This window comes from Streptomyces sp. NPDC051452, assembly GCF_044454765.1.
GTDB lineage: Bacteria > Actinomycetota > Actinomycetes > Streptomycetales > Streptomycetaceae > Streptomyces.
This window is the reverse complement of the sequence record NZ_JBITEB010000014.1, coordinates 1-115,343: the sequence shown is the minus strand read 5'-3', so window position 1 is coordinate 115,343 and position 115,343 is coordinate 1. Positions and strand designations below refer to the sequence as shown.

Sequence of the window (115,343 nt, the reverse complement as noted above, 5' to 3'; positions counted from 1 at the left end):
GCATCTCGCCGCGGTCGCCGCGGCCGCCCGGCCGTTCCCGATGCGGCTGTCCGGCACGGGCACCTTCCGGCCCCTGTCCCCGGTCGTCTACGTCCAAGTCGTCCAGGGCGCCGAGGCGTGCGCCTGGCTCCAGCAGCGGGTGCGTGACGCCTCCGGGCCGGTGGCGCGCGAACTGCAGTTCCCGTACCACCCGCACGTCACCGTCGCGCACGGCATCGACGACGCGGCGATGGACCGGGCCTTCGAGGAGCTGGCGGGCTTCGACGCCGAGTGGCCGTGCACCGGCTTCGCGCTCTACGAGCAGGGGCCCGACGGGGTGTGGCGCAAGCTGCGGGAGTACGCGTTCGGCGGATCCGTGGTGCCGCCGCAGCCCGGTCACGCCGACGTCGGGCGCGGCACCATCGCCAGCCTGTAGCCCGCGCGGGCTCCCGGGCCCCACCGGGCCGCCGTCAGAACGGCAGCCTGCGGAACAGCGGCCGCGGCGCGTGCCGCAGCGCCGCCATCACCAGGCGGAGCGTGCCGGGCACCCACACCGTCTCCGCGCGCCGGCGCAGCCCCGCTTCCACCGCCGAGGCGACCGCCTCCGGGGTGGTGGCGAGCGGATCCCGGCGCCGCCCGGCCGGCACCGGCGTACGGACGGTGCCGGGGCGTACGACCATGACGTGCACCCCGGTGCCGTACAGGGCGTCGCCGAGGCCCTGGGCGAAGGAGTCGAGCCCCGCCTTGCTGGAGCCGTAGATGAAGTCGGCGCGGCGGGCCCGTTCGCCGGCGACGGAGGAGAGGACCACCAGGGAGCCGTGGCCCTGGGTCTGCAGGGCGCGGGCGCTGACCAGACCGGCGGAGACGGCCCCGGTGTAGTTGGTCTGGGCGACCCGCACCGCGCGCACCGGGTCGCGTTCGTCGTGCGCCTGGTCGCCGTGGATGCCGAAGGCGAGCAGCACCAGGTCGATGTCGCCCTCGGCGAAGACCTTGCCGAGGGCCGTCTCGTGGGACTCGGGGTCGAGGGCGTCGAAGGCGACGGTGCGGACGTCGGCGCCGAGCGCGCGCAGGCTCTCGGCGGCCTGGTCGAGGGCGGGGGAGGGTCGACCCGCCAGCCACACCGTGCGGGTGCGGCGGGCGATCAGCCGGCGCGCGGTGGCCAGCGCGATCCCGGACGTTCCGCCGAGGACGAGCAGGGACTGGGGGAGGCCGAAGGCGTCCTTCACGGCAGCTCCTAGAGGCTAGAGGTCGAGTCGGCGGGCGAGGTCGGAGACGAACACCCCGCGCGGGTCGAGCCGGGCGCGCAGGTCCCGGAAGTCGGCCACGCGCGGGTACATGGCGGCGAGCAGTTCCGGCCGCAGCCGGGAGTCCCTGGCGAGGCAGACGCGCCCGCCGGCCGCCGCGACCTCCTCGTCGAGTCCGTCGAGGAACGCGGCGAGGCCGGGCAGCGTGGCCGGGATGTCCAGGGCCAGGCTCCAGCCCGGCACGGGGAAGGAGAGCCAGCCGGGGCCGGCCTCCCCGAGCCGTTCCAGGACGGCCGGCAGGGCCGGACAGCGCCGGTCGGCGAGGCGTCGCACGATGCGGCGCAGCGTGTCCTCCCGGCCGTGGCCGACGGCGAACTGGTAGCGCACGAAGCCGCCGCGGCCGTAGAGCCGGTTCCAGTGGGGCACGCCGTCCAGGGGGTGGAAGAACGCGGACAGGCGCCGGATCTCACCGGTGCGCGCGCGGGGTGCCGTGCGGTACCAGAGTTCGTTGACCAGTGCGGTGGCGGCCGGGCCGAGCAGACCCTCGGGGACGAAGGCGGGGGCGGCCGGCAACCGGCGGGGGTGGAAGGAGAGCGTGCGCCGCCGGGCGCGTGCGCCGGCGCCGAGGGCGTCGAGGGGCGTGTGGTCGCCACGGGTGAGGACGGCGCGACCGGTCGCCGCGCCCCGGGCCCGCGGGTCGATCCGGGCGGACGCGTACCGGTAGCGGTGGTCGCCCGAGGCCATGCGGGCCAGCAGATCGTCGAGGTTCGCGACGCGTTCGGTGTCGACGGTCAGATACGACGACTCCACCGCGAGCAGCCGGAAGGTGGCCGTCAGGATGACGCCGGTCAGGCCCATGCCGCCGGCGGTCGCCTCGAACAGCGGGGTGCCGGGGCTGACGGTGCGGACCTCGCCGTCGGCGGTGAGCAGTTCGAGGGAGAGCACATGCCGGGCGAAGGAGCCGCTGACGTGGTGGTTCCTGCCGTGGACGTCGGCCCCGATCGCCCCGCCGACGGTCATCTGGCGGGTGGCGGGGGTGACCGGCGGGAACCAGCCGAGCGGGAGCAGTACGTCCATCAGCCGGTGCAGGGTGACACCGGCGTCGCACAGCACGATGCCCTCGCTCGCGTCGACCACGTGCACGCGGTCCAGGCCCGTCATGTCGAGGACGGCTCCGCCGGCGTTCTGCGCCGCGTCGCCGTGCGCGCGGCCGAGCCCCCGGGCGACCGCGCCGCGCGCGCCGCAGTCGCGGACGGCCGCCGCGGCCTCCTCGTAGCTGCGCGGGCGGATGAGGCGGGCGACGGTGGGGGCCGTGCGTCCCCAGCCGGTGACGGCAACGGTGTCTCCAGACATGCCGGTGACCGTATCGTCCCTATGGGGCCGATTAGGTACAAAACATCCATTGACCTCCTGAAAACGGGTGATTAATGGGATGTCCCCTGATATTGACGTCATTTCAGCGGTGTGGAGGAGCCGGGCGGGGGCAGGTTCGGATCATGGACTGGCTGAAGAGGCTGCCGGGCATCGGGCCGATCATCGCCCGGTTGATGACCACCCACGCGTGGCGCAGCTACGAACGGCTGGACCGGGTGAAGTGGACCCGGCTGGCCGCCGCCGTGACGTTCGTCAGCTTCATCGCGCTGTTCCCGCTGCTCACCGTGGCCGCCGCGATCACCGCCGCCACGCTGAGCCCCTCCCGGCAGAAGACCGTCGAGCACCGCATCGCCGACCAGTTCCCGGGCCTCGCCCAGCAGTTGGACATCAGCTCCCTGGTGCAGAACGCCGGCACCGTCGGCGTCATCGCCGGGGCCGCGCTGCTGTTCACGGGCATCGGCTGGGTCGGCCAGACCCGGGACTGTCTGCGCGCGGTCTGGGAACTGCCCGACCGCGAGGAGAACCCGATCCTCGCCAAGGCCAAGGACGCCGGCATCCTCCTAGGCCTCGGCGGCGCCCTGCTGGTCACGCTCGCCGCGTCCACGCTGGCCTCGGCGGCCGTCGGCTGGCTGTCCCGGCAGATCGGCCTGCAGGAACACGGCTGGGGCACCCTGCTGCTCCAGGTCATCGCGTTCGCGGTCGCCGTGCTCGCCGACTTCCTCGTCCTGCTCTACGTGCTGACGCTGCTGCCCGGCGTGGAGCCGCAGCGCCGCCGCCTGCTGGTGGCCGCGCTGCTCGGCGCGGTCGGCTTCGAAGTGCTGAAGCTGCTGCTCAGCGGCTACATCCAGGGAGTCGCCGCGAAGAGCATGTACGGCGCCTTCGGGGTCCCCGTGGCGCTGCTGCTGTGGATCAACTTCACGGCGAAACTCGTCCTCTTCTGCGCCTCCTGGACAGCCACCCAGAGCAAGGAGGTGGAACTCAGGGGCGCGGCCGACGGCGCATCAGGTCCGGCAGCGGCCACCGGCGGTTGACCAGGAACGCCCCGCCCCCGAGCAGCACCAGCAGCCCCCCGGCGACGGCCAGGGCGATACCGACGCCACCGGACCGGGCGGTGGCACTGGCCACCGGCCCCGCACCCGAACCGCCGCTTGTCCGGGCCGCCTGTCCGGCGGACGCCCCGGGGCTCGGCGCCGCGCTGCCCGCCGTGGCGCTCTTCGGCGGCACCAGCTCGCCCACCGGGGCGACCTTGCCGGCCGCCTGGAAACCCCAGTCGAGCAGCTTCGCGGCCTCCTTGTACACCTCGTTGTGCTCGCGCTTCTCCGGGTGCATCACCGTGACCAGCAGCACCTTGCCGTTGCGCTCGGCGACCCCGGTGAAGGTGGCGCCCGCGTTGGTGGTGTTGCCGTTCTTCACCCCCGCGATGCCCGGGTAGACGGGGACGTCGCTGTCGCCGCTCAGCAGCCGGTTGGTGTTCTGGATCTCGCTCGCCCCGAAGGGCGCCCGGACCGTCGAGCAGTAGTCGCGGAAGTCCTTCTTCTGCAGTCCCGAGCGGGCGAACAGCGTCAGGTCGTACGCGGACGACACCTGCCCCGGCTCGTCGTAGCCGTCGGGGGAGACCACCCGGGTGTCCAGGGCCCGCAGGTCCTCGGCGTGCGTCCGCATGTCCCGCACGGTCTGGTCGATGCCGCCGTACATCCGGGACAGCACGTGCACGGCGTCGTTGCCCGAGCGCAGGAAGACCCCGAGCCACAGGTCGTGGACGGTGTAGGTGCCGCCGGCCTTTATCCCGACGACGCTGGAGCCGGCGCCCATGCCCGCGAGGTCGGACGGCACCACCTTGTGCCGGGTGTCCTTGGGGAACCGAGGCAGCACGGTGTCCGCGAACAGCATCTTCAGGGTGCTCGCGGGCGGCAGCCGCCAGTGCGCGTTGTGCGCCGCGAGCACCTCGCCGGACTCCGCGTCGGAGACGATCCACGAACGGGCGGTGAGGTCCTTGGGCAGCACCGGCACGCCGGGGGCGAGGGCGACCTGGGTGCCGGGCAGTCCGAGCCGGGCGCCGCCCACGGACGACATCCGGGCCGGCGGGGTGGCCGTCGGGCTCGCCGGGCTGGTCGGGGGGATCGGGGCGGCGAGCGCGGCGGGCGCGGTGACGGACAGCGACAGCAGTACGGCGGAGGTGACCAGCAGGGATCGCCGGCCGGTGTTCTTGGCAACGGGCACGACCGAGAACGTACCCGCGCGGTGATCCGAAGGCCCACCCGCCACCCCACCCCCGACACGGAACCGCACACGGGACGGCGATACTGGAGACATGAAGCTCAGCCGCCCGGTCTCCTGGTTCCTGCTCGCCTTCGGGGTGTGGAGCTGGGTCATCTGGGTCACTTTCGTAAAGAACCTGGTCAAGGACAGCAGCGGGCTCGCCTTCGACGCCGGTCACCCGACCGCGTACTTCTGGGTGCACCTGCTGCTGGCGGTCGTCTCCTTCGTATTGGGGACGGTCGTCGGCGTCATCGGGTTGCGCGGACTGCGCGCACTGCGCCGTACGTCATAGCGGCCCCTGCGGCCGACGGCCTCCCACGGGTGACGGCACCGGTAAGTTCTTGCCCATCTGGTCGGAAAGCCCTCCCCCAGGCGAAACGGGTGTGGTTAGGTGAGCCGCGCCACTGAGGGGAGTGGCCGTTGTGCTGGCCAGGGGTAGGGCCTCCAGGGGCCTGGGGAGGGCACCATGCGATCTGTTCGCATGCGGATTCTCGTGACGCTGCTCGTGCTCGCGGTCGTGGGGATCGGCGGCTGGCAACTGCTGCCGTCGCAGGAGGACAAGAACAGGACGATCACCGTCGGTACGACGGACGCCGTCACCGCGCTCGACCCGGCGGGTGCCTACGACGCCGGTTCCTGGGCACTGTTCAGCAACGTCTTCCAGTCGCTGCTCACGTTCGAGCCGGGCGGGGTCGAACCGGTGCCGGACGCGGCGAAGAGCTGCGGGTTCGAGGGCAGCGGGCTGAAGACGTACCGGTGCACCCTGCGGGAGGGCATCAGCTTCCCGAGCGGGCGGGCGATGACGGCCGAGGACGTGAAGTACTCGTTCGACCGCGTCAAGAAGATCGACTCGGATGTCGGGCCGGCCTCCCTGTTCGACACGCTCGGCTCGGTGACCGCCGACAACGCCCGGACCGTGACCTTCCACCTGTCGTCGCCGGACGCCACCTTCCCGCTGAAGGTCGCCACGGGCGCCGGCTCGATCGTGGACAGGACCACGTACCCGACCACCACACTGCGCACCGACTCCGCCGTCGACGGCACGGGCCCGTACACGCTGACGGGCTACACCAAGGACCAGAAGGCCGACCTGTCGCCGAACGCGCGCTACAAGGGCTACCTGAGCGGCACCGGCCGCCCGGTCGAGCTGCGCTACTACGCCGACTCCCAGCGGCTCGACAGCGCCTGGAAGGCCAGGAAGGTCGACGTCGCCACCCGGACGCTGCCGCCGGGGGTGCTCTCACGGCTGAACCCGAGCGACCCCTCGATGCGGGTCACCGAGTCCGACAGCGCCGAGACCCGCAACCTGTACCTGGACACCCGGGCCGGCTCCCCGCTCCACGACGTGCTGGTGCGCCGCGCGATGGCCTGGCTGGTCAACCGCGAGAAGCTGGCCGCGACGGTCTACCAGGGCACGGTCGACCCGCTGTACTCGCTGATCCCGACCGGCATCACCGGCCACACCACGTCGTTCTTCGACGACTACCCCACGCAGAACCCCAGGAAGGCGCGCGAGCTGCTCACCGAGGCCGGGGTGAGCCTGCCGGTGCGCTTCACCTTCGGCTACGGCATCGGCCGCGGCGCCGGCGCGGAGGAGGCGGCGGCCCTGAAGAAGCAGCTGGAGGTCGACGGCCTGTTCAAGGTCGACGTCAAGGGTTACGAGTGGACCGACTTCCAGAAGCGCTGGGCCGCGGGGAAGATGGACGCCTGGGCCGTCGGCTGGGTGGCCGACTATCCCGACCCGGACACCTTCGGCGCCCCGCTCGTCGGCACCGGCTCCACGATGAGCACCGGCTACAGCAACAAGACCGTCGACCATCTGGTCCTGAACAGTCGTCAGTTCGCCGACCGCAGCGAGATCTCGGGCGACTTCCGCGACCTCCAACAGGACGTGGCCCGGGACGTGCCGCTGATCCCGCTGTGGCAGCGCAAGGAGTACGTGGTCGGCACCGAGGACGTGGGCGGCGGCCAGTACCTGACGGACGGCACGGGCGTGTTCCGGCTGTGGCGGCTGGAGTGGATCTGATCAGTCGGCCCCCTTGCGCCCCGGATCGGGCAGCGCCTTGGTCATGCCCGGCAGGAAGTCCGTGAACAGTTCGTGGATCTCCAGGACGAGCGGGCGCAGCACCCGGAACCGGGCCAGGGCGATCCCGCGCGCGGTCAGCCGGGCCCCGCGCCGCGCCAGCCGGTAGCTGCGCTCCCGTCCCTCCGTGCGGTCGAAGACCCAGTAGAGGACCAGCCCCATCTGCGAGAGCCACAGCAACTCCGGCAGGATGTCCCGCAATTCCGGCGCGACCTTGGACCGGGAGCCGGCCAGCACCTCGCGGTGCACGCTGATGGCCTGCTCGCGGGCGTGCTCGCTCTCCGGGGAGAAGGGGCTGAGCGGGCTGTCGGGGTCGGCGGCGTTCTTGAAGAACTGCACGGCGAACTCGTGGTACGGCCTGGCGATGTCCAGCCACGCCGTCAGCACGCCGGCCAGCCGCGCCTCCAGGTCGGTCTCCCGGTCCAGGACCTCGCGGACCGCCGCCTGGTGCTCGGCGGCGATCCGGTCGTAGAACCCCTGGATCAGGTGTTCCTTGCCCGCGAAGTAGTAGTAGGCGTTGCCCACGGAGACCCCGGCCTCCCTGGCGATGGCCCGCATGGTCGTCTTGTCGTACCCGTGCTCCTGGAACAACCGCATCGCGGTCTCCAGGATCAGCGCGCGGGTCTGCTCGGACTTGCTCTGGGGGCCGGCCGCATCGGGACCGTCGTTCTTCGCGGGCACGGTAGAAGAGCCTAACGAGTGGCGCGGCCGGGCGCGGAGGGCGCATTCGGTGTCGTGGGGGCGGGGGAGTCGGTCAGGCCCTACGGCCCAGTGCCGGGCGTTTGCTGTAGTCCGTGAAGCCGACGACGTTCCCCCACGGGTCGGCGATCTCCACCGTCCAGCCGGTGGCCGTCGGGAACACCTCGTCCAGGGGCTCGATGCCCGCGGCGGCCAGCTCGCGCGCCGCCACCCGCGCGTCGGGCACCTCCAGCCACAGGCGCGTCGACGGCCAGGGCGGCGGCCGGTGCCCCATGGCCTCCTCGGCGCGCAACAGGATCCCCGGCGTCTCCCCGCCGACCTTCAGCAGCGCGATCCCGGCCTCGTCGAACCGGAACCCCACGGTGAACCCGGCCCGCTCGTAGAATCCGACCGCCTCGTCGAGGTCGCCGACGGGCAGCAGTACGTTGTCGAAGCCGAGCAGCTCGTAAGACTGGTCATCTGACATGCCATCACATTAGGTGCCGTCTCTACCGGAACCGGACATTGTCGGTGACGTGTGCCCGGTCCGCGCCCGAAACGACTTCTCAGGCGCGGTTGATCTCCGGCAAGATGTGCCTTCGCCGTCGTACACCGTAAATCCGGCCATCCGGCGGTCAGACACATCCGTCCCGTATAGGCCACCGGAGAACCACCGTGACCGAACAGCCGCAGCAGCCGCCCCAGCCCGGATACGGCTACCCCCAGCCTCCCGGCTACCCCGCGGGCGCTCCCCCGCAGGGCGCCCCGCAGGGCGCCCCTCAGGGCGGCTACCCCCAGGGCGGCTTCGCCGCGCCCGGCGGCTACCCCCAGGGCGGCTATCCGCCCGGCGGTTACGCCGGGCCCGGCGGCTACCCGCCGCCGCCCGGGACCTACACCGGCGACCCCAACGCCCCCTACGGCTACGACCCCTACGGGCGGCCCTACTCCGACAAGTCGAAGATAGTCGCCGGTGTGCTCCAGCTGACCCTCGGCACCCTCGGCGTGGGCCGGTTCTACATGGGCAGCGTCGGCATGGGCCTGGCCCAGCTGTTCACCTGCGGCGGCTTCGGCATCTGGGCGCTCATCGACGGCATCATGCTGCTGGTCAGCGACAGTCAGACCGACGGACAGGGCCGGATCCTGCGTGGCTGACGCGTGGGGCCGGCCCCGCCCGCTCCATCCCGCGACCGCGCCCGCCGCGGTGCTGGTCGCGGGTGCGGCGGGGCTGGCCCTCCTCTACGGCACCGATCCCCACCAGCCCGGACAGCTCCTGCCGCGGTGCCCCTTCCACCTGGTCACCGGCCTGCTCTGCCCGGCCTGCGGCGGCACCCGCATGGTCTACGACCTGATGCACGGTCACCTCGGCCAGGCCTGGCTGGACAACCGCGCCCTGCTGCTCGCCGCCCCCTTCGCGCTGGCCCTGTGGGGGCGTTGGACCTGGGAGGGGCTGCACGGACGCGCCTGGCGCCCCCGGATGGGCCGCATGGTCCAGGTGGCCGTCCTGGCGACCGCCGTCGCCTGGACGGTCGTTCGCAACCTCGTCGGCTGACTCGGCGGCGCCGCGCGGTGCCCGCCGCGGATGATCACGGAAGACGAACAATCGGCCATCCGTGGCTGTTTCCCCTCTTTGCCTTCCCTATGCTCGCCGGTGCGGGGGGACGGCGGCCGTGTGCCGTGTCGGGCTCTCCCCTGCACGCACACCGGAGCACCCCGTCCCCGGGGCTCCTCACTCCCGTCTTTCAGGCACCACAGGAGCACACACATGTCCGTCCCCACCCCGCAGGCCCCCTACGGCGTCGACCCGCTGGGCCGCCCGTACTCCGACAAGTCGAAGATCGTCGCCGGCATCCTGCAGCTCTTCCTCGGCAGCTTCGGCGCCGGCCGCTTCTACGTCGGCTCGACGGGCGTCGCCCTCGCCCAGCTCTTCACCTGCGGCGGCCTCGGCCTGTGGGCCCTGATCGACGGCATCCTGTTCCTCACCAGCAACGACCGCACCGACAAGCAGGGCAACATCCTGCGCGGCTGACCCGGCCGGACAGCCCGAGGGCCCCGCTTCCGGCAGGAAGCGGGGCCCTCGGGCGTGCTGCGGTGGGGTCAGAAGCGGCGCGTGATCAGGGCGCGCTTGACTTCCTGGATCGCCTTGGTGACCTCGATACCGCGCGGGCAGGCGTCCGTGCAGTTGAAGGTCGTACGGCAACGCCACACGCCGTCGCGGTCGTTGAGGATCTCCAGGCGCTGCTCCCCGGCCTCGTCACGCGAGTCGAAGATGAAGCGGTGGGCGTTCACGATCGCGGCCGGCCCGAAGTACTGGCCGTCGTTCCAGAACACCGGGCACGAGGACGTGCAGGCGGCGCACAGGATGCACTTCGTGGTGTCGTCGAAGCGCTCGCGGTCCTCGGCGGACTGCAGGCGCTCGCGCGTCGGCTCGTTGGTGTCCTTCGTGATGAGGAAGGGCATCACGTCGCGGTACGCCTGGAAGAACGGCTCCATGTCGACCACGAGGTCCTTCAGCACCGTCAGGCCCTTTATGGGCTCGACCGTGATCGGCTTCTCGGGGTTGATGTCCTTGATCAGCGTCTTGCAGGCGAGGCGGTTCTTGCCGTTGATCCGCATCGCGTCCGAGCCGCAGATGCCGTGCGCGCACGAGCGGCGGAAGGTGAGGGTGCCGTCGATGTCCCACTTGATCTTGTGGAGACCGTCGAGGACACGCTCCTTGGGGTCGATCTCCAGCTGGAAGTCTTCCCAGGTGGCCTCCGCCGAGACCTCCGGGTTGAACCGGCGGACCCGGAAGGTGACCGTGATGTAGGGGGAGTCGGCGAAGCCGGGCTCGGGCTGGCCGGCCGCGTCCGCCTTGTCCAGAACAGGGGTAGCCATCAGTACTTACGCTCCATCGGCTGGTAGCGGGTCTGGACGACCGGCTTGTAGTCGAGACGGACGGTTTCCGAGCCGTCGGCGCCGACCTCGCGGTACGCCATGGTGTGGCGCATGAAGTTGACGTCGTCGCGGTTCGGGTAGTCCTCGCGGTAGTGACCGCCGCGGGACTCCTTGCGGGCGAGGGCGGACACCGCCATGACCTCGGCCAGATCGAGCAGGTTGCCCAGCTCGATCGCCTCCAGCAGGTCCGTGTTGAACCGCCTGCCCTTGTCCTGGATCGCGACGTTGAGGTAGCGCTCGCGCAGCTCGGCGATCTTCTCGACGGCCGTCTTGATCGTCTGCTCGGTGCGGAACACCATGACGTTGGCGTCCATGGTCTCCTGCAGCTCGCGGCGCAGGACCGCCACCCGCTCGTTGCCGGTGGAGTTGCGCAGCCGCTCGATCTGCTCGACGACCTGCGCCTGCGGGTTCTCCGGCAGCTCGACGAAGTCGGCCGTCCGGGAGTACTCGGCGGCGGCGATGCCCGCCCGCCGGCCGAAGACGTTGATGTCCAGCAGCGAGTTGGTGCCGAGGCGGTTGGCGCCGTGCACCGACACGCAGGCGACCTCGCCGGCCGCGTACAGACCCGGGACGACGGTGGTGTTGTCCGCCAGGACCTCACCCTCGACGTTCGTCGGGATGCCGCCCATCGCGTAGTGCGCGGTCGGCTGGATCGGGATCGGGTCGGTGTACGGCTCGATACCGAGGTAGGTGCGCGCGAACTCGGTGATGTCCGGGAGCTTGGCGTCCAGCTGCTCCGGCGGCAGGTGGGTGAGGTCCAGGTAGACGTGGTCGCCCTCGGGGCCGCAGCCGCGGCCCTCGCGGATCTCCGTGTAGATGGAGCGCGAGACCACGTCACGGGAGGCGAGGTCCTTCATGACCGGCGCGTACTTCTCCATGAAGCGCTCGCCGTCCTTGTTGCGCAGGATGCCGCCCTCACCACGGGCACCCTCGGTGAGCAGGATGCCCATGCGCCAGATGCCGGTCGGGTGGAACTGGAAGAACTCCATGTCCTCCAGCGGCAGCCCGCGGCGGTAGACGGCGGCCTGGCCGTCACCGGTCAGCGTGTGCGCGTTCGACGTCACCTTGAAGAACTTGCCGGTGCCGCCGGAGGCGTAGATCACGGCCTTCGCCTGGAAGACGTGGATCTCGCCGGTGGCCAGCTCGTACGCCACCACACCGGCCGACTTCTTGACGCCGTCGACCTCGGTGATCAGCTGGTCCAGGACGTAGAACTCGTTGAAGAACTCCACGCCCTCCTTCACACAGTTCTGGTACAGCGTCTGAAGGATCATGTGGCCGGTGCGGTCCGCGGCGTAGCAGGACCGGCGGACCGGGGCCTCGCCGTGGTTGCGCGAGTGGCCGCCGAAGCGGCGCTGGTCGATGGTGCCGTCCGGCGTCCGGTTGAACGGCAGGCCCATCTTCTCCAGGTCGAGGACGGCGTCGATGGCCTCCTTCGCCAGGATCTCGGCGGCGTCCTGGTCGACCAGGTAGTCACCGCCCTTGACCGTGTCGAAGGTGTGCCACTCCCAGTTGTCCTCCTCCACGTTGGCCAGCGCGGCGGCCATGCCGCCCTGCGCGGCGCCCGTGTGGGAGCGAGTGGGGTAGAGCTTGGTCAGCACGGCGGTGCGGCTGCGCTTCGTCGACTCGATGGCGGCGCGCATGCCCGCGCCACCGGCGCCGACGATGACGGTGTCGTACTTGTGGATCTTCATGATTCTCGCAGCCCCGTGCCTAGCGGATGTTCGGGTCGAAGGTGAAGATCACCAGCGTGCCCAGCAGGATGGTGAACACCGTGGCGGTGTAGAGCAGGCCCTTGAGCCACAGCCGGGTGTTCGCCCGCTCGGCGTAGTCGTTGATGACCGTGCGCAGGCCGTTGGCACCGTGCAGCATCGCCAGCCACAGCATCAGCAGATCCCAGACCTGCCAGAACGGGGACGCCCAGCGGCCGGCCACGAAGGCGAAGCCGATCTTGGAGACGCCGCCGTCCAGCACGAGCTGGATCAGCAGGTGACCGATGACGAGGACGACCAGCACGATGCCGGACAGGCGCATGAACAGCCAGGCCGCCATCTCGAAGTTCCCGCGGGTCGACCGCGGGGACTTCCTGGTCCGCATGCGCGGCGCCTCGATCAGCGGGGCCGGGTTGTCGACGGTGTAGACGGGGGCGCCCTCGACGGGGCCGACGCCGGAAGCGGTGGATTCAGTCGTGGACATGGGCGTCAGCTCCCGAACAGAACACGAGCGGCGTGGCCGAGGACGGGGTAGAGCGCCCCGCCCATCAGGACGACCCAGACGACGATGACGGACCAGAACATCTGCTTCTGGTAGCGCGGGCCCTTCGACCAGAAGTCGACGGCGATGACGCGCAGGCCGTTGAGCGCGTGGAAGAGGATGGCGGCGACGAGGCCGTACTCCAGCAGCGCCACGATCGGCGTCTTGTACGTGGCTACGACCTTGTCGTAGTCCTCGGGGGAGACACGCACGAGAGCGGTGTCCAGGACATGGACGAACAGGAAGAAGAAAATGAGGACGCCGGTGACTCGGTGAGCCACCCAGGACCACATTCCTTCCCGGCCGCGGTACAGCGTTCCAGCCGGCACGGAAGACCCTCCGGGAGCGGGGACTAGGGCCGTCCGCCACGCGTAAGCAAAATGGATGCGCACTGTCGGTCGGGCCCGGCCGGGTACGGTCCACCGGCCCCCAGCATCGTAGCGAGGCGCCGCGCCGTGCCTTACGGGGGGCCTACCTGTGTGATCAAAGTGGCACCGGACGGGCTACAGACGCGGCGTTCGTGGTGGTTTCGCCGTCATTTTCCGGCCGCGGGCGCGTTGTGGCTGGTCGCGCGGTTCCCTGTGGCCGACAGGAGCTCCTCCAGCCGGCCCCGCGCGAGGCGCCGCAGCTCCTCCGCGGCCATGACCCGCTCCTCCTCCGGATCGTTCGCCAATCGTGATCGGATGGCCTCGAGGACGCGGTCGAGCGCCTCGTCCGGCGGGGCGTCCCCCAGATAGATGACGAACGCGTGCCCGAAACGCGCCTCGTAGGCCGCGTGGGCCGCGCCCAGGGCCATATGGGCCGCCGAGTAGGTGTCCGCGGGCAGCTCGGGCAGCGACTCGCCCACCAGGGCCTCGGACAGGTCCGCCGGGGCCAGGTCGTACGCCGCCTCGTCGGCGGCCGCGAGCAGCGCGCCCAGATCGGGGTAGGGCCGGTGGTCCGCGAGCCGGTGGGACCAGCGCGCGCTGTGCAGACAGTGCAGCAGGAGAGCGCGGGCCTCGTCGGCCGGGGCGGTGTTGAAGGCGTCGAGGGGCCGGGGGAGATCCGGAAGGCGGTGGGCGCGCAGCGTGGGTCCTCGCGTCACGTGTGAAGTGGCCGGGGTTCCTGTGAAAGATGTGTCGTCAGGTTATCGAGAGTGGTCACTGTGTGCCCCCGTGATGCCTGAATTTCACTCGGACGGGCCGGTTTCGGAACGCTCGGATAACGAATGGAGCGGCGATCGGTCGTACGTTGGCTGGGTGACCCAGCACAGGCGTCGTGGCTCGGCGCAGCAGGTGAAGCGGAAGCGCGCGGCCGTCGCCGCCGCGATCGTCGGGGCCGTCGCGCTCGGCACGGGCGTCGGCGTGTGGGCCTGGACGGACGGGGACGGCGGACGCCGGGACGCGGACGCGCGGCGGTCCTCCGACCGGATCCCCGAGGCCGGCACCGGGCGGACCGGCTCGGCGAGTCCCTCGCCGAGCCGGTCCTATCCGCTCTCCCAGGCGCCGCGGACCATACCCGCGGTGCGTTCGCACACCGCGGCGCGCGGCCCCGGCTGGCGGCCGCGGCACGGCGAGCGGGTGGTGGTGGGCGACGCCCGCCTGGCCGACGAGGGGCGGCTGATAGCGGGGGAGCTGGGCCTCGCCTACGCCGGGAGGAAGGACGACGTACGGGACGGCGACGTACGGCTCGCGCTCGGGGGCGGCGGGAACCAGGAGTCGTACACGATGACCGTCCGCGGCGGACGGGTCGACATCAGCGGGCCGGGCGAGGCGGGCGTCTTCTACGGCACCCGCACGCTGAAACAGGAGGTGCACGGCGGCGGCACCGCCCCGGAGGGGGTCGTCCGCGACGAGCCCGCCAAGCCCCGGCGCGGCTTCATGCTGGACATCGCCCGCAAGCCGTACACCGAGGCCTGGATCGAGGACCGGATACGCGAGCTGGGGGATCTGAAGTACAACGAGCTGGGACTGCACTTCTCCGACGACCAGGCGTTCCGGATCGAGTCCGCCGGCCACCCGGAGATCGTCTCCAAGGACCATCTGACCAAGGCGCAGGTCAAGAAGATCGTGGACCTGGCGGCCGGCCGGCACATCACCGTCGTCCCCGAGATCGACTCGCCGGGGCACCTGGGCGCGGTCATCGCCGCCCATCCGGACCTCCAGCTGCGCAACGCCGGCGGGGTGGCGACGAGGGGCGCGATCGACATCTCCAAGCCCGCCTCCGCGAAGATCGTCGACGACCTGCTGAACGAGTACGCCGGGCTCTTCCCCGGCGAACAGTGGAACCTCGGCGGCGACGAGTACCAGGCGCTGACCGTCAAGGATCCGCAGGCCTCGTATCCGCAGCTGGCCGCCGCCGCGCGCCGGGCCTACGGATCCGGGGGCACCGTCGCCGACCTGACCACCGGCTGGCTGAACGACCGTGCCGCCACCGTCGGCGCCCACCACAGGACCATCCGGGTGTGGAACGACGGCTTCTTCCGGAACACCTCCGTGCGGCCGGCCAAGGGCCTCCAGGTCGCCTACTGGACCGGCAAGGAGATCGGCGCCCGGCCGCCGGAGGAGTATCTGGGCGCCGGACGAAAGGTGATCAACTACAACGACGAGTTCCTCTACTACGTGCTCGGGCAGCCGCAGACCTTCGTGTACCCGACGGGACGGCGCATCTACGAGCAGTGGAGCCCGCGGGTGGTGCGCGGCACGACCGCCGTGCCGGCGCGCTACGACGGACAGATCCTCGGCGGCACGTTCGCGGTGTGGGGCGACTTCCCCGACGCGCAGACACAGGACCAGGTCGCCGCCGGTATCCGGATGCCGCTGCGGGCCACCGTGCAGAAGCTGTGGGATCCGGGCAAGCCCGCGCTGAGCTGGACCGACTTCCGCAAGCTGGCGGACCGGCTGGGCTGAGCGGCGCCCGGCGACCGCGTGGGGGGACGGCGTCGGCGGAACCCCGCCCCGACCCCTGCTCTTGGCCGAAAACCTCCGGCTGTGACACTCCCGGGCCGTCGCACGCAGTAAGGGGAAGTGCGGGCTCCGTACCGGCGGCGCCCTGGCGAGGGAGGCTTTCATGAGCCTGGTGGAACTGATCGCACAGGCCGACGAGCGCGGCTTGGCCGCCAGCGGACTGGCTTGTTCGGATCGGTGTCTGCCCCTGCTCGGCGTCGACGACGAACTGCTGCGTCCGCTGTGGGCCGCCCTCGCCGACGGCTCCGACTGGGGCGCCGGCCTGGACAAGGCCCGCGCCGCGCTCGGTGCCGCCCCGCCCGCCGAGGACGAGGCCGCCCGGCTGGTCCGCCACATGCTGGACGCCGCCCCGGCCGAACGCACCGCCGAGGCGGTACGGGCCTGGGCCGACGCCTGCTCGGCCGCCTCCCTCCGCGTCCACCACCTGCTCGACCCCGCCGCGGACGCCCTCGGGGACGACGACGCCCCAGGCCCCGGGCGCACGGGCGGCCCGCGGGAGCCGTCCCCGCTCGTCGCCGCCGAACTGCGCCGCCAGGTAGCCGTCCTGGAACTCCTGGCCGGCCACGGCGCGCACGGCCTGCGCGGCGCCCTGGACGTCTCGGTCGAGGGCCGCCGGGTGCTGCGCGCGGTGGTCTCCCGCCGGGCCCGGCAGGGATAGGGGGCGTTCCCAGGGGGCCGGGGGTGGCAAACCTCGTGGCCGCGCGGGTCCTGTGACCGTCGTGCGGTGGACGTGGGCCGGTCCTGCGAGGGTTGGCCAAACGCCCCGGATCACGGTGACGCGAACCCCGCCGGGCTCGCTTTTCCCTATGTGACAGCCCAGTACGTGACAGCACAGCAGGAGACCAGGCCGCGCGCCGCGGCGAAGCCCGTGCGGTGGGCGGCGGACGCGGTCGCGACCATGCGCGAGGGAGCGCGGATACGGCTCGACTACTCCGCGCAGAGCCTGTGGCGGGTGGACCGGATCATCGAGGAGATACGACGCGAGGGGCCGCCGTACGCCGCCGTGGAGAGCACGCTGCGCTCCTTCGGCGCCTACGCCGGCGAGGTGATCGTCCGGCACACCGGCGCCGAGTGGTGGGTGACCGGCAGCGAGCACTGGGTACGCACCCCCGACGGCCGCCTGTGGGACCCCGTCGACGAGGCGCGCCGCTGCTTCGGCGGCCACGGCTCACTGCGCCTCCTCTGCCGGGACGCCACCGCCCGGCGTTGAGCCGGAGCGCCACCGCCCGCCCCGCGCCGAGCCGGGGCGGCCACCGCACGGCGCCGAGGCGTCCCGCCTCCACCGCGCGGAGCCGTCGGTACGCGCCGGTGTGGGGCGTGGACGCTGTGACACTTCCGTCAGGTCCGGCGCTGATGACCGTGGAGGGCGGGGACACGGCCGAAGCGTGTCGCACCGTGGGGGACGCGCCACGCGGTGGCCATGGACTCGGTACGAACGAGGACGGTCTTGGGCGAGGGAGGGGAACACCGCCGCCCGCAGCCGCGGGACGGGGAACTGGGCGCGGCCGTCGCGCGGGCCCAGGAGGGCGACGAGATCGCCTTCGCGGTGGCCTACCGGATCGTGCAGCCCGCCCTGCTCGGGTATCTGCGGGGCCTGGTCGGCGAGGACGCGGAGGACGTTGCCTCCGAGGCCTGGCTGGAGATCGCCCGCGACCTCGGCCGCTTCCGGGGCGACGGCGCCGGCTTCCGCGGCTGGACCGCGACCATCGCCCGGCACCGCGCCCTGGACCATCTGCGCCGCCGCCGGGCCCGGCCCCGGGCGGCCCCGCTGGACCAGGTCGCGCTGGAACTGCCCGGCCGGCACAGCACCCACGACCAGGCGCTGGAGTCCCTGTCCACCGAGCGGGCGCTCGCGCTGGTGCGCGCGCTGCCGCGGGACCAGGCCGAGGCCGTGCTGCTGCGGGTGGTCGTCGGCCTCGACGGTCCGGCCGCCGCGCGAGTCCTCGGCAAGCGCCCCGGCGCGGTCCGTACGGCCGCCTACCGCGGGCTGCGCCGGCTGGCCCGGCAGCTCGGCCCGGCCGACGCGGCGGACGAGGGCGTGCCGGACGCGGGCCCCGGAACACCCGGGGAGGCGCGGTGAACGGCGACGACCCGACCACGAGGAAAGCGGAGATGTGGAGGCCGGCGGGCCCGACGCCCAGCGAGTTCGAGGCGCGGTTCGGTGCCGCTCTGCGCGCGGGCGGCGCCGACCCCGACCCCGATCCCGATTTCGGCCGTGACGCGGAACGCCGGGCCATGGCGGCCTTCCGTGCCGCCCGGGACGCGGGGGCGCACCGGACCCCGGCCCGAAGGCGGGCACGGGACGACTGGCGCTCCTGAAAGTCCGGGAGGAAAGCGATTCCCGTGGCAGGACACCGGCCACGCCGGCCGCGACCGGGGACGCGCCGACCACGGGGCCGCGCCCCGCTGGGCAACGGCCGGGGCCGCCACCCCCCACAGGAGAGGCCCCGGCCGTCGCGCGTACGGACCGTGCACGGCCCGTATCTTGTTCAGCGCCATGAGTGCGTTTTCTGTCACATCCCGGCCGCGCGGCGACCTCACCCTGCGCACACTCGCACCTGGTCACGAGTTAGTTGCATCTTCTACAGACGTGGACGAGGCGCGGTTTCACGCCGTAACGTGCCTTTCGCGCCGACCGAAGACAGGCGTAAAGGGAGTGCGGTGCTGGGGGACGACGCGGAGCTGACCGCCGCAGTACGCGCAGCACAGGACGGTGACGAGACCGCGTTCCGCGCGGTGTACCGCTCGGTGCAGCCGCGACTGCTCGGGTACGTCCGCACGCTCGTCGGAGACCCGGACGCCGAGGACGTCGCCTCCGAGGCCTGGCTCCAGATCGCCCGGGACCTCGACCGGTTCAGCGGCGACGCCGACCGGTTCCGCGGCTGGGCCGCCCGGATCGCCCGCAACCGCGCCCTGGACCACATACGCATGCGCGGCCGCCGCCCCGCCATAGGCGGCGACGAGACCGAACTGACCGGCCGGCCCGCCGAGTCCGACACGGCCGGCGAGGCCATCGAGGCCCTGGCCACCGACAGAGCCCTCTCCCTCATAGCGAGGCTCCCGCAGGACCAGGCCGAGGCCGTGGTGCTGCGGGTGGTGGTGGGGCTGGACGCCAAGACCGCGGCCGAGACGCTCGGCAAGCGCGCGGGAGCGGTACGCACCGCCGCGCACCGGGGCCTGAAGCGGCTCGCGGAGCTGCTCGGCGACGATCCGGAATCGGTGGGCGCCCTCGACGCGCTGCCACCTCAGCGAGAACCGCGCGGTCGCGCGGTGACGTCCGCAACTGTGACGCATACGCGTGCGCGGACGCAGAAGGACATGTGATGGCCGACGAGCACAACAAGTGGCTGGACCGTGCGACGGCAGAGCGTCTGCTGCGCGGTGAGCCGCTGGAAGCCGTCGATCCGCGCGGCCGTGACCAGGCCGAACGCCTCTCGCGAGCGCTCGGCGCGCTCTCCGCGCAGGCGGCGCCGGCCTCCGCTGAACTGCCTGGTGAGCAGGGCGCCCTGGCCGCGTTCCGCAAGGCCCGCGAGGCGGCCGAGGCCGAGCGCACCGCCGCCGCCTTCGCCGACGGCCGCCCCGGCGTGCGCGCCGACGGCCGAGACGCCGGCCTGGTCCGCATCGGCGGCCCCGGCCGTACCGGAATCCCTGCCCGGCGACCCCCCTGGGCCCGCCCGGTGCGCCTGGCGCTCGCGGCCGTCGTGGCCGTGGGCACGCTCGGCGGGGTCGCCGTGGCCGCGGGCAGCGGGGTGCTGCCCACGCCGTTCGGCGACGGACACCCCGCCCCGACCACGTCCGTCACCGCCGAGACCTCCGAGCGGCCGCTCGACTCCGCCTCCCCGCCGGCCACCCCTGGCCTCGTGCCGGGCACCCCGGGCGGCGGCGCGGGCACGCCCGGCGGCGAGGCCGCCCGGCCGGACGACGACACGCAGTCGAGCGCGGCCTCCGGGTCCGGCGGCCCCTCCGGCGACCCCGGTACCGGCTGGAAGGCCGCCGCCACCGCCTGCCGTGACCTGCTGAACGGCAGGGACCCGGGCGGCGCCCGCAAGCGCGCGCTGGAGGACCTGGCGGGCGGCTCCGCGCGCGTGACCAGGTACTGCAAGGCCGTCCTGGCCGCCGGTGGTCCCTTGCCCGGCTCCACGAACGGCGACAAGGGCGGCCCGAACACCGGCGGCGGGAGCGACCCGGGCAAGGGCAAGGACACGGACGGGAACGGAGACAAAGGCCACGGCAAAGGCGGGAGCGGAGGCCGGGGCGGCGACAAAGGCGACAAAGGGGACGGCCGGGGCGGTGACGAGGACGGTCACCCCGGCAAGGGACACGGCGAGGGCCGCCGGCACGGTGGAGGCGAGGTGCGCCACCACGGCGCCGACAACCGGCGCCCCCGCGCCGCGGTTCCCCTGCCCGCCGCCACCGCTCCCGTCGCCCCCGCCCCCTCCGTCGTAGCCCTGGCCCGCCACGGCCGGCCCGCCCGTTCCGGTGACCCGGGCGCCCCCGGCCGTGCCTCGGTCCTCTCGCCCTCCGGCCCGCACCGCACGTCCGACCCACGCCACCCTCTCCCTCGCAACACCGCCTGACCTGCGATTTTGTGGTTCGCGGAAGATTTCTTCGCTCGGGGTGTGACGTTTCTGGAGCGCGCGGCGCAGTACTGAGTGAGCCGACTGGTCATCGGCCGTCGCACTGAGCCGGGGTTCCCCCCGTACCTACGGCTCGTGCACCTGGCGCGGGGGGGGGGCCGGCCCCCCCGCCCCCCCCCCCCCCCCCCCCCCCCCCCCCCCCCCCCACGACCCCGTCAGGGGGTGTCGGCCGAGGCGTGGAGCGTGCGGTCGGAGTCCGCCCGCGTCGCCGCCTCGACACCGTCGAGGATCAGGGCCAGGCCCACCCGGAACGCCTCCCTCGCCTCCTGCTCCATGGGTGACGCGGCGCAGCCCGCCTCCGTCTCGGTCATGGCGGCGAGACTCGCGGTCGACTCCAGGGCGGCGAGGGCGGGGAAGCGTTCGGTGAAGTCCGGCGCGAACTCCGCCATCAGAGCGGACCGCTGCGCCCACCACTCCTCATCGGGCACCCCGGTCTCCGGCGCCGCCTGCCGGTGTTCCGTCGCGACCAGGGCCACACCCCGCACGAACTGCATCAACACCGCGATGACCCGTCTGACGTGCAGGGGTTCCAGGCCGATTCCGGCCAGGATCCGCACCACCGTCTCCAGTCGCGCGTACTCGTTCGGCCCCAGTACGGGACGGGCCTGCGAGACCTGGAGCACCCAGGGGTGGCGCAGATAGAACGCCCACGTGTCGTCGGCCCAGGCGGTGATCGCCGGGCGCCAACCCTCGCTCGTGTCGTACTCCGTGGGCAGTTCGGCCAGCACCCGGTCGTGCATGAGGTCGACCAGTTCACTCTTGCTCGGCACGTACGTGTAGAGCGCCATGGCGGTCCGCCCGAGCCGGGTCCCGACCGCCCGCATGGACAGGGCCGCCATTCCCTGTTCGTCCGCCACCGCGACACCCGCGGCCGCGATCGTCTCCACGTCGAGTCCGGGTTTGGGCCCGGGTTTGGGAGCAGGCCCACCCGCTTCGGCCGATCGCCAGAGCAGGGACATGGATCGGCGGGCATCGCCCTGTCCGGCGAAAACAACCACCTTGCAACTCCTTACTGCATAAAGTAACCTCGCGAACGCATCTCTTTACGCTGTAAGGATACCAGCTGGGCGTCCGCCCGCCCCGGTATGCCCGTACGTTCGTGGAAGGTTTTCGATGGCAGAGCTACCCGTCACGTTCATCCAGGTCACCGACATCACACGCATCACTCCGCGGATGGCTCGCGTGACGTTCGAGGCCGACCACCTCGACGACTCCGTCGGCCTGACCCCGGACCAGCAGCTCAAGCTCTGCTTCCCCCGGCCCGGCCAGGAACGCCCCGTCCTGCCGGAGCAGAGCGACGACGCGACGGGCTGGTACCAGGCATTTCTGGCCATTCCGGAGGACGAGCGGCCCTGGATGCGCAGCTTCACCCTGCGCCGGCGCGTGCCCGGGACGAACACCGTCGCGGTCGACTTCGTACTGCACGGCGACAGCGGCCCGGCCGGCGCCTGGGCCGACTCCGCCCGCCCCGGCGACCGGCTCGGCATGGTCGGCCCCTCCGCCCTCTACGCCGGACCGGTCTCCCTGACGGACTCGATCGTCTCCGCCGACTGGCTGCTGCTCGCCGGCGACGAGACGGCACTGCCGGCCATCGGCACCCTGCTGGAGACCCTGCCCGAGCGGACCCGCGCCCAGGTCTACATCGAGGTCGCCGACCGCGCCGAGCAGCAGACCCTCCGCACGGCGGGCGACGTCACCCTGCACTGGCTGCACCGCGACGGAACCCCGGCCGGCCGCAGCGAAGCCCTGATCGAGGCCGTCCGCAAAGCCGAGTTCCCGCCCGGGCGCCCCTTCGCCTGGCTGGCCGGCGAGGCAGGCGTCGTCCGGACCCTGCGGCGCCACCTGGTCGACGACCGGGGGCTCGACAAGCGCGCGATCGACTTCAGCGGCTACTGGCGCGTCAAGCTCACCCAGGACGACGCCCCGACCGCCGACGACATGGCCGAGGCACAAGAGCGCCTCGCCGCGTACCAGGCGGCGGCCGATGGCCAGTCCTGACGAGCCGCGCCCCGGAGCCGGCATCCCGGCCGGACGCCGCGAGTCGACCGGACGACCACCGGGCCGAGAGAAGGACTTCATGATCACAGTACGAGGGCTCGCCCGCCGGTTCACCGTGCGCGGCCAAAGTGTCGAAGCGGTCAAGGGAATCGACTTCGACGTGGCGCCCGGGGAGGTGGTCGGATTCCTCGGCCCCAACGGAGCGGGCAAGACCACGACCTTACGGATGCTCACGACCCTGCTGCGCCCCACCGGCGGAACCGGAACCGTGGCCGGCTGCGACCTGCTGACGGACCCCCAGGGCGTCCGGCGCAGGATCGGCTGCGTCCACCAGGGCGGCGCCACCTGGCCCGAGTCCAGGGTCGCCGAGGAGATCGAACTCCAGGCCCGGCTCTATGGCCTGTCCCGGTCCGAGGCCAGACGGCGCGGGGCCCTGCTCGCCGAGCGGCTCGACCTCGCCGGCCTGGACCAGCGCCCCGTCAAGACGCTCTCCGGCGGTCAGCGCCGCCGGCTCGACATCGCTCTCGGACTGGTCCACGAACCGACGCTCGTCTTCCTTGACGAGCCCACCACCGGGCTCGATCCGCAGAGCCGGGCCAACCTCTGGGACCACGTCCGCCGCCTGCGCTCCGAGCAGGGCACGACCGTCTTCCTCACCACGCACTACCTCGACGAGGCCGACGCGCTGTGCGACCGGATCCTCGTCACCGACCACGGCACGATCGTCGCCGAGGGAACCCCCGACGCACTCAAGGCCCGGGTCGCCGGCGACGCGATCACCATCGAGGTGACCGACCAGGTCGCGGAGGCGGCCGACGTCGCCGGGCGGCTGACCGGCGCGAGCGAGGTGAGCGTCGACGGCGACACGGTGCGCTTCCGGGTGCCCCGCGGCGACGCCGCCCTGCCGGAACTGCTGCGCACCCTCGACGGCCGGGGGATCACCATGGCCTCGGTCAAGGTCAACCGGCCCACCCTCGACGACGTGTTCCTCAGCCTGACCGGACGCTCCCTGCGGGACGGCGACCCCGCGCCTGAGGCCAGGGAGGCCGCCCATGCTGCGTGACACCCAACTGATCTTCGTGCGGGACATGAAGCTCGCGCTGCGCAGCCCGACCTGGCTGCTCATCGGGATCATGCAGCCGCTTTTGTACCTGTTCCTCTTCGGACCCCTCATGGTGTCCGTGGTCGACCACACCCCCGGGTTCCCGCCCGGCGGCGCCTGGGAGGTCCTCACCCCGGCCCTCATCGTCCAGACGGCACTGTTCAGCGGCTCCTTCGCCGGGGTGGGACTGCTCACCGAGTACCGGGTCGGCGTCGTCGACCGCTTCCGCGGCACGCCCGCGAGCAGGGCCGCCCTGCTGTTCGGCAAGGTCCTGGCCCAGGCCGTGCAGGCCACCGCGCAGTCCGTGCTGATCGTGCTGGTGACGCTGCTCGTCTTCGACGTCGACGTCTCACCGACCGGGCTGCTGCTCAGCCTGGCGATCGCCGCGGTCCTGGCCATCACGCTGTCCTCGGGATCGTACGCACTGGCGATGGTTCTCAAGAGCGAGGCCGCGTTCCCGGCGCTGATGAACGCCGTGCTCCTGCCGCTTCTGCTGCTGTCCGGGGTGCTGCTGCCTGTCTCCGAGCAACTTGCGCCCGGCTGGCTGTACAACCTGGCCCGGATCAACCCCCTGACCCATGTGGTCGACGCCGAACGCGCGGCGTTCCGGGGGGACATGAACGCCACGGGGCTGCTGACCGGCTCCCTCGTGCTGCTGGTCATGGCAGTCCTCGCCCTGTTGTGGGGCACGCGGACCTTCCGCAAGGAGAACGCCTGACGGCACCGCCCGCAGGCCACATGAGACCGGGCTCCCCCTTACATCCCCCGGAGGGGGAGCCCACCCGCACCAGCAAGGAGCACACGTGAGGACCGACGTCATCAAGGTGACCGGTGCCAGGGAGAACAACCTCAAGAACGTCTCGCTTCGGATCCCGAGACAGCAACTGACCGTCTTCACCGGTGTCTCCGGCTCGGGCAAGTCGTCCCTGGTGTTCGACACCCTCGCGGCCGAGGCCCAGCGGCAGCTCAACGAGACCTTCAGCGCGTTCGTCCGGACCTTCCTGCCCGACTACGGGCGGCCGGACATGGACGCCGTCGAGAACATCTCCGCGGCCGTCGTCATCGACCAGAAACGCCTGGGCGGCAACCCGCGCTCCACCGTCGGCACGGTCACCGACCTCAACCCGCTGCTGCGTCTGCTGTTCTCCCGGGCCGGCGATCCCGCGGGCCTGCCGCCGAGCGCGTTCTCCTTCAACGATCCCCAGGGCATGTGCCCCGCCTGCGAGGGCCTCGGCAGGACTGTCCGCCTCGACCTCGACGCGTTCCTCGACCGCACCAGGTCCCTGAACCAGGGCGCCCTGCTGCACCCGGACTTCTCCACCGCCGGCTGGTACTGGCTGAGCTATGTGGAGTCCGGCCTGTTCGACAACGACAAACCGCTGGCCGACTTCACCGAGCGGGAATGGCAGCTGCTGCTGCACGGCGAACTGCCGGACAAGCTCCGCCTCCTCTGGCAGGGCAACACCCTCAACGTCCGCTACGAAGGCCTCGTCGACAAGTTCACCCGGCTCTACGTCAAGAAGGAGGACATGTCCGAGCGCGGCCGCCGGGTCTTCCAGCGGTTCGCCCGCACCGCCTCCTGCCCCGACTGCGACGGCACCCGCCTCGCGCCCACCGCGCTGGCCACCCGGATCGGCGGCCACCACATCGCGGACCTCACCGCGATGGAGGCCCAGCACCTCGCACACGTCCTGGCGGAGCTGGACCTGCCGCGGGTGAAACCGGTCCTGGACGACCTGACCACCCGTCTGCAGCACCTGGTCGACATCGGACTCGGGTACCTGAGCCTGGACCGGGAGACCCGCACGCTCTCGGGCGGCGAGTCCCAGCGGATCAAGATGGTCCGGCATCTGTCCAGCAGTCTCACCGAGATGCTGTACGTGTTCGACGAGCCGAGCATCGGCCTGCACCCCCGGGACGTGCACCGGCTCAAGGAACTCCTCATCGCGTTGCGGGACAAGGGCAACACGGTGCTCGTGGTCGAGCACGACCCCGACGTCATGGCCATCGCGGACCATGTGGTCGACATGGGCCCGAAAGCCGGGGCGCTCGGCGGCGAAGTGGTCTTCGAGGGCAGCTTCGACGCACTCACCCGTGCCGACACCCTCACCGGGCGCCACCTCCAGCACCGACTGCCTCTCAAGACCGAACCCCGGCGCGCCACCGGCACGCTCACCGTCACCGACGCGACGAGCCACAACCTCATGAACGTGACGGTCGGCTTCCCCACCGGCGTCCTGACGGTCGTCACCGGCGTGGCCGGGTCGGGCAAGAGCACGCTGGTCAACGAGGAGTTCCTCGGCCGGTACCCCGACGCGATCGTCATCGACCAGTCGGCGGTGACCACCAGCCGGCGCTCCAACACCGCCACCTACACCGGCCTGATGGACCCGATCCGCAAACTGTTCGCCAGCGCCAACAAGGTCAGCGCCTCCCTGTTCAGCGCCAACTCCAAGGGCGCCTGCCCCAACTGCCAGGGGCTCGGCGTCCTCTACACCGACCTGGCGTTCATGGACACGCTGAAATCAGTGTGCGAGGTGTGCCGAGGCCGCCGCTTCTCCGAGGACGTCCTCGGCCACCGCCTGCGGGGCAGGTCCATCAGCGACGTCCTGGAGATGACGACGGCCGAGGCGGCGGACTTCTTCACGGAGCCCAAGCTCCGCCCCGTCCTGCACGCCCTGAACGAGGTGGGGCTGGACTACCTTCGCCTCGGCCAGCCGCTCAGCACCCTGTCCGGCGGCGAGTGCCAGCGACTCAAGCTCGCGGCCGACCTGCACCGCGTCGGAAGCGTCTACGTCATGGACGAACCCACCACGGGTCTGCACATGTCGGATGTCCACCGCCTCCTCGGCATCATCGAGCGCCTCGTCGACCAGGGCAATACCGTCATCGTCATCGAGCACAACCTCGACGTCGTCCGGAGCGCCGACTGGATCATCGACCTCGGCCCCGAAGGGGGCAGCGGCGGCGGACGAATCCTGTTCGAAGGAATTCCGGCCGATCTTCTGAAGTCCACCGACTCCCACACCGCCGCGCACCTTCGGCAGGACCTTTCGCATGCGGGACGCGTCTGATCATCGGGGCCGGGGCGGCAACGCAATCCGCGGTGCTCTGGGTGCACTTGGCCGACTCGACCACCACACCACGCCCCAACCGCTCGGGCACCTCACGGCCGAAGAGGTGTCCCGTCCTCCGACAGCTACTCGGTGGTGATCACCCAGATGAGATCGCAAACCCTGATCTGGAGTTCGTCCGGATAGATGCTGTAGTTGAAAAACACGGGATCGTTGAACACGGCCATGCTGTACCAAGTGACACCGCGAATGGGCATGGGCAGCCCTGGTGGCTGTCTGCCGGATTCGACTGCACTGCCGACTTCCAGCGCCAGGGCATTCAAGAACCGCACGATGTTGTCGTGTAGATCCACGAAGCCTGAGGCGCGCATCTGGCTGAGCACTTTCGACGCAGTGATCTGCGCGACTGCGGTCCACCCCTTTGACCCCGGATTCATCGCTCTTCCGTCTCCGGCTCGAGCTCGACGAGTCCAACGCCCGCGACCGTGTCATCCAGACGCTGGTCCCGGCCCGGCACCGTTTCAAACATCGCTTCGAGCCACCACGTCATCAGCGCGGCATCCAGTTCGGTTCCCTGTCGAGCGTGGCGCACAACAGTGTGAAACTCATCGCGCCGGGCGGGGGGGAGCGCGTCGGTGATAGCGGCGATGGTGCGTGGGATCACCTCTGTCCGGGTGCTGCCCTGCTGTGGATACTCGTCCTTCGCGCTCACTCGCGTCCCCTCGCGGAATCGGTCCCTGCAGACGTGCCGCTCACTGTACGTCCGTGGTCCGTCACGCGAGTCGAGTATGCGGAATGTCCGATATCAACTGATCCCGCAATCGCCGGACGGGTCCTGTCGCCGACCGGAGCAAGACGGTGGCCAGACGGCTGACCTGCCCAGCGGCCGGTGGGCGACTCCTGGCCGGGTGACGATACCGGCGAGACCCGCCGGCGTCGCACGTATGCGACCAATCCTCGGCTCGCGTGGCCTCGGATTACCCAGGGCTGTTCCGCCCCACCGCGCCTATGGGAGAGCCATTGTGAAGGAACCGGTTCATATCGGCAGTAATCCGACCGCCAAACCTGATCTGCAACAGCTGGTCCATGAGGTGGCGCTGGGTGATCAGGAGGCTTTCGCCGCGGTCTACGACGTCGTGGCCGGCTCCGTCCTCGGAGTCGCCCGTGCGGTTCTGCGTGATCAGGCGCAGTCGGAGGAGGTGGCGCAGGAGGTGCTGGTGGAGGTGTGGCGCACCGCCCCCCGCTACCGGCCCGAACGCGGCACGGCCATCAACTGGATCCTCACCCTCGCCCACCGGCGGGCGGTGGACCGGGTCCGCTCGGTGGAGGCCGCGGCGGCCCGTGACACCAAGGCTGCGTTGCTCGAGCATCAACCGGCATACGACGAGGTGACCGAGCAGGTGGAAACGCGGCTGGAGCAGGAGCAGGTGAGGCGCTGCATGCGCACCCTGACCGAGCTGCAGCGCCAGTCGGTCACGCTCGCCTACTACCGGGGGCTGACCTACCGGGAGGTCGCCGAAGCACTCGCCCTGCCGCTCGGGACCGTGAAGACCCGGCTGCGCGACGGGCTCATCCGACTCCGCGACTGCCTGGGGGTGACCGCATGACCACGACCGATCTGCACGCGCTGACCGGCGCCTACGCCGTGCACGCGCTGGATGGTGAGGAACGGGCCGCCTTCGAGTGTCACCTGGCCGGCTGTGACGCCTGTCGGCAGGAGGTCGCCGAATTCACCGCCACTGCCGGACGTCTGGCCCTGGCTTCCACGGTGCGCGCGCGCCCCGTGATGCGGGAGCAGGTACTGCAGCACATCACGACCGTGCGGCAGGTGCCGCCTGGGGCCGCCCCGCTGGAGCGGGTGCGCCGTGGCGCACGCCGGGGGCGTGGTCTGGCCCGGTGGGCGCTGGCCGCGAGTGTGGCCGCCGCTGCCGCGTTCGGTGGAACCGCCGTCTGGCAGTACGAGCGTGCCCAGGACGCATCACGCGCGGCCGCCCAGGCGCAGCGGCACGTCGAGGACCTGGCGGGGGTGCTGGCCGCGCCTGATGCCAGGTCTCGTTCGGTGAAGGCGGCGGGCGGTACGGGCACCCTGGTGGTTTCCGCCGGCCGGGACCGGGCCGTGTTCGTCGCCTCGGGGATGTCGGCGCCGCCGCGGGGCAAGGTGTACCAGCTGTGGTTCGCCGACGGTGGGAAGATGCGCTCCGCCGGCCTGATGGACCCCGACCGCAGTCGCCAGGCCGTCCTGATGCAGGGTGCGGTCGACGGTGCCTCCGGAGTCGGCATCACGGTGGAGCCGACCGGTGGATCGAAGCAGCCGACCTCGACGCCGGTCGCCCTGCTCGGCGTGCCGGTGTGAGGGTCCGCGTGGGAAGCCCATCCGCCTGTGGTCCGGGCTTCCCACGCGGTTCTCAGCCTCGACGCGGCGGCCGAGGGAAGAAGCCGCTGGTACGGGCCACGTACGCGTCCCACCCAGGACGGCCGGCCATGTGCCGCTCCAGCAGCCGTTTCCCGCTTCCGCTGATCAGCAGTCCACTCATCACCAGCGGTGAGACGACGGACACGACAGCGGCCTGCCATCCGCCGTCGCACCCCACGAGGAACAGGCCCCACCAGACGCAGAAGTCCCCGAAGTAGTTCGGGTGCCGGGTCAACCGCCACAGACCCTGGTCCATGATCCGGCCACGGTTGGCCGGGTTCGCCTTGAAACGGGCCAGCTGGGCGTCGCCCACGGTCTCGAAGGACAGCCCGACAACCCAGACGGCCGAGCCGGCGAAGGCCAGGGCGGACAGCGGCCGGGGCGCATACTGGGCCGCTTGCACCGGCAGGGACACCAGCCACACCAGGGCCCCCTGCAACAGGTAGATCATCCGCAGGGCGTACAGATTCCGGTTGCCTCGCGCGCGGGCCAGCATCGCCTCATACCGCGGGTCCTCGCCGTGGCCGCCGCCCCGGCGCGCGATGTGCACCGCGAGCCTCAGCCCCCATACGACGGTGAGGACGGTCACCAGCACACGCCGGGCCGGATCACCCTGGCCCCCGGAGAGGCCGAAGGTCATCACGCCCACGGCTGCGAAGGCTACCCCCCAGGCGATGTCGACGACACGGTGTACGCCCAGGTTCCACGCGATGGCGAAGGTGCCGAGCATGACCGCCAGGGACGTTGCCGCGGCCCATCCGAGGTTGGCACTGAACGCGTCCCAGGTGAACGCAGTCACTGCTCCTCCAGCTGCTGGTACCAGGCGGCCGCTTCCGCCCCGTTCAGACCACTGCCGCCCGTGGCACCAGGGCGTACGGCGAGGAACTGGTCCACCCCCATGCGCCGCTCCTCGAAAGCCAGGGCCCCGCCGACCAGGTACAGCCGCCACACCCGGGCCGTCTCCTCACCCACCAGCCGCACGAAGTCCGCCCACCGTTCCTCCAGCGTGCGGTGCCAGGCGTTGACGGTGCGCACGTAGTGCTCGCGCAGCGACTCCACCGACCGGACCTCGAGGCCCGCCGCCTCCAGCAGGCCGACGGTCTCGCCCATGGGCCGCATGTGCATGTCCGGGGCGATGTACGCCTCGATGAACGCACCCCCGCCCGGGGCGCTCGCGCCGCGGGACATCTGCTGGACCAGCACGCGCCCCTGGGGGCGGACCAGCCGGTGCAGGGAGGCGGCGAAGGCGGGGTATTCGTCGTCTCCGACGTGCTCGCCCATCTCGATGGTGGCGACGGCGTCGTAGGCGGAGCCGGTGATGTCCCGGTAGTCCTGGCACACCACCTCCACCCGGTGCTCCAGCCCCCGGACGCGGACCTGCTCGCGCACGTACGCGGCCTGCTGCCGGGCCAGGGTGACGGCGGTGACCTGCGTCTTGTGCTGCTCGGCCGCGTACAGGGTCAGTGACCCCCAGCCGCAGCCGATGTCCAGCAGCCGGGCTCCGGGCACGAGGCCGAGCTTGCGGCAGATCAGCTCCAGCTTCGCGCGCTGCGCCTTGGCCGGGTCGGCCTCGGGTTCTTCGTTCGTCCAGTAGCCGCAGGAGTAGGCCATCGTCTCGTCGAGCAGCAGACGGTAGAAGTCGTTGGACAGGTCGTAGTGGTGGCTGATCGCTGCTCGGTCGCGGGCCTTGCTGTGCAGGCCGCCGCGCAGTCGTGCCTGAGTGGCGGGGGCGGGTGGGCGCGGGCCGACGGCGCCGAGCCGCACCGCCTCGGCAACGGCGCGGGTCCAGTCGGTCGGGGAAAGCCGGGGCGCGTGCAGGCCCCGCTCCCGCACGCCGGCCCACATAGCGTGCAGCCCCTGGGCCAGATCGCCCTCCACCTCGAGTTCGCCGGTGATGTATGCCTGGGCGAGGCCGAGTTCACCGGGCTGCCACAGCAGGCGGCGCAGCGCGCGCCGGGAGCGCACGACGACCACGGGAGCGTCGGCGGGTCCGGTCTCGCTGCCGTCCCAGGTACGCAGCCGCACCGGCAGTGGACCGCCGAGCGCGTCCTCGGCAAGGGCGGCCAGCCGGTGTGCAGCGCCGGTGCGAGCGGGGGTGCGGGTGGTCGTCATCGCGCCGACTTCTCCTTGGTGAACAGGTAGTGCTGGACGTCGAGGTAGCCGGATCGGAAGCCGGCCTCGGAGTAGGCCAGGTAGAAGGTCCACAGCCGGCGGAACGTCTCGTCGAAGCCGAGGGCGGCGACCTCGTCGGCGCGGTCGGTGAACCGCTCTCGCCACAGGCGCAGCGTTTCGGCGTAGTGCGCGCCGAAGCCGTCCCGGGCGGCCACGTCCAGGCCCGTGTGCTCACGAACCGCTTGTTCGATGGCCTGGGAGGAGGGGATCAGGCCGCCGGGGAAGATGTACTTCTGGATCCACGTGTGGGTGTCACGGCTGGCCAGCATCCGTTCGTGCGGCATGGTGATGGCCTGAAGCGCCACCCGGCCGCCCGGCGCCAGGCGCTCGTCGAGGATGCGGAAGTAGACGGGCCAGAACTCGGCGCCGACGGCCTCGATCATCTCCACGCTGACGATCGCGTCGTACGTGCCGCGTGCCTCCCGGTAGTCGCACAGTTCGATCGAGACCCGGTCGGCGAGTCCCGCCTCGCACACGCGGTTCAGGGCCAGTGCGCGTTGTTCCGTGGACAAGGTGAGCGAGGTGACGTGCGCGCCGCGGGCGGCGGCCCGCAGGGCAAGTTCACCCCAGCCCGTGCCGATCTCCAGCACACGGCTGCCCTCGCGGACACCGGCCAGGTCGAGCAGCCGGTCGATCTTGCGGTGCTGGGCGGCGGCCAGCAGCGACCAGTCGGCGGGAAAGCCACGGAACACGGCCGAGGAGTAGCTGAGCGTCTCGTCCAGGAAGAGTGCGAAGAGGTCATTCGACAGGTCGTAGTGACGGCTGATGTTGCTGCGCGACCCGTGCGGGGTGTTGCGCTGCGCGGGGGGCTGCCGTTGCGCCCACAGGCCGCGCAGCCGCTGCAACGGGGCCGGAATCAAGTCGGCGGCATGGGCGGCGAGCACAGTGAGCGCACCGACCGGATCGGGTGCATCCCACTCGCCGGCCATGTACGACTCACCGAAGCCGATGAGCCCGCAGGTCCCGATGCGGTCGAAGAACGCCTTCGCATCGTGCACCTCTATCAGCGGGCCGCCCAGGCCGAGGGTGGCTCCTTCGGCGAACCGCACGCGCAGGGGCAGTCGCCGCAGAGCGCGTTCCAGTACGGACGCGGTGACGGCCCGTACCGGCCAGGACGCCCTGGGCACGGCGGCCACATCGGGCCAGCGGTCGGCGTCGACGGGCGCGGTCCGCTGACTGCCGGGGCGGTGGCGGGCGGTGAGAGGGGGTTCGACTTGGGTCATGACGCACTCTCCGGGGTGCGGTGGCCCGGGCGCGGCTGCACCGGCAGGCCCCGCAGAAACAGGCGGATGCCGTGGAAGCGGATGGCGGCCGACACCCTCAGGGTCGACCAGGGATGGCGCAGGGCCAGGCCCAGCAAGACCGGGGCCGTCGCCTCGCGGCGCCTGCCGTGGACAGCTGCTGTGAAGGGCGGGCTGCCGGGCCGCTGCAGCCGTATGGACAGACGCAAGTGCTCACCGGGGGGCGGAAGCCGCATCTCGTAGTGGCCGTCCACCGGGTTGAACGGCGATACGTAGAAGGCTTTGGCGGCGGTTGCGGTGCCGGCCGTGTCGGGGTGCAGCAGGTAGGCGTGGCGCTCGCCGTAGGTGTTGTGGACCTCCGCCACCACACAGCGCAGGCCGCCGTCGGGGCGGTAGCACCAGTACAGGGTCAGCGGGTTGAAGACGTGTCCGAGGATCCGCGCGTGGGCGAGCATCAGCACCCGGCCGCCGCGCAGATCGATGCCATGCTCGTCCAGGAAGCCGTCGAGGGCGGCCCTGATCGACGGGGCACGGCCCGTGAAGTGGTCGCGGGCGCTGATGCGGGCGAGCGGACGCGGCAGCACGGGCAGGTCGTCGAGGTCGACGAGCCACAGGTAGGTGCGGTGCCGCAACGTGTATCGCTGGGGTGCCCGGCGTACGTGGATGATCGTGCACGGGTACAGGGCCGGCGGTCCCGGCCGTGCCGGTCGCCTGCCGGGGAAAACGGTCACCAGCTCACTCCCAGGGCGGCGGCGGCCTTCACGCCGCTGCGACAGCCGTCTTCGTGGAACCCCCAGCCGTGATAGGCACCCGCGAACGCGGTGACGGCGGTGTTCAGTTCGGGCAGGCGTCGCTGGGCGGCGACCGACTCGGGCGTGTAGACGGGATGTTCGTAGGTCATGCGGGCCAGGACCAGGTCCGGATCGACGCGGTCCTGGCCGCCGAGGGTGACGAGGTAGGTCTGGGCGGCATCCAGGCGTTGCAGCCGGTTCATGTCGTAGCTCACCCGCACCCGGTCGGCGCCGGCCCGGCAGCCTGGCATCAGATAGTTCCAGGAGGCGCGGGCCCCGCTCGCCCGCGGCAGCAGGGAGGTGTCGGTGTGCAGCAGGGTGGCGTTGCGGGAGTAGCGGAAGGCGCCGAGGATCTCCTTCTCGTCCGGGTTGGCGTCGGCGAGCAGGTGCAGCGCCTGGCCGGGGTGGGTGGCGATGACGATGTGGTCGTAGGAGGCGGTGGTGCCGTCGGCGGCGGTCACGTCCACGCCGTCCGTGCGCCGGACCACTGACCGTACGGGGGTGCCGACGCGTACCTCGTGCAGGCCGGCGGCGATCCGGTCGACGTACGTTTTCGAGCCGCCTGTGACGGTCCGCCACACCGGTGACCCGGTGACCGAGAGCATGCCGTGGTGGGCCAGGAACCGGAACAGATACGCCGCCGGATACTCAAGGGCCGTCTGCGCGTCGCAGGACCACACCGCGGACACGACCGGCGTCATGAAGTGGGCGCGGAAGTAGGACGAGAATCCGGCCGCGTCCAGGAAGGCGCCGAGCGTCAGCGTCTCATCGGCTCCGCTCTCCAGGAGGCGCCGGGCGGCGCGGTGGAAGCGCGGCACCTCGGCCAGCATGCGCAGGTACGGCCCGCGCAGGGTGTTGCGGGGCTGGGCGAGCAGTCCGCGAAGGCCACTGGCGCCTGCGTACTCCAGTCCGCAGCCCTCGCACCGTACGGACATGCTCATCTCCGACTCCTGTGTGGCCACGCCGAGTTCGCGGAAGAGGCGCAGGAGGCTGGGGTAGGTGCGGCGGTTGTGCACGATGAAACCGGAGTCGACGCGGTGGGTGCGTCCGTCGGAGGCGGTCAGGTCGTGGGTGTGGGCGTGGCCGCCCAGCCGTTCGTCGACCTCGTAGAGGGTGACATGGTGGGCGCGGCCCAGGATGTGAGCCGCGGTCAGTCCCGCTACTCCGCTGCCGATGACGGCCGTGCGGCGCCGACTCTCGGCGCGGGAGCTCCGCGCGTTCGACGCCGCATCGGACGGTTGTTCCATGATGGTGTCTCCCTCCCCGGACGGGTGAACGACAAGGTCAGAGGGCTGGGCTGCAGCCCCGGGGGTCTGCAGCCCAGCCCTCTGATGAGGGACACCCGCCAGGCCCTGCCGGTCGGGCGTCTGGCGGGTGCCCCGGCCAGGAGGACGCGTGCCGCCTGAGTCGCTCCCGTCAAGGCGACCGGGCAGGACGCGCGTCCTCGGCTCGCGGTGGTGTCAGCTCTTGGGCATCAGGACGTGGTCGATGATGTAAACGTTGGCGTTGGCGGTTTTGACGTTGCCGCAGACGACCTTGGCGGAGTCGTTGACGGTGTAGGACTCGCCCGAGCCGGATGTCATGACCTTGGACTTCTCCAGCGTGTCGAAGGAGCCGTTCTCCAGGTCCTTCGGTGTGAGCTTCCTGCCGACGACGTGGTAGGTGAGGATCTTCGTCAGCTGGGCCTTGTCGTTCAGCACCTTGTCCAGGGTGGCCTTCGGGATCTTGTTGAAGGCGTCGTTGGTCGGCGCGAACACGGTGACGTTCTCTGCGTTGTTGAGGGTGTCGACCAGGCCCGCCTTCTTCACCGCGGTCACGAGGGTGGACAGTGCGGGGTTGTTGGAGGCGGCGGTGGCGACCGGGTCCTTGGCCATGCCGTCGAAGGAGCCGGCGCCGTTCTTCGGCACGGCGGAACAGGCGGGGCCGAACGGCTGGTCCATGCTGCTCGCGTTGCTGCTCGAGCCGCTGCCCATGTCGTCGCTGCTCTTGGTGGCGGGAGCCGATGCCTTGTTCGAGGAGTCGGACTTGCCCGAGTCGCTGCTGCCGGTGGAGCAGGCGGTCAGGGCCAGGGGCAGCACGGCGGCCGCGGCGAAGAGTCCGGCGCTACGGCGGATACGGGTGTTCATCGTGTTCTCCTGTCGGAAGGTGCAGCGTGATCCGGCTGCGCTTGTGGTGTTGCGGAACGGTGGTTGGGGAGGGGCACAGGGCCTCTTGTGATCACTCGACGGTCACTACGACGGAGTGCCATCCGCCGGCGCCGTCGGGGATGGTGCGGGTGCGTTTGTCGGTCTGCACCGTGCCGGTGCGGTCGGTGGCGCGGACGGTGAGGGTGTGGCCGCCCTTGGTGGCCTGCCAGGGAAGGGACCACTGGCGCCAGGTGTCGCGGGTGTCCTCGGCGGCCAGGTCGGTTTCTTGCCAGGGGCCGTCGTCGATGCGGACCTCGACCTTGTCGATGCCCCGGTGCTGGGCCCAGGCGACTCCGGCGATCATCACCGTGCCGGCCTTGGGCCGGGCGAAGGGCTTGGGGGTGTCGATCCGCGAGGCGGTCTTGATCGGGGCCTTGCGGGCCCATCCGCGCTTGACCCAGTACGGGTCGTAGGAGTCGAACGTGGTGAGCTCGATGTCCTTGATCCACTTGCAGGCGGAGACGAATCCGTACAGGCCCGGGACGATCATGCGCACGGGGAAGCCGTGGTCGAAGGGCAGCGGTTCGCCGTTCATGCCGAGGGCGAGCATGGCATCGCGGCCGTCCATGAGGTCCTCGACCGGGCTGCCGATCGTCATGCCGTCCACCGACCGGGACACCAACTGGTCTGCCGGACCGCCCCGGGACGGAGGCTTGATGCCGCATTCGGCGAGCAGTTCGGCCAGCCGTACGCCGATCCAGCGGGCGTTGCCCACATAGGGGCCACCGACCTCGTTGGAGACGCAGGTCAGGGTGATGTCCCGTTCCATCAGCTCCCTGCGCAGCAGGTCGTCGAAGGTGTATGTGCGGGGACGTTGTACGCCCCTGCCGTGGATCCGCAGCCGCCAGGCGGTGGCGTCCACCTTGGGCACCACCAGTGCGGTGTCCACCCGGTAGAAATCGGGGTTGGGGGTGACGAAGGAGCTGATCCCTGGGACGCGGATTCCGGCCCTCTTGGGGACCGGTTGCGCCGGTGACCCGGGAGAAGGCAGTACGAGCCTTTTACGGGAGGCGATCGCGTCCTGGCTGCGCGAGGCGTTCAGGGACCGGCCGACCGCGCCGACCGCGGCAGAGGCCGCTGCCGCGGATGTGGCCGCGAGGACGAAGCCCCTGCGGTCCCAGCCTGAGGACGGGGAGGGAGCGTCTCCCGCTTCCTCGGTCGCCGACTCGGATGTCGACGCTGCCGGCCGCCTCACCGCGGTGAGGCGGCCCACCAGCACGTACAAGACCGCCGCTCCGGCAACGGCCCCGACGACGGATGGGAGTGCGTCGGTGAGGCTGCCGGAGTCGGGGCGGCTGACGGCGGCTGTCGCCCCGACGACTCCGAAGAGAAGGATCCCGGCGGCTCCGACCCGCCGATACCGCACTGCCAGCGCACCCGGCACCAGGGCCAGCACGGCCAGCACGACGAGGATGCCGAGCTGCAGCACGAGCTTGTCGTTGGTGCCGAAGTGGCGGATCGCCCAGTCCTTGACCGCAGCGGGCGTTGCGTCGATGGAGGCGCCGCCCACCGCGATGACCGGACTGGACTGCGGACGCACCGCTGCCGCGACCAGCTCGGCCACCGCCAGCGCTGTGAAGCCGGCCAGCACCCCGCTCAGCGCACCCAGCGCCAGGCGCGGCCACCCTGGCCGTACTCGCTGATCCTTCTCTTCGTCCCTCACGGGGGGAATCCGGTTCTGCCCGCAGGCCGGATTGGTCTTGGACCTGATCAGGTGAAAAAAGATCGCAGACCAATCCACCGTGCATTCCGCTACGGATTACCCAGTTGAGCGCCGGCAAGCATCGCCGGACTCGCTCCCCTGGGGCATGCGTTGCACTGCTCGGAGGCGCCTGCGCGAGCTTCAGGCGCCCTCGGCGCACTCACCGTGCTGGTGTCTGCCGCGACATGCCGATGTGCACCAAGCCTTTCCGTCGGCGGCTGCGGATTCCTTGCGCGGGATGTCACTGCACAGTGACACCGGGAAGGAAGGGATCGTGTCGACCGTGCAAGAACACGAAGGAAAGTCGGCGACGTCGGCGCTGCGGCTGCGGCACTGCCCGCGGCAGCCGCGGGCGGCGATCGTCAGCCTGCACGGGGGACGGACGGACAGTTACCAGACATCGCAGCCCTGGCACTTGGCGGCACTGAGAATGCGCCCCGTCCTCCGCGCGGCGGCATCCGCCATGCCCCTGGACGACATCGTTCTGGCCCACGTGCGCTACCGCCACCGCGGCTGGAACCACAACGATCCCCTGCACGACACCTACCGCGCCCTCAGCGAACTGCACCAGATCGCAGGAGCGGTGCCGACCATCCTCATCGGCCACTCCATGGGAGGCAGGGCAGCCCTGCGGGCAGCTTCTCACCCGCAGGTACACGGCGTCCTCGCTCTCGCGCCATGGCTTCCGCCAGGGGAACCAGCCGGGCAGCTGAGCGGAAAACGCGCCGTCGTCATGCACGGCGAGCGGGACAGGGTGACCAGCCCCCGCGCCTCCGCCGACTACGTCCAGCGGGCCCGAACGGCCGGGGCCCGTGCCGGGGTGATCCTCATCGGCAAAGGGGACCACGCCATGATCCACCGCTCCGGCCTCTGGCACCGCACCGTTGCCACCGTGGTCACCGATCTCCTGCGCCCGGAGGCGCCGCCCACCGGCCTGACCGCCGCCAGCTACGCAGCCACCGATCCTCTCCTGCTGTAACGGCACCGCTCATGGTCATCGGCCCTCCTGCGTGCTCCTAGGATGGTGAGGGTGACGGCAACACCGAGTGAGATCGAGGAAGCGGCCGGTGTGCTGCGCGCCGGCGGCCTGGTGGCCCTCCCGACCGAGACCGTCTACGGACTGGGGGCCAACGCCGAGGAGCCCGCCGCCGTCTCGCGCATCTTCCAGGTCAAGGGGCGTCCGCCCTCGCATCCGCTGATCGTCCACATTGGCGGTGCCGAGCAGCTGGACGACTGGGTCCAGGACGTGCCCGAGGCGGCACGCCTGCTGGCCGAACGCTTCTGGCCCGGGCCCCTCACGCTGGTCCTGCCGCGCAGTGCCCGCGTGCCCCTGGAAGCGACCGGAGGCCTTCAGACGGTGGCCGTGCGCGTGCCCGGCCACCCCGTCGCACTTGCGCTGCTGTCTGCCTTCGGCGGCGGTGTCACGGCGCCGTCCGCCAACCGCTTCGGACAAGTCAGCCCCACGACAGCGGACGATGTCCGGGTCGAGCTCGGGGAGGCGGTCGACTTCGTTTTGGACGGCGGCCCCTGCGAGGTGGGTGTCGAGTCGACCATCGTCGACGCCACGGGCGACATCCCGAGCATCCTTCGGCCCGGCGGGGTGACGCGTGAGGACCTCGAAGCAGTGCTGGGGTGCCCGCTCGCCGTTCCCACGACCAGCCGCGTTCGGGTGCCGGGGCAGCATCCGTCGCACTACGCCCCGCGGGCGCGGGTCGTGCTCGTCCAGCCGGAGAAGGTCCTCGCCGAAGCGGAACTCGCGCAGGAGCAAGGACACCAGGTGGGCGTCTTTCTGCCTGCCTCCTTCGCCGACACTCCTGTGAGGGCGCATGCCGTGGTGACGGTTCCCACTTCGATGGCTGCCTACGCGCGCGACCTGTACCGGTTCCTACGCGAACTCGACCAGCAGGGCTGCGACCTCATCGTTGCCTCGTTGCCAACGGAAGAGGGGCTGGGGCTCGCGATCGCCAACCGTCTTCGCCGGGCGGCAGGGCCCCGACTGCCTCTCTGACCAGCATTGACACCGCTGCCGCAGTGTCCGCGCGTACCCTGTCGGCGCCGGACAGCCGGGCCGACAAAGGCACTGCCTGCCTCGGTGCGACGGAGGGGAGGAGAACGTCGGCGGGGTCGCGCAGTCGCTCGGCCGCCGGCGGTCCTGTCTCCGGGGGAACACGGTCAACGCAGCTCAGCTCGGCCAGCACGCCACGCACCTTGTGTGAGGCGGAGGCAGTGGCGCGCGCCATGCCGCGGATGGCTTTCGTCGCCGGACGGGACCCGGACACTGCACTGGTACCGAGGGAACTCGTTGCCGCGGTGGTGGAGGAGCTACCCCGAGAGCGGGAGCGGGGTAGAGGCCCCCGGAGCGACATGCGTCAGGACACCGGCCCTCGCCCGTCCCGCAGCCGTTCAGCGAACACCCGCGCGGCGGCCAGGTCCCAGGCGTTCGGCCGCTCCTTGTTGATACCGCCGACGAGCTTGAAGGGCGTCCAGGTGTCGAACGCCCGGCACGAGAAGCTCCCCTTCACCTCAAAGCCTTTGCCTTCGAGGGACTGGACCACGGGGCGGGTGAAAGGCGCCAGCGGTATCTCGGGGAGCCCGCTGGTGGCGAACACGAACGCCTGCCCACCCCCGGAGGGAAGTGCCTTGACGAAGTTGGTCAGGCGGGGGTGGAGCCTGCTGTAGAAGACGCCCGAGCCGAATCCCACGAGGTCGGCGCCAGCCAGCTCCGCCAGGTCGGCCTCCTCGGGGGAGACGACCTTCGCACCCAGTATCCGGGCCATGCTGTCGGCGACGCGACGCGTATTGCCGTGCGACACAGAGGCGCACACGATGACGGCCTTCATCCTCACGATCCCTTCTCTCGCTTCCGTAATGAGGACAACGCAGCGGCATCAGATGTGACACCACCCGAATGTGATTCCACCGACACCACAGGGGCCAAGCGGCAGACCCCCTCCTTCCCCCGAGCAGGGCGGCAGGGCGGCAGGGCGGCAGAGCGGCAGAGCGGCAGGGCGGCAGGGCGGGAAGGGCGGCGGTGGGCTCTACTTCCGGAGTGGACCCCGCCGAGTACGCCCGCCGCGCCGGCCATGGGGAGTCAGCGCGCAGGCCGGGCCCGGTCGAGAGCGGGTGACGTGAAGGGCGCCTGACGGGTGAAAACCCAGGTCAGGCGCCGTTTCGCATAGGTCTGGAAGAAGCCCGGCTTCTTCGATCCGGTTCCTCGGAGCGGGCCGCTGCTCGGTGGGATGGATGCCGAGGTCGCCGTGCTGGGGCCGATGCCGCGACCGTCGCCGGTCAGCCGACCGCGGCCTCGGCGGGAGCCGGCAGGAAGTCCGGTACCCGGGTGCCGAGGCCCAGGGATGCGGCCCGGCGGCGGACGAGGTCGGCGAGGGCGAGGTCCAGGGTGCCCAGGCCGAACGGGGAGAACACGGTGACGCGGTCCTCGGCGCGTCGGAAGGGCGTTCCCGCGTTCAGTACGGCACCGATCGAGGTGGTGATGAAGCCCCGGTTGCCGCAGAGCTGTTCGGCCAGGTGCAGGGAGGTCGACTCGCGGCACACGTGGTCCGCGTCGTCGACCACGTTGACGGCGGTCAGGATGCTTCCAGGTGTCAGGTCGCGCAGGGACACGTGCAGGAGCAGGGTGCCGGGCCGGCAGGCGTCGGTGGTCAGGTGCGGGGCGGCGGCGGTGGTCGCCAGGCAGACCAGCCGGTGGGCGGCGAGCGCCTCCTCCGTGCTGACGGCGACCTCGGTCTTCAGGTCCGGCCAGCGGGCCTGGCAACGGGCGGCGAAGGACTCCGCCCGGGTGCTGTCGAGGTCGAACACGGTGACCGCGGCGAGGTCGGGCAGGAGAGCCCGAAGATAGACGAGGATCTCGAAGCCGATCACGCCGCAGCCGATCAGGGAGACACCGGTCTCCGGGACGGACGAGCCCAGCGTCGCCGCCGCGAGGGCGGCGCTCGCCGCGGTGCGCCGAGCAGAGATCACCGAGCCCTCCAGCAGGGCCTCCGGCTGCCCGGTGGCCATGGAGTTGAGGATCACCGCGGCGGAGGCGCGTTCCAGGCCCCGCGCGGTGTTGCCGGGGAAGGAGGCGATCCACTTGATGCCCGCCACCGGCTCCTCCTCGCCGAGGTAGGCGGGCAGTCCGATGATCCGGTTGCGCGGGTCGTCCGGAAAACGGAGGAAGACCGAGTGCGGCAGGGCCGTACGGCCCCGGTCGTGCAGCAGGTACGCGCGGCGCACTGCTGCGACGACCTCGGCCTCGGCGTCGTCGAGGACTTGGTGGACCTCTCCGGCTCCAAGGATCAGCATGATGCCCCCTTCATCGCCAACTTCGTCTCCTTCCACAGGTGGGACACGTCGCCGAAGTGGCGGGCGACCCATTCGTCGTCGTAGATCGTGTCGAGGTAGCGCTCCCCGCGGTCGGGCAGGACGACCGCGCAGCGCGCGCCCGCCGGGATGCGGTCGGCCATCAGGCCGACCGCCGCCACCAGGGCCCCGGAGGAGCCGCCCGCGAGGATGCCCTCCCGGGTGGCGAGCCGCCGGCAGCCGACCACGCAGTCGAGGTCCGTCACATGGACGACCTCGTTGGCGAGCCCGTCGCGGTAGAGCGCCGGCCGTACGGCCGCGCCGTGGCCCGGTATCAGCCGGGGTGCCGGAACGCCGCCGAAGATGGCGCTCCCTCTGGCGTCCACCGCGACCACGGTCACCGGCAGCTGCCGGTCGCGCACGTACTCCGCGCAGCCGCGCAGGGTGCCGCAGGAACCCGTCGCGCAGAACAGGTAGTCGATCCCGCCCGGCACCGCTTCCAGGATCTCGCGCATCGTCCGCCGGTGTGCCTGGGGGTTGAGCGGGTTGGCGTACTGGTTGGGCCAGTAGGCGCCGGGGATGTGAGCGACCAGCGCGTTGATGCGGCGGATCCGGACGGGCAGGTACTCGCCCGTCGCCGGGTCGCACTCGCTCACCACCTCGACCTCTGCACCGAGGGCCCGCATGACGGCGATGTTCTGCCGGTTGGTGCGGGGGTCCACCACGCAGATGAACCGGAGCCCGTAGTAGGCGCAGATCTGGGCCAGTCCGATGCCCAGGTTGCCGGAGCTCGATTCGACGACCACCGAGCGGCCGGGCACCAGGGTGCCGCCCCGGATCAGCCCGCGCAGCATCTCCAGGGCCGAGCGGTCCTTCATGCTGCCGCCGGGGTTGAAGGCCTCCAGTTTGGCGTAGGTCGTGAAGTGCCGCCCCGGAGCGAGCTTGGCGAGTTCGACCAGCGGCGTGCCGCCGATCGTGCCGAGAACGCCGGCGGGCCCGTCGTCAGGTTCCGGCATGGTGGCCTCGCCCCGTCGGATCGGGGCGGGGCCCGAGCATCGTGCGGAACACGCTAGTTCCTCCTGTCAGCACTGGATCGAGGGGTGGTGCGGCGGCCGCCGCCCGGCCTGGTTCGGTGCGGGCGTGAGCCGAGGCCGGGCCGGGGCCCGGAGGGTCACCGCGCCGGCGCGCCGGACGTGACGCGTACGGAGCGGGCTAGGGAGGCGGCGCCGGCGATCAGCACCATCCAGCCCGCCAGGGCCAACGCGGCGGTCCGCGCGCCGGCCGAGTCGAGCAGCAGACCGCCGAGCAGCGAGCCGATCGGCAGCGCCCCGTTGGAGAGCGTGGTCATCGCCGCGAGCACCCGGCCGCGCAACCGGTCCGGGGTGATGCCCAGTTGGTAGCTGCCGAGTGCCACGTTCCACAGCGGTCCGACGAACCACATCGCGGCGTAGGCGGCGGCGAGCGTGAACGGGTCGCGGCTGAAGGCGATCACGGCCATCAGCACCGCCCACGCCCAGTTCGCGCCGATCACCAGGGCGCCCAGTGGGACCCGGCGGGCGAACCACGGCGCCGCCAGCGAGCCGAGGACACCCCCGCCCCCCGCGACACCGACCGTCAGGCCCACCCCCGCCGAGGACGCGCCGACGTCGGCGGCCAGCACGATGGTGACCAGAAACAGCGCCCGGAACATCAGGTTGCTCCCCGCCACCAGCAGGGTGGTGGTGCGCAGGAAGGGCTGTCGCCAAAGCCACCCCAGGCCCTCGCGGACCTGCTCGCCCATGCTGCCGGCGCGGGCCGACCGCTCGGCCTCGAACTCCTTGCGGATGAACAGCAGTCCGGTCAGCGAGACCAGATAGCTCAGCGCGTCGGCCAGGAACGGGACGGCCCGGCCGAGACCGAACAGCACACCGCCGAGCGGCGTCCCGAGCATCACGGCGGCCCGCCCCCGCGCCTCATTGCGGGACAGGGCCAGCGAAAGCTGGCTCTTGGGTACCACGTTCGGGACGGCCGCGTGCGCGGCGAGCCCGTGGAACACCGTCAGCGCCCCTTCGACGAAGCCCACAGCCAGCACCAGCGGCAGGCCCAGGACGTCGAGGGCGGCGGCGACCGCGATGGCCGCCGCGCCGAGCGCGCGCAGCGCGTCGCACCAGATCATCAGCCGCCGACGCGGCCAGCGGTCCACCAGGGCGCCGGCCGGCAACGGGAGGAGCAGCGCGGGCAGCAGCGCCACGAATCCGGCCAGGCCGGCGGCGAACGGCGAGCCGGTGATGGCCAGCACCAGCAGCGGGTAGGCGATCGTGGTGGCCGTCGACCCGAGCAGGGAGACCGCCGAGCCGCCCCACAGCAGCAGGAAGTCGCGGTTGCGGTGCAGCGGCACCACCGGGCCGGCGGTGGCCGTGTCCGGAGGGTCTGGCGGCCATGGCTCCGCCGGCGCCCTCGTCTCGGGGCTTGTCATCTGTCACCCTCCAAGTCCGGCCCGGGCCGGACACCAGGGCCTGTCCAGCGGTTCGCGTCCGAGGTTCTCCTTCGACCTGGTCCGCCGGGCAGCAGCTAGCCGCGCGCCGCCCCCTCCATCTGCCGGCGCAGACTGAGCGGTCGCATGTCGGTCCAGACGGTGCCGATGTGGGCCAGGCACTCGCTCCGGCTGCCCTCGGTGCCCTCGGCGTGCCAGCCGAGCGGCAGCTCGCGGTCGGCGAGCCAGACGGAGTACTGCTCCTCGTCGTTGCGGACGACGCGGTAGGTGCGCTCGTCGGTGTCTTCCTCGGCCACGGCGGGCCCTCCCTTGGATGAACTGCCGCGTCACGCACCTCACGTGACCGGTGGCGGCGCCGCAGAGCCTGCCGCAACAGCCCCCTTCGACCCCAGAGAAGGAGGCGCAGTCACCGTGGCGCCGACGCTGCCGACGTGACTGCCGGTTGTTCTCTCGGAGCGGCGACGGCCCGGCAGCGACGCTGAGGTGCATGACTGCGAACTCCTCCATCCGGACCGCGCCGCTCGGGCGCGCCCAGGAGCGCGACGCGAGCTCCGCGCTGCCCCTGACGCTGTCCGCCGAGTCCCCCGGTACGCCCCTGTCCGCATACCTGTCGGCCGCCCGACCGCTCGTCCGCGGCCGGCTGCTCGAACACGGCGCGGTGCTGCTGCGCGGCTTCGACGTCGGCGGCGTGGACGGCTTCGAGGCCGCGGTCCGGGCGGTGTCCGGCACACCGCTGCCCTACGCGGAGCGGTCCTCGCCGCGGAGCACCATCAAGGGGCAGGTGTACACCTCGACCGACTATCCGCCGGACGAGGAGATCTTCCTCCACAACGAGAACTCCTACCAGGCGGACTGGCCGCTGAACCTCTTCTTCCACTGCGTGCAGCCGCCGGACACCCTGGGCGCAACCCCGCTCGCCGATACCCGCCGGGTGTACCAGGCGATCGACCCGTCCGTCCGGGAGGAGTTCGCCGCCCGGGACTGGATGGTGGTGCGCAACTTCTCCGACGGCTTCGGCGTGCCGTGGCAACAGGCCTTCGACACGGCCGACCGCGGTCAGGTCGAGGCGTACTGCGCCCGCAACGGCGTGGAGACCGAGTGGACGGCGAACGGCCTGCGGACCCGTGCGCGCCGCCGGGCGGTGCACCGGCACCCGGTGACCGGCGAGACGGTCTGGTTCAACCACCTCACTTTCTTCCACGTGACCACGCTGGCCGAGGAGGTGTGCGGCGCGCTGCGGGAGATGTACGACGACGCGCAGCTGCCGACCAACACCTACTACGGCGACGGGCGGCCGATCCCGGACGAGGTCGTCGCACACCTGCGGTCCTGCTACCGCGCCGAGCAGCGCCGCTTCGACTGGCAGCGGGACGACGTGCTCCTCGTGGACAACATGCTGGCGGCGCACGCCCGCGAACCGTTCACCGGACCGCGCCGGATCGCCGTGGCGATGGCCGAGCCCTGCTCGGCGGCCGTGCGGTCCGCCACGTACCCGGAGGTGACCGATGTCCGCCGATGACAGCGGCCTGCCGCTCTCGTACGCCCAGGAACAGCTCTGGTTCCTCGACCAGCTCCGCTCCGGTGCCTCCACCGAGTACCTGATGTGCGAGGCGTTCCGCGTCCGCGGCCCGCTCGACACGCGGGTGCTGGAGGCGGCGTTCACCGAGATCTCGGCACGGCACGAGGTGCTGCGCACCCGCTACGGCACCGCGCAAGGCGCCGGCGCGCAGTTCGTGGCAGAGCCCGGCCCCGTGCGGCTCGTCCGGGTGGACCTGACGGGCACGGCACCGGCGGACCGCGAGGCGCGCGTGCGCGAACTGCACGCGGCCGAGCTGCGCACGCCGATCGACCTGCGCACCGAGGCCCCCTGGCGGCTGACCCTGGTCCGGTTCGCCGAGGAGGACGCCGCCCTGCTGGTGACGGTCCACCACATCGCCTTCGACGGATGGTCCTGGGGCGTCCTCGCCCGGGAACTGCACGAGCTGTGCACCGCGTTCGCGGCCGGCCGGCCCTCGCCGCTCGACCCGGTACCGGTGCAGTACGCGGACTTCGCGCAGTGGCAGCGCGACACCTGGGCGGCCGCACCCGCGCGGGCCGAGCAGCGGCGCGGCTACTGGCGGGAGCGGCTGGCGGGCCTGGAGCCGCTGGAACTGCCCGCCGACCGCCGGCGTCCGGCGCACTGGGACGCGGCCGGGGACAGCGTCGCCTTCACGGTGCCCAGGGAGCTGGCCGGGCGGCTGGAGGTGCTCGGCCGGGACGCGGGCGCGACCCCGTTCATGGTGCACCTGGCCGCGTTCCAGCTGCTGCTCGCGCGCTGGTCCGGCCGCACCGACGTGGCGGTCGGCGTGTCCGTCTCGGACCGCGACGAGGTCGAACTGGAGCCGCTGATCGGCCTGTTCCTCAACACCGTGGTGCTGCGCTCCGACCTGTCCGGCCACGGCTCGTTCCTCGACCTGCTGGCGCGGGTCCGGGAAACCACCCTGGACGCCTACGAGCACCAGGACGTGCCGTTCGGCTGGGTGGTGGCCGACCTCGCGCCCGAGCGGGACCCTTCCCGCAACCCGGTGTTCCAGGTCGGCTTCGCGCTGCACAACGCCGAGCGCCGCCCGCTGCGGCTGCCCGGACTCGACGTCGCCAAGGTCGAGCCGGCCACCGATCACTCCGCCTTCGACCTGTCGCTGCACCTGTCCGAACTCCAGGACGGCTCGATCGCGGCCCGGCTCATTTTTCCCACCGCGCTGTTCGACCGCGCGCGGATCGAGCGGATGGCGGCGAGCCTGCTGCGGCTGCTCACCGGCATCGCCGAGCACCCGGACGCCCCCGCAGACGCGCTGGAGATCGTCCCCGCCGAGCAACTGGCGGCCTTCGAGCGCTGGAACCGCACCGAGACCGAGCGGTCGCGGCAGTCGCTCGCCGAACTGTTCTTCACCCAGGCCCTGGCCACCCCGGACGCGGTGGCCGTGGTGTCCGGCGAGCGGGAGACCCGCTACGCCGACCTCGCCGACCGGGTACGGCGGCTGGCCGGACTGCTGCGCTCGCGCGGCGTCGGCCCGGAGAGCGCGGTGGGCGTCGCGCTGCACCGCGGCACCGACCTGGTCGCCACCGTTCTCGCCGTGCTCACCGCAGGCGGCATATACGTGCCGCTGGCCGCGGAACACCCGGCGGAGCGGCTGGCCCATCTGATCGGCGACGCCGAAGTGACCCTGCTGGTCACCGAGGAGGCGCTGTCCGGGCGGCTGCCGGCCCACCCGAACACCCTCGTCCTCGACGCCGTCCGGCCGCCGGAGTTCGAGCAGGCTCCGCCCCTCGAACCGGAGGGCGCGGCCGGCACGCGGGCCGCGTACGTGATGTACACCTCCGGTTCGACCGGCCGGCCCAAAGGTGTCGTCGTACCCGAAGCCGCGATCCGCAACCGTGTGCTCTGGTCGGTGGAGCGCTACGGCCTGGGCCCCGGCGACCGGGTGCTGCAGAAGACCACCATAGGTTTCGACGCCGCGCTGTGGGAGTTCCTCTCCCCGCTGGTATGCGGGGCCGCGGTGGTGACGGGCCCCCAGGACGCCCACCGCGACCCGGCGGTGATGGTCCGTGCCGTGGCCGACCACCGGGTCACCGTGCTGCAGGGCGTGCCCTCGATGCTGCGCCTGCTGCTGGAGGAGCCGGCCCTGGCCGACTGCGCCTCACTGCGCCTGCTGTGCTCGGCGGGCGAGCCGCTGCCCGCCGACCTGGCCGACCGGCTGCGCCGCACCCTCGACGCCGAGGTCGTCAACACCTACGGCCCCACCGAGTGCGCCGTGGACGCCACCGCCTGGCACTTCGACCCGGACGAGCCCGGCGACCTGGTGCCCATCGGCCTGCCGCTGCCCAATGTGCGCACCTACGTGGTGGACCCCGAAGGCCGTCAGGTGCCCGTCGGGGTGACCGGCGAGCTGCACGTCGGCGGCCTCGGACTCGCCCGCGGCTACGCAGGCCGGGGCGACCTCACCGCGGACCGGTTCGTCCCCGACCCGGACGCGGCCGTGCCCGGCGCCCGCCGGTACCGCACCGGCGATCTGGTGCGGCGCCGCGCGGACGGCGCGCTGGAGTACGTCGGACGCGTCGACGACCAGGTCAAGATCGGCGGAGTGCGGATCGAGCCCGGCGAGATCGAGGTCCTGCTGTCGGCCCATCCGTCGGTGGCCGCCGCCGTGGTGGCCGTGCAGCGGTCCGACGCGGGCGACGCGCGGCTGACCGCGTACGCGGTGCCCGCCGCGGGGCAGCGGATCGATCCGGAGGCGCTGCGAGTCCACCTGGCCGCCACGCTGCCGGAGGCGATGCTGCCGTCCGCCGTCGTCGAACTCGACGAGCTTCCCCTCACGCCGAACGGAAAGGTCGACCGCCGCCGGCTGTCGGCCGTCGCCGAACCCGGCCGGCCCGCCGCCGAGGACCGGCAGGCCCCGCGCACCCCCGCGGAGGAGGCCGTCGCCGCGCTGATGGCCGAGATCCTGGGCGTCGAACAGGTCGGTGCCCAGGACGACTTCTTCCTGCTGGGCGGCCACTCCCTGCTCGCGATCAGGCTCGTGCTGCGGCTGCGGCGCGCCTTCGGTACCGAACTGACCGTCGGCGAGCTGTTTCAGGCGAGGACGGTCGCCGCGCTGGCCGCCCGGCTCACCGAGGCCGGCGCCGGCCCCGGTGAGCCGGATCCGGACACGGATCCGGACGCCGTCCGGCCCGCGGGCCGGGACCGCCCGCTGCCGCTCTCGTTCGGCCAGCAGCGGATGTGGTTCCTCGACCAACTGGAGCCCGGAACCCATGAGTACGTCGTCCCGCTGGCGCTGCGGCTGACCGGACCGCTCGACACCGTCGCGCTGCGCCACGCGCTGGACGCGTTGTCCGGACGGCACGAGATCCTGCGGACCAGGTACCGCTCCGAGGGCGGCGAGCCCGTCCAGGTCGTCGACCCCGCCGGGACGGTGGACTTCACCCTGACCGACCTGACGGGCGCGCCCGACGCCGAGCCACGGGCCCGAGCCCTGGTGGACGAGCTGGCCCGCCGGCCGTTCGACCTCGAACACGGACACCCGCTGCGGGCGACCCTGATCCGCACCGCTCCCGAGGACCACCTCCTCGTGCTGACCCTGCACCACATCGCCTTCGACGCGTGGTCGACCAACGTCTACCTACGCGACCTCGACCTCTCCTACCGGGCCTTCACCGCGGGCGATCCGTCACCGCTCACCCCGCAGCCGGTGCGCTACGCCGACTTCGCGGTGTGGCAGCGCGAGCAGCAGCGGGCCGGCCGGCTGGACCCCCAGCTCGCCTACTGGCGCGACCGCCTGGAAGGACTCACGCCCGTCGAACTGCCCACCGACCGGGTCCGCTCGGCGGTCCGCGACGCCCGCGGCGACAACGTCGTCGTCGAGGTCGCGCCGGAAGTGGCCCGGGCCGTCACCGAACTGGCCGGCCGGCACGGCGCGACCCCGTTCATGGTGATGCTCGCCGCGTTCCAGGTGCTGCTGCGGCGCTGGACGGGTCGTGACGACCTCGCGGTGGGGACCCCGGTCGCCGGCCGGACCCGCCAGGAGACGGAGGACCTGGTCGGGTTCTTCACCAACAACCTGGTGATCCGCAGCGACCTCGGCGGCAACCCGGCCTTCGGTGAACTGCTGGAGCAGGTCCGCCGCACGGTGCTCGACGCCTTCGCCCACCAGGACGTGCCGTTCGAGCACCTGGTCGACGCGCTGCAACCGGAGCGGGACCTCTCCCGCAACCCGCTGTTCCAGATCATGTTCGAGCACCAGCACCTGGCAGGCGTCCCCGACCGGCTCGGCGCGGCCGCCGTGGAACCGGTCCGGGCCGGACTGGAGACCGCCAAGTTCGACCTCACCGTGACCGTCAAGGAGCGTGGCGGGCGCATGTACTGCTGGTTCGAGTACGCGACCGCGCTCTTCGACCGGGAGACCGTCGAACGGATGGCGGGCCACTACCTGACCCTGATCGGCAGTGTGACGGCCGCCCCCGGCGCGCGGATCGGTGACCTCCGCATGCTCACCGAGGACGAGCGGCAGCGCGCCCTCACCACCTGGGCCGACCCGGAGTCCGCACGGGCCGCCGTGCTCGACCCGGCGGACGAACACGGGCTGTGCGTACCGGACCTGTTCGCCCGGCAGGTCCGGCGGGCCCCGGACGCCATCGCCGTGGTCTTCGGTGACCGGCAGGTCAGCTACGCCGAACTCGACGCGCTCTCCGACCGGTTCGCCGCCCGCCTGCGCTCCCTCGGGGTCACCGCGGAGACGGTCGTCGGCTCCTGCCTGGAACGCGGCGTCGAGGCGGTGGTGGTCCTGCTCGGCGTACTGAAGGCCGGCGGCGTCTACGTGCCGTTCGACCCCGGTCACCCCGCCGAGCGGCTGGAGCTCATGCTCGCCGATGCCGGCCCGGAACTCGTCGTCACCACCCGCGCGTTCGCCGACCGCCTGACCGGAGCCCACCGCGTGGTCCTGGCCGACGCCGACGCCGACGCCCGGGACGAACCCGTCCCGGCCCCCGCGGCCCCGGCGCCCCTCCCGGTCCGGCCGCGCAACCTCGCCTACGTCATCTACACCTCCGGCTCGACCGGCCGCCCCAAGGGCGTGATGATCGAGCACCGTGCATACGCCCACCACTGCCGGGTGATCGCCGACGCGTACGGCATCGTCCCCGGCGAACGGGTGGCGCTGCTGTCCGCCCTCACCTTCGACGTGGCGATGGACCAGACCGCGGCCACCCTGGTGGCCGGCGCCACCGTCGTCGTCGCCGACCCGGTGTTCTGGACCCCGGACGAACTGCCGGCCCGGCTCGCCGAGCACGGCGTCACCGTCCTGGAGATCACCCCGTCCTATTACCGGGCCGTCCTGGAGTCGCCCGACCTGCACCTGCTGGACTCGATGAAGCTGATGAACGTCGGCAGCGACGTGGTCACCGGGCTGGACGCGCGGCGCTGGTCCGAAACCGGCCTGCCCGCCCGCTTCCTGTGCAACTACGGGCCCACCGAGGCCACCGTCACCTGCCTGCTGCATCCCGTCCCCGAGGCGCCGGCGGAGGGCGACGCCGCCCGCGCCCTGCCGCTCGGCCGGCCCGTGCCCGGCACCCGGGCCTACATCCTGGACGCTGACCTGCGGCCCGTCCCCGTCGGCGTCCCCGGCGAGCTGTACCTCGGCGGCGTCCGGCTGGCCCGCGGCTACCACCGGCGGCCGGACCTCACCGCGGAACGGTTCGTGCCCGACCCCTTCGCCACCGAGCCCGGCGGGCGGCTCTACCGCACCGGCGACCTGACCCGCCACCGCCCCGACGGCACCATCGAGTTCCTCGGCCGGATCGACCACCAGGTCAAGGTCCGCGGCCTGCGCATCGAACTCGGCGAGATCGAGGCGGCACTCGCCCGGCACCCCGCCCTCCAGGAGGCGGTGGTCACCGCTCCGCAGACGGCTCCCGGTGAACGCCGGCTGGCCGCCTATCTGGTGGCGCGTCCCGGCAGCCCGATGCCCGACGTGGCCGAGTTGCGCGCGCACCTGGGCGCGCTCCTACCCGAGTACATGATCCCCTCCGTGTGGGTGCCGCTCGACGCGTTCCCGCTGACGGCCAGCAAGAAGATCGACCGCAAGGCCCTGCCGGACGCCTCGGCCGCCCTGACCGGCGGCGCCCGCGAGCACCTCGCCCCGCGCGACCCCGCCGAGGAGGCCGTCGCCGCGATCTGGTCCGAGGTCCTCGGCCAGGAGCGGATCGGCGCCCACGACGACTTCTTCGCCCTGGGCGGGCACTCGCTGCTCGCCACCCGGGTGCTGGCCCGGCTCCGCGAGACGTTCGCCGTCGAGCTGCCCCTGCGCCTGCTGTTCGAGGCCACCACCGTGGCCCGGCTCTCCCAGGCGGTGTCCGAGGCCGTTGAGGCCGACGTCGCCGCACTCTCCGACCAAGAAGTGGCGGGTCTGCTCGCCGAGGAAGGCCTGCGATGACCGACACCAGGGACCGCGCGCACCTGAGGCAGGAACTGCTCCGCCTGCGCCTCGCCGGCCGGGCCGCCCCGGCCCCGGCGGACGAAATCGCCCGCGCGCCGCGCGGCGGCCCGCTCCCGCTCTCCTTCGCCCAGCGCCGCCTGTGGATCCTCGACCGGCTCCAGCCCGGCGGCACCGAGTACCTGATGACCGTGGCGCTCAGGCTGCGCGGCCCTCTCGACCGGGCCGCGCTGCGTACCGCGCTGGACGGGATCGTCCACCGGCACGAGGTGCTGCGGACCCGCTATCCGGTGGCCGACGGCGAGCCCGTGCAGATCGTCGACGAGCCGGGGAGCGTCCCCCTCGTCGAGGAGGACCTCGGCGCACTCGACCGGGCGGCCGCGGACGCCCGGATCGCCGCCCTGGCCACCGGCGCGCGCCGGCCGGTCGACCTCGCCGAGGGCCCGGTGTTCTCCGCCGTGCTGGTCCGGACGGCAGCGCAGGAGCACATCCTCCTGCTCACCGTCCACCACATCGCCTGCGACGGGCGGTCCGAGGACGTCCTCGTCCGCGAACTCGCGGAACGCTACGAGGACGCGGTCGCCGGGCGTCCCACCCGCTCGCCCGAACCGCATGTGCAGTACGCCGACTTCGCCCTCTGGCAGCGCGAACGGCTCTCCGGTGCGGCGCTGCGCCGCCCGCTGGACCACTGGCGCGAGCGGCTGGCCGGGCTGCCGCCCCTGGAACTGCCCACCGACCGTCCCCGTCCCGCCGTACGCGACTCGGCGGGCGGCCTGGCGCCGCTCGCCGTGCCGGCCGGCACCGCCCGGCGGCTGACGGCGCTCGCGCGGGAGCACGGCGCCACCCCCTTCATGGCCCTGCTGGCCGCGCAAGCCGTCCTGCTGGGCCGCTGGAGCGGTCGGCGCGACGTCGCCGTCGGCTTCCCGGTGACCGGGCGCGACCGCGCGCAGCTCGAGGACGTGGTCGGCCTCTTCCTCAACACGCTGGTGCTGCGGGTCGACCTGGCCGGGGCGCCGTCGTTCGCGGACCTGGTGCGGCAGGTCCGCGAACGCGCCCTCGACGCCTACGCCCACCAGGAGCTGCCCTTCGAGCGGCTGGTCGAGGAGCTGGCACCGGAGCGGGACCCGTCCCGTACGCCGCTGTTCTCCTCCATGCTGCTGTGGCAGGACGCGGCCGGTTCGCCGGCGCCGGCGCCGATGGGCCCGCTGACGGCCGAGCGGCTGCCGGTCGGCGAGAGCAGCGCCAAGTTCGACCTCACCGTGGGGCTCGCCGAGCAGCCGGACGGCTCGCTGTCCGGCGGCGTCAACTACGCCTCGGCGCTGTTCGACCCGGCGACGGCCGAACGGTTCGCGGCACAGTTCGCCCGCTTGCTGGAGAGCGCGGTCGCCTCACCCGGCACCCCGGTGGACGAACTGGAGATCCTGCCCGCGGCGGAGCGCGACCGCCAGCTCGTCGACTGGAACGCGACCGGCCGGCCCTACCCGGCCGGCACCCTCACACAGCTCTTCGAGGCCCAGGCCGCCCGCACCCCCGACGCCGAGGCGGTGCGCTACGAGGGCGCCGGCCTCGGCTACCGTGACCTGAACGAGCGGGCCGGCCTGCTCGCCCAGCACCTGCGCACCCTCGGCGTCGGACCCGAGTCCGTGGTCGGCGTCTGCCTGCACCGGGGCACCGACCTCGTGGTGGCGCTGCTGGCGGTGCTCAAGGCCGGCGGCGCCTACCTGCCGCTCGACCCGGACTACCCGGCCGACCGGCTCGCCTTCATGCTGGAGGACTCCGGCGCCCGCGCCGTGATCACCGACCCCGGACTCGCCCCCCTGGTGCGCGACCGCGCGCCGCACCTGGTCGACATCACCGCGGACATGCCCCGCGCCCGCGCCCACCCCCCGGCCGTCGTGGCGGCCCCCGAGCACCCGGCGTACCTGATCTACACGTCGGGCTCAACCGGCCGCCCCAAGGGCGTGCTGGTCGAGCACCGGGCCATCGTCAACCGGCTGCACTGGATGCAGGAGGCCTACGGTCTCGGCGCCGACGACCGGGTGCTGCAGAAGACGCCCTACAGTTTCGACGTCTCGGTGTGGGAGTTCTTCTGGCCGCTGATCACCGGCGCCACCCTGGTGCTCGCCCGCCCCGGCGGCCACCGCGACCCGGCCTACCTGGCCGGGCTGATCGACACCGAGGCGATCACCACCGTGCACTTCGTACCGTCGATGCTGCGGGCCTTCCTCGCCGGGCCGCTGCCGGCCCTGCCCTCGCTGCTGCGTATGGTGTGCAGCGGCGAGGCGCTCCCCGCCGACCTGGTCACCGCCGTGCACGAGCGGATCGGCTGCGAGCTGCACAACCTGTACGGCCCGACCGAGGCCGCCGTGGACGTCACCGCGACCCGGTGCGAGCCGGGCCTCCCCGTCACCATCGGCCGCCCGATCGCCAACACCCGCACCTACATCCTGGACGACGCCCTGCGGCCGGTGCCGATCGGCGTGCCGGGCGAACTCCTGCTCGGCGGCGTCCAGCTGGCCCGCGGCTACCTGAACCGTCCGGCGCTCACCGCCGACCGCTTCGTGCCCGACCCCTTCGCCACCGAGCCCGGCGGCCGGCTGTACCGCACCGGCGACCTGGCCCGGTACCGCGCGGACGGCGCCATCGAGTACCTGGGCCGGCTCGACCACCAGGTGAAGATCCGCGGCCAGCGGGTCGAACTCGGCGAGATCGAGGCGGTGCTGGCCGAGGTGCCCGGCGTCGCGGCCGCGGCCGTCGCCGTGCACGACGAGCAACTCGTGGGATACCTGGTGCCGCCCTCGGCCGACGTCGAGGCGGTCCGCGAGCACCTGCGCGGGCGGCTGCCGGAACACATGCGGCCCGTGCACTGGACCCTGCTGGAGACCCTGCCCCTGACGCCCAGCGGCAAGACCGACCGCACGGCGCTGCCCGCACCCGATCGGACGCGCTCCGGGCTCGTCGGCGCGTTCACCGCCCCGAGCACGGCGATCGAGCGGACCCTCGCGGACGCCTTCGCCACGGCCCTGGGCGTCGACGAGGTCGGGGTGCACGACGGCTTCTTCCAGCTCGGCGGAGACTCCATGCGCGCCATCCGGGCCGTCGGAGCCCTGCGCGACCAGGGGCTCGACCTCACCGTGCAGGACGTCTTCGCCCGGCAGACCGTCGCCGAACTGGCCCCGGTGGCGGCCGCCCGGCCGGCGGCCGGCCCCCAGGAGACCACCCTGACCGGCCGGTTCGAGCTGCTCGCCCCGGGCGACCGGGACCGGCTCCCGCAGGGACTGGCCGACGCCTACCCCATGGGCCAGGTTCAGGTGGGCATGGTCTACGAGATGCTCGCCGACCCCGAGCGCAACACCTACCTCAACGTCAGCACCTTCCAGATCCTGGACGACGGCCCATTCTCCGCCGAGGCGTTCACCGGCGCGGTCCGCCTGCTGATCGAGCGGCACGAGATTCTCCGCACCTCCTTCGACCTCACCGGGTACTCCGAACCGCTCCAGCTCGTGCACCCCGCCGACGGCCTGGAGGTGACGACCGGCGTCACCGACCTGCGTGGTCTGCCGGCCGAGGAACAGCGGGCGCGGGTGCGGGACTTCCGCGACCGGGCCCAGCGCACCCCGTTCGACATCGGCCGCGCCCCGCTGCTGCGGTACCACGCCCACCTGATCGGCGACCGGGAGTGGCTGCTGACCCACGTCGAGTGCCACGCCATCCTGGACGGCTGGAGCCACCACTCGGTCATCGGCGAGCTGCGAACCCTCTACCGCGAACTGTCCCGGGGCGCCGCCACCCCGCCCGCGGCCCCGCCACGGGTCCGCTACGCCGACTTCGTCAAGCTGGAGAAGCGAGCCCTGGCTTCGTCGGCGGACCGGGAGTTCTGGCGGGAGCGCATCACCGGCCACGACCGGCTCCGGCTGCCCACCGACAGCGCCCTCGCCGAGGCGGACTCGCCGGCCCCCGAGGTGCGGCTGCCCTGGGCGCACCTGGAGCCCCGGCTGCGCCGGCTCGCCGCCGACACCCAGACGTCGCTCAAGAGCGTCCTGTACACCGCCCACCTGAAGGTGCTCGGCCTGATCAGCGGCCAGCACCGGTTCTTCGCCGGCGCCGTCACCAACGGCCGGCCCGAACTGCCGGGCGGCGACCGGGTGCGCGGTATGTACCTCAACACGGTCCCGTTCGCCGTCGACCTGCGGGCGCGGAGCTGGCGCGAGCTGGTGCGGTCGGTGTTCGCCGAGGAACTGGCGCTGTGGCCGCACCGGCGCTATCCGCTGCCCGCGATGCAGCGCGAATGGGGCGGCGGCGAACCGCTCGTCGAGGTGGTCTTCGCGTACCTGGACTTCCACGTGCTCGACGAGCAGCGCGCGGACATCGGCACGGTCGACGACCACAGCCCGAACGAGTTCACCCTCGACGTGTGGACCTTCCCCGGCGAGCTGCGGATGACCTGCCGGCCCGGCTGGGCCGGCCAAGAGCGGCTGGCGGCCATCGGCGACGCCTTCCTCGGCGTCCTCACCGCGATGGCCGACGACGCCGACGCGGACCCGCGCGGCTTCCACGCTCCCGGCCTGGAGCAGACCGACGGGACGCCGACCGGCAGCCGGCCACTGCCCGAGGTCTGCGTGCCCGAACTGATCGCCGCCCGCGGCCGCCCCGACGCGACCGCGCTGGAGGACGGCCGGCGCCGGCTCACCTACCGGGAACTCGAGGCCCGTTCCAACCAGCTGGCCCACCTGCTGCGCGGGCTCGGCATCGGCCCGGAGCAACCGGTCGCGCTCTGCCTGGACCGCGGCATCGAGGCGGTGGTCGCCATGCTCGCCGTCCTCAAGGCCGGCGGGTACTACGTACCGCTCGACCCCGGCTACCCGGACGCCCGCATCGGCTACGTTCTGGACGACGTCCGTGCCAGGGTGGTCCTGTGCCGCCCGCAGGACACCGCCCGCCTGGCCGGGTTCGCCGGCCTCGGCAGCGTCCCCCTGGACGCCGGGTGGGCCGTCCTCGACGGGCTGCCCGAAACCCCCGTCGACGCGGGCACGGTCCCCGACAACCTGGCGTACGTCACCTACACCTCGGGCTCCACCGGCCGGCCCAAAGGCGTGCAGGTCACGCACCGGGGCATCGTCCGGCTGGTGCACGACCCGAACTACGCCGACCTCGACCCGGACCAGGTGCTCCTCCTGCACGCGCCGCTCGCCTTCGACGCGTCCACGCTGGAGGTGTGGGGAGCGCTGGCCAACGGCGCCCGGCTCGCCGTCTGCCCGCCCGGGGCGACCACGGCCGACGAACTGGCCGAGGTGGTCCGCCGGCACGGCGTGACGCTGCTGTGGCTCACCGCCGGCCTGTTCCAGCACATGGTGGAGACCCGCCCGGAGCTGCTGGCCGAGGTACGGCAGGTGCTCGCCGGCGGCGACACGCTCTCGCCCTCGCACGTACGCACCGCCCTGGCCCACGAAGTGGCGCTGACCAACGGCTACGGCCCCACGGAGTGCACCACCTTCAGCACCGCGCTGCGCGGAGTGACCGAGGCCGACGCCGACCGAGGAGTGCCGATCGGCACACCGATCACCGACACCCGGGTGCTGGTGGTCGACGAGGACCTCGACCCGGTGCCGGTCGGGGTGCCCGGCGAACTCCTGGTCGGCGGCCCCGGACTCGCCCGCGGCTACCTGGGCCGCCCCGATCTGACCGCGGACCGCTTCGTGCCGGACCCCTCCGGGAGCGTCCCCGGGGCGCGCATGTACCGCACCGGGGACATCGCCCGTCGCGACGCCGACGGCACGCTGTCCTTCATCGGCCGGCGCGACGGCCAGGTGAAGATCCGCGGCCACCGGGTCGAACTCGCCGAGGTGGAGGCCGCGCTCGGCGGCCTCCCGTCCGTCCGGGCGGCGGCGGCCGCGGTGCATCCGGGACCGGACGGCCACAAGAGGCTGGCCGGCTATGTCGTCCTCGAACCCGGGCACGGTCCGCTGGACGTCGCCGCGCTGCGCGAGCAGTTGCGGCGGCGGGTGCCCGACTACCTGGTGCCCGGCGCCTGGGTGGAGCTGGCCGCACTCCCGCTCACCGCCAACGGGAAGATCGACCGGGCCGCGCTGCCCGAGCCCGCCGGGCCCGCCCCGACAGCGGCCCACACCGCCCCCCGCACACCCGCCGAGCGGGCCGTGGCCGAGGTGTGGAGCGAGGTGCTCGGTGTGCAGCGGGTCGGTGCCGACGACGACTTCCACGTCCTCGGCGGGCACTCGCTGGCGATCCTGCGGATCATCGCCCTGCTGCGCGAACGGCACGGCATCGAGCTGACCGTCCGGTCGTTCCTGGAGCGCCCCACCGTGGCGGGGCTCGCCGCGGCCGCCGAGGCCGGCACGCCGGCGGCCCGGTCACTGGTGTGGCTGCGGCGCGAGGGCACCAGGCCGCCGCTGTTCTGCGTGCACCCAGGGGGCGGCAGCGCCCACTGGTACCGCCCGCTGGTCCCGTACCTCGACCCCGACCAGCCGGTCGCGGCCTTCGGCTGGCCCGGCCTGCAGGCCGAGCACGGCCCCGTCCCCTCGACGGAACAGATGGCGGAGCGCTACCTGGCCGAGTTGCGGGCCGAGGCACCGCACGGGCCGTACCGGTTGTTCGGCTGGTGCGGCGGCAGCGGCATCGCGAGCGAGCTGGCGCACCGGCTCACGGCCGAGGGCGAGGAGGTCACCTTCATCCTGCTCGATCCTGGCCTGGACAACCACGAGCGGATCGAGCTGTGGCGGGAGTACTGGCTGATCGAGAGCTGTGTGGCGAAGCTGACCGAGCTGGCCGCCGCGCCGTCCGGGCAGGACACCTCGGCGCTGCGGGCGGAGGCCCTGTCACTGCTCGAACACCTGGTGGACGACGTCGATCCGGAGGTCGGGATCACGCTGCCGGAACACGGCGCCGGCGAGGTCTGGCTGCCCTCCGCGAAGATGTGGCGTGAGGTCATGGAGATGTGCCTGACCTACCGGCACCGCCCGTACCCGGGCCGGCTGCACCTGATCGCCAGCGACGAACTGGCCGACGGCAAGCACGAGGTGGCCTCCGGGCAGACGTTCCCCGACTACATCGCCCGGTGGCGCGAGCTCACCGGGGACGTGACACTGCACCGGATCCCCGGTGACCACTTCGGCGTGCTGAAGCCGCCGCACCTCGGCCGGCTCGCCGAGGCCGTCACCGCCATCCTCGGCGGCGGGGGCACGGAGGGTGCGGGCTGACGCGGCCGGGCGGGACGGCCGGGAGGGCGGGGGCGCGCTGGGCGCCCCCGCCCTCCCGGTGCGTCACGGACCGGATCGCGGTCGGCGCCGGAGGGCAGGACCACGCCGCGCACCGGACCGGCGGTGACGACCGGCCTGCGTCCGTGCGAACAACCCCGTGCCGTTGCCGCTCACGCCGGGGCGGGCCGGGTGGGCAGGTCCCGACCGGCTTGTCGGCATCGGCATCCAGGCCGGTGCCCCGGCCACCGCGTCGCCCGGCCCGGCACGTGACTTCGGCCGTCCCCCCACCCGGGCCGGCCGCCCCGCCACCCGGCCCGGCCGCCCCCCCCACCCGGCCCGGCCGCCCCCCACCCGGGCCGGCCGCCCCGCCACCCGGTCTGGCCGTCCCGCCCACCGGACCGCCGTGGACGACGGGTGCACCGGCGTCGCATGCAGGGTTCTGCCCGTCTTGGCGTCGGGTGCCGGGTTTCGCGGCTCGGCACCGCGCGCGCGGCTTCAGCCCACCCTCGCTCGGCACCGCGCGCGGCTCCATCCGGTGTCAACTGCCGGACTGCCACACGTGCGACCGGGCCGGGCTCCTGGTGTGGAGCCCGGCCCGGTTCGGCGGTGCGGGGTGGACCCGCGGCTCGGCAGCGCGGTTCCGGTCGGACGGTTCAGCCGGTGACGGCGACGAGGCGTAGTTCGGAGGTGTAGTGCCGGCCCTGGTCGTCGGTGAGCCAGGTCTGTTCGGGGGTGGGGAGCATCTCGGTGACGGTGAGCTGGGCGTCGGGGTCCTTGCGGGCGAGGCGGCGGGCGGCTTTGGCGAGGATGTTGACGTAGACGGGGCTGTCGAAGTCGACGAAGAAGGGCCGTGGTTCGGCGGGGGAGACCACGAAGACGAAGCGGGGCAGTTCGTGGGTGTCCCGCCACTGCCGGGCTCGGACGAACCGCCTGGCCTCGCTCTTGTCGTCGGCGAAGGCCAGCGCGGAGCCGGCGAACCGCCAGCTCTCCCGCGCCACGGTCATCCGGTCGATGGTGACCCGGGGGGAGCGGTCGGCTTCCGGCAGGAGCCGGAACCGGTCCGTCACCAGCGTGGTCAGCACATGGGCGAAGACCTCCACGGCCGGGAACACCGTGCCGTCGGGCAGCACCACACAGAGTCGGCCGTCGCGCTGCTCCACCACGGCGTCCGCGCTCGGCACGGTGCGCTCGCGGTGCGGGTCCGCCGTATTGTCGAGGAGGGCGACCTGGTAGTCCCGCGGCCGTACCAGCGCGTGCCGGATCCGGGCGGAGAGCCGGGACTTGTGTTCCTTGGGCAGCAGCGGCATGAGCCGTGGCGCCGGATGGTCCCGGTCGGTCCGGTCGAACAGCTCGCGGGGGTCGGGGTGCTGGTTGACGAACAGTTCGTTGCCGAGCGTGTTGGCGGCCAGGTGGAGTTCGCCGAGGGTGAGGTGGAACTCGCCGCGCCCGACTGCGGCGGCGTCCTCCGCGCCGATCATCACGTCCGGGCTGATGTACCGCGCCGCGGCCCAGCCCGGTGCGGTGACCGGCCCGAAGGCCTCCGCCACCCGGCCGGCGATGTCCATGCCGGCGACCGTGACCCGGCGCACCCCCTCCGAGGCCGGGAGGATGCGCTGCCAGCGGCGCTCGAACTCCGCCTGCAGGGCGGCGGCGTCGGCGACCGCGGCCCCGTGCAGGACCGGCATACAGGCGAACCAGAAGGCGGCGAGGTCCACCGGCCGTCCGGGCCCGGCGTCGGCGCGCAGCCGCTCGTACACCTCGGTGACGCGCTCCGTCACGCGGGCGGCCAGGGCTGAGCAGAGCCAGGCGGCCGCGGACATCAGCAGGTCGAGCGGCGCGAGCGCGGCCAGCACATGGCTGCCCAGCGTCACCCGGGCGGAGCGGCGGCTGTCCGAGTAGACCACGGCCCGGCCGGGCGCCGTGGTGGTGCTCTTCTCGCGCTTGGCGGACGCCTCGGTCACTCGTTGGAACGTCTGCTCCACGTGGGTGAGAGCCGCGACCAGTCGCTCGGGGTCCTCGGCCGCAGCCCGGACGCCCTCGACCGCGCGTTCCAGTTCGTCCATCCGGGCGACGGCGGCCGCGCGCAGCGCCGGCTCGCCGATCCGCTCCAGGCAGGCGCGCAGCCGGCGGTCGGGGCGGATGTCGGCGGGAACGTCCAGCCGCCAGGTGATCCAGCGTAGCCGGACCAGTTCGCCGAGCAGGGCGGGCACGTCCGTGTCCGGGCCGATCTCGTCCTGGAGGGCCCGGACGGAGCGGGTGCCGTCGCACAGGCGCAGCAGCCGGAGCGTCTGAGGCGGCACCGGGTGCGGCGGCCTGGCGGGGGCCCGTACGGCGTTCTCCTCCAGCCGTACGAACGGCACCCGGCGGGGCGCCGTCCAGGGGCGCACCGCCGGGTCGGCCTCGATCTCCCGGGCCACCGCGTCGACCGACCAGCTGGAGAAGAAGACCTCCGAGGACGCGGTCAGTCCGGTGCCCGGCTCGACGGCCACGCCGGGCCGGGCGGTGTCGAAGACGCCCCAGCCGACCGGTCCGAAGAAGCCGATGGTGTCGTTCTTGACACAGAACCGCTGCCAGTAGTGCGCGACCAGCTCCTCGCGCTGGCGCTGCTTGAAGGTACGGCCCGCCGTCGCCGGCGACCAGTTGAGGAACGGCCGGATCGCCGAGTCGAGCACCCCGCGGTTCTGCCAGGCGACCGCCGCCCGGAACAACCCGGAGGCGGCGATCTCCTGCGCGCTCGCTGCCGCCCGCACGGCGGCCTGCGCGAACTCTGCCTCGAAGGCCTTCCAGGCCGCGCCGGACAGCGCGTCCCGAGGCCCGAACTTGTCCGCCGCCGCGGCCAGGCCCTCCGGCGCGAGCCGGAGCACCCCGTCCGCCGGGAACCCCGCGCCGCGCACCGCGACCTGGTCCCACAGCCGCCAGCGGCCGCTCAGAGAGACGGATCCCTCGTGCATCCCGGCGCCCCCTAGGCCGACGCGGAAGCGAGCGACAGGTCGTCGACGACGACCTGTGCGAGCTCTGCCGGCGACGGATAGGTGAAGACCAGGGCGACCGCGATCTCGGTGTCGAGCAGTTCCTGGAGACGGTGGACGATCTGGAAGGCGGCGAGCGAGTCGCCGCCCGCCTCGAAGAAGTCGCTCGTGGCGTCGAGGGTGTCGTCGCCGAGCGTCTCGCGGTAGTAGCCGGTGATCAGCCCGGTGAGTTCGGCGGTGTCGATGGGGTTCATGGCCCGTCCTTCTTCGGAGTGGTGTGGATGTGGGCAAGCGAGGCGGGGCGGTGCGGCCGGTCGGCGGCCGGTGCCGGTGTGTGCGGCTCCGGCGGCTGCCAGGGCGGCGGCGCTGTTGCCGCCGGAGACGACGACGGCGCTGCGGCCGGGGAGGTTGAGCCGGAGGGCACCGGCCAGGGCGGCCGCGCCACTCGGCTCGGCCGGAATGCCGGCGCGGTGCAGCAGGGTCATCGCGCGGAGCACGGCCGGGTCGCCGACCCCGATCAGTTCGTCGACCCGGTGCCGGACGATCGGCAGGATCACCTCGCCGGGCCGCTGGCCGCGCAACCCGTCCGCCACCGAGTCGCTGGGCGGCACTTCGACCGGGCGGCCGGCGGCGAGAGAGCGGGCGTAGCGCCGGGCCCCTTCGGGTTCCACGCCGATGATCCGGACCGCGCTGCCCAGATGGGCGGCGGCGAGGCAGACGCCGGCCAGCAGGCCGCCGCCGCCCACCGGCACGAAGATCGCGTCGAGGTCGGGGGCGTCCCGCAACATCTCCAGACCCACGGTGCCCTGTCCGGCCACCACCAGGTCGTGGTCCGAGGAGGGCACCAGCGCGGCTCCGGTGCGGGCGGCGAGGTCCTTCGCGTACCGGTCGCGGTCGGCCACCCCGCCGGGTACCCGGACGACCCGGCCGCCGAGCGCCCGGACGGCCGCTTCCTTGGTCTCGGCCGCGCCGGCCGCCATCACCACGGTGACCCGGAGGCCGAGGGCACGGCCCAGGGTGGCCACCGCGATGCCGTGGTTGCCGGAGGAGCCGGCGACCACGGCGTCGGCGCCGAGCGCGAGCAGCGCGTTGGCCGCGCCGCGGAGCTTGAAGGACCCGCTGTGCTGGAGGTGTTCGGCCTTGACCAGCAGTCCGGGCAGCAGGTCGTGGCGCAGCAGCGGGGTGTGCCTCACGTGGGAGGCGATCCGCTCGGCGGCGGCCGGCACGGCGGCCGGTGCGATCCGGGTGTCCGCGGCCGTCATGACACCGGCTCCGGAACGCTGTCGCGCAGCGCCCGCCGGTCGGCCTTGCCGCTGTGCGTGACGGGCAGGCGCTCCAGACGGGCGAACCGCCTGGGCATCAGGTGCGGCGGCAAAGTACCGGCCAGGTGCGCGCGCAGATGGGCGTCGGTGGTGCTTGCGAGGTCACCGGTGACGTGGGCCCAGAGCCAGGTCCGGCCCCGGTCGTCGGTCTCGGCGGTCACCACGGCGCCGGTGACCTCGGGGTGGGTGAGCAGGGCGGCCTCGACCTCGGCAGGGTCCACGCGGTGGCCGCGGATCTTGATCTGGCGATCGGCCCTGCCGAGGTACTCCAGCGCCCCGTCGGGGGCGCGTCGGGCGAGGTCGCCGGTCCGGTACAGCCGTGCGCCGGGCGGCCCGTACGGGTCGGGCGGGAAACGGTCGGCTGTCAGGCCGGGCCGACCGCCGTAGCCGCGGGCGACGCCCGCGCCGCCGATGTGCACCTCGCCGGTCCGCCCGTCCGGGACTTCGCGCCCCCGCGGGTCCAGCAGGCGTACGACGGTGCCGTCGATGGCGGTGCCGACGATGTCGGCGGAGGGGTCGGGGGCGGTCGGCACGTCGTACCGGGTGGAGGTCATGGTGCACTCGCTGGGCCCGTACTGATTGACCAGCCGGCCGCCGACCAGCGCACGGCCGCCGGCGGCGAGGAAGGGACGCAGCGACTCGCCGCTCGAGCACACCAGGCGCAGCGAGCGCAGCCGCTCCGCCGCGCGGGGCGACTGGGCGAGGAAGCTGAGGAAGGAGGGAGTGGTGCTGAGGAGAGTGTCGACGCCGTACTCGGCGACGGTGTCGGCGAAGGACTCGGCGCGGAGCAGGCGCGCGCGTTCTACCAGGACGACGCACCCGCCCGCGACGAGCGGCGCGAAGGTGTCCCGGATGGACGCGTCGTAGCCGGGCGGGGCCAGCTGGAGGCTGACGATGCCGGGCCCGAGGGCGTTGTCGCGGACGACGGCGCGGAGGTACCTGTCCAGGCCGCCGTGCTCGATCAGGACGGGATGGGGGGTGCCGGTCGAGCCAGAGGTGTGGCTGACGTAGGCGAGCGAGCGCGGATGGGGGGCGCGGAAGGCGGCCGACGGCGGGCCGGCGGCCGGAAGCCGGTCGAGCAGGACGGTGGGTACGTCGACCAGCGGTCCGAGGCGGTCGGCGAGGGCGGCGCAGGTGAGCAGGTGGGCCGCGCCGCCGCCGGCGGCGAGCGCGGCGAGCCGCCGGTCGGGCAGGCCGGTGTCCAGGGTGAGGAACGCCCCGCCGGCCCGGACGACCGCGGCGGTCGCGACCACGGCGTCGGCGCCGGGAGGCAGGGCCACCGCACAGACCCGCTCCGGGCCCACCCCGCGAGCGGCCAGGTGGGCGGCGATCCGGTCGATCCGGGCGGCCAGTTCGCCGTACCCGGTCGGGCCGTCGGCGGTCAGCAGGGCCGGGGAGTGCGGTGCGCGGACGGCGTGCGCCCGGATGTCCTCGACGAACGTCGACCCCGCGGGGGCGGTCATGCCTGCTCCCCGGGGGCGGTGCTCCGGTCGACGGCGACGAGGCGTAGTTCGGAGGTGTAGTGCCGGCCCTGGTCGTCGGTGAGCCAGGTCTGTTCGGGGGTGGGGAGCATCTCGGTGACGGTGAGCTGGGCGTCGGGGTCCTTGCGGGCGAGGCGGCGGGCGGCTTTGGCGAGGATGTTGACGTAGACGGGGCTGTCGAAGTCGACGAAGAAGGGCCGTGGTTCGGCGGGGGAGACCACGAAGACGAAGCGGGGCAGTTCGTGGGTGTCCCGCCACTGCCGGGCTCGGACGAACCGCCTGGCCTCGCTCTTGTCGTCGGCGAAGGCCAGCGCGGAGCCGGCGAACCGCCAGCTCTCCCGCGCGACGACGGTGGAGTCGATGGTGATCCGGGGCGAGTGGTCGCCGTCCCGGCGCAGGGTGAAGCGGTCCATCACACGGTTGCTGAGCGCGTGGCAGAACACGTCGAGCAGGTCGAAGACCGAGCCGTCGGGCAGCACGGCCGTGAGCCCGCCGTCGCGCTCCTCCACCCGCACCTCGCCGGAGCGGACGGTGCGCGGGCGGCGCGGGTCGGCGCTGTGGTCGGCGAGTGCGACGTAGTGGTCCTCCGGGCGGTCCAGGGACTGCCGGCTGCGGGCGGACCACTTGAGCGGAAGCTCCTTGGGCAGCATGGGCAGCAGCCGTGGGCCGGGGAAGTCGCGGGTGGTCTCGTCGATCAGCTGCCCCCGGTCGGGGTGCTGGTGGACGAAGAGCGACTGGGCGAGGGTGTTCATGGCGACGTGCAGCTCGCCGATGACGAGTTGGAACTCGCCGCGTTCGACGGCGTCCAGGTCCTCGGCGACGATCATCAGGTCGGGGCTGATGTAGCGGCTGAGCGACCAGCCGCGGCCGCCCTCGGGGAACGCCTCGCGTACCCGGTCGGCGATGGCGGCACTGGAGAGCGAGACCCGCCGGGCGCCGGCCGGGGCGTCGATGATCCGCGCCCAGCGCTCGCGCAGCTCGGCCTGGATGCGCTCGATGTCGGTGAGGGATTCTGGGTGCGGGGCGGGCAGGCAGGCGAACCAGAGCGAGCCGAGGTCGACCTGCTCGTGCAGCTTCCGCAGCTCCTGGTAGGCCTCGTGGACGCGTGCGCCGATGGCCTCCGCGTACCGGTTGGTCATCCAGCGGGCGGCGGTCAGGCACAGCTCCAGCGGAGCGAGCCGGGCCAGGACGGCGGTGCCCACGGTCGCCGTGGCGGACCGGCGGCAGTCGGCGTACACCAGGGCGCGGTTGGGCGCGGTGCGGGCCCCCTTCTCGCGGACCGCCGACACCTCGGTGATCTCGGCGAAGCCCGCCTCCAGGGCGGCGAGCGCGGCGGTCAGCTCCTCGGGTTCGGTACCGGCCCGCTGGACCCGGTCGCGGCCGGTCTCCAGCACCGCCAGCTTGGCCAGGGCGGGTTCCCGTACCGCCGGGTCGCCGATGCGCTCCAGCATGGCGCGCAGTTCCCGCTCGGGGTAGGTACCGGCGGGCACGTCCAGCTTCCAGCCGATCAGGCGGCGCGAGACCAGCCATTCCAGGGCCTCGGTCACCTCCCCGGCCGGCAGGTCGCGGCCCAGCTCCCGGGCGGCCAGGGCGGTGATCTCGGCAGGCGTCCGACGCCCGTCGCACAGGCGCAGGACGGTGAGCGCGGGTTCCGGAGCCGGCTGCGGCGGGCGGCCGGGCAGGCGCACCGCGCCGTCGACCACCCGGACGAACGGAACCTGGCGCGGCGGCGTCCACGCGCGCACCCGCGGGTCGCGGTCGATGGCCTTCGCGAGGGCGTCCATCGACCAGCTGGAGAAGTAGACCCGGGACTCGGCGACCAGGCCCGTGCCGGGGTGCACCTCGAGGCCGCGCCGGGAGGGGTCGAAGGTGCCCCAGCCGACCGGTCCGAAGAAGCCGATGGTGTCGTTCTTGACGCAGAACCGCTGCCAGTAGTGGGCGACCAGTTCCTCGCGTTGGCGGGGCATGCTGGTGCGGCCCTCGGCGGACGGTGTCCAGTCGAGGAACGGCTTGATGCCGGTGCGCAGCACCGTGCGGTTCTGCCAGGCGACCGCGGCGCGGAACGGTGCCGAGGCGGCGATCTCCTGGAGGTCGCGTGCGGTGCGCACCGCGGCCGCCGAGAAGGCCTCCTCGAACGCCTGCCAGTCCGCCCCCGCCGGCACATCCCCGGGGGCGAACTTGTCCGCGGCCGAGGCCAGGCCCTCCGGGGCCAGCCGTAGTACTCCCGCGGCGGGGAAGCCGGGCCCGCGCAGTGCGAAGTGCGTCCACAGGCGCCACCCCCCGCCGGGCATGCGTATGGTGTCGGACATTGCTGTGCTACCTCCCTGGGAAGAGTGCGCCGGGCCGGCGGTCGGCCGGTCGTCAGGCCGGCTCTGCCGGGATGCCGCCGAGGCACCACTCCAGAACGGCGCGGGCGCTGTGGTACTTGTTCTCGGCCTGCTGGAACGCGATGCTCGCGGGGCCGTCCAGCACCTCGCCGGTCACCTCGTCGCCGCGGTGCGCGGGCAGGTCGTGCATGAAGACGGCACCGGGGCAGGCCGCCAGCACGGCGGCGTCCACCCGGAAGGGGGCGAACACGCGCCGCCAGTCGGGGTCGGGCTTGGTCGTGCCGGTGGTCTGCCAGCGGGTGGTGTAGACGATGTCGACCTCGGGCAGGTCGGCCATGTTGTGCCGTTCCTCGACCAGCGCGCCGGACTCCTTGGCGTGCACGGCCGCCTGGTCGAGGAAGGCCGCGTCCAGTCCGTAGCCGGGCGGGGTCCGCAGGTGCAGCTCGGTGCCGCGGAACCGGCTGAGGGCCAGGGCGAGCGCCGAGGCGGTGTTGTTGCCCTCGCCGGCGTACAGCACCCTCAGTCCCTCGATTCGCCCGAAGCGGCGAAGCATCGTGGTGAGGTCGGTGAGGGCCTGGGTGGGATGCTCGGCGGCGCTCATCGCGTTGACCACGGCCATCCGCTGCTGGGCGGCGTAGGCGCGCAGTTCCTCGGTGCTGCCCGCGGTGCGCGCCACCAGCACGTCGAGCATCCGGGAGAGCACGTCGCCGGTGTCCTCGGAGCTCTCCCCGGTGTTCTCCTGGAGGTCGCCGGGACCATAGGTGATCAGCCGCGCGCCGAGCCGGAGCGCGCCGGCCGAGAACGCGGTCCGGGTGCGGGTGGACGTCTTGCGGAACAGTACGCCGACGACGGCGTCGGCGAGCGGCCGGGCACCCTCGCACTCGCCGGCGGCGTACTGGGCGCCGCGGTGCACGAGCCAGCGCAGCTCCCGGTCGGTCAGGTCATCGACGGAGATCAGGTGGTGGCGGTCGGGGCGGGGCATCGCGGGGTTCCTCCTCGGGTGGCTGGCCGTCAGTTCGCTTGCAGGGCGTCGAGCAGGATGCCGAGCCCGTCGTCGAGCAGACCCGGCTCGATCGTCAGCGGGGGCATCACCTTGAGGACCTCGTCGTAGCGGCCGCAGCGCTCGACGATCAGGCCGCGCTCGAAGGCGTGTCGCTGGACGCGCTCGGCCCGCTCCGCTCCGCCGGCCCCGGCGGTGTCGACGCCCAGCACCATGCCCCGGCCGCGCACCACGAGGCCGGGGTCCAGTGCGGCCGCGTCGGCCCGGAACCGGGCCAGGCGCTCCGCACTCCGCTGAAGGCCGCTCAGGAAGTCGTCCCGCTGCCACAGTTCACAGGCCGCGGTGGCCGCGACGAAAGCGAGTTGGTTGCCGCGGAACGTGCCGGTGTGCTCACCGGGCTGCCACAGGTCCAGCTCGCGGCGGAACAGCGTGAGCGAGAGCGGCAGCCCGTAGCCGCTGAGGGACTTGGAGACGGTGACGATGTCCGGCACGATCCCGGAATCCTCGAAGCCGAAGAACGCGCCGGTGCGGCCGCAGCCGGTCTGGATCTCGTCCAGGATCAGCAGTACCCCGTGCCGTTCGGTGACCTCGCGCAGCCGGCGCAGCCACTCCCGGCTCGCGGGGTAGACGCCGCCCTCCATCTGTACCGATTCGACGACGACGGCCGCGGGCGGTTCGGTGCCGGAGGACGGGTCCGCCCACAGCCGCTCGATCAGGCCGATCGAGTCGAACGGGCCGAGCGGGCCGTCCTCGAAGGGGACGAAGGTCACGTCCCCGCCGGCGACCGTGCCCGCGCGGCGGGCGCGGCGGCTGCCGGTGACCTCCAGCGAGCCGCGGGACATCCCGTGGTAGGCACCGGTGAAGGCGGTCAGGCCGGTGCGGCCCGTCGCCCGGCGGGCCAGCTTGAGGGCTGCCTCGACCGCGTCGGTCCCGGTCGGGCCGGTGAACTGCACCTTGAAGTCGAGGCCGCGCGGCTGCAGCACGACCTCGGTGAGGCGGGTGAGGAAGTCGCGCTTGGCGACGGTGTGCATGTCGAGGCCGTGCATGAGGCCGTCGTCGGCGAGGTAGTCGATGATGCGCCGCTTGACGGCGTCGTGGTTGTGTCCGTAGTTGAGGCTGCCGGCGCCGCAGAAGAAGTCGATGAAGGTCCGGCCGTCGTCGGTGTGCAGCAGCGCGCCCTTGGCGCGCTCGAACACCACGGGGAAGGTACGGCAGTACATCCGCACCTCGGACTCGATCTTCTCGAAGACAGAGGTGTCGGTGGTCGCGAGGAGTGTCATGGCGGTCCTTGGGCGAGGAGGTGGTTGCGGTCAGCGGCCGGCGGTCGTGCGCGCGCCGCGCGGGCGTGCGGTCAGCCGCGGCAGGGGGCCGTCCGGGGCCAGCGGTGGATAGCCGTCCAGGGCCGTGGCGAGGGCGGCGACGGTGGGGTGGTCGAACAGGGCCCGTACGGGGACGTCCACCCCGAGGGCGGCGCGCAGGCGCACGGACACCCGGGTGGCGAGCAGCGAGTGTCCGCCGAGCAGGAAGAAGTCGTCGTGGGCGCCGATCCCGGTGGCGCCGAGGACCTCTTCCCAGACCCTGGCCACGGACCGTTCCCGCGGGGTGCGCGGAGCGGCTGCCGGTCCGGCCGCCTGCGGCGCCGGCACGGGGAGCGCGTGGCGGTCCACCTTCCCGCTGACCGCGGTCGGGATGGCGTCCAGCAGGACGAACGCGGCCGGCACCAGATGGTGGGGCAGGGAGTCGAGCAGTTCGGCGCGCAGGGCGTCGGGGGCGGGAGGGTTCCCGGGGTCGTCCGCGACCAGATACGCGGTGAGCTGCTGACCGCCGTCGGCGTCCGGCGTCGGGTGTACCACGGCGGCGCGGACGCCGTCGAGAGCGAGCAGCGCGGCCTCGATCTCGCCCGGTTCGATCCGGTGGCCGCGGATCTTCACCTGGTGGTCGCTGCGGCCGAGGATCTCCAGCGAGCCGTCCGGACGGATCCGGCCGAGGTCGCCGGTGAAGTACAGCCGGCCGCCGGGGGCGGTGGCGTGCGGGTCGGGGACGAAGACGCCGGCGGTCTGCGCGGGCCGCCCCCGGTAGCCCCACGCGAGGCCGTCGCCCCCGATGCAGACGTGCCCGGTGACGCCCTCGGCCACCGGCTCCAGCCGGTCGTCGAGCACGCGGACGGTCGTGTTGTCCACCGCCGCCCACCGCTCTACCCGTCCGTCGGCGCCGTGTCGGGCCACGCTGGTCCAGATCGTGGCCTCGGTCGGCCCGTAGAGGTCCAGGACCGGGGCTCCGTCCGCCGCGAGCGCCGCGGCCAGGTCGGTGTGCAGCTTCTCTCCGCCTGACAGCACCGTAAGACCTGGGCCGGGGGTCCAGCCCGTGTCGACCAGTATCCGCAGCATGGACGGGGTGGCCTGCATCAGATCCGGGCGGGCCTCGCCGATCAGCCGGATCAGGCGCTCGGGGTCGCGGGCCTGCTCGCTGTCGGCCAGCACCAGCCGGGCGCCGGCCAGCAGCGGCAGACACAGCTCCAGCATCGAGGGGTCGAAGGAGGCGGTGGTGACGCCCAGCACGGTGGTCTCCGGCCCCGGCTCCAGCCGGGCCGCCATGGCGAGCAGGAAGTTGGTCAGGGCATGGTGCGGGATCTGCACGCCCTTGGGGGTGCCGGTCGAGCCGGAGGTGTGGAAGACGTACGCCAGGTCGTGAGGTCCGGTGGTCCGCTCGTGCCGGTGCGCCGCGCCGGCCGGCGGCGGGTCGCCGTCGAGCAGAAGGGTCCTTGCCTCGGTGCCGGCCACCCGTCCGGTCAGCGGGCCGGTGGTGACGACGACCGCGGCCCTGGTGTCCTCGATCAGGTGGCCGATGCGCCGCGCGGGGTGCAGTGGGTCGAGTGGGACGTAGGCGGCGTCCGCCTTGAGAACGCCGAGCAGGGCGACGAGGAGCCCGGTGCCGCGCTCCAGCAGAACGCCCACCCGGGTGCCCCGGCCGACGCCGAGGCCGCGCAGCCGGTGTGCCAGCTCGTCGGCCCGCCGGTCGAGTGCGGCGTAGCTCAGCTCGCCGTCCCCGGAACTGACGGCAATGGCGTGCGGGGTGCGGCGCGCCTGCTGCTCGAACAGGTCGGTGATGGTCTGCGGTGGCACGGCGCGGGCGCTACCCCGGCCGAGCGCGAGCCGGCGGCGGCGCTCGCCGCCGGGCAGCGGCTCGAGTACGGAGGTGGCACCGGCCAGCGGCTTGTCCGGGGTGGCGAGCAGCTCGTGCAGGAGCCGGACGTAGTCCTCGGTGATGCGGGCGGCCGTCTCGGGCGTGAACAGCGCGGTGGCGTACTGCAGGCGCAGCCCGAGGCTGCCGTCGGGGCGGCCGAGCAGGTCGAGCGCCAGGTCGAACGGTGTCCCGGCGACCGGGATGGGCACCACTTCGACCGACAGGCCGGGCAGGTCGGGTGGTGCGGCCTGGGAGTCGAGGGTCAGGAAGGAGACCTGGAAGAGGGGGTTGCGGCTGAGGTCGCGGGGCGGGGCCAGCTCGCCGACCACGCGTTCGAACGGGGTGTCGGCGTGCGTGAGGTCGGCCAGGAACGCGTGCCGGACCCGGTCCACCAGCTCGCCGAAACCCGGTCGGCCGGACAGGTCGGCGCGCAACACCACGGTGTTGACGAAGGGGCCGATGAGGTCCCTGGCGGCGCGGTGGCCGCGGCCGGCGACCGGGGTGCCGACGGCGAAGTCGCTCTGCCCGCTGTAGCGGCCCAGTTGGGCCTGGAAGGCCGCGAGCAGCACCATGAAACGGGTGGCGCGGCGGGAGCGGGCCAGCCGGTCGGCCTGTGCCACCAGATCGGCGGGGAGGGTGAACCGGGCCACGGCGGCGGCGCCGTCGAACTCGGCCGGGCGGGGCCGGTCGGTCGGCAGGTCCAGCGGCGGCAGGCCCGCCAGTCGTGAGCGCCAGTGGTCGAGGCCGCGGGCGAGCCGGGGACCGGCCGACCGCTCGCGCTGGAGGGCCGCGAGGTCGGAGTACTGCAGGGGAAGCTCCGGCAGCCCGTGGCCGACACCGGTGGTCCTGCCGCGGTAGGCCGCGGCCAGGTCTCGGGTGAGGACGTTCCAGGAGGAGAAGTCGAAGGCGATGTGGTGGACCACGACGACCAGCAGGTGGTCGTCGGGCGCGAGCCGCGCCAGAGTGGCCCGCAGCGGCGGAGCGGTCGACAGGTCGACCGGCCGGCGCAGCGCGCGGTCGAGGACCGCGGCGATTCCGGCCGCTCCGGCGGCGGGCGCGTCGACCCTGTCCAGCGGAACCTCGACCCGGGGGACCACATGGGCCACCGGCTCGCCGTCGGCGGCCGCATACCGGGTGCGCAGCACCTCGTGCCGGTCGACCACGTCGGCCAGAGCGGCGGCGAGGGCCTCGGTGTCGAGGTCGCCCCGCAGGCGCAGCGCCAGCGGAAGCAGATGGTCCGCCGTGCCGGGGCGCAGTTGGTCGAGGAACCACAGTCGTTGCTGCGAGAAGGATGTCGTCCGGCCGTCACAGCGGTCCACCGGCTCACCTCCGAGGAGTCGGGTAGGTCGTCGCGTGCCTCGGGTGGTCGGGGCACGTCCGGAGCTTGCCGTTCGGGCGTGGCGGCGCAGTAGGGAAGGAGCGGCAGCGCCCGTCGCGGCTTTTGCTGCGTCAATGTCTCTGGTCGGGACCGGGATCGGCTCAGATCAGCCCGGTGCGGACGCCGTACGCCACCGCGTGTGCCCGGTTGCGGACCTGCAGGCGGGTCATCAGGTCGTACATGACGTTCTTCACGGTGTGCTGGGAGCAGGACAGTTCACGGGCGATGGCCGCGTTGCCGTGCCCCTCGGCGACCAGCGCGAGTACCGTCTTCTGCCGGGCCGTCAGCGGCGAGTCGGGCACGGGGCGCCGGCGCTCCGCCTCGTCGCCGGCCGTCGCGTCGAGGAGACGGGCCAGTACGCCGTACGACATCCGGCCGTCGCCGTACCGGGCGGCGTGGACGGCGGTGAGCAGGCGCTCCGGCGTGGCCTCGGCGGACTGCAGCATCGCCGTCACCCCGGCCCGCACGGCCAGCCGCACTCCCGCGGCGGTGAAGGTGTCGGAGATCAGCAGGAGAGGGCCGCCGCCGGGTTCCGGTCGGCCCTCGAGCGCCGCTCCCGGCGTCCGGCCCGCGGCAACCCGGACGACCCCGTCGCAGTCTCCTGCCGCCACCAGCTCGACGCCGGCCCGGCGCAGACCGGCGGCGACCGTGTCGCGGGCCGCCCCGCCCGCCGGGCACAGATGCACGCGCGGCACGCCGTCGTCCCGCCCGGCAACCGGCGCCGCTTCGAGGACGAGGCCGGTCACAGCAGGCCCGTCCGCAGCGCGTAGGCCACCGCGTGGGCGCGGTTGCGCAGCCGGAACCGCTGGGTGATGTCGCGGACCACGGTGGTCACCGTCCGCGTCGAGTAGCAGAGTTCCTTGGCGATCTCATCGGTCTCCCGGCCGTCGGCCACCATCCGCAGGACCGCGCGTTCCCGCTCGTCCAGGCCCCAGTCCGGGCCGCGGCCCCGTACGCCGGGATACGGGTCGGTCTCGGTGCTCTGGTCGAGCAGGCCGTCGATCAGGTCGGGGGGCACGGTGCAGTCGCCGCCGGCCACGGTTCGCACGGTCCGCGCCAGCCGGTCGGCGTCCACCTCGTGCCGGCGCAGGAGACCGCGGGCCCCGGCGTTGATGGCGTCCGCGGCCTCGGCCGCGGACATGTGGGAGGCGATCACGATGACGGCGGGCCGGTGCGGGCCGTCGCCGGTCGCGGCCACCAGATCGAGTTCCTCGCGATCCACTCGGTCGAAGATCACCACGGCCACGTCGGCCTTGTCCTCCGGCTGGACCAGCGCGATGTCCCGGTTGCCGGACAGGGCGCTGACGGCACCGGCTTCGAGCAGCGGGTCCAGGGCCACGACGCACAACGACAGGGGATTGCCCATGTGTACTCCTCGGTCAGCGCAGGACGAACCTCTCGGCGAGGAGTCTCGACAACCCGTGCGCCGCGCCGCATGGGGCGCGATTACCCGCATTCCCGTGCCTCGCCGCGCCGGCCCCGGCCCGTACACCGACGGCCGGACCGCACACGGCCGCGCGCTGCCGGACGGAGCCCGGCCGCCTGGCCCGCTCGCCCCGGCCGCGGCGCCGTCGTCGCCCACTGCTCCCGCCGACCCGCCCGGCAGCGAGAATGGGGGGCCCGGCGGTGGCGTCAACTGGGTAGTCCGCCGCGGAATGTGGGGGTACTGCCCCCCTGTACGGGCGGTCGACACCGCTGGAAGGGTGACGGACGTGACCCGAACCGACACCGCCCGTCCTGCCACGGAGGCGACACCCTCCTGGTGGGCACCGGCCGCGACACTGCGCGAGCGCCTGTCGGCCCCGTACCCGCCGGCGCCGACACCGGCCACCCCGGACGCCCGGCTGCGCACCCGCTCGGCGGTCGAGTCGGCCTGCGAATCCGTCCGCTCGGCCCGACTGGGCGCCGACACCCAGCTGGTGGCGGCACTCGCGGCCGAACCTCCGGACCGCCTGGCCGGCCGACTCGCCAAGCCGCAGTGGGCGGTGTTCGTGGAAGGGGCGCTCGCCGCAGCCCCCGAGAAGCCCGCGGAGGTCCGTGGGGCCGCGGTGACCGCGCCCGTCGACCCGGCGGACGGAGCGGTGGTCTTCGGACCGGTACTGCGCCCGCTGGTGACGGCGGCCGTCGCCGAGCTGGCCGAACAGGCGGGAGCGGACGGTGCCGACCCCGGAGAGACGGCGGTGTTCGCCGGGGACTACGCGGACTGGCTGGTACGGCGACTCACCAGAACGGCCGCCCGGACCCTGGTCGTCGAGCTGGCCGCCGCGCGGACCGCGGGCGACCTGTCCGGCTCCACCTCGGCCGCCCGCTTCGCCGACTTCGCCGCCCGGGCCGGCACCCGCGCGGGTCTTGCCCGGCTGTTCGCCGGATACCCGGTGCTCGCCCGTCTGCTGGCCCTGACCTGCCGGCACACCGCCCGGTCCGGCGCCGAACTGCTGGCGCGGCTCGCCGCCGACCGGCAGGAGCTCGCCGACCAGCTGTTCGGCGGGCGGGACCCGGGCCCGCTGGTCGGCGTCGAGCTGGGACTCGGGGACCTGCACCAGCAGGGCAGGTCGGTGGCGGTGCTCCGGTTCGCCGCCGGCAGCGCGGTCTACAAGCCGCGGCCGGTCGACCAGCACGCCCTGCTGGACAGGATGGCCGGCTGGCTGGACGCCAAAGTCCCGGGCCTGGGGCTGCGCACCCCGCGCTGGGTGGCCGGCGACGGCTACGGGTGGCTGGAGTACATCGACCACCGGACGTGCCGTTCGTTGGCCGAGATCGACCGGTTCCACCGTCGGCAGGGTGTGCTGATCGCGCTGGCCTACACCCTCGAAGGGGTGGACCTGCACTACGAGAACGTCCTCGCGCACGGCGACCAGCCCGTGCTGGTCGACGTCGAGACACTGCTGCACCCCGTCCTGCGGGAGGGCGGGACCACCCGGCCGGATCCGGCCGCCGGGGCACACGCCTCCTCGGTGCACCGCACCTGCCTGCTGCCGCAGCTCCTGATGGGAGAGCTGGGCGCGGTCGACGTCTCCGCGCTGGGCGCCGCACCGGGCGGGGAGTCCCCTGACACCCGGATGGTCTGGGAGGACGCCGGCACGGACGAGATGCGGATGGTGCGCCGCCCGGCGCCGTTCACCGGCGCGCTGAACCGTCCCTACAGCGCCGCGGCCGGCCCCGGCAGCGCCGACCGGGTGGCCGCGGTCCTGGCGGGATTCCGCACCGGGTACGACGCCGTCGTCCGGCACCGCGACGAACTGTCCACGCCTGCCGGGCCGCTGGGCGCCGGCGGGGACGCGGTCGGTCGGCTCGTGCTCCGGCCGACGATGCTGTACGCCACCCTGCTGGAGGAGGCGACGCATCCGCAGGTGCTGCGCGACGGGCTCGACCGGGATGCCATGTTCGCGGTGCTGTGGGCCGATTCGGACGGCGACCCGGCCCGCCAGGCCCTGATCGAGTACGAGATCGCCGACCTGTGGGACGGCGACGTCCCCGTCTTCTTCCACCGGCCCGGCTCACCGGAGGTCTTCGCCTCGGACGGGAGCCCGGTGAGCGGTGTCCTGGAAACCTCCGGCCTCGCCTCCTCACGGGCGAAGCTCGCCGCCATGAGCACCGTCGACCGCCGTGCGCAGGAATGGATCATCTCGGCCACCCTGGCGTCCGCGGAGCCGTGCGCCGCCGGACGCCACCACCGGGTGAGTCGCCGGGCCAGTCCCGCTCCCGCCGTCCTGCCGGAACCCTCCGCGCTGCTGGCCGCCGCCTCCGGGATCGCCGACGAGATCGCCGGCCGGGCCGTCGGCGGACACGGCCGGGCCAACTGGGTCGGCCTGGAGGCGGTCGGCGACCGCTGGACGGTGCTGCCCATGGGCGCCGGGCTGGCCCAGGGATACAGCGGGGTGGCCCTGTTCCTGGCCCAGCTCGGCGCGCTCACCGGCTCCGCCCGGCACACCGAGCTGGCCCGGGCGGCGCTCGCCCCGGTGCCCGAACTCGTCGCCGCGATGGCCGCCGACCCGGCCCTGAGCCGGGCCGTGGGCCCGGGCGGCTTCGAAGGCCTCGGCGGAGTCTGCTACGCGCTCGCCCGGGTGGCCACCCTGGTTGACGACGACCTCGCAGGGTGCCTGCCGACGGCGCTGGACGCCTTGGCACTGGCGGCGCTCGGCGACGACACCCCACCGGGCGTGTCGGCCGGCCTGGCCGGAGCGCTCGCCGCCCTGCTCGCGGTGTACCGCGAGCGCGGGCTGCCCCAGGCCGCCGACCTCGCCGACCGGATCGCCGAACGGTTGCTGGGGCTTGCGCCGGCCGGCCGGCCCGGTGACGGTGCACCAGAGGGCTTCGGCTTCGCCTTCGGCGAGGCCGGGATCGGCTGGGCGCTGGCCCGGCACGCCCGGTTCGCCGGCGGTCCACTGGGCGCGCGGACCGAGGCGGCCGGACGCACCCGGCTGACCACCGCACTCGCGGCGGCGGACCGGCTCGACGCGGGCTGGTGCTGCGGCACCGCCGGCGTCGTACTGGCGGCGGCCGACGCCGGGCTCTGCCCGCAGTCGGCGAACGGTCCGGCTCGCGACGCGAGCCGCAGGCTCACCGAGCACCCGCCGGTGGCCGACCTCAGCCTGTGCCACGGCGAGCTGGGCATCGCGGAAGCGGTGGCCGCCCTCGCCGGGTGTGGCCACGCCGAGGCGCGAAGCAGCCTGACCGGCCGGATCGGCCTGGTCCTCGGACTGCTCCACGCCTGGGGGCCCAGCTGCGGGACACCCGGGCGCGTACCGACGCCCGGACTGCTCACCGGGCTGTCCGGCATCGGCTACGCCCTGCTCCGGCTGGGCTTCGCCGACACCGTGCCCTCGGTCCTATCGCTCGACCCCGCCCAGGGCGGCGGACGCGGCTGAGTGCCCTCGTACCGCCGTCCGAACCGGTGCCCGCGCCCCGAGCACCACGAGAACCTTCTCGAGAATTCGAGCCGTTCATCAACAGTGCGATCCCACGTCGAATCGATGTCCACCGAAAGGAAGAACCATGTCCAGCTTCCCGCAGAACGGTACCGTCCACGGCGAGGCCACGGGCGCGTCCGCGACGGTCACCGACCCGGCCGGCGAGATCCGGCTGGGCCGCTGGAACGGAGCGTGCGCCCGGACCCGGGCGCTGGCCGGAATGACCCTCGGCAGCGGCGTGGTGGTCGGCCTCGGCTCCGCCACCATCACCACCGTGTCGGTGCCCGCCTGACCTGACGTCACGCCCGGCCGGTTCGAGCAGGTGTGTGACCTTCGTGAGCGAGTGGCTACCATCCGGAGGTATGCGTCTGCGGGCAGCTCATCTCATTGGTCGTGAGGCCGAAGTCACCGAGCTCGGCGAATCGTTGCGGGATCTGAACCGGTCACGCGGAGGCACGGCGTTTCTGGTCGGAGAGGGGGGAATCGGCAAGTCGCGGCTGGTCGCCGAGCTGATCGGATCCGCGCTGGACGCCGGCGTCCGGGTCCTGAAGGGCCGGAGCAGCACCATCGGGCCGATGGTGCCGCTCCGGCCGCTCACCGAGGCCCTGATGCCGCTCTCCCGCGGCGGGGTGACACCGGACGAGGCGAGCCTCGGACCGTACCGCCCGGTGCTCGGCCGGCTCATCCCAGGCTGGAGCACCGGCTCCCCCGACCAGGGATCGACCGTGGTGCTCGCCGAAGCGGTCCTGCGGGTGCTCGCCCACGTCGGCCGTGAGAGCGGCTGCCTGCTGGTGCTGGAGGACCTGCACGACGCCGACACCGAGACCCTCGCCGTCGTCGAGTACCTGGTGGACAACCTCGAACAGCAGCCGCTCATGCTGGCGGCGAGCATCAGGTCCGATCCCGGCGAGGCGCTGAGCCTCGCCGAGTCCGCCGGGCGCCGTCGCAGTGCGACGGTTTTCCGGCTGGCACCGTTGGACGCCGACGGGGTCGGCCGGATGATCGCCTCCTGCCTGGAAACCGACCCGGGCCAGCTGCCCGCCGAGGTGCTCGTCCAGATGTGGCAGGACAGCGCGGGCATTCCCTTCCTGGTCGAGGAACTTCTCCAGGGCGCGGTCGCCGGCGGCTCGCTCGTCCGCGAGGGCGCCGCCTGGCGGGTGGTCGGCGACCTCCGGCGCAACATGCCCAGGGCGCTGCTGGAGGGCGCCATTCACCGCATCGACCAACTCGGCCCACAGGGGCGGACCGTGCTCAGCGCCGCGGCCGTCCTCGGCCGGCGGTTCCCCCTGTCGGTGCTCCAGTCGATGACCGGCGTCGACGACCGGAGCCTGCTCAGCCACCTGCACGCGAGCGTGGCGGCCCGGCTGGTCGCGGCCGACGAACCCGCCCCCGACTGGTACGCCTTCCAGCATCCGCTGACCGCCGAAGCGCTGCTCGCGCAGCTCACCCCGGCCGCCCGAGTGGCCCTGTCCGAGCAGGCCGCGGACGCGATCGAGACCCTCAACCCCGGTCTGCCGGGCGACTGGTGCCCGCTGGCGGCGACCCTGCGCGCCGACGCAGGTGACCCCGTCCGGGGCGGCCGGCTGTTCGCCGAGGCCGGGCGCCGTGCCCTCGCCGACGGCGCCGTGGGATCCGCGGTCGCGTTGCTCGACCGCGCCGAGCAACTGCTGGCGGAAGGCGGGGACTCCGCCGCCCGCGCCGAGGCGCTGGAAGCGCTGCTGCCCGCGCTCGCGGAGACCGGGGAACTGACCCGCGCGCTCAGCCTCACCGGAACCCTGCGTGAACTCGTCGGAGCCGGCCTGGGCGCGGCCCGGCTGGCGGCCCTGCACACCCGCCTCGCGCACGTGGCGTACATGGCGGGCCGGTGGGCCGACGGCAACAACCAGATCGAACGGGCTCGCGCGCTGCTGGCGACGGCGCCGGACGAGGCGCACACCGCGCTGACCGACGTGGTGGAGGCGTACCTGTGCCTCGACACGCCGGGGCAGGACCGCACCCAGCGGGCCGAGCGGCTGGCCCGCGCCGCGCTCGGCACCGCCGAGCGGGAGGGCTCGCCCCTGGTCGCCTGCCAGGCATGGGAACTCCTCGCCGTGGTCGCCCGCGAACGTGACCTCTCCGAGGCCAGTACCTATCTGGAACAGGCCATGAGCACCGCCGAACGGCACAGCCTGCCACTCCAGCGGATGTACGCGCTCACCCGGCTCGGCGGCATCCGGTGGCTGGACGACGGCAGTACCGCCACCCTCGAGGAGGCCCGCAGTGAGGCCCGGCGGCTGGGCGCGGTCACCGTCGTCTACGGCATCGACGGCATCCTCACCCTGCACGATGTACTGCGCGGCCGGTTCACCGAGGCCCGGGCGCTCGGCGACGAGACGCTGACCATGGCAGCCCGCCTGAAGCTGACGTCGGTGGCCCGATACCTGCTGATGGCCCGCTCGGTGCTGGCGGCTCACCAAGGCGACCGTACCGCCATGGAGGAGGCCCTGGCCGACTTCGGACGCTGGGGAGGGCGCGGCTCGCTGGAGGAGCCGCTGGCCCTCGGTCTGGCCCAGGTCTTCTGTGCCCTCTTGGAGGAGAACCGGGACCAGGCGGCCCGTACCATGGCCGACCTCAAGGCGCTGGAGGCCGAGAACCCGACCACTTTCCACCTGAGCGGACGGCACGGCCTCGCTCTGCTGCTCGACCTCCTGGACGGCCGGGCCGACCGCGGTCACCTCGACTGGCTGGCCGCCAGCGCCGCCGGCCGGATGCGTTGGAACCGGTACTTCCTCCTGCTTGCCGAGGCCGTCCTGCTCGGCCGCGAGGGCCGGCCCGAGGCGGCCGGACAAGCGGCCCTCCTCGCCGAGACCACGGGCGCGCCCTACCCCACCGCCCGCCATCTCGGGCAGCGGCTGATCGCGGAGGAGGCCCACGCGCTGACCTGGGGCGAACCGGAGAGATGGCTGCGGGAAGCCGAGCACCACTTCCGCGAGACCTCCGCCACCGCGGTGGTCGGCGCCTGCCGGACCCTGCTGCGCGCGATCGGCGCACCGGTGCGCCAGCACCGCACCGGCAGCGACCGGATTCCACCGGAACTGCGCATGAAGGGCATGACGGTCCGCGAGTACGAGATCTTCCGGCTGCTCGCCGACCGGCCCAGCAACAAGGACATCGCCGCCCGGCTCTACATATCGCCGCGCACCGTCGAGAAGCACGTCGCCAGCCTGATCGCCAAGACCGGGCTGCCCAACCGCTCACAACTCTGCGCCCTGGCGGCGGCGCAGTCCTGACGTCAGGCCGCGGCCCGGCCCGCGCCATGCTGCAACTGACCGGGGCCCTTGGCGACCAACAGTCATAACCTTCGCCCTGCAAAGTAGAACGCTCCGGGAGGCGTGTGAGGCGAGGTCGGTCGGTCGAAGTCCCGTATTTCCAGGGCGACATGGCGGGGACGCCCGGACCGGTGATGTCATGCGAACGGTGCGGCGCGCACCTGCGAACATCTGTCCAGGGATGGGTATCGTCCGCCGCGACGTACGTGGCCTGCGGGACAGCAGACCGTGCGGAGGAGGATGACCATGGCCGATCACCGGCACGGGACCGCGTCCGGCGGCGGATCAGCATCGTTGTCGCCGGAGGCGCGTGGATCGGGCGCGCACGACGCCGTGCGTCTCGCACTGGTGATCGGTGCCCTCGGCGTGGTCTTCGGCGACCGCGAAGGCGATCGTCCACTTCCGCTGCCCGGCCTTGCGGGCGGCGATGGTCAACGCGATCGCGGCCGAGCTGATCAGCACCAACACGCCGGTGGCGTAGGCGCCGCCCTGTGCGTCCACGTAGGCGTCGAAGATCCAGGTCACCAGGAAGGCGACCAGCGTGAAGACGACGACCATCGGGCGGACGGCCCGGGCCCAGTGCGGGGCCATGCCGTAGCGCGGCAGATGGCGCGGCATCAGGTTCCGTAGACCGGCCATCGCGGAGGCACCCGCGAACCACAGGATGGCGATGGTCGAGAAAACGCCGCTTCGTAAGGCTCCAGGGCGGAGGTTGGTCCGGGAATGGTCCGGATCTTGGTGCCCGCCGACCCGGGTGGCGGGGATCGGGCAGAGGCGGGAAGTCGCGGGAGCGATCGGGGACAGGGAAGGCGCTCCTGCGGGTGGCCCGTCCCCTCTGATGCGGCCGGTGGTCGTCACAGAGCCATCCGGCGTGATGGAAAAGCGCAGGCACCCCGCATGGCCGGACCCCAGCCCCGCACTTGCCCCGGTAGGCGATCGGCGCCGGCGCCGACAACGGCGTTGGCGCCAGTGAGCGGTGGTGCGGTGCTGCTCATGCCGGTCATCGTCCAACCAATCGCCGCCCCGCCGGCGGCAAGGTCAAGCAGCGCCTGCTCGTCGGATGGCGCACCTCCCAACGGGTGCGGATGTCTGGGACGCGAAGCGTGGCCGGGCAGCGGATCCTCGTGAGCCTCGTGACCGCCGCCGTCCCGGACTCGGTCACGCGCTGGTTCATGCACCAGGTCGATGCAGAGATTCGGCCTCCGCAGGTACTTGAGGACGCGCAGATCACGGTCGCGGAGGAAGCCTGTCTCGCCGTCTGGAGGACGCTCGGACGGCGTCCTGACGCCACCACCACGGACGGCCCGCGGACGCCCCAGCCTGCGGATCCTCAAGGAGCCAGGGGTACGAACTTGACCAGCGGACAGGGACGTACGGACTCCGCGAACGGTTGTGCGCTGTGGTGTCAGCCCCCGTGCGCAGGGGGGCAACCCGGCCGGTTCGGTCGCTCGTAGCTTCCAGGAGTGCCGGGTCGCGACACGCGACGGGCGCGCTACCGACAGCTCCGAAAGGACCCCTCATGTTCGACATCGCCAAGGTGCAGGCCGCTCCGAGCGAGGACCTGCTCACGCCCGACAACGCGGTCATGCTCTTCGTGGACCACCAGCCGCAGATGTTCTTCGGCACCGGCAGCGGTGACCGGGCCGCGATCATCAACAGCACCGTCGGTCTCGCCAAGGCGGCGCGGGCCTTCGACGTGCCGGCCGTCCTGACCACGGTCGCCGCCGAGTCCTTCTCCGGACCCCTGCTGCCCCAGCTCGCCGAGGTCTTCCCCAAGAACGAGATCATCGACCGCACCACCATGAACGCCTGGGAGGACGAGGCACTCGTGGCGGCGGTCAGGGCGACCGGACGCAAGAAGATCATCCTGTCGGGCCTGTGGACCGAGGTCTGCCTGGTACTGCCCGCCCTCTCCGCCCTCGGGCAGGGATACGAGGTGTACGTCGTCGCCGATGCCTCCGGCGGCGTCACCCCGGCCGCCCACGAGCACGCCCTGCAGCGAATGATCGCCGCCGGCGCCGTCCCGGTGACCTGGGTGCAGGTTCTCCTGGAGCTGCAGCGCGACTGGGCGCGCCAGGAGTCGTACGGCGCGGTCATGGAGATCGTCAAGGCCCACGCCGGCGCCTACGGCCTGGGCGTCGTGTACGCGCAGGCCGTCATCGGCGCTCACGCGGCCGGCTGACCTCCGTGGACATCGGCATTCTGATCCTGCGTCTGCTGGTGGGACTGCTCGTCGCCGGCCACGGTGTGCAGAAGGTCAGCTCACACCTGGGCGGCAGCGGACTCGCGGGCGGGACCGAGGAGTTCCGCGCCGACGGATTCCGCGGTGGTGTCCTCACCGCCCTGGCGGCGGGCGGAGGCCAGATCGGATCCGGTCTGCTGCTCGCCGCCGGCCTGCTCACCCCGCTCGCCGCGATCGGGACCATCGGGGTCATGACGGTCGCGCTCACCGTGAAGTGGCACAACGGCCTGTGGGTGCAGCACGACGGGTACGAGTACCCGCTCGTCCTCATCGGTAGCGCCGCCGCCCTCGCCGCCATCGGTCCCGGCCTCTGGTCCCTCGACGCGGTCCTCGGCCTCACGCCGTACCCCGCCTGGTGGGCCGCCCTCGTCCTCGTGTCCGGTCTCGGTTCCGGCCTGCTCGCCCGGCTCGTCCTGCACCGTCCCGCCGCCCCGGCGACCGCCGAGAGCTGAGCGCCCGGCGCGAGCCACTCAGACCGGGCGCGGTCGCCCGCGTACCCCCGACCGGGCGGCCGGGCCCCTCCCAACATCCCTCCGGAACAGGAACACTTGATGGACACCCTCACCACCTCGCGCGGAGGCGGTCAGCCGCTGCTGCATCAGAAGGGCGCCGAGACACAGGCGTTCGGCACGCTCAAGCAGCTGCCGATCGGTCTCGGCCATGACACCCGCATGTACGGCTGCCAGCGGCTCAACCGCGTCCTCGCCGATACTCAGATCCTCTACTCCCTCTACAAGAAGCACCATTGGCTCATGCGCGGGGCGACCTTCTACTCGCTGCACCTGATGCTGGACAAGCACGCGGAGGCCCAGCTGGCCATCGTCGACGCGCTGGCCGAGCGGGTCCAGAGCCTCGGCGGCGTCGCCGTCGGGGACCCGCGCCACGTCGCGGAACTGACGGCGATACCCCGCCCGCCGGACGGTGTGGAGCCGGTGCCCGTGATGCTGTCGAGGCTGCTCGACGCGCACGAGCGGGTCCTGATCGACGCCCGTGACGCCGCCGCCCGACTCTCCGGGGAGGGTGATGAGGGCAGCGCCGACCTGCTCGTCTCCGAAGTCATCCGCACCGGCGAGGCTCAGGTCTGGTTCCTCGCCGAACACCTCGTGGACACCCCTCTGGTACGCGGCTGACGGACATGTACGACGTCGTCGTGATCGGCGGCGGGCCGGGCGGCGAGGTCGTCGCCGACCGGGTCGTCCGGTCCGGGCTGACCGCGGTCGTCGTCGAGGCGGAGGCCGTCGGCGGCGAGTGCTCCTACCGTGCGTGCGTGCCGAGCAAGGCCCTGCTGCGACCCGGCGCCGCCCGGGAGGCGGGCCGTGCCGTCGACGGGACCCGGCAGACGTCACGGCGCCACTCGACCCGGCTCACGTCCTGGCGCGCCGTGACCGCTTCACCGGGCGCGGCGACGACACAGGCCAGGCCAACTGGCTCGACGGCGCGGGCATCGGGCTCGTACGGGGGCGCGGACGGCTCGCCGGAGAACGCCGGGTGGCCGTGACGGGGGCCGACGGTACGGTACGTACGCTGCGGGCCCGGCGAGCGGTCGTGGTCTGCACCGGCACGGAACCCGCCCTGCCGCCGGTCGAAGGGCTCGACCGGATCGGTGTGTGGACGAGCCGGCGCGACCCGTTGACCGAGGCGCCGAACCCGCGATCGGCGTCGCCACCACACACCACAACCGCACAGGAGCTTCCATGGAACCGCAGGTGACGGACCGGCCCGAGAGGTCCCGGTACGAGATCCTCGCGGGCGAAGGCGGCACGGAGACCGCCGGATTCGCCGAGTACCACCTCTCGGAGGGGGAGATCGCCTTCATCCACACCGAGATCGAAAGCCGGTTCGCGGGTCGGGGCCTGGGCGGCCTGCTCGCCCGCGGCGCCCTGGACGACGTTCGGGTCCGCGGGCTGCACGTCCTGCCGTACTGCCCGTTCATCCGGGGATGGATCGGCAAGCACCCCGAGTACACCGGTCTGGTGCCTGAGGCACACCGCGCCCGCTTCGGACTCTGACCTTGACCCCGCCGTGGCGCTCCGCTTCGACCTGAAGCGGAGCGCCACGGCCTTTGGCGTGCCGATACGACCGAGGTCGAGGCCGAGAAGCTGCCGCATGCCTTCTCGGACCGGGGGCGCAGCCGGGTTGTGCACCCTGGCGAACGGCTGCACGACCGCATCCGCAGGAAGATGCCGCGCCTGCCCGGAAGCCCCACCTGCTTGCCCGCCCGTACCCGACGGCCAAGCAGCGGGCCGCTCTCGTCTCACGGCAGAACCACAGCCAGGAACCGGCACGACGCGAACACTGCACTCACGGGCAAGACCAGGTGCGTGACACGGCAAGAGAGGAAGATTTCGCGGCCGTAGCGTGACGGACATCCGCACCGCACAGAGGCGCGGACCAGCCAATACCGCACCGAGGAGACGTTCATGCCGTACATCACCGTGGGCCAGGAGAACACCAGCCCGATCGAGCTGTACTACGAGGACCAGGGCGCCGGCCGGCCAGTTGTCCTCATCCACGGCTTCCCACTCGACGGCCATTCCTGGGAGCGACAGACCGCCGCGCTGCTCGCCGCCGGATACCGAGTCGTCACGTACGACCGCCGCGGCTTCGGGCAGTCCTCCCAGCCGACCACCGGCTACGACTACGACACCTTCGCAGCCGACCTGAACACCGTGCTGGAGACCCTCGACCTGAACGACGCCACCCTCGTCGGCTTCTCGATGGGCACGGGCGAGGTCGCCCGTTACGTCTCCACGTACGGCTCGGGCCGCGTCGCCAAGGTCGCCTTCCTGGCCTCCCTCGAGCCCTGCCTGCTCAAGAGCGACGACAACCCGGACGGCGTCGCCCCGAAGGAGTTCTTCGACGGAGTCGTCGCCGCCGTAAAGGCCGACCGCTACGCCTACTACACGGCCTTCTTCAACGACTTCTACAACCTCGACGAGAACCTGGGCACCCGCATCAGCGAAGAGGCCCTTCGCAACAGCTGGGACACCGCGGCCCGGGGCGGCTCCTTCGCCGCGTCCGCCGCACCGGCGACCTGGTACACCGACTTCCGCGCCGACATCCCCGCCGTCGACGTTCCGGCCCTGATCCTGCACGGCACCGCCGACCGCATCCTGCCGGCCGAGGGCACCGCGCGCCCCTTCCACAAGGCACTTCCGTCGGCCGACTACGTCGAGATCGAGGGCGCCCCGCACGGTCTGCTGTGGACCCACGCCGAGGAGGTCAACACCGCCCTCCTCGCCTTCCTGGCGAAGTGACGCCACACCGTTGACGCGCCGGGGTGGCGCACGTATTCCGGCGTCACCCCGGCCCTCCGGTTCCCCGGCGAGGGAACCGGACGAGCTCAGAGAGCGAACACCCCATGCAGTTCGGCATCTTCACCGTCGGGGACGTGACCCCCGACCCCACCAACGGCCGTACTCCGACCGAACGCGAGCGCATCAAGGCGATGGTCGCCATCGCGGTCAAGGCCGAGGAGGTCGGCCTGGACGTCTTCGCCACCGGTGAGCACCACAACCCGCCGTTCGTACCGTCGTCGCCGACCACCATGCTCGGCTACATCGCCGCCCGCACCGAGAAACTGATCCTGTCCACCGCCACCACGCTGATCACCACCAACGACCCGGTGAAGATCGCCGAGGACTACGCGATGCTCCAGCACCTGGCCGACGGCCGGGTCGACCTCATGCTGGGCCGCGGCAACACCGGTCCGGTCTACCCGTGGTTCGGCCAGGACATCCGCCAGGGCATCGATCTCGCCAGGGAGAACTACTCCCTGCTGCGCAGGCTGTGGCGCGAGGACGTCGTGGACTGGGAAGGCACCTTCCGCACGCCGCTCCAGGCCTTCACCTCGACACCGCGGCCGTTGGACGGCGTCCCGCCGTTCGTCTGGCACGGATCCATCAGGTCCCCCGAGATCGCGGAGCAAGCGGCCTTCTACGGCGACGGCTTCTTCCACAACCACATATTCTGGCCGGCCGACCACACCAGGCGCATGGTGCAGCTCTACCGCCGCCGGTTCGCCCATCACGGTCACGGCCGTCCGCAGGACGCCGTCGTCGGCCTCGGCGGACAGGTCTTCATGCGGAAGAACTCCCAGGAAGCCGTACGGGAGTTCCGCCCCTACTTCGACAACGCGCCCGTCTACGGCCACGGCCCCTCCCTTGAGGACTTCACCGAGCAGACCCCGCTCACGGTGGGCTCTCCCCAGCAGGTCATCGAGCGGACCCTGTCCTTCCGGGAGACCGTCGGCGACTACCAGCGCCAGCTCTTCCTGATGGACCACGCGGGACTGCCCCTGAAAACCGTCCTGGAACAGCTCGACATCCTGGGCGAGGAGGTCGTGCCCGTGCTGCGGAGGGAATTCGCCAAGGGGCGTCCGGCCGAGGTGCCGCAGGCACCCACGCACGCGTCCCTCCGAGCCGCCCGGGAGGTGCGCGCCGCATGAAGCTGACCGTCGTCTCCGCGGGGCTCAGCACCCCCTCCTCCACCCGTCTGCTCGCGGACCGGCTGACCGAGTCCGCTCGCGACGAACTCGCCGACGGGGGCCACGAGACGTCCACCGAGATCGTGGAGCTGCGGGAACTGGCCCGCGACATCGCCAACCACCTCGTGACCGGATTCCCGCCGCCGCGACTGAGCTCCGCGATCGACGCGACGACGACGGCCGACGGCCTGATCGTCGTGACTCCCGTCTTCGCGGCCTCCTACAGCGGCCTCTTCAAGTCCTTCTTCGACGTGATCGATCCGGACGCCCTCACCGGGAAACCGGTCCTGACGGCGGCGACGGGCGGCACCGCCCGCCACTCCCTGGTCCTGGAGCACGCCGTGCGCCCGCTCTTCGCCCATCTCCGTGCCGTCGTCGTCCCCACCGCGGTGTTCGCGGCCTCCGCGGACTGGGGCTCTGGTGGGGACGAGTACACCGACGGCCTGCCCGGCCGGGTTCGCCGGGCGGCCGCCGAGCTCGCCGCGCTCATGGAGGCGCGCTCGCCTGGAACCGAGCCCGAGGACGACGTCGCCGCCCTCGAACGGCAGCTCGCCGACCTGCGCTTCGACTGAGACGCCGCCGACATCCCCCGGTGCGCGGCGCAGCGCCGCGCACACCCCACCTCAAGGAGAAATCCTCATGACCGAACAGCCCGTACTCGAGCCCGCCGCTCAGGCGTTCGCCGACGCCACCGAGCAGCCGCCGTACCTCTACCAGATGCCCGTGTCCGAGGGCCGCAAGGCGGTGGACGACGTGCAGAGCGGTGAGGGCGTTCCGCTGCCCGCCGTCGACGAGGAGTGGGTGACCGTGCACGGTGGCCCGACCGGCGACGTCCGGGCCCGCATCATTCGCCCGCACGGCAGCACCGGCATCCTCCCCGTCGTCCTCTACCTGCACGGCGCCGGGTGGGTCTTCGGTAACGCCCACACCCACGACCGACTCGTCCGTGAACTCGCCGTCGGCACGGGGGCGGCCGTGGTCTTCCCCGAGTACGACCTGTCGCCCGAGGCCCGCTATCCCGTCGCCATCGAGCAGAACTACGCCATCGCCCAGTGGATCGCCCGGGATGGACTGCACAAGGACCTCGACGGCAGCCGGATCGCCGTCGCCGGCGACTCCGTCGGCGGCAACATGACCGCCGCCCTCACGCTCATGGCCAAGCAGCGCGGCGACGTGACGTTCGTCCAGCAGGTCCTCTTCTACCCGGTGACCGACGCGCACTTCGACACCACGTCGTATGAGCAGTTCGCGACCGGCTACTTCCTGCGCCGCGAGGCCATGGAGTGGTTCTGGAACCAGTACACGACCGTCGAGTCCGAGCGCGCACAGATCACCGCCTCCCCGCTGCGCGCCACCCCCGACCAGCTGGCGGACCTCCCGCCCGCGCTGGTGATCACCGCCGAGGCCGACGTCCTGCGTGACGAGGGGGAGGCGTACGCGGCGAAGCTCCGTGCCGCCGGCGTCCCCGTCACCGCCCTGCGCGTCCAGGGCGTCATCCACGACTTCGTGATGCTGAACGTCCTGCGTGAGACCCGGGGCGCCGAACTCGCCATCGGCGTCGCCACCGACACCCTCCGCAAGGCCCTCGCATGACCGGGCCCTCGGCCAGCATGCCGGTGGCGGGCCTCGTGCCCGCCCCGCGGCGGGAACCCGCGCACGCCGACCTCCTGGTGCGCAACGCCAAGGTGTTCACCGGCGACCCCCACCGTCCCCACGCCCGCGCCGTCGCCATCCGCGACGGCAGGGTGGCGGCCCTCGGTGACGACCACGAACTCGGGCCTCTCATCGGCCCTGGAACCAGGGTCGTCGACGCCCTCGGCCGCCGCGTGGTCCCGGGCCTGAACGACTCGCACCTGCACGTCATCCGGGGCGGGCTGAACTACGTGCTGGAGCTGCGCTGGGACGGTGTGCGCAGTCTCCGGCAGGCCCTGGCCATGCTGCGCGAGCAGGCCGGCCGCACCCCGAAGGGGCAGTGGATCCGGGTCGTCGGCGGCTGGACCGCCGAGCAGTTCGCCGAGCGCCGGATGCCCACCGTCGCCGAGCTGAACGCGGCCGCGCCCGACACGCCGGTCTTCGTCCTGCATCTCTACCAGTCGGCGCTGATGAACCGGGCGGCCGTGCACGCCGCCGGATTCACCCGTGACACCCCCGACCCGCGCGGCGGGCAGATCGTCCGCGGCCGCAACGGCGAGCCGAACGGCGTCCTGCTCGCGGCGCCCAGCGCACTCGTCCTGTACTCGACCCTGGCCAAGGCGCCCACTCTGGACGCCGCCGACAAGCGCACCTCGACCCGGCACTTCCTGCGCGAGCTGAACCGCTTCGGACTGACCTCGGCGGTCGACGCCGCCGGCGGTTTCCAGAACTTCCCCGATGACTACGCCACCGTCGCCGACATGGCGGCGGCCGGGGAACTCTCGCTGCGGATCGCCTACCACCTCTTCCCGCAGACGGCCGGGCAGGAACTCGCCGACTTGAGGCGCTGGACCGAGACGGTCAAGCCCGGCGACGGCGACGCGTGGCTCCGGCTCAACGGCGCGGGCGAGAACCTGACCTGGGCGGCCGCCGACTTCGAGAACTTCTCGGAACCACGGCCCGAACTCGCGGCGGGCTACGAGACGGAGTTCGAGCAGGCCGTCCGCACCCTGGTCGAGAACGGCTGGGGCTTCCGGCTGCACGCCACCTACGACGAGACCATCCGCCGCGACCTGACCGTGTTCGAGAAGCTCGCGGCCGAAGGCCTCTTCCCCGGCGGCGGACGCTGGCTGTTCGACCACGCCGAGACCGCCTCGGCCGGCAGCCTGGACCGGATCGCGGCCCTCGGCGGCGCGGTGTCCGTCCAGAACCGCATGTCCTTCCAGGGCCTCGCGTTCCGTGACCGGTACGGATCAGAAGCCGCCGCCCACACCCCGCCGGTCCGGGCCATGCTCGACCGCGGCCTCACCGTCGCCGCGGGTACGGACGCGACGCGGGTGTCCTCCTACAACCCGTGGGTGGCGTTGCACTGGCTCATCACCGGCCGGACCGTCGGCGGCACTCCGCTCCGCGGACCCGCGAACGCGCTCGGCAGGGACACCGCGCTCGGCCTCTACACCCGCGGCGGGGCACGGCTCACCGGGGAAGAAGACGTCAAGGGCATGCTGCGGGAGGGGTACTACGGGGACCTCGCGGTCCTCTCGGACGACTACTTCACCGTGCCCGACCACATGATCCCCGACATCGAGGCCGTCCTGACCGTCGTCGACGGCCGGATCGTGTACGCCTCCGCCGAGTACGAGGGCCTCGACGAGGCGCTGCCCCCGATCGCACCGGAGTGGTCGCCGGTGGCCCGCTTCGGCGGCTACCAGGCGGGCGGCGCACGGCAGGCCGTGCTGGTGGCGGAGGCCGCCGCCGAGTCCGCGGAGCACCGACGGTGGCGTGCGGCGCAAGGGGCGGCCCCCGGCACGCCGCCGTCGCTCGTCGACCCCTGCTTCACCCACTGAACTCCGGAGGAACCCGTATGAACACCGAGCCCGACCTCGACCCCAGCCCCGGTCCCGAATCCGCCCCGGCGGTCGGCGGTCGCCGCTTCGAGCCCGACCTGCGGTCCATGACCCGGATCACTCTGCGGCCCATCGCCTCACCCATGTCGCTGGGTTTCTTCACGATCGCCATCGCGTCCGTGATGACGGGCTGTCTCCAGCTCGGCGTCTTCGACGATACGGCCCGCGGCGCGGTCGCCTTCACCGTGCTGCCGGCCTTCGTCCTCCAACTCCTGGTGAGCTACCTGGCCTTCGGAGCGCGCGACGTGATCGCGGCGACCCTGATGGCGGTGTTCGCCGGCAGCTGGCTGCCGTACGCGCTCGTCATGCTCACCGAGGCTCCCGACGGCCTCGAGGTGCTCGGCGTGTTCAACCTGGCGCTGCTCTGCTTCGGGACACTGATGATCGCCGTGACCCGGCCCAAGCGGGCGCTGTGGTTGGTCCTCGTGGTCTCCGCTCCCCGCTGGGCGGCCACGGGCCTCGCGGGGATCACGGGCGCCGAATGGCTGACGCGCACGTCGGGCGCCCTCGGCCTCGTGGTGGCACTGGTGGCGATGTATGCGGCGTTCGCCCTGATGCTGGAGGACATGCGCAGCGAGGAGGTCCTGCCCATCGGCCGCAGCGGACCCGCCCACTTGGCGCTGGAGGGCGACCTGTCCGTCCAACTGCGCAATCTGGAACGCCAGGCGGGTGTTCGCCGGACGCTCTGACCGGGCCGGTCGGCGCCCTCCTCAGTGCTCCGCTCCGGCGGCGGGTCCCGTGGTGATGTGGCGCTGTGCCACGACGACGAGCCCCGCCGCCGGGAGCACCACCAAAGGTGGGATCGGCCCATGGCGGTCAGCGGTCCCAGGACCGCGAAGGGGCCGACGGCGGGACGTCCGTGCGGCGGCCCACACCTACCGGGCGGGCCAGTCCGGACGATGAAGGGCAAGGAGCCGCTCCAGAGCGGACTCGCTTGGCAGCAGGCGACTCCGTACGGGCGCGCCCCGTGCCGCTCGCAGCGCGTCAGGCCGGGTGGAGCGCACCGTGGAGGGTGTCGATGGCCAGACCGATGGCGGTCTGGGCCCCTTGGGTGGAGCGTAGAGGATGGAGCGTCACGAAGTCGTGGATGACGCCCTGGACGCGAACGGCGGTCACGGCTACGCCCGCGCTGCGGAGGTTGGCGGCGTATGCCTCACCCTCGTCGCGCAGAACGTCGGCCTCGGCCGTGATGATCAGGGCCGGTGGCAGGCCGATGAGCTGGTCGGTGGTGGCCCGCAGCGGGGAGGCGGTGATCTGCGCGCGGTCCACCTCGCTGGGGGCGTACTGGTTCCAGAACCACTGCATGCCGTCGCGGCGCAGGAAGTAGCCGGTGGCGAACTGGTGGTACGAGTCGGTGTCGAAGTTCGCGTCGGTGACCGGGCAGAACAGGACCTGCTGGAGCAGAACCACGTCGCCGCGCTCCTTGGCCATCAGAGTCAGCGCCGCACTCATGTTGCCCCCCACGCAGTCGCCGGTCACGGCCAGTCGCGTGCCGTCCAGGTCCTTGTCGGCCCCCTGGGTGGTGATCCACTGGGCGACGGCGTAGTTCTGCTCGATGGCCACCGGGTAGCGGGCCTCGGGCGACAGGGCGTACTCGGGGAAGACCACCGCGGCGCGGGCGCCCACTGCCAGTTCGCGGACGAGACGGTCATGGGTGCGGGCGTTGCCGAAGACCCAGCCGCCGCCGTGGAGGTAGAGGATCACCGGCAGCGGGCCGGTGGATCCCGTCGGCCGCACGATCCTCGTCCGGACCATGCCGGTGGGGCCACCCGCGACGGTGATCCACTCCTCGTCGATCGCCGGCAGTTCGACCTCACCCGACTGTACCTCGTCCACGGCCTTGCGACCCTCGACCGGATCCAAGTCGAACAGGTACGGCGGGTTCGCCGTCGCCGCGGCGAACGCCAGAGCCTCGGGTTCGAGCAAGGGCTCGACACGAGTCGTCGCATCAGACATCTGCAGCTCCTTGCGGGGGTGGGAATACCTTCCTGATCACCACGCTAGGGGCGGCCGCGTTACGTCACTTTTCCGTCGGCGCACCGTCGATGTCACCACAGTGTGCTCCGGATCGACCCTGGAGTTGCCATTCGCGGGGCGTCATACCGTAGGCCGCGCGAAAGACCCGGCTGAAATGACTGGGGCTCACAAAACCCCAGCGCTGGGCGATTGCCGCCACCCCCGCCTGCGCGGCCCTGGGCCGGAGGAGTTCCCGGCGGCACCGTTCAAGTCGCTGCATTCGGATCCACCCGCCCACGGTCAGGTCCTCGAGCTGGAACAGCTTGTGCAGGTAGCGGACCGACATGAAATGCGCTTCCGCGATCCTTGACGGTGACAGGTCGGGATCACCGAGGTTGCGCAGGACGTGTTCCTTCACGCGCTCAAGAGAGGCAGCGGCGACATGCACGCCCTCGGAGGCAGCTCGTCCGCGGCGTTCGTCGATGAGCATCACCATCAGATCGAGTGCGGTGGCGGCGACCCGGCGGCCGACGCCCTCGTCGAACCCCTCGGCTTCACGCGCCACACGCGCAAGATAGGTCGCCACCAGCGCGGCGCTCCCCTCCTCGCCGTTGAAGGTGGTGGCGGTCAACGCCTGCAGATCCTCGTCCCGCACGTGAAGTTCTTCGCGAGGGAAGTGGAACGAGGTGAATGTGAATTCTTCTTCGAGTTTGATCCGGAACAGTCGGGACGAGTCACTGATGGAGAATTCACCCGGCCCTATGACGGTTTCCCGCCCGTCCTGCTCCTTCGTCGCGGTGCCCTGCTGCTGCAGGCTGACGATCAGGGACGCGCGGTCGTCGCGCGAAATGTGGCGCTTGGTGCGCTTCACTACCTGTGGTCCCGCCTGAACGCGGGAGATGTGCAGGGTGCCGAGCCGGCTGCTGACGATCGTTCCGGGCGACGGCTTGCGCTCCAGCAGATTCACGTCCATCGGCATGAAGGTGCCGGAGACCACCTCGTGCCAGCGCTCCGCCCGGTCGGCAGCTGTCAGCGGCTCGGTGGAGACAACAGTGGGCACGGACTTCCTCCTGGAACGGGCGCTCGGTTGAAGATCCGTACGAGAGTCGCTTGCCTACGCTGCCGGAGTGAATCCCGCTGGTCGGGGGCCGGACTGCAGATCGGATCTGGCTGTGCCCCAGCCTGCCGGGAGACCGGCGCAGGCGCATCAGTCAGTCGACTGGTCCGTACGTCACGCCCGGCGGCGCTCACGCGGCGCCGAGGCGAGCAGCCTGCGTGGAGAGGCGCCGCCCCGTCTCCATGGCAGCCGTGTTGGGGGTCATCGCGCAATCCGGCCTGATGAGTTCGGCCTGCCTGCCTATCTGCCCCATGACGATCTCGGCAGAAAGGGCCGCCATTCATGGACCCAATGAGGCATTAGTATGCTTCATCTTCTGGTATGGGGCCGGGAGCGCAGGGCATTTCGGACGCTGCCGGACGAGGGATCCACACCATGAACGAGCTGATCGGGCCTACCTGCGGGCCCGTTCCCCGACTGCTGTCGACTGGGGCACGCCGTGGGCACTAGGCAGAGCACCATGAGCCGGGAGCCCGTAGGTGGGCTCGCGGGCCGGGAATCGGAGGTCGGCCGGATCCTGGACGCGATCGAGCAGGGGCGCGGTACCCCGCGGGCCCTGCTCGTCACGGGCGAGGCGGGGAGCGGCAAGACGTCGTTGCTGGAGGTCGCTGCCGAGCATGCGCGGGTGACCGGAGCGCATGTACTGCGGGCTCAAGGTTTCGACGGCGAGTCGGAGCAGTCGTTCGCAGCCCTCCACCAGTTGCTGCTTCCCCTCATTCCGGGCGCGGCCGATCTCCCGGGCCACCTGAGGGAGGTTCTGGAGACCGCGTTCGGCCTCGCCCCGATCACCAGACCCGCAGAGCCGATGCTGCTGCGCGTCGCCGTCCTCACGCTGCTGGTCGAGGCCTCGCGCCGTCGACCTGTCGTGATGCTCGGCGATGACGTCCAGCTCTTCGACCGGGACTCCCTCGACGTTTTGGGGTTCGTGCTCCGCCGTTTCGCGGCCGAGCCGGTGACGGTGCTCCTCGCAGCCAGGGGACTGACGCCTCCGGACCCCGCTGTCGCACACCTGCCCGTCCTCTCACTGGGACCGCTGACGGTCCAAGCGGCAGCCCGCCTTCTGGACGCCCAGCCCGATTCCCCCACCGGCAGGGCCCGGAGTGAGGTTCTCGAGCAGGCTGACGGCAATCCTCTGGCCATCATCGAACTGTGCCGTTCTGTGCGATCGGGCAGCCCTCTCGGCCAGGCAGACGGCGCACTGCCCCAGACCCAGCGGATCCAGGAGATGTTCGCCGCCCAGTTGCGCGCGCTGCCGGCCATCACCCAACGGATGGTGCTCTACGCGGCGGCCTCCTCGGACCAGGAGGACCTGCAGACCATCATGTCCGCAGCGGGGGTGGACGCCGACCTGTCGGTATGGGAGCCCGCGGAGGACGCCGGGCTGATCACGATCGCGGGCCGCCAGGTGGGCTTCCGGCACCCGCTCGTGCGCGCGGGCGCCTACCAGGGCGCCCCGGCGCACCTGCGGCAGCGAGCGCACGTCGACCTCGCAGCCATGCATCAGGACGATCCGGCGCGCCAGGCCTGGCACCTGGCCGCGGCCTGCATCGGCCAGGACGAATCCGTTGCGGCGACGCTGGAGGACACCGCCGAACTCGTCGAACAGCGGGGTGGGTTCTACGCGGCCGCACGGGCGCTCGAACGATCCGCCGAGTGCAGTCCCGCCCTGGAGGATCGGGCACGCCGATACGCCAAGGCACTGAGAGCCGCCAACAACGCGGGCGACACCTTCTGGGTACGCGAGCTCCATGCCAAGGTCACCACACTGACCGAGGACCGCGACCTGCTCGGCGTCGCGGCGAACGGGGCCGGTCTGGCTCTTTCCATGTCCGGCCATCAGCGGGAAGCCTTCCAGCTCCTGATGGGCGCCCTGGAACCAGACCTGCCGCAGGACGCCAGGACGACGCTCGCGGTAACCGCCGTGATCGGAGCGGTCGCTTTCCAGTCAGGCCTGTCCGAGGTCAGGCGCCCTCTGGTTCCCCTCCTCGACGCCATCGAGACCAGCGCCGTCAGTACGCCCTTTTCCGAGCTGGTCGCGGACGAAGCCGTCAACGCTCTGCGGGCTGTCATCCTCTGCGAAGCGGATCCGGTCAGGCACGCCCCTGCCCTGCTGAGCCGAACCCGGCGGCCGAGCTTGCTGGAGCCGCTGACGGGCATTGCAGAAATGATCCGACTGCAGACGCTGGGCGCGGTCGCCTGGTGGGCCGACGAGTCCGAGCTGTGCGTGGACACTTTCCGGCGGGCGTTCGCCATGCTCCGTTCGTACGGAGCCATCGGAACGGGCGCGATCGCCCTGTCGGCCATGTGCTCCGCCCTGATCGACGTCGGCCGGTGGGCAGAGGCCGACGAGCTGCTGGACGAGGCGGCAACCCTGGCGGCCGTCCAGAAGATGAAGCACATCGAAGTCGACATCGAAGCCCTCCGAGTGACCCTCCAAGCCCTGCGAGGCAGTTCCACCGACGCCGGGATCGTGACGGATCCCGCCTGGACGGCGGTCAACCTGGTGGAGAACACCGCCACCCACGCACGGCTGCTGCGCGCGGCAGGCACCGTCGCGGCGGCAGCGGGCGACTACGACGGGGCCCTGCGCCACTTCCGGCGGCTGTTTCGCCAGGACGGCACCCCCCTGCACTACTTCCTCTCTCACGGGTCCATCGCCGACCTCGCCGCCGTCGCCCAGCGGACCGGACAGCAGGCGGAGATCGAGCCCGTCGTCGCGGCGGTACGCAAGGCGCTGGGACCGCATACGACCACCCGAATGACGTTGCTCCTACACCACGCCACCGCGCTCGTCGGCGACCCCACGCAGGCTGAGCACCACTTCCGCCTGGCCCTGGTCAACCCGGCCGGCGACCAGTGGCCGCTCGCCCGTGCGCAGGCCCGGCTGCACTACGCCCAGTGGCTGCGCCGGCGTCGGCGCCCGCTGGACGCCCGCCCGATCCTGACCTCGGCCATGGAAGCGTTCTCCCGGCTCGGTGCCTCCGCCCTGGCCGACGAGGCGCGCGCCGAGCTTCGGGCGAGCGGCGTCGCCGCTCCGTCCGACCGGCCCGATCCGCTGTCGGAACTGACCGCCCAGCAGCAGCAGATCGTACGTCTGGCGGCGCAGGGCCTGGGCAACAAGGAGATCGGGGAGAAGCTCCAGCTGTCCCCCCGCACGATCGGCTCACATCTCTACCAGGTGTATCCGAAGCTCGGCGTCAGCAGCCGCCATCAACTCCGCGACGTCCTCGGTGTCCTGTGACCGAAGGCAAGCCGACCGGCGGATGACGTTCCGATCGCTATGAGGAATGGAGGTGAGGCGCGTGGAGTACGAGCCCGTCACCGACGGAGCCGGTCCACCCGAGCGCCCGGCCGTGGTCCTCGACCCCGTCGTCCAAAAGCTGGTCGACGCCTCGGCGGACCCTCCGTACCTGCATCAGCTCGGCCCGCTCGACGGCCGGGAAGCACTCCTGGAAGCCCAGGGGCACCTGTTGGACGACTTCGCGGTGGACGCCGAGTTCTGGGCCGCGCCCGTCGGCCCCTCCGGACTGGTCGGCTTCTGGACCTTCCGCCCCGCAGCGCGGAGCGGCCCCCTGCCCTGGGTCCTCTACGTACACGGGGGCAGGTGGATGCTCGGTGACGCGCAGACCCACGCGCGGATGATCTGCGAACTCGTGACCGCCAGTGGCGCCGTGTTCGTGGTTCCCGAGTACACGCGCACTCCCGAGGCCCGGTACCCGGTAGCACTCGAAGAGCTGTACGCCGTACTGACCTGGCTGACCGAGACCGCCCCGGACTTCGCACTGGACGGTCGAAGGCTGGCGGTGGCCGGCGACTGCGCGGGTGCCACCATGGCCACAGCGCTCACCCTCATGGCCAAGCAACGCGGCGGCCCTCGCCTGCGCGCGCAAGTGCTCTACTACCCGACGACCGCCCCGCACTGTGACACCGCCTCGCGGAAACACTTCGGGTCCGGCTACCTCCTCACCACCAAGGCCCTGGACTGGTACTGGCAGCAGTACACGGACGACGATCGAGAACTAGCCGAAGCCACGGCCTCCCCGCTGCGGGCGACAACCACCGAGCTCGCGGGGTTGCCCCCCGCACTGGTCGTCACGGCTGAGGCCGACGTCGTCCGGGACGAGGCGGAACAGTACGCGCGCCGGCTACAGCAAGCAGGAGTGGCTGTGACCGCCGTCCGCTACCTCGGAACAGTCCACGACTTCGCGTCGCTCAACGCTCTTCGCGACAGTCCGCCCACCAAGGCCGCCGTCCGCCAAGGCGGCGCCTTCCTCAAAGCCGCTCTCACCGCTGGGCGGTGAGAGCGCGGAGCGGAACCGCCCCAGCACCCAGGCCCCCGAACCTTCAGCGCGCCGTCTCCTACGCATTGCCGCGGACCCCGGTCCGCGTCATGGTGCCTGTCGGGTCACCCAGAGGTCATTCGGTGACGCAGAGCATCGAACGCGGCCGCTGATCGCGGGTGTCGCCCTGGGACGCTTGGAGGTCAACGGGCGTTCCAGGCACCCCGCTTGAGGCTCCGGCAGACCCAGAGCTTCTTGGGGCTACGGCCAGGCTGCCCGGGACCTGATCACGGCCGCGTTGGCGACGACCTGACAGTGCGAGGTCACGTACAGGTGAGGTTCTCGTGGTCCCACTGCTCCAGCAGCGCCTCCGCGGGGAGGGCGCTGTCGTCGGGAGCCAGGAGCTGAACCGGCATGTCGTGGGAGGCACATGCAAGCAGATTGTCGACTGCCTCACCCCGGGCGGGAGTTTGGTCCGTGACTGGTTCGGGAGGGTCTCGGGCGCGTGCGCAATCTCAGCCTCGGAGAGTCGACGGGCAGGAAGCCTCCGGGCAATGCAGGTGATGCCGACGGCAAATCGGAGTGCCGGTGAGCAGATCCAGTGCCCACGCTGAGCCTCAAGCTCGACGGCAAGCCTGCTGCTGCCAAGACCACGCGCCGGAAGAGGTCGGCATTCAGCGAAGTCCTCAACATGGCCGTGGAGAATGGTTACTTCGTCGACAACCCTCTTGCGGGGATCAGGTGGAACCCTCCGTCGGTCGAGGATGAGGTCGACCCGGCATCCGTCCCCAATCCCCTCCAGGTTGCTCGCCTGCTGTCGGCGGTGGGACAGCAGCGGGGCCGTGGCCCCCATCTCGAGGCGTTCTTCGGCTGCATGTACTTCGCGGCCATGCGGCCGGCTGAGGTCATCCACCTCCGTCTCGAACAGTGCCACCTGCCCGAGACCGGCTGGGGCCTGCTCAACCTGACAGGCGGCGTTGTCACCGCGGGCAAAGACTGGTCGGACGACGGCGAGGTCTACGAAGTCCACTCGCTCAAGCGTTGTGCCGCGACGGCTACCCGACCTGTGCCCATTCCGCCGCAGTTCGTTCGCATCCTGCTTGACCACATCGAGCGCTTCGGCGTCGCCCCGGACGGGCGGCTATTCCAGAACCTGGCAGGCAACTACGTGGAAGCGGCGGCGTACGGCATCACGTGGTCGAGAGCGCGGGAGTACGTCCTGACCCGCACGGAGCTCGGCGCCGGCCTGGCGAAGCGGCCGTACGACCTTCGGCATGCTGGGATCTCGTTCTGGCTCCACTCGGGTGTCGACCCTGCCGAATGTGCGCGGCGGGCCGGTCACAGCATCCATGTCCTGTTCAAGTACTACACCAAGTTCCTGGACGGTGTGCAGGAGCAGGCCAACCGTCTCATCGAGCAGTCCATGGAGGAATGGGACCGCGTGAGTCAGGGCGGCCCACCCACCCGGTGAGCGCGGTTTGGTCCGTGACTGGTCCGGAACAGCCGGTCTGGAGTGGGATACGGGTGGGAGGAACTGGGAGGAACGGCAAAAATCAATGTCCGCGTCGAGCGGGCCGAGCCGACGGCGCCTGACGGGCAAAAGCCCAGGTCAGGCGCCGTTTTTCGTGCTCCTAGAAGAAGCCGAGCTTTTTCGGCGAGTACGAGACGAGGAGATTCTTCGTCTGCTGGTGGTACAGCAGTTGCACCCAACTTGACCAGGGGAAACAGCAGTTGGTGCGGCTCGCTGGAGGGGTCTGGTCCGGAAATGGTCCGGATCTTGGTCCGTCTCGGCTTGCGCAAGGTGTTGCTGCTGGGCGGGGCCTCCTCGGACCGGCGCTGTGATCGGCAGTGCGACGAGCTGGATTCCGCCGGGGACCTCCCCCGTTTGCCGAGCACGGGTCGGCGGGTTCAGATGTCCAGGCGGCGGCGCCGGGTCGGCCGTTGAGGAAGTCGGTCGCCTTTCGGCCTTCGGCGGTCAATGAGTCGCAGCGGAAACGTTCGGACGCCACGGCGGCGGAAGCAGGAGCGGCGACCAGGAGCAGGGCGGCGCTCACCCCGGCGGACGATGCAGCACGCCGCCTTGCAGCGGATCTCCTGCCCCCTCGTGCTTGCTGCTGACGCTGGTAGCGCCTGGTGACCACGTGATTCCGATGAATCTTTGACCAACACTTGAGTTCAGGCGCTAATGTGCCGACATCACCATAGAAGCAGGGGAACTCACGTGAATCTTGACCCGTCACAGCTCTTCGACGACTCGGTCACCTGGCTCCTCCAGGCCCTCAAGGCCGGCACGGGCGAGGGCATCAAGGCTGCTGTAGCGCGGTGGTTCTCCCGGGGGGACGATGATGCCGAGCAAACCGTCCTCAGCCGCCTGGACCGCACGGCTGACGTGCTTGGCGCTGCTCCCGAAGGTCCGGAAGGCGAGGGCGTACTCAATAGTCAGCATGAGCGTTGGGTCGGCCGGTTCGAGGATGCCTACAGTGACTGGGACGGCGACCAACAAGCAGTTGCTCTCGAGGAGTTGAGGTCTCTCCTTGAGGAGCACGCACGGGCCGTTGGCGCGCAGTCGGGCGACGGTGGAGTCTCAGTGGCCGGAAACATGAGTATCAAGGCCGAAGGCGGTTCCATCGCTGCAGCCATCATCAACGGCGGAGCAAGCATCGGCTCCCCTTCCTAGCCGACTTCGGCACAGAGCTGAACGAAGCCACGGCCACCTCCAGCCAGGCGCCAGTATTTCCGGACCTGGCTCAGCTCCCCTCTGATGCGCGTTTGATCTTTGCGCAGGATCGTTCTATGGCGGCCGAGAAGGTCGTCATCTACAACTTCCCTCCCTCCCACACGTCGGCGCCTCCGCTGCCAGCTGTCAGCAAGTCCTTCGCGTCCTGGGAAGTGGGTGAACTCAGTGTCAAACCATCCGTCGGGGAGGGGCTACCCCCGTACGTCGAGCGGGCCCACGACCTCGAGTTGCGTCAGTGCCTGAGAAAGATCAGGAACGGCTCCTCCTCAGTCGTTGTGATCGAGGGAAACTCCTGTGCCGGGAAAACACGCGCAGCCTACGAAGGCGCCGGTACAGAGCTGCACGACTGGGCGCTGCTCTATCCTCACTCAGCTGACGGCCTCAGGCAGGCGGCAGCAAAGGGGCTGGTCAGGCCACGAACCATCATTTGGCTCGACGACGCCCACAGCACTGTCCTTGCCGATCGGGACGGCGAGGACGCCGCCGCTCTGCTCCTGACGCTCAAAGATGCCGTGAGCCACTTGGCGATCGTGGTCACCATCTGGCCCGGCCACTACGAAATGCTCACCGGCGCCGCCCCTGCCTCCCAGGGGCAGGACCGCCTTGCTCGGCGCCGGACGCTTCTTCAAGCCAGCCACCGCGTCACCGTCCCCGACACCTTCACCGACCGCGAGCTCGATGACTTCCAACGCCGGGTCACCGACCCGCAGTGGGTGCAGGCGGTAGACAGCGCCCGTGGTACCAAGGAGTTGACCCAGACGCTGGCCGCCGCCGTAGAACTCATGCACCGCTACCGCCGCAGCGACCACCCCGGCAAAGCCCTGGTGACCGCAGCAGCTGACCTCCGCCGACTCGGAGTGCGCGAACCCATTCCATTGCGCACCCTCACCGCAGCAGCACCCGGCTACCTGACCTCGCACGCACGCATGAAACTCGTCGGCGACTGGGCAGCAACCGCACTCGCCTGGGCACGAGAACCCTGCCATGGCGTGTGCCCTGCGCTGCCACCCGTCCTGCACCCCGACGGCATCGGACCGGACCCGGATCGATGCGACCTCAATGACTATCTGGAGCAGCACATTGCCGAGGAGCGTGCCTTCACCGCCCCTCCTTCCCCCTTCTGGCAGGCCGCGCTGACGGCAGATCTCGGCGGTCTCTCCTATGCGAAGTTGGGCACCGCAGCCTTCTCCAGCGCCCGGTTCAAGATCGCTCGTGATCTTTACATCAAGGCACTCGAGCGTCACCACACACCGGCGTTCAGTGACCTCTGCGTCCTCTATAGCGAAACGGGAATGATCCACACACGGCGCGGAATCGACGAGCTCCTTGCGCTGTGCGAACCGATTGAGGACGGCGGCGAAAGTGCCTTTCATCTGGGCACCGACATCAGTTATGTCGCGACGGGGCAGGTGGACGCCGAGTACCGAGAGAGGAGTGTCGAACTCGCGACGGCGCTGCTCGAGCGCGCTGCTGAGGCAGGCCACGCGCTTGCTAGGACCGCCCTCGTCATGATGTACGAGGATCTCGGCCAGCTGGATGAGGCGGCCGCGGTGGCGCGGGTAGCGGATGCTTCAGAAGCCCAGCAGGAGCATCCAGCGGCACTCTTGCATGAGGCGGCGGAGGGCGACGCGGACGCGCTGCACGAACTGAAGAGGCTCGCGCACACCGGCGGACCCCGCTGGCATGCCCTCGTGGCCAGGGCCTTCGACGTGCCCTCACGTCTGTGCGCGTGGCCTTCCAAGCTGAGCAAGCAAGGGGAGCGGGACCTGGCCCGGCAACTCCTGGATGCCGGCGTCGCCGCGAAGTTCGCTGCCGCTCTGGGCATGTTGCTCGACTTCCTGGACCGCCCGGAGGATCAGCAGGAGGCAGCGGCCCTCAAACGTTCGGCAGCAGAAACCGATTCACACTTCTTGTTCCAGCTGTTCATGGAACTGTGGCCCGAGCGCCGACGCGAGGCACTCGCACTGCTCAGCAGAGCACGCCGTCAGCGCCGGCACGGGGCCGTGCGGACCGTCGTCCGGCATCTACACAAGATCCCCAGTGCACGCCACGCCGCTGAAGACATCGCCCACATTCTGGCCATGAGAGACCGGCAACACTGGGCACAGTACGAACTGGCCTTGTGGATGTACGAGCGACTCGAAACAACTGAGGAGGGACTGCCCCCGCTGGAGAGCATTCCCGACGAGGTGTTCGCGCTCATGGAAGCTGCAGCGGCTCATCACCAAGACGCACGCCGCTTGTGGGGACAGCTCCTGAGTCGCATGGGGAGGGAGTACGAAGCCCGCGAGGCCCTGTTCGCCGCTGTCGACAGCGGCGACTACACCATCGTCACTCACGGCGAACTCGGTGAGCACCTGTTCCCGGACCAGCCGAACAAGGCCGAGCAGTTGAAGATGTACGGTCTCACCGCTGAGGGAGAACCACACGACGTCTGGTAGTCCAACGATCAGGAGCTACGGCCATCCACTCCTCGGCCAGTTGCCCGCGATCGAGTCCGCTCATCCATCGCAGAGCCCGACTAAAGGGTGTTGCACAGGGCCGTGTTCGGGCAGGTCAGGGCTCGCGAACACGGTCTTCTGGTCATGATGCGAGGGCGAGGTTGTGCATCTGGGCGACGGCTTGGACGGCGTGGTGGAGGCCGTCGCCGTACTGCCGGCAGTCACGGAGGATCTTGGAGTTGTTCATTCGGCCGATCACGTGCTCCACCCGGGCACGGACGGCGCGGTGCGCGGCGTTGTCGGCCTCCTCGCCCGGCAGCTGGGCCCGTCGGGGGCGCTTGCGGTGAGGGGTGACCATCCCGCAGTTCAGGTAGGCGCCGTCGCCGAGCAGGGTGACACCTTCGCAGTGCTCGGCCAGGCCGGACGCGCGCCAGGCGTGCGCGTCCGCGGTGGTGCCCGGCACGGGCCGGGCGGCGGCGATCACAAGGCGGGTGTCGGCATCCACGATGACCTGCACGTTCGCCGATAACCGGTAGTTGCGTGAGCACGTGCCGACGTGCCGGTCGCGGACCGGCAGGAGCGTGCCGTCCACGATCCACAGCCGGTCCGCCGCGTCGTTCGGCCGGGAATCGGGCTCCAATGCCAGCAGCGGTCCCAGCCGTTGGATCACCCGGCACACGATCGAGGAGGAGATCCCGAACAGTGGCGCCAGCTGCCGCATGGTCAGGCTCGTGCGGTAGTACACGGCCACGATCAGCACTCGTTCGGCCCGCGTCAGGCTCCACGGCCAGCCCCGCAGGGTGCCGTTGCCGCCCCGGTCCCGGACCGCCTTGAGCAGCCGGCCGAACTGTTCCACCCGCAACCCCGTGAACGTCTCCACCCACACCCGTTCAGACCTCAACACCCCAGCCATACACCGGAGATGCCCAGATCACGGTCTTGTGCAACACCCTTTAGGTCCGCTTGCGCGGCCACTTCTGCTCGACGATCACAGTCTGGGGTGCGGCGGGCACCTCGTCCTCGGAAGCCGGGACGAAGAGACCTGGAGTTCTGCTGCGCATGACTTCGACGTAGGTCGGAAGCTCGAAGGTCCGCTGCTCACGCTCGATCGGAATCTCCCCGAGGTGCAACGAGGCGTCTCGGGCGCCACGGACGCCCCCGCGCCGGGTCAACACTTCGAGCGTGCCGTGCACGCGGTCCACCCAGTCGCCGCGGTCTAGCGTTCGCGGCCATCGCTCCTCTACATCCTTGGTATAGGGCGGGAAGCCAAGGGCGTACGACCAAGGGACGGCTGCAGAGAGGTATTTCTGAATGCGGAATCTCTCCGCGACGGACTTACCCATGTCGCCGTCGCTGAGCCTCTTCACCTCCGCAGCTGAGATGATGGCGCAGCCGTAGTGACGCGGTTCTACGTGCCCGCATTCCTTGTACGACTTCCGGTTCGGGCAGGCGTTCCACTCGGCGGGCGGCGCCCAGTGGGTGCCCTCTTCGAAGGTGCCTTCGGGCCAGCCGTTGTAGAAGACATGAAACCCGTAGCGGGCCTGGTCAGGGTCACAGCCGTTGATCAACGTGTCGTACTGGAAGGTGCCTTCCTCTGCACCGTGGTGGGAGAGCATCTGGTAGCGGTAGTCCTCGTAGACGCGCTTGGCCTGGATGCGCAGACAGATCCAGCCCACCTCATCACTGCCGAGCCACCACTCCCAGTCGGCACCAGATCGGGTCTCCTGTTGCTGCGTGTACTGGTAGGTCAGCAGTCCGGATACCTCGGTCTGCAATGTGAGGAGCAGTTCCTGCGTGGAGGTCGTCTCGTCGTACTTCAGCCCCATGCGACGTGCATGCTCGATCTTCTTCCAGTTGCTCATCGCGGCAGTGTCCATTGCCAGGCACAAATCCCGGAACCTTTCTATCGCCATGACGGAACTCTTCCACGGACGAGCCTGCGGTGAGGGGCATTGTTCGAGCTGTGCGCCGCAGGCCGGGGAGGGTAAATCGGTGAGGGCGATGCAAGACGGCGCGGCTCTCCGGGTACCGCGCCTTGACGAACAACAGCTCTCGGGGCGCGACCGGGCACGAGCGAGACTCTGGGCGGGCACCACGTTGAGCAAGGATGGCCAGCACAATTACGCCCAGTCCGGCAGCCGGCGCCAGCACGTCAGCCCAGAGCCGAAGCCGAGCTCCTGTGGGAGGTGTTCCCACTAGATGTCGGTGTGCAGGACGTACAGGATCCGGCACAGCACCTGGCGGTCCGGGACCGGAAGACGGCCGGGGTAATGAAAGCGGCGTTCCTTCTTCGACAGCAGCGGCTCGATCCGGTCCCAGAGGTCGCCCAGTACGCTCCACGGTGAAGCCTGGCTCCTATGGCGTCCCGGAGACGGCGACGTGGGCCGGGCAGGATCCGCGGTCGCTCAAGGTGCTCCGTTCAGTCTCTATTCCTCCTTGCCCGGCCCGGACGCCAGCCCCTCGGCCCAACAACACGCCCGAGCCCTACGCACCCCCTTAGTCCGTCCCGCCGACGCTCGGGGCTCTGGCGCAGGGCCGGGGCCCGGGCACGCTGGTTCAGCAGCGGAGCCTATGCGGGACGCCGCACCCGCTGTGTCCTGGACCAAGCGCATGTCCCACAGACCGTCGGTATTCGTGGCTGAGCCCGGACAGCTTCCCGTACCAGCACGGAAGCGGTCAGGTGCCGTCGAGGCCGGCGACAGCGACGATGATGACGGAGAAGCTGACGTCGCTGACTGCTCGGTCCTCCCTGTGTAGAGGGAGGGGCGGGAGATAGGGGGTGACACTATCGAAGAGCGGGTGCCGCGTCGTCTCCGCCGCCGGAAGGCGGAGACGACACCGTGGCGGCCGACTGGAGGAGGCGCCGTGTTTGGGGTATGGACGTGGCGCAGTTTCAACGGGCCCAGGGTCCGGCGAGGGCGCATCGTCTCGGATCAATGTGGCCCGTGGTGACGCCATGCGGCAGCGAGGATCGGCTCTACCGCGAGGCCTTGTGCATCGGCATTCACGAGGACGTTCATCCGGCGCAGCGTGGTCAGTAGGAAGTGGATGTTGGGATAGTCGGGGTGGAGTAGTTCGTGGAGGTCGTCGAGAGGGAGCGGGGCATCGAATTCTGCGACCAACTGGTGCATCAAAGGGTGAAGTGCGACGACCTCGGTCAGACCGGTTGCTTCCAGCAGGCGGACACCTTCACTGGCTTTGATCTCGTCTTTGAGTTGTGCGAGAGCCTTCCGCGGTGTGTATCCCTTGACGGCCAGTGTCAGGAGGTGGTTGAGGACAATCGGCCATCCGCCGGTGGCCTCCAGGAGCGCAGCTCGTTGCGTCGGTTCGTAGTAGGGCGTCATTGGGTCCTCGCTGGAGGTCCAGCTACGGAGCCCGTCTGCGGTGGTGAGCTGGAGGAGGACGATGTTTTCCTCGTCCGCGTTGGTCAACTCACGCAGATGGTCCATCTGGGAGGGGTCCAGGAGTGCCACCACGCAGCGGCTCACTCCCTCCGGGGGCTGGAGTGTCAGCGCCTGGTCCAGCGACTGGCGCAAGGCACTGGGGCCGAAGCCTCGGGTGTCGCTGACGATGATCCGGTGCTGGCGGCCGGGCCGGCCCGCCTGCAGTTCCTTGCGGTAGTCCTTCGGTGAGCTGGGGATGATCAGGGGCGCGATGCTCGTGACGCGTTCCTGTTGGCCAGTAAGCGCTGCTTCGACATCTTCGAGCCCTGCGGCTCTGGTGCCGATCACGATTCTGAGGCCGTTGCGGCGCCTGGTCAGATCTGCGATCTGCGCCTCGGTCAACGGGCTGATGAGTCCGCCCGGGAGCGGCCTGCGTGAGTGTGCCGCAGACAGAGCGGTGACGGCTTCGCCCTCCTGGGAGGACAGCTCTTCCTCGATGCTGGCGGGGCTGCCCAGAAGCCTCAGTACGTTGCTTGAGCGTAGACGCCATCCGGAATCGTCTGCGGCGAGGACGCCCAGTCCGGCCATTTCCTCGAGTAGCGCGCGGTATTCGTCGGGCGGAGTGACGGAGAGGGTCTTTGGCCACCATTCGGCGCACTCGGTGCGCAGTTCGCGGCCTGCGATGGGCTGGTCCACTCCGTGGCGGTATGCGTGCAATGCCAGGGCGAGTGCGATGAGTTTGTACCGCGGGTCGAGGTGGAGAGTGAGGCGGACGGTGTCCCGGATGCTTTTGACGAGTGAGGTGGACCCGATGACTCGTTCCAGGGTCTCCTCGTCGATCGTCCAGGGTGGTCCCTCTGCGAGGGTTCGTCGGCTGTGTGTCTCAAGTACCAGTGCGAGCCCGATGTGCTGGATGATCTTCGGGTGGTAGTTCGCGTAGGCGAGGGCGCGGTGAATCAGGGTGTCGCTCTCGAAGCGGATGCCGAGTACTTGCATGGGATCGTGGAGGAGCCGGTAGGCGGCTCCCGGGCTGAGTGGGCCGATCACCAGGGGCTCTCCGAAGTGAGCGCCGGCCAGCGGTTGGTTGGGAAGTGAGGCGAAGCGCTGAACCTGATGAAGGCCGGCGAATACCGGTTTGAACCTTCGCCCGCTGGAACTCATGAGGTTGCGTAGGGCGGTGGTGTGTACGAAATTTTCGCGAGCGTCCCCGTCGAAGAATTCGTCGCATTCGTCGAAGAGGATGAGTAGTTTGCGTGCCTTGTCGTGCTGGAGCCAGCGATCGACATCTTCCTCGACCTGATGCATGGTGCTGGCTCTGTGGGCGCGCCGTTCGGCGATGCCGGATTGATGCAGGCTGCGCGCGAGCAGGTCCCAGATGTCTCCCGGGGTCAGGCCCATTCCCGAGGGCAGGGGGATGTAAAGACTGACGTGATGTCGTGTTCTTCTGTAGCGTGCGGCTGCCGCCTTCAACAGTGCGGACTTTCCGAGCCGCCTGCCGCCGTACAGGATGCTCGAACCTTGGGAGTCCAGGACGGCCGACAGTTCATCGCTGCGGCCGTAGAACATCTCGGCGGGCAGCGTGTCGCTCGCTTCCGGGAAGTAGGGAGTGACTGCGCTGAAGGGCGCAAGGACGCGTTCGGTGGTGGCGAACAGGCCGGTGCCGCGGGCGGCCAGGAATGCCAGGGCGGACGCGTCGAGCACGAGGACTGGTTTGTCCCGTCGAGACACGCATTCGCGGGCGAGGGCCTGCCGCTGTGCGACCCCCAGCGACCCGGTTACCACTACGAGCACGGGGAGCTGGCTGACGTCCTGTTCGATCCAACCCAACAGAGTGCGGGCGTCAGATACGGATCTGGTGGTCATTACCCGCAGTCGGCCGTCCGAGCCGGAGCCGAACTGTGGGAGGCGGCAGGGTCCGACCAGCTTCACGTCGGTGATGTCGAACCAGCGCCGGGTAGCTGGCCCCGTGAGCCCCGCGTCTGTCTCGTCGATGTATTCGATGCCTGCCAGGCGCATAGTGAGTTTCAGGTGGTGTTTGCGGGTGCGGAAGGTGTTCCACTGGGTGTGCAGTTGCTGCAGGGCGGTCAGGGCGTCAGCGGTCTGGGATCGCTGAGCGGGTGTCAGGGCCGAGAAGTCCAGTCCGCGGTGGGTCCCTCCGTTGCCGGCCTCCCGGATGAGTTCGGGCGTGATGCCGGACTCCAGCGCGTCACAGACCGTGGGAAAGAAGGCGTCGAAGTCTGTGGCGGGCTCGACGGTCGGCGGCTCGTTCCTCTCACGCACTGCCAAGAGGAACTCCTCAGCGGTCGCCAGGTCTCCTTGGGAGATCAACGCGCGGATCTTGTCTGCCATGGATGCTGAGGCGTCGGAGTTGTTGAGCAACTGGGTGGCCTTGGCCTGGAACTTGGAGCGCTCCTCGTCTCTCTGGATGTCGAGCTGTCCGAGGATTTCTGTGCACTCGCGTCGTACGGTTCCCAGGTTGTCTCCGCCGATGTTCCGTTTGACTGCTTCCAGGCGTGCCGAAACTCGAGAGCGCCCTGGTTCTTCCAACTGGCCAAGGCGAGCTGCTGTCTCCGCGCGGTGTCTGACAGTGAGGCTCAGAGCCTCCACCTCGCGTCGGCTGACGGCACGCAGGCGGTGGTGTTCTCCTCGGAGTTTGCTCACGACTTCGCTGCGGCCGCCCTGCAATTCGAACATTTCCAGAGATGTACGGGCGGTGGCGTAGTTCTCGGCGGAGGCATGGTCGCGTGCTGCCGTTTCCCATGAGGTGACGCGTGCTTTGGACACATCGTCCGATGTGACGGCGCGCAGCGGGGTGAGCTCAGCGTCGAACTCGAGGTCGGTGCATCGCAGCAGGTCGACGTTGAGTGCGATGTTCGGCGCGCTCTCGGGGCCGGCGAGCTGCCCCGTGCTCAGGAGGGCAATGCTCCCGCGTACGGACGCGAGCGCCAGGTGCGCGGCGGTTGGCAGCAGAGTATCGGGAGGGGACTCCGGGGTGTCTCCCAACGCGCGGATCTCCGTCGCGAGATCAGTGGCCAGCGGAGCCAGACGGGCGGCCAGGTGACTGAAGATGGGCGGGGGTGCTACAGGCGCCGAGTTTTGGACGGAGGTGAGCCACTCGTTCACGATCTCCAGTGATTCCTGCGCGTAGTGCAGGATCCGCCGTCGTGCTGCGCCTTGGAGCCGTGAAGACGACTTCCCCTTCAAAGCGGTGTCGGTCTTGGAGAGTAGTTTCCCCAGTGCTTCCGGCTTGCGCAGGGCGAGGAGTTGGGAGCGGACCGTGTCGAGTCGAGTTCGGTCGTCTTCAGCCGCAGCATGCAAGAGCGAGCCGATGGACCCGTCCTCGGCCCACCATGCACGGACGATTTCGTTGGCTCGTGGGAAGTGCAGTGTGCGGGGCTCCGCGAGGCTTCCGCGAGCCAAAGCACTCACCGATGTCACATCGACGTTCGGATCATTCTCGTGCCCGGGACGGCTCATCTCTTGCCCGAACGTCTGTGCGGTCAGTTGACCTCGGGCGCAGACTTCAGCGACCGTCGTGAGCATGGAGTGGAGCGTCGGCATGCCTTGAAAGTAGTCGGCGATGAAACGCAGGGCTTCGCCTACTCCCGGATCTCCGCAGACCAGGCAGACACGCAGGAAGGCCGCGGCACGCAGCAAGAGATCAGCCGAGCCGAGGCCCTTGTCTGGTTCGGTGAGGCGAGTCGCCGACTCGTTGAGGAAGGTGCCCGTGCAGGCCCCGGTCGCACTGCGCATGGTCTCGGCCAAGACGAACAGCCGGAGAGTTGAGGCGAGTTCGCCGAAGCCGTTCGCCTGCGCTGCGTGATATGCCAGGGCGATCTCGTGCTGGCCTAGGCACTCCAGTATGATGCTCGGGGTAGAGCTTTCATCTTTCGAGGCCGGCGCGGGAGTGGAGGGTTGCTGCTGAGGGATGGCCGGAGGCGCTTGCGGAGGGGCTTCGAAGGCCGTGGCTTGAGCGGCATCCGAGACTCTTACGGTGTGGGACCGGTCCGGCTCCTTTTCTTGTGAAAGCGAGTCCTGAGCGTCGACTGTTGCGGGCATACCACGGGTGGCTCCGTCGTTCTCCAGGGTGGTGGAACCTTCCGGGGTGGGAACCTCGTGGAGGTCGCTCACCAACGGTTCGATAGCAGCAGGGTCGGCTGTGCCGGTAGCGTTGCCCAGTCCAAGAGGATCGTCCGCTTCCGGTGAATCGCGCGATACGCCACGGGTCGCGGGAAGCACAGGATCAACTGATTCGTGCTCGGCCAGCGTGATCGAGGCAGCGGGTGCCCGTGGTGCGGGAAGGGTCCGGTCCATGTCTGCGTCGGCCGGGAATGAGGCCTTGCCGCGGACTACTAGCAGCACGACCGCGCGCAGTTCCTCGGGCAGAGCCCCACGCAACCGTTCGTCCAGGCGTTCCACCCCTAGATCGTCGTCGCGATGGACGGCGTCGGAGAGAGCAACGACGTCTGTAAGCAGCCTGGCGAGGTTGATGTCTTCCTCGGACCAGGTTGCTTGCCCAGCGAGCCTGTCTGCCTGGGCTCGAAGGCTGTCGATCGCCGCATGAGGCTGGGATGTCACCACATGCAGCACACGGGCAAGCCCAGACGATAGTTCTTCCCTCTCCCTAAGCTCGTCTCCGCGGTGGCGAAGAGCCGTCATAAGGCTGTCGAGTCGAACTGAGACTTCAAACGAAGATCCGTTAGCAGGATCGATCGCTGTCAGAGCCGATACCAGCGCTCCTGCCATCGCGTGGAGTGCCTGGACGGGCTCCCAAGCGTCCGAGTCTGGTAGGACGCGCCGGCCAAGAGACTCCCAGGCTTGTCGCGCGGAGCCGGTTGCCTGCTCCAACAGGGCTTCCAGCCGTTCGGCGGCGTCGTCGCATTGGCGCGCGCTGTCCAGAACGATCCCGAGCCATCCTGCTCCAGGCGTCGCCCGGTCTGTCGCCGCCTCGGCTGGGGAAAGCCCATCGACCGCATACAGCGCACCCCACTCTGTGGCAAGCCGGGCACATGAGCGTGCGAGCGTCTCCACCTCCTTTGCGGGCCAGGACGGCAATGCCCGATTCTGCAAGGTCCAGGCGAGCACGTGAGTCTGGCTGGGATCCGCGTCCCAGAAGGCGATCGCCGCGAGGAGCAGTTCGTCGCGCGGGGCCTGCTCGAGGCTCTCCTCCAGGGCGCCGCTGCGGCGACCCTCCAGCCATTCGGCTCGCGCCTGGGCGAGGCTCTCAAAGAGGGGGCTGCCAAGTGTTTCGGCATCCTGCAGCCGCTGCGCAGGAGGACGACTTGCATGTAGCTGCGTCAATGCGTGTGAGCAGACGGTGGGTGTGAGTCGACCCATGGCCGGTACGTGCAGTCGCTGCAGTAGGCGGGTCCGCCGAGTCTTGCCCATTCTGTTGAGCAGGTCACTCAGGCGGGACTGATCGAGTAGGGCGAGAACATCACCGAGGGGATCGCCCAGCCGTTCGAGCCCATCTTTGACCGCTTCGGTCAGTTGCAGAGGCGGGGCGATCGCCTTGGTACGCGGTTTGGCCGTCATCTTGACCTTGCTCATCCGTTTCCCGAGTTGCCTTCCAGATCCTGCGGTACATGTCGGTGCCACGGCTTCCCAGGCCCTGACCCCTTCAGATGCCCGTGCACGAAGGTTGTGCCGGGCGGGAGTGCGGTATCGGCATCGACACCCTCCACCTCTACACGCCACCGGGCGTAGTCGAGCTGCGCCTTGAGCGAAGGCCGTTGTTCAGGTGGCAGCCGACGTCGCTGAGGACGAATCCAACGACGGCTGAGCGGCGGACCCGAACCACTGTCACGCCATTCCGCCGCGGCTCGGGCTTCCTTCGCTTCAGGTGTGGACGGCCACCACGTGAACACGTCCGGCCCGCGCGAAAGACCCGCGGTCTGGGTCAGCAATCCGAGTACTGCCATGTCTTCGCAGGTGTGGATGATGGTCCACAGCAGAGCCGCAGAACGAACGTCCGGCCCGAAAAGGGCCGCCGTGAGACGCTGGCCGTCGAGCTGGCGGCTGTCTGCAAGTCCCCGATCGCCGTCTCGCTTGAGGGCCTCAACGATGAGGTGCTCCAACGCAGCTACGGCCGGTCGCCATGATCCCCTGGCCACCGAGGGCGCCCATGGCTGCCAACTCTGCCGAGTCCCCTGCGGGGTGTCCAACCCGGTGCCGAGGCAGAAGAGTGCCTCGTCGAATTCCCAGCTCACGGTCCCGAAGCCGGCGACGTCCACGGGATTCGCCAGCCGAAGACTCGTGGCAACCAGCCGCCTTCCGGCGCGCGCCGCCGCGACGGTCAGGTGAAGCCCTGGTGGTACTGCGATCGGCCAACTGACGACACGGACCGTGTCTTGGTGCCGGTGTACATGCTGCTCCGCCTCGTCGTTCGCATGCGGGGAGCCGTCGTGGTGGAGTTGCAGGATCAGATCGCCGGGTGGCAGCAGATCCAGTACGGCGTGGGTGAGTCGTAGCCTGCCGCCCGTCAAATCAGCCTTGCTCACTGCGACTGACAGGACGATGAGCTCGTCATCGATGTGCACGACGGTGACCTGGCTCGCACCGCCTTCCGCCTCACTCGACCGGGCCGATGGGGCTGGAGGCGCTGGGTCACCCACGCGTGAGCCGCGGCTCTCCATGAACCCGATTCCGGCCGGGGTGAGGGGGTCGAGTTCTCGGAGGACGTCATCCACTGGCAGTCGTTGTGCCCTCCAGATGCCTGCATGTTGCCAAAGGTCATCAACGCGGAGATCAATGCCGTCGGGCAGCTGGCGGCTTGTCGTCACGTCCGCAAGAGCCAGGTTGGCGTCAATCGCCAAGGCCGCGCCGGCGACGCCGGTGAGGCCATCGCCGTGCTCGCCTTCTCGGACAAGGGCGTCCAGGAGCGGCCACAGAGATGAGTAGCGGGCGCGATTGCCGGGGGCGGGCCGGCAGACAGCCCTCCATACCTCCTGGAACGTTACCGAGGTGCTGAAGGAGGCTGCTTCGGCAGCCGGTCTGGCGTACAGGCCCCACGTGCGCAGGCCGGGGGCGGTGGCCATGATCTGCGCCAAGCATTCGACGGCCGTCCGGATCAACCGCGCGACATCTGCGTCGCTGAATTCCGTTGAGTCGGACGTGAGCCAGTGAGGCAGGGGCCCGAGATCGAGGAGAGCTCGGGCGGGACCGGTGAGATAGGCGGCGAACGAGCCGATCTGGTCCCGCGCGGAGATATCGCCCCAGGAGGAAGGGACGGCCCCCAAGAGCTGTCCGTTCTCCAGGCCGCCACCGGGCCTGAGCCATCGCCCTCGCTCAATTGACTCGCTGGCACTTAGACGATGTCCTACATGGTCAGTTTGAGGAGTCGCTTGTAGCAGCAGAGGGTGGCTGCGAGTCCGAGGAAGGCCAGGTAGTTGCGGGGGTGACGCTCGTAGCGGTGGTTGAGACGTCGGTAGCCGGTCAGCCACGACATCGTGCGCTCGATCACCTAGCGGCGGCGGCCGAGTCGCTCGCTGGAGTCGATGCCTTTGCGTGCGATGCGGACGCCGATGTGCTTGCCCCATAGCCATCGCCGCAGGTGAGGGATGTCGTATGCCTTGTCGGCGTGAAGACGCCCGGGCTTGGAATCGGTCGCATGGGATTCGTGTCCCATGTGGAAGTGGGACAGCATCGGCTTCAGGGCGAGGCTGTCGTGGGTGTTGGCCGCGGAGAGTCCGACGCGTAGGGGCAGTCCGTTCGCATCCGACAGGATGTGCATCTTGGAACCGGGCTTGCCCCGGTCCACGGGGCTCGGACCTGCAAGTTCGCCCCCTTTTTTTAGCGCGGACATGGGCCGAGTCGAGGACCGGTCGCGACAGGTCGATCAGGTCTTGGCCGTGCAGCAGCTGGAGCACCTTCTGGTGCAGCTGCCCCCACACGCCAGCCCGGGACCAGATGAGGAACCGGCGATGCACGGTCGACTTCGACGCCCCGAAGCACGGGGGCAGGGCCCGCCAGGCGCAGCCACTGACCAGCACGTAGATGATCGCAGCGAAGACCGCCTCATCATCGATGTTCGCGACCCCACCACCCTGCGGACGCACCCGCGCCGGCGGCAGTAGCGGCCTCGCGATCTCCCAATGGCCATCCGGAACAATCCATCCCCACCGCCCACTCCCCATGTCCAGCACAACTATCAACTGACCATGTAGGACACGGTGTTAGACCGTGTCCTATGTGGTGATCGCTCGTTGGGCTGTGCATGGGGCGGGGTACGTGGAGTTGGATTGTTCCGGACGGGCTGTGGGAGATCGCG

Annotated in this window: 84 protein-coding genes and 3 pseudogenes (1 of these 87 running past the window's edge); 44 read left to right on the top strand and 43 right to left on the bottom strand. The window is 71.4% G+C overall.

Annotated elements, in window-relative coordinates; all coding sequences use genetic code 11:
- Window positions 1-415 carry the 3' portion of a 2'-5' RNA ligase family protein gene (locus tag ACIBA9_RS28065; protein ID WP_393900409.1) on the top strand. The gene continues 170 nt to the left of window position 1, outside the view, so the window shows 415 of its 585 coding nt (coding positions 171-585); its start codon lies beyond the left edge, outside the window; its stop codon occupies window positions 413-415.
- A gap of 34 nt (window positions 416-449) precedes the next feature.
- Here the strand turns inward: ACIBA9_RS28065 and ACIBA9_RS28060 are convergent, their stop codons facing one another.
- Both ACIBA9_RS28060 and ACIBA9_RS28055 read right to left on the bottom strand, forming a co-directional pair.
- A complete protein-coding gene (locus ACIBA9_RS28060; RefSeq protein ID WP_399367232.1) occupies window positions 450-1,205 on the bottom strand; it encodes a decaprenylphospho-beta-D-erythro-pentofuranosid-2-ulose 2-reductase in 756 nt (251 codons plus the stop codon).
- Between the two features lie 15 nt (window positions 1,206-1,220).
- The gene (locus tag ACIBA9_RS28055) at window positions 1,221-2,576 is read right to left on the bottom strand and encodes an FAD-binding protein (RefSeq protein WP_399367230.1); all 1,356 of its coding nucleotides are present in this window, start codon (window positions 2,574-2,576) and stop codon (window positions 1,221-1,223) included.
- 143 nt (window positions 2,577-2,719) lie between these two features.
- On the opposite strand from ACIBA9_RS28055, the gene ACIBA9_RS28050 reads away from it, so the two are divergent.
- Window positions 2,720-3,628, top strand: a complete 909-nt coding sequence (locus ACIBA9_RS28050) for a YihY/virulence factor BrkB family protein (protein WP_399367228.1) — start codon at window positions 2,720-2,722, stop codon at window positions 3,626-3,628.
- Here the strand turns inward: ACIBA9_RS28050 and ACIBA9_RS28045 are convergent.
- Complete coding sequence (locus tag ACIBA9_RS28045) at window positions 3,576-4,817, bottom strand: D-alanyl-D-alanine carboxypeptidase family protein (RefSeq protein WP_399367226.1); 1,242 nt, start codon at window positions 4,815-4,817, stop codon at window positions 3,576-3,578. The two genes, ACIBA9_RS28050 and ACIBA9_RS28045, sit on opposite strands and share 53 nt — an antisense overlap.
- Before the next feature lie 91 nt (window positions 4,818-4,908).
- Between ACIBA9_RS28045 and ACIBA9_RS28040 the strand changes: the two genes are divergently transcribed.
- Window positions 4,909-5,148 carry an SCO4848 family membrane protein gene (locus ACIBA9_RS28040; RefSeq protein WP_362150717.1) on the top strand — a complete coding sequence of 80 codons (240 nt, stop codon included), beginning with the start codon at window positions 4,909-4,911 and terminating at the stop codon, window positions 5,146-5,148.
- A 174-nt stretch (window positions 5,149-5,322) separates the two neighbouring features.
- Entirely contained in the window at window positions 5,323-6,882 is a 1,560-nt protein-coding gene (locus tag ACIBA9_RS28035) for an ABC transporter substrate-binding protein (RefSeq protein ID WP_399367223.1), read from the top strand.
- Here the strand turns inward: ACIBA9_RS28035 and ACIBA9_RS28030 are convergent, their stop codons facing one another.
- Window positions 6,883-7,620, bottom strand: a complete 738-nt coding sequence (locus tag ACIBA9_RS28030) for a TetR family transcriptional regulator (RefSeq protein ID WP_362150721.1) — start codon at window positions 7,618-7,620, stop codon at window positions 6,883-6,885.
- Window positions 7,621-7,693: 73 nt separating this feature from the next.
- On the bottom strand, window positions 7,694-8,104 hold the full coding sequence (locus ACIBA9_RS28025) for a VOC family protein (RefSeq protein WP_399367221.1): 411 nt from the start codon (window positions 8,102-8,104) through the stop codon (window positions 7,694-7,696).
- Window positions 8,105-8,292: 188 nt separating this feature from the next.
- Between ACIBA9_RS28025 and ACIBA9_RS28020 the strand changes: the two genes are divergently transcribed.
- The 3 genes from ACIBA9_RS28020 (at window position 8,293) to ACIBA9_RS28010 (ending at window position 9,643) form a co-directional block, all read left to right on the top strand.
- On the top strand, window positions 8,293-8,769 hold the full coding sequence (locus tag ACIBA9_RS28020; RefSeq protein WP_399367219.1) for a TM2 domain-containing protein: 477 nt from the start codon (window positions 8,293-8,295) through the stop codon (window positions 8,767-8,769).
- On the top strand, window positions 8,762-9,166 hold the full coding sequence (locus tag ACIBA9_RS28015) for a DUF2752 domain-containing protein (RefSeq protein WP_399367217.1): 405 nt from the start codon (window positions 8,762-8,764) through the stop codon (window positions 9,164-9,166). Before ACIBA9_RS28020 ends, ACIBA9_RS28015 begins: the two co-directional genes overlap by 8 nt.
- Window positions 9,167-9,379: 213 nt before the next feature.
- The gene (locus tag ACIBA9_RS28010) at window positions 9,380-9,643 is read left to right on the top strand and encodes a TM2 domain-containing protein (RefSeq protein ID WP_399367215.1); all 264 of its coding nucleotides are present in this window, start codon (window positions 9,380-9,382) and stop codon (window positions 9,641-9,643) included.
- 68 nt (window positions 9,644-9,711) lie between these two features.
- Here ACIBA9_RS28010 and ACIBA9_RS28005 read toward each other — a convergent pair whose 3' ends face one another.
- From ACIBA9_RS28005 to ACIBA9_RS27985, 5 genes are all read right to left on the bottom strand, one after another.
- The gene (locus tag ACIBA9_RS28005; RefSeq protein WP_362150733.1) at window positions 9,712-10,491 is read right to left on the bottom strand and encodes a succinate dehydrogenase iron-sulfur subunit; all 780 of its coding nucleotides are present in this window, start codon (window positions 10,489-10,491) and stop codon (window positions 9,712-9,714) included.
- Window positions 10,491-12,245: a succinate dehydrogenase flavoprotein subunit gene (gene sdhA / locus ACIBA9_RS28000; protein ID WP_362150736.1), complete on the bottom strand. Its 1,755-nt coding sequence runs from the start codon at window positions 12,243-12,245 to the stop codon at window positions 10,491-10,493. The genes ACIBA9_RS28005 and sdhA overlap by 1 nt, the downstream gene beginning before the upstream one ends.
- Before the next feature lie 19 nt (window positions 12,246-12,264).
- Window positions 12,265-12,747 (bottom strand): succinate dehydrogenase hydrophobic membrane anchor subunit, encoded by a 483-nt coding sequence (locus tag ACIBA9_RS27995; protein ID WP_362150739.1) that lies wholly within the window; start codon window positions 12,745-12,747, stop codon window positions 12,265-12,267.
- A 5-nt stretch (window positions 12,748-12,752) separates the two neighbouring features.
- Window positions 12,753-13,133, bottom strand: a complete 381-nt coding sequence (sdhC, locus tag ACIBA9_RS27990; protein ID WP_399367213.1) for a succinate dehydrogenase, cytochrome b556 subunit — start codon at window positions 13,131-13,133, stop codon at window positions 12,753-12,755.
- 206 nt (window positions 13,134-13,339) lie between these two features.
- Window positions 13,340-13,888 (bottom strand): 2-oxo-4-hydroxy-4-carboxy-5-ureidoimidazoline decarboxylase, encoded by a 549-nt coding sequence (locus tag ACIBA9_RS27985; protein ID WP_399367210.1) that lies wholly within the window; start codon window positions 13,886-13,888, stop codon window positions 13,340-13,342.
- A gap of 154 nt (window positions 13,889-14,042) precedes the next feature.
- Between ACIBA9_RS27985 and ACIBA9_RS27980 the strand changes: the two genes are divergently transcribed.
- The 7 genes from ACIBA9_RS27980 (at window position 14,043) to ACIBA9_RS27950 (ending at window position 20,326) form a co-directional block, all read left to right on the top strand.
- A complete protein-coding gene (locus ACIBA9_RS27980; protein ID WP_399367209.1) occupies window positions 14,043-15,692 on the top strand; it encodes a glycoside hydrolase family 20 protein in 1,650 nt (549 codons plus the stop codon).
- A gap of 160 nt (window positions 15,693-15,852) precedes the next feature.
- On the top strand, window positions 15,853-16,407 hold the full coding sequence (locus tag ACIBA9_RS27975) for a hypothetical protein (protein ID WP_399367207.1): 555 nt from the start codon (window positions 15,853-15,855) through the stop codon (window positions 16,405-16,407).
- Between the two features lie 165 nt (window positions 16,408-16,572).
- Complete coding sequence (locus tag ACIBA9_RS27970) at window positions 16,573-16,959, top strand: hypothetical protein (protein ID WP_362150752.1); 387 nt, start codon at window positions 16,573-16,575, stop codon at window positions 16,957-16,959.
- A 237-nt stretch (window positions 16,960-17,196) separates the two neighbouring features.
- Window positions 17,197-17,829, top strand: coding sequence for an RNA polymerase sigma factor (locus tag ACIBA9_RS27965; RefSeq protein WP_362150754.1), 633 nt, complete (start codon window positions 17,197-17,199; stop codon window positions 17,827-17,829).
- Window positions 17,826-18,068, top strand: coding sequence for a hypothetical protein (locus ACIBA9_RS27960; protein WP_399367204.1), 243 nt, complete (start codon window positions 17,826-17,828; stop codon window positions 18,066-18,068). Before ACIBA9_RS27965 ends, ACIBA9_RS27960 begins: the two co-directional genes overlap by 4 nt.
- 342 nt (window positions 18,069-18,410) lie before the next feature.
- The gene (locus tag ACIBA9_RS27955; RefSeq protein ID WP_399367202.1) at window positions 18,411-19,073 is read left to right on the top strand and encodes an RNA polymerase sigma factor; all 663 of its coding nucleotides are present in this window, start codon (window positions 18,411-18,413) and stop codon (window positions 19,071-19,073) included.
- The gene (locus ACIBA9_RS27950) at window positions 19,073-20,326 is read left to right on the top strand and encodes a hypothetical protein (RefSeq protein ID WP_399367200.1); all 1,254 of its coding nucleotides are present in this window, start codon (window positions 19,073-19,075) and stop codon (window positions 20,324-20,326) included. The genes ACIBA9_RS27955 and ACIBA9_RS27950 overlap by 1 nt, the downstream gene beginning before the upstream one ends.
- Before the next feature lie 215 nt (window positions 20,327-20,541).
- On the opposite strand, the gene ACIBA9_RS27945 is transcribed toward ACIBA9_RS27950, so the two are convergent.
- Window positions 20,542-21,384 carry a TetR/AcrR family transcriptional regulator C-terminal domain-containing protein gene (locus tag ACIBA9_RS27945; protein WP_399367199.1) on the bottom strand — a complete coding sequence of 281 codons (843 nt, stop codon included), beginning with the start codon at window positions 21,382-21,384 and terminating at the stop codon, window positions 20,542-20,544.
- 115 nt (window positions 21,385-21,499) lie between these two features.
- Here ACIBA9_RS27945 and ACIBA9_RS27940 point away from each other — a divergent pair, with 115 nt between their 5' ends.
- From ACIBA9_RS27940 to ACIBA9_RS27925, 4 genes are all read left to right on the top strand, one after another.
- The gene (locus tag ACIBA9_RS27940) at window positions 21,500-22,384 is read left to right on the top strand and encodes a siderophore-interacting protein (RefSeq protein ID WP_399367197.1); all 885 of its coding nucleotides are present in this window, start codon (window positions 21,500-21,502) and stop codon (window positions 22,382-22,384) included.
- Window positions 22,385-22,463: 79 nt separating this feature from the next.
- Window positions 22,464-23,447, top strand: a complete 984-nt coding sequence (locus ACIBA9_RS27935) for an ATP-binding cassette domain-containing protein (protein WP_399367195.1) — start codon at window positions 22,464-22,466, stop codon at window positions 23,445-23,447.
- Complete coding sequence (locus tag ACIBA9_RS27930; RefSeq protein ID WP_362162267.1) at window positions 23,437-24,204, top strand: ABC transporter permease; 768 nt, start codon at window positions 23,437-23,439, stop codon at window positions 24,202-24,204. Before ACIBA9_RS27935 ends, ACIBA9_RS27930 begins: the two co-directional genes overlap by 11 nt.
- An 85-nt stretch (window positions 24,205-24,289) precedes the next feature.
- Window positions 24,290-26,560, top strand: a complete 2,271-nt coding sequence (locus ACIBA9_RS27925; protein WP_399367192.1) for an ATP-binding cassette domain-containing protein — start codon at window positions 24,290-24,292, stop codon at window positions 26,558-26,560.
- Between the two features lie 125 nt (window positions 26,561-26,685).
- Here the strand turns inward: ACIBA9_RS27925 and ACIBA9_RS27920 are convergent, their stop codons facing one another.
- Window positions 26,686-26,943: a hypothetical protein gene (locus ACIBA9_RS27920; RefSeq protein WP_399367190.1), complete on the bottom strand. Its 258-nt coding sequence runs from the start codon at window positions 26,941-26,943 to the stop codon at window positions 26,686-26,688.
- A gap of 50 nt (window positions 26,944-26,993) precedes the next feature.
- The gene (locus ACIBA9_RS27915; protein ID WP_399367188.1) at window positions 26,994-27,272 is read right to left on the bottom strand and encodes a hypothetical protein; all 279 of its coding nucleotides are present in this window, start codon (window positions 27,270-27,272) and stop codon (window positions 26,994-26,996) included.
- Between the two features lie 310 nt (window positions 27,273-27,582).
- Here ACIBA9_RS27915 and ACIBA9_RS27910 point away from each other — a divergent pair, with 310 nt between their 5' ends.
- Together ACIBA9_RS27910 and ACIBA9_RS27905 are read left to right on the top strand one after the other, a co-directional pair.
- On the top strand, window positions 27,583-28,167 hold the full coding sequence (locus ACIBA9_RS27910; protein ID WP_399367186.1) for a sigma-70 family RNA polymerase sigma factor: 585 nt from the start codon (window positions 27,583-27,585) through the stop codon (window positions 28,165-28,167).
- Window positions 28,164-28,913: an anti-sigma factor domain-containing protein gene (locus tag ACIBA9_RS27905; protein ID WP_399367184.1), complete on the top strand. Its 750-nt coding sequence runs from the start codon at window positions 28,164-28,166 to the stop codon at window positions 28,911-28,913. The genes ACIBA9_RS27910 and ACIBA9_RS27905 overlap by 4 nt, the downstream gene beginning before the upstream one ends.
- A gap of 52 nt (window positions 28,914-28,965) precedes the next feature.
- On the opposite strand, the gene ACIBA9_RS27900 is transcribed toward ACIBA9_RS27905, so the two are convergent.
- From ACIBA9_RS27900 to ACIBA9_RS27870, 7 genes are all read right to left on the bottom strand, one after another.
- A complete protein-coding gene (locus tag ACIBA9_RS27900; RefSeq protein ID WP_399367181.1) occupies window positions 28,966-29,772 on the bottom strand; it encodes a DUF1295 domain-containing protein in 807 nt (268 codons plus the stop codon).
- A complete protein-coding gene (locus tag ACIBA9_RS27895; RefSeq protein WP_399367179.1) occupies window positions 29,769-31,085 on the bottom strand; it encodes a class I SAM-dependent methyltransferase in 1,317 nt (438 codons plus the stop codon). The genes ACIBA9_RS27900 and ACIBA9_RS27895 overlap by 4 nt, the downstream gene beginning before the upstream one ends.
- Window positions 31,082-32,368 carry a class I SAM-dependent methyltransferase gene (locus ACIBA9_RS27890; protein ID WP_399367177.1) on the bottom strand — a complete coding sequence of 429 codons (1,287 nt, stop codon included), beginning with the start codon at window positions 32,366-32,368 and terminating at the stop codon, window positions 31,082-31,084. The genes ACIBA9_RS27895 and ACIBA9_RS27890 overlap by 4 nt, the downstream gene beginning before the upstream one ends.
- Window positions 32,365-33,117, bottom strand: a complete 753-nt coding sequence (locus ACIBA9_RS27885) for a DUF1365 domain-containing protein (protein WP_399367175.1) — start codon at window positions 33,115-33,117, stop codon at window positions 32,365-32,367. Before ACIBA9_RS27885 ends, ACIBA9_RS27890 begins: the two co-directional genes overlap by 4 nt.
- Window positions 33,114-34,424, bottom strand: coding sequence for an NAD(P)/FAD-dependent oxidoreductase (locus ACIBA9_RS27880; RefSeq protein ID WP_399367173.1), 1,311 nt, complete (start codon window positions 34,422-34,424; stop codon window positions 33,114-33,116). The genes ACIBA9_RS27885 and ACIBA9_RS27880 overlap by 4 nt, the downstream gene beginning before the upstream one ends.
- A gap of 213 nt (window positions 34,425-34,637) precedes the next feature.
- Window positions 34,638-35,303, bottom strand: coding sequence for a fasciclin domain-containing protein (locus tag ACIBA9_RS27875; RefSeq protein ID WP_399367171.1), 666 nt, complete (start codon window positions 35,301-35,303; stop codon window positions 34,638-34,640).
- A gap of 91 nt (window positions 35,304-35,394) precedes the next feature.
- Window positions 35,395-37,026: a sulfite oxidase gene (locus ACIBA9_RS27870; RefSeq protein ID WP_399367169.1), complete on the bottom strand. Its 1,632-nt coding sequence runs from the start codon at window positions 37,024-37,026 to the stop codon at window positions 35,395-35,397.
- Window positions 37,027-37,339: 313 nt separating this feature from the next.
- Between ACIBA9_RS27870 and ACIBA9_RS27865 the strand changes: the two genes are divergently transcribed.
- Both ACIBA9_RS27865 and ACIBA9_RS27860 read left to right on the top strand, forming a co-directional pair.
- Complete coding sequence (locus ACIBA9_RS27865) at window positions 37,340-38,044, top strand: alpha/beta fold hydrolase (RefSeq protein WP_399367167.1); 705 nt, start codon at window positions 37,340-37,342, stop codon at window positions 38,042-38,044.
- A gap of 42 nt (window positions 38,045-38,086) precedes the next feature.
- Window positions 38,087-39,073: an L-threonylcarbamoyladenylate synthase gene (locus tag ACIBA9_RS27860; protein WP_399367165.1), complete on the top strand. Its 987-nt coding sequence runs from the start codon at window positions 38,087-38,089 to the stop codon at window positions 39,071-39,073.
- Between the two features lie 361 nt (window positions 39,074-39,434).
- On the opposite strand, the gene ACIBA9_RS27855 is transcribed toward ACIBA9_RS27860, so the two are convergent.
- The 5 genes from ACIBA9_RS27855 to ACIBA9_RS27835 all read right to left on the bottom strand — a co-directional run bounded on the left by ACIBA9_RS27855 (window position 39,435) and on the right by ACIBA9_RS27835 (window position 44,133).
- Window positions 39,435-39,905: a flavodoxin family protein gene (locus ACIBA9_RS27855; protein ID WP_399367163.1), complete on the bottom strand. Its 471-nt coding sequence runs from the start codon at window positions 39,903-39,905 to the stop codon at window positions 39,435-39,437.
- 448 nt (window positions 39,906-40,353) lie between these two features.
- Window positions 40,354-41,367 carry a 2,3-diaminopropionate biosynthesis protein SbnB gene (gene sbnB / locus ACIBA9_RS27850; RefSeq protein WP_399367161.1) on the bottom strand — a complete coding sequence of 338 codons (1,014 nt, stop codon included), beginning with the start codon at window positions 41,365-41,367 and terminating at the stop codon, window positions 40,354-40,356.
- Window positions 41,361-42,380: a 2,3-diaminopropionate biosynthesis protein SbnA gene (gene sbnA / locus ACIBA9_RS27845; protein WP_399367159.1), complete on the bottom strand. Its 1,020-nt coding sequence runs from the start codon at window positions 42,378-42,380 to the stop codon at window positions 41,361-41,363. The genes sbnB and sbnA overlap by 7 nt, the downstream gene beginning before the upstream one ends.
- A 155-nt stretch (window positions 42,381-42,535) precedes the next feature.
- Entirely contained in the window at window positions 42,536-43,819 is a 1,284-nt protein-coding gene (locus tag ACIBA9_RS27840) for an MFS transporter (RefSeq protein ID WP_399367157.1), read from the bottom strand.
- Between the two features lie 95 nt (window positions 43,820-43,914).
- The gene (locus ACIBA9_RS27835; RefSeq protein ID WP_181809641.1) at window positions 43,915-44,133 is read right to left on the bottom strand and encodes an MbtH family NRPS accessory protein; all 219 of its coding nucleotides are present in this window, start codon (window positions 44,131-44,133) and stop codon (window positions 43,915-43,917) included.
- A gap of 191 nt (window positions 44,134-44,324) precedes the next feature.
- On the opposite strand from ACIBA9_RS27835, the gene ACIBA9_RS27830 reads away from it, so the two are divergent.
- Genes ACIBA9_RS27830 through ACIBA9_RS27820 form a run of 3 tightly spaced genes read left to right on the top strand, consistent with a single transcriptional unit; the run spans window position 44,325 to window position 59,015 of the window.
- Entirely contained in the window at window positions 44,325-45,356 is a 1,032-nt protein-coding gene (locus ACIBA9_RS27830) for a TauD/TfdA family dioxygenase (RefSeq protein ID WP_399367155.1), read from the top strand.
- Window positions 45,343-51,801, top strand: coding sequence for an amino acid adenylation domain-containing protein (locus ACIBA9_RS27825; protein WP_399367153.1), 6,459 nt, complete (start codon window positions 45,343-45,345; stop codon window positions 51,799-51,801). The genes ACIBA9_RS27830 and ACIBA9_RS27825 overlap by 14 nt, the downstream gene beginning before the upstream one ends.
- Entirely contained in the window at window positions 51,798-59,015 is a 7,218-nt protein-coding gene (locus ACIBA9_RS27820) for an amino acid adenylation domain-containing protein (protein ID WP_399367151.1), read from the top strand. The genes ACIBA9_RS27825 and ACIBA9_RS27820 overlap by 4 nt, the downstream gene beginning before the upstream one ends.
- Window positions 59,016-59,668: 653 nt before the next feature.
- On the opposite strand, the gene ACIBA9_RS27815 is transcribed toward ACIBA9_RS27820, so the two are convergent.
- The 9 genes from ACIBA9_RS27815 to ACIBA9_RS27775 form a co-directional block, all read right to left on the bottom strand.
- Complete coding sequence (locus tag ACIBA9_RS27815) at window positions 59,669-61,966, bottom strand: lantibiotic dehydratase (RefSeq protein ID WP_399367149.1); 2,298 nt, start codon at window positions 61,964-61,966, stop codon at window positions 59,669-59,671.
- An 11-nt stretch (window positions 61,967-61,977) separates the two neighbouring features.
- Window positions 61,978-63,246: a pyridoxal-phosphate dependent enzyme gene (locus ACIBA9_RS27810; RefSeq protein WP_399367147.1), complete on the bottom strand. Its 1,269-nt coding sequence runs from the start codon at window positions 63,244-63,246 to the stop codon at window positions 61,978-61,980.
- Window positions 63,243-64,769 (bottom strand): amino acid adenylation domain-containing protein, encoded by a 1,527-nt coding sequence (locus ACIBA9_RS27805; protein ID WP_399367145.1) that lies wholly within the window; start codon window positions 64,767-64,769, stop codon window positions 63,243-63,245. The genes ACIBA9_RS27810 and ACIBA9_RS27805 overlap by 4 nt, the downstream gene beginning before the upstream one ends.
- Window positions 64,766-67,096, bottom strand: a complete 2,331-nt coding sequence (locus ACIBA9_RS27800; RefSeq protein ID WP_399367143.1) for a lantibiotic dehydratase — start codon at window positions 67,094-67,096, stop codon at window positions 64,766-64,768. Before ACIBA9_RS27800 ends, ACIBA9_RS27805 begins: the two co-directional genes overlap by 4 nt.
- A 52-nt stretch (window positions 67,097-67,148) precedes the next feature.
- A complete protein-coding gene (locus tag ACIBA9_RS27795) occupies window positions 67,149-68,096 on the bottom strand; it encodes an ornithine carbamoyltransferase (protein WP_399367141.1) in 948 nt (315 codons plus the stop codon).
- A 29-nt stretch (window positions 68,097-68,125) separates the two neighbouring features.
- On the bottom strand, window positions 68,126-69,394 hold the full coding sequence (locus ACIBA9_RS27790; protein ID WP_399367139.1) for an aspartate aminotransferase family protein: 1,269 nt from the start codon (window positions 69,392-69,394) through the stop codon (window positions 68,126-68,128).
- A gap of 30 nt (window positions 69,395-69,424) precedes the next feature.
- A complete protein-coding gene (locus ACIBA9_RS27785) occupies window positions 69,425-72,616 on the bottom strand; it encodes an amino acid adenylation domain-containing protein (protein ID WP_399367137.1) in 3,192 nt (1,063 codons plus the stop codon).
- Between the two features lie 160 nt (window positions 72,617-72,776).
- Window positions 72,777-73,421 carry a LuxR C-terminal-related transcriptional regulator gene (locus tag ACIBA9_RS27780; protein ID WP_399367135.1) on the bottom strand — a complete coding sequence of 215 codons (645 nt, stop codon included), beginning with the start codon at window positions 73,419-73,421 and terminating at the stop codon, window positions 72,777-72,779.
- Window positions 73,418-74,041 (bottom strand): LuxR C-terminal-related transcriptional regulator, encoded by a 624-nt coding sequence (locus ACIBA9_RS27775; RefSeq protein WP_399367133.1) that lies wholly within the window; start codon window positions 74,039-74,041, stop codon window positions 73,418-73,420. The genes ACIBA9_RS27780 and ACIBA9_RS27775 overlap by 4 nt, the downstream gene beginning before the upstream one ends.
- 346 nt (window positions 74,042-74,387) lie before the next feature.
- Here ACIBA9_RS27775 and ACIBA9_RS27770 point away from each other — a divergent pair, with 346 nt between their 5' ends.
- The 3 genes from ACIBA9_RS27770 to ACIBA9_RS27760 all read left to right on the top strand — a co-directional run bounded on the left by ACIBA9_RS27770 (window position 74,388) and on the right by ACIBA9_RS27760 (window position 80,854).
- Complete coding sequence (locus ACIBA9_RS27770; protein ID WP_399367131.1) at window positions 74,388-77,543, top strand: type 2 lanthipeptide synthetase LanM family protein; 3,156 nt, start codon at window positions 74,388-74,390, stop codon at window positions 77,541-77,543.
- Window positions 77,544-77,670: 127 nt separating this feature from the next.
- The gene (locus ACIBA9_RS27765) at window positions 77,671-77,877 is read left to right on the top strand and encodes a hypothetical protein (protein WP_399367129.1); all 207 of its coding nucleotides are present in this window, start codon (window positions 77,671-77,673) and stop codon (window positions 77,875-77,877) included.
- 70 nt (window positions 77,878-77,947) lie between these two features.
- The gene (locus ACIBA9_RS27760) at window positions 77,948-80,854 is read left to right on the top strand and encodes an AAA family ATPase (protein WP_399367127.1); all 2,907 of its coding nucleotides are present in this window, start codon (window positions 77,948-77,950) and stop codon (window positions 80,852-80,854) included.
- A 417-nt stretch (window positions 80,855-81,271) separates the two neighbouring features.
- On the opposite strand, the pseudogene ACIBA9_RS27755 reads toward ACIBA9_RS27760, so the two are convergent.
- Window positions 81,272-81,571, bottom strand: a pseudogene (locus tag ACIBA9_RS27755) (amino acid transporter); the annotation flags it as partial.
- An 841-nt stretch (window positions 81,572-82,412) separates the two neighbouring features.
- Between ACIBA9_RS27755 and ACIBA9_RS27750 the strand changes: the two are divergent.
- The 11 genes from ACIBA9_RS27750 (at window position 82,413) to ACIBA9_RS27700 (ending at window position 91,849) form a co-directional block, all read left to right on the top strand.
- On the top strand, window positions 82,413-83,075 hold the full coding sequence (locus tag ACIBA9_RS27750; protein ID WP_399367125.1) for a hydrolase: 663 nt from the start codon (window positions 82,413-82,415) through the stop codon (window positions 83,073-83,075).
- Window positions 83,076-83,080: 5 nt separating this feature from the next.
- Window positions 83,081-83,587 (top strand): DoxX family protein, encoded by a 507-nt coding sequence (locus ACIBA9_RS27745; protein ID WP_399367123.1) that lies wholly within the window; start codon window positions 83,081-83,083, stop codon window positions 83,585-83,587.
- 99 nt (window positions 83,588-83,686) lie between these two features.
- The gene (locus ACIBA9_RS27740) at window positions 83,687-84,265 is read left to right on the top strand and encodes a Dps family protein (protein ID WP_399367121.1); all 579 of its coding nucleotides are present in this window, start codon (window positions 83,687-83,689) and stop codon (window positions 84,263-84,265) included.
- Between the two features lie 5 nt (window positions 84,266-84,270).
- Window positions 84,271-84,633: an FAD-dependent oxidoreductase gene (locus ACIBA9_RS27735; protein ID WP_399367119.1), complete on the top strand. Its 363-nt coding sequence runs from the start codon at window positions 84,271-84,273 to the stop codon at window positions 84,631-84,633.
- A 196-nt stretch (window positions 84,634-84,829) separates the two neighbouring features.
- Entirely contained in the window at window positions 84,830-85,144 is a 315-nt protein-coding gene (locus tag ACIBA9_RS27730) for a GNAT family N-acetyltransferase (RefSeq protein ID WP_399367117.1), read from the top strand.
- A gap of 411 nt (window positions 85,145-85,555) precedes the next feature.
- Window positions 85,556-86,392, top strand: a complete 837-nt coding sequence (locus ACIBA9_RS27725; RefSeq protein ID WP_399367115.1) for an alpha/beta fold hydrolase — start codon at window positions 85,556-85,558, stop codon at window positions 86,390-86,392.
- Window positions 86,393-86,496: 104 nt separating this feature from the next.
- The gene (locus ACIBA9_RS27720) at window positions 86,497-87,582 is read left to right on the top strand and encodes an LLM class flavin-dependent oxidoreductase (protein WP_399367113.1); all 1,086 of its coding nucleotides are present in this window, start codon (window positions 86,497-86,499) and stop codon (window positions 87,580-87,582) included.
- Window positions 87,579-88,193 (top strand): FMN reductase, encoded by a 615-nt coding sequence (locus ACIBA9_RS27715; protein ID WP_399367111.1) that lies wholly within the window; start codon window positions 87,579-87,581, stop codon window positions 88,191-88,193. The genes ACIBA9_RS27720 and ACIBA9_RS27715 overlap by 4 nt, the downstream gene beginning before the upstream one ends.
- 67 nt (window positions 88,194-88,260) lie before the next feature.
- Window positions 88,261-89,214 carry an alpha/beta hydrolase gene (locus ACIBA9_RS27710; protein ID WP_399367109.1) on the top strand — a complete coding sequence of 318 codons (954 nt, stop codon included), beginning with the start codon at window positions 88,261-88,263 and terminating at the stop codon, window positions 89,212-89,214.
- Window positions 89,211-91,100 carry an amidohydrolase gene (locus ACIBA9_RS27705; protein ID WP_399367107.1) on the top strand — a complete coding sequence of 630 codons (1,890 nt, stop codon included), beginning with the start codon at window positions 89,211-89,213 and terminating at the stop codon, window positions 91,098-91,100. The genes ACIBA9_RS27710 and ACIBA9_RS27705 overlap by 4 nt, the downstream gene beginning before the upstream one ends.
- A 17-nt stretch (window positions 91,101-91,117) precedes the next feature.
- Window positions 91,118-91,849, top strand: a complete 732-nt coding sequence (locus tag ACIBA9_RS27700) for a GPR1/FUN34/YaaH family transporter (RefSeq protein ID WP_399367105.1) — start codon at window positions 91,118-91,120, stop codon at window positions 91,847-91,849.
- A gap of 295 nt (window positions 91,850-92,144) precedes the next feature.
- On the opposite strand, the gene ACIBA9_RS27695 is transcribed toward ACIBA9_RS27700, so the two are convergent.
- Both ACIBA9_RS27695 and ACIBA9_RS27690 read right to left on the bottom strand, forming a co-directional pair.
- Window positions 92,145-93,116: an alpha/beta hydrolase gene (locus tag ACIBA9_RS27695; protein WP_399367103.1), complete on the bottom strand. Its 972-nt coding sequence runs from the start codon at window positions 93,114-93,116 to the stop codon at window positions 92,145-92,147.
- A gap of 64 nt (window positions 93,117-93,180) precedes the next feature.
- Entirely contained in the window at window positions 93,181-94,176 is a 996-nt protein-coding gene (locus tag ACIBA9_RS27690) for a helix-turn-helix domain-containing protein (protein ID WP_399367101.1), read from the bottom strand.
- Between the two features lie 517 nt (window positions 94,177-94,693).
- Here ACIBA9_RS27690 and ACIBA9_RS27685 point away from each other — a divergent pair.
- From ACIBA9_RS27685 to ACIBA9_RS27665, 5 genes are all read left to right on the top strand, one after another.
- A complete protein-coding gene (locus ACIBA9_RS27685) occupies window positions 94,694-97,474 on the top strand; it encodes a helix-turn-helix transcriptional regulator (RefSeq protein ID WP_399367099.1) in 2,781 nt (926 codons plus the stop codon).
- Between the two features lie 61 nt (window positions 97,475-97,535).
- Window positions 97,536-98,534, top strand: coding sequence for an alpha/beta hydrolase (locus tag ACIBA9_RS27680; protein WP_399367097.1), 999 nt, complete (start codon window positions 97,536-97,538; stop codon window positions 98,532-98,534).
- Window positions 98,535-99,114: 580 nt separating this feature from the next.
- Window positions 99,115-99,984 (top strand): tyrosine-type recombinase/integrase, encoded by an 870-nt coding sequence (locus tag ACIBA9_RS27675; protein ID WP_399367095.1) that lies wholly within the window; start codon window positions 99,115-99,117, stop codon window positions 99,982-99,984.
- 750 nt (window positions 99,985-100,734) lie between these two features.
- The gene (locus tag ACIBA9_RS27670; protein WP_251098568.1) at window positions 100,735-101,190 is read left to right on the top strand and encodes a hypothetical protein; all 456 of its coding nucleotides are present in this window, start codon (window positions 100,735-100,737) and stop codon (window positions 101,188-101,190) included.
- Between the two features lie 116 nt (window positions 101,191-101,306).
- Window positions 101,307-103,691 carry a hypothetical protein gene (locus tag ACIBA9_RS27665; protein ID WP_399367092.1) on the top strand — a complete coding sequence of 795 codons (2,385 nt, stop codon included), beginning with the start codon at window positions 101,307-101,309 and terminating at the stop codon, window positions 103,689-103,691.
- Window positions 103,692-103,833: 142 nt separating this feature from the next.
- Here the strand turns inward: ACIBA9_RS27665 and ACIBA9_RS27660 are convergent, their stop codons facing one another.
- The 6 genes and pseudogenes from ACIBA9_RS27660 to ACIBA9_RS27635 form a co-directional block, all read right to left on the bottom strand.
- Window positions 103,834-104,604 (bottom strand): transposase family protein, encoded by a 771-nt coding sequence (locus ACIBA9_RS27660; RefSeq protein ID WP_399367090.1) that lies wholly within the window; start codon window positions 104,602-104,604, stop codon window positions 103,834-103,836.
- Between the two features lie 40 nt (window positions 104,605-104,644).
- Window positions 104,645-105,553, bottom strand: a complete 909-nt coding sequence (locus ACIBA9_RS27655; protein ID WP_143204063.1) for a DUF6615 family protein — start codon at window positions 105,551-105,553, stop codon at window positions 104,645-104,647.
- 264 nt (window positions 105,554-105,817) lie between these two features.
- Window positions 105,818-106,021: pseudogene (locus ACIBA9_RS27650) on the bottom strand (transposase); the annotation flags it as partial.
- 603 nt (window positions 106,022-106,624) lie between these two features.
- Window positions 106,625-112,624: a hypothetical protein gene (locus ACIBA9_RS27645; RefSeq protein WP_399367088.1), complete on the bottom strand. Its 6,000-nt coding sequence runs from the start codon at window positions 112,622-112,624 to the stop codon at window positions 106,625-106,627.
- Window positions 112,621-114,312, bottom strand: coding sequence for a hypothetical protein (locus ACIBA9_RS27640; RefSeq protein ID WP_399367086.1), 1,692 nt, complete (start codon window positions 114,310-114,312; stop codon window positions 112,621-112,623). The genes ACIBA9_RS27645 and ACIBA9_RS27640 overlap by 4 nt, the downstream gene beginning before the upstream one ends.
- Window positions 114,313-114,392: 80 nt before the next feature.
- Window positions 114,393-115,209, bottom strand: a pseudogene (locus ACIBA9_RS27635) (IS5 family transposase).
- Window positions 115,210-115,343 lie beyond the last annotated feature (134 nt).

Coding starts and splice junctions, on each gene's coding strand:
- ACIBA9_RS27950 (WP_399367200.1), top strand. CDS start 19,073: ATGGCCGACGAGCACAACAAGTGGCTGGACCGTGCGACGGCAGAGCGT.
- ACIBA9_RS28010 (WP_399367215.1), top strand. CDS start 9,380: ATGTCCGTCCCCACCCCGCAGGCCCCCTACGGCGTCGACCCGCTGGGC.
- ACIBA9_RS27820 (WP_399367151.1), top strand. CDS start 51,798: ATGACCGACACCAGGGACCGCGCGCACCTGAGGCAGGAACTGCTCCGC.
- ACIBA9_RS27815 (WP_399367149.1), bottom strand. CDS start 61,966: ATGCACGAGGGATCCGTCTCTCTGAGCGGCCGCTGGCGGCTGTGGGAC.
- ACIBA9_RS27905 (WP_399367184.1), top strand. CDS start 28,164: ATGACCACGACCGATCTGCACGCGCTGACCGGCGCCTACGCCGTGCAC.
- ACIBA9_RS28040 (WP_362150717.1), top strand. CDS start 4,909: ATGAAGCTCAGCCGCCCGGTCTCCTGGTTCCTGCTCGCCTTCGGGGTG.
- ACIBA9_RS27695 (WP_399367103.1), bottom strand. CDS start 93,116: ATGTCTGATGCGACGACTCGTGTCGAGCCCTTGCTCGAACCCGAGGCT.
- ACIBA9_RS27975 (WP_399367207.1), top strand. CDS start 15,853: ATGAGCCTGGTGGAACTGATCGCACAGGCCGACGAGCGCGGCTTGGCC.
- ACIBA9_RS27750 (WP_399367125.1), top strand. CDS start 82,413: ATGTTCGACATCGCCAAGGTGCAGGCCGCTCCGAGCGAGGACCTGCTC.
- ACIBA9_RS28005 (WP_362150733.1), bottom strand. CDS start 10,491: ATGGCTACCCCTGTTCTGGACAAGGCGGACGCGGCCGGCCAGCCCGAG.
- ACIBA9_RS27840 (WP_399367157.1), bottom strand. CDS start 43,819: ATGACAAGCCCCGAGACGAGGGCGCCGGCGGAGCCATGGCCGCCAGAC.
- ACIBA9_RS27810 (WP_399367147.1), bottom strand. CDS start 63,246: ATGACGGCCGCGGACACCCGGATCGCACCGGCCGCCGTGCCGGCCGCC.
- ACIBA9_RS27830 (WP_399367155.1), top strand. CDS start 44,325: ATGACTGCGAACTCCTCCATCCGGACCGCGCCGCTCGGGCGCGCCCAG.
- ACIBA9_RS27825 (WP_399367153.1), top strand. CDS start 45,343: ATGTCCGCCGATGACAGCGGCCTGCCGCTCTCGTACGCCCAGGAACAG.
- ACIBA9_RS27935 (WP_399367195.1), top strand. CDS start 22,464: ATGATCACAGTACGAGGGCTCGCCCGCCGGTTCACCGTGCGCGGCCAA.
- ACIBA9_RS27800 (WP_399367143.1), bottom strand. CDS start 67,096: ATGTCCGACACCATACGCATGCCCGGCGGGGGGTGGCGCCTGTGGACG.
- ACIBA9_RS27805 (WP_399367145.1), bottom strand. CDS start 64,769: ATGACCGCCCCCGCGGGGTCGACGTTCGTCGAGGACATCCGGGCGCAC.
- ACIBA9_RS27880 (WP_399367173.1), bottom strand. CDS start 34,424: ATGGAACAACCGTCCGATGCGGCGTCGAACGCGCGGAGCTCCCGCGCC.
- ACIBA9_RS27860 (WP_399367165.1), top strand. CDS start 38,087: ATGGTGAGGGTGACGGCAACACCGAGTGAGATCGAGGAAGCGGCCGGT.
- ACIBA9_RS27730 (WP_399367117.1), top strand. CDS start 84,830: ATGGAACCGCAGGTGACGGACCGGCCCGAGAGGTCCCGGTACGAGATC.
- ACIBA9_RS27725 (WP_399367115.1), top strand. CDS start 85,556: ATGCCGTACATCACCGTGGGCCAGGAGAACACCAGCCCGATCGAGCTG.
- ACIBA9_RS27705 (WP_399367107.1), top strand. CDS start 89,211: ATGACCGGGCCCTCGGCCAGCATGCCGGTGGCGGGCCTCGTGCCCGCC.
- ACIBA9_RS27735 (WP_399367119.1), top strand. CDS start 84,271: ATGTACGACGTCGTCGTGATCGGCGGCGGGCCGGGCGGCGAGGTCGTC.
- ACIBA9_RS27720 (WP_399367113.1), top strand. CDS start 86,497: ATGCAGTTCGGCATCTTCACCGTCGGGGACGTGACCCCCGACCCCACC.
- ACIBA9_RS27655 (WP_143204063.1), bottom strand. CDS start 105,553: ATGAGCAACTGGAAGAAGATCGAGCATGCACGTCGCATGGGGCTGAAG.
- ACIBA9_RS27940 (WP_399367197.1), top strand. CDS start 21,500: ATGGCAGAGCTACCCGTCACGTTCATCCAGGTCACCGACATCACACGC.
- ACIBA9_RS27710 (WP_399367109.1), top strand. CDS start 88,261: ATGACCGAACAGCCCGTACTCGAGCCCGCCGCTCAGGCGTTCGCCGAC.
- ACIBA9_RS27890 (WP_399367177.1), bottom strand. CDS start 32,368: ATGACCCAAGTCGAACCCCCTCTCACCGCCCGCCACCGCCCCGGCAGT.
- ACIBA9_RS27775 (WP_399367133.1), bottom strand. CDS start 74,041: ATGGGCAATCCCCTGTCGTTGTGCGTCGTGGCCCTGGACCCGCTGCTC.
- ACIBA9_RS28050 (WP_399367228.1), top strand. CDS start 2,720: ATGGACTGGCTGAAGAGGCTGCCGGGCATCGGGCCGATCATCGCCCGG.
- ACIBA9_RS27765 (WP_399367129.1), top strand. CDS start 77,671: ATGTCCAGCTTCCCGCAGAACGGTACCGTCCACGGCGAGGCCACGGGC.
- ACIBA9_RS27645 (WP_399367088.1), bottom strand. CDS start 112,624: ATGAGCAAGGTCAAGATGACGGCCAAACCGCGTACCAAGGCGATCGCC.
- ACIBA9_RS27715 (WP_399367111.1), top strand. CDS start 87,579: ATGAAGCTGACCGTCGTCTCCGCGGGGCTCAGCACCCCCTCCTCCACC.
- ACIBA9_RS27875 (WP_399367171.1), bottom strand. CDS start 35,303: ATGAACACCCGTATCCGCCGTAGCGCCGGACTCTTCGCCGCGGCCGCC.
- ACIBA9_RS27665 (WP_399367092.1), top strand. CDS start 101,307: ATGGCGGCCGAGAAGGTCGTCATCTACAACTTCCCTCCCTCCCACACG.
- ACIBA9_RS28025 (WP_399367221.1), bottom strand. CDS start 8,104: ATGTCAGATGACCAGTCTTACGAGCTGCTCGGCTTCGACAACGTACTG.
- ACIBA9_RS28035 (WP_399367223.1), top strand. CDS start 5,323: ATGCGATCTGTTCGCATGCGGATTCTCGTGACGCTGCTCGTGCTCGCG.
- ACIBA9_RS27790 (WP_399367139.1), bottom strand. CDS start 69,394: ATGACACTCCTCGCGACCACCGACACCTCTGTCTTCGAGAAGATCGAG.
- sdhA (WP_362150736.1), bottom strand. CDS start 12,245: ATGAAGATCCACAAGTACGACACCGTCATCGTCGGCGCCGGTGGCGCG.
- ACIBA9_RS27895 (WP_399367179.1), bottom strand. CDS start 31,085: ATGACGACCACCCGCACCCCCGCTCGCACCGGCGCTGCACACCGGCTG.
- ACIBA9_RS28055 (WP_399367230.1), bottom strand. CDS start 2,576: ATGTCTGGAGACACCGTTGCCGTCACCGGCTGGGGACGCACGGCCCCC.
- ACIBA9_RS27700 (WP_399367105.1), top strand. CDS start 91,118: ATGAACACCGAGCCCGACCTCGACCCCAGCCCCGGTCCCGAATCCGCC.
- ACIBA9_RS27685 (WP_399367099.1), top strand. CDS start 94,694: ATGAGCCGGGAGCCCGTAGGTGGGCTCGCGGGCCGGGAATCGGAGGTC.
- ACIBA9_RS27930 (WP_362162267.1), top strand. CDS start 23,437: ATGCTGCGTGACACCCAACTGATCTTCGTGCGGGACATGAAGCTCGCG.
- ACIBA9_RS27855 (WP_399367163.1), bottom strand. CDS start 39,905: ATGAAGGCCGTCATCGTGTGCGCCTCTGTGTCGCACGGCAATACGCGT.
- ACIBA9_RS27740 (WP_399367121.1), top strand. CDS start 83,687: ATGGACACCCTCACCACCTCGCGCGGAGGCGGTCAGCCGCTGCTGCAT.
- ACIBA9_RS27795 (WP_399367141.1), bottom strand. CDS start 68,096: ATGCCCCGCCCCGACCGCCACCACCTGATCTCCGTCGATGACCTGACC.
- sbnB (WP_399367161.1), bottom strand. CDS start 41,367: ATGCTGATCCTTGGAGCCGGAGAGGTCCACCAAGTCCTCGACGACGCC.
- ACIBA9_RS27995 (WP_362150739.1), bottom strand. CDS start 12,747: ATGTCCACGACTGAATCCACCGCTTCCGGCGTCGGCCCCGTCGAGGGC.
- sbnA (WP_399367159.1), bottom strand. CDS start 42,380: ATGCCGGAACCTGACGACGGGCCCGCCGGCGTTCTCGGCACGATCGGC.
- ACIBA9_RS27760 (WP_399367127.1), top strand. CDS start 77,948: ATGCGTCTGCGGGCAGCTCATCTCATTGGTCGTGAGGCCGAAGTCACC.
- ACIBA9_RS27660 (WP_399367090.1), bottom strand. CDS start 104,604: ATGGCTGGGGTGTTGAGGTCTGAACGGGTGTGGGTGGAGACGTTCACG.